Origin of the sequence: Thalassococcus profundi, from assembly GCF_003344785.1 — a bacterium.
GTDB lineage: Bacteria > Pseudomonadota > Alphaproteobacteria > Rhodobacterales > Rhodobacteraceae > Puniceibacterium > Puniceibacterium profundi.
Genome location: NZ_QPMK01000007.1, coordinates 1 through 115,343 on the forward strand (window position 1 = coordinate 1; position 115,343 = coordinate 115,343).

Sequence of the window (115,343 nt, forward strand, 5' to 3'; positions counted from 1 at the left end):
CGCTGCGTCGAGCGATGCTGACCCAATGTGCGGCAGGCCCGGCGCTCAGATACGCCAAGGGTCTGCCGCACATGGTCGATACATCGACGGCGGCGGGCGGGGCTCAGAAGTTTCCCCGGGCGGCCTCGGTCAGGATAATCTTGTCCAGCGTCAGATCCGAAACCGCCCGCCTGAGCCGGGTATTCTCGGTCTCAAGCTGCTTCAGCCGCTTGAGCTGGTCCCGGCTCATGCCGCCATACTCTTTGCGCCAACGGTAATAGGTCTGCTGCGTCACCCCGATCTGACGCACAGCATCGGCAATCGAGCTGCCTTGACCTTGCAGCACTTCAACCTGTCGCAGCTTCAGCACAATCTCTTCGGGCTTGTCTCGCTTTCCAGCCATCGCTTGGTCCTCCTGACATCGGGATAAAACTATCCCAGTTGGTGGACCACTTCAGTGGGGGCACTCCAGACACAAGACCGCTTCTGAAAAGGTACACAGGATCATTTACGACTTGCTATGCGGGAGACATCCACACAGGTCACTCGCCGCGCTGTCCATGAGCGGCAGGTCGGGTGCGAGCAGCTCTCCCAAAGGTCAGTGTCGACCGCAGCATTTCTTGTATTTGCGCCCCGACCCGCAGGAGCATGGATCGTTCCGCCCTGGCCGGGAGCCCGCCTTGAAAGGTAGGTCGGGGAAGTTTGCGGGCTCCCGCGAGGAAAGCTCGGGGCGGGACTGATGGAGTATGGTGGCGACGCAGTTCGGGATCAGATCGGGTGCTTCAAGGTCGATCTCGTCGATCTCGTCATCCGTGAATTTGCTCTGGCCGGTGTAGATATCCTGAAGCGCCATCAGGAAGATCATCGTCGTGCGCGTCTCTTCATCGGCCTGGTCGAGCAGTCGGCTCCAGGCATCCGGGCGCAGCCCCATGGCGCGCGTGAAGCCATCGACCCAAGGCTCCCACAGGATTTCGTCACTATTGGGATCGACCTCGTAGATCGGTTCGACCCAAAGCGAGGCGGCAAGCGCCTGAACGGCCGAATTGTAATGCGCCATCACTGCACCGATGGTCTCCTCCGCTGAATGTTGGTTAGGAAATTGTGCCTCTCCCGTCTCTCCCCAGACCTGAGGCAACCACTCCGAGGGCGGGATCAGCTCTGGGCAGGCAAGAACACTGACGATGTAGCCGTCAAGCTCGCTGAGCGTCATGGGCATGTTCTCGGTTGGCAGCGCATTCAGCAGCGCGTCAAGTCGATCGAGTTCCTGTTCAGATTGGTCCATGGAAGCCTCCCAGCGAAAAACGTGTTCTTACGCGACGCAATTCAAAAACACCCGCGCGTCAGGACGACGTCCCGGTGAGTCCTTCAAGTGGCGCGGGAGGAGCCGACTGCGTGACCTCTTCCGGTCTGCGTTTTTCGTAAAAGGCATTCCCGCCCGTCGCCAGGACATAGTGCATGTTGTTGTAGGGCGCGCTGTACCCGGCACTGTGGAAAAACTGCGCATCTCCAACCAGGGGATGCCGTTCACCGCGCAGGACCGAGGCTGCTGCCTCTTTTACCAGTGGAACAGCTGGTCCCTGCAACTTGCGTGACATAACCCCGGGCGCGAACTGGCCTTTCTGTTCGACGACGCCACAGACGCTTCCGGGAAATTCCGAGGACTCCACCCGGTTCATGACCACGCTGCCGACGGCAATCATTCCGTCGCGGCTGGACCAGTTCGACTCGAAATACATCGCCCTGGCCATGCAATCGATGTGCCCGGCGTCCGGGCTGGTGCGATTGTGTGCGTCGCAAGCCGCCAAGAGTCCGAGAGTCGCGAGCATCATGGCGTGTCGCAGGGTCGTCATTGGCTCTTGTCTCCGTCGCGACGTGTGACTGCAGACCACCGGGCCTCGCTTTGGCAGGGACGTGCGCACCCGAAAGTCTGTGGGGAAGACAACGGCAAAAGCGTTCGGAGATCAAGGCCAGCAAAACGAGGCAAGGGCACCTTCTATCAGCGCATCAGGCAAAGGTTCGTTCGATCAAGTCAGAGCCAACTGCCGCAGCGCGATTCACATGTGGGGCGGCGAGACACCGCTCAAGTCTCTGGAAATTTTGAGTTGAAGTGGTGCCCGGGGGCGGAATCGAACCACCGACACGAGGATTTTCAATCCACTGCTCTACCCCTGAGCTACCCGGGCACGGGTGAACGGGCGTGCCGTTCGGGTGAAGGCCTTCTAGGCGAGGGGCGCGGTCTTTGTCCAGAGGGGAAAGCCAAAAATTCACGTCAGAGCAACCGCAAGCCACAGGCGCGGCGGAGGTGCGGTGTGCTCGGCTCTTTCAACGCGCGCCGGGGCAGGGTAAAGCGCGAATATGACAAAGGTCTTCAGCACGCTCGGGCAGGTTCTGGACCACGGTTTCGATACCGTGATCGACGTCCGCAGCCCGGCGGAATTCGCCGAGGATCGCGTGCCCGGTGCGATCAATCTGCCGGTGCTCGACAACGAGGAGCGCGCGCGCGTCGGCACCATCTACAAGCAGCAAAGCCCGTTTCTCGCCCGCAAGCTGGGGGCGGCGCTGGTCTTCCGCAATGCGGCGGCGCATATCGAAGGGCCGCTGGCGCATCATGACGGCGGCTGGCGGCCGCTGGTCTATTGCTGGCGTGGCGGGCAGCGGTCGGGGTCCTTCGCCTGGATGCTGGCGCAGATCGGCTGGCGCTCCGAAACCGTTCAGGGCGGTTACAAGACCTACCGCCGGCTTGTCACGGCGGCGCTTTACGATCGGCCCCTGCCGCACCGGCTGGTGCAACTGGGCGGCTACACCGGGACGGCAAAGACCGCGCTGCTGCACCGGCTGCGCGACCGCGGGGTGCAGATCGTCGATCTCGAGGGGCTGGCGCGGCATCGCGGCTCGCTGCTGGGCGGTTTGCCGGGCGGACAGCCAAGCCAGAAGGCATTCGAGTCATCGCTGGCGCAGGCGCTGCACGCGCTCGATCCGGCGCGGCCGGTGCTGGTCGAGGCGGAATCGAGCAAGATCGGCACCTGCAACATTCCGCCCGCGGTCTGGACGGCCATGAAGGACGCGCCGTGGATCGAGGTCGCCGCCCCACTGGACGCGCGCGCCGCGTACCTGGCCGAGGCCTATGCGGATATCCTGGCGGACGGCGAATCGCTGCGCGACAAGCTGCGCCCGCTGGTGCAGCACCGGGGGAGGGCCGCGGTCGAGCGCTGGTTCACGCTGATAAACGCCGGCGACAAGCCCGAGTTGACGGCGGCTTTGGCTGCGGATCACTACGATCCGGCTTATGACAAGTCGATGCGGGCGATGGCCCCGCAAGTCGTGGCCCGGGTCGAGGCCGAGAGCCTGTCCGACAGGGCGCTCGACGGTGTTGCCGCACGGATCGAGGCCGCGGTTCAGGCGATTTCGATGACGCCTGGGTCGCCGGTCAGCTGACCAATCTCCGCGGCGGTGTCGCCGGCGTCTCGGAGCTGGGCCAGGAGCCCCTGTGCCCGCCCGGCAGGCACGGCGGCCAGGAGGCCGCCGGACGTCTGGGGGTCGAACAGCAGGTCGGTCTCGGGTGCCTCGGGCAAGCCGGGCAGTGCTACGCGGTTCTGCGCGAAAAGCGTCGAGCGGATGCCGCGCGCCGCAAGGTCGCGGGCGCCGGACATCAGCGGCACGGCGCCCGGGTCCAGACGCGCGCCCACCTTCGAAGCGTCGCAGAGGCCACGCAGGTGACCGGCAAGGCCGAAGCCGGTCACGTCGGTCATCGCATGGGCCACGGGCACGAGGATCGCGGCGGCCCGGGCCTGACCCCGGGTCATCAGGTCCAGCGCCTCGGCCACCCAGTCTCCCTTCGCCAGCCCCTGCATCTCTGCCGCCATCAGCACGCCGCTGCCCAGCGGCTTGGTCAGGATCAGCGTGTCGCCGGGGCGGCCGCCTGCCAGGGTGATCGGCGCCCGGTCGCAGAGGCCGGTGAGGCTGAACCCGATGGTCAGTTCCGTGCCGACGGAGCTGTGGCCGCCGACGATGGCGGCGCCTGCCTCCTGCATCACCTCATCTGCGGTCTGCAGGATCTCGGCCATCAAGCGGGCGGTCAGGGTCTCTGACAGGCGCGGCAGGATCAGGTTCGCCGTGGCGGCCTGCGGGGTTGCCCCCATGGCCCAGATATCGCCCAAGGCGTGATGGGCGGCGATGCGGGTCATCACCACCGGATCGGCCACCATGGCGCGCAGGTGATCGGTAGTAAGTACCTGCCGGGCACCGCCGGTGGTGAGCAGGGCCGCATCGTCGCCGGGCAGGGGGGTGATATCGCCGCGTCTGTTTGCCGGCAAGGCGGTGAGGGACGCTGCCAGCACGTCACGTCCGACCTTGGCGCCGCAGCCGCCGCACATCGGCTTCGGTCCCAGGGCCGTGCGCAGACCGGCGGCGCGGGGCCAGGGCAGGTCCGGCGCGGGCATGCGCGGCAAGGTGTCGAACTTGTCCATGAAGGCGCGGTCGATCCGGTCTTTCCACCGCCACATGAGCGGACCGGACATCGGCAGGCCGAAGCGATCGGCCAGCGCCGTCTTGCCGCCCATGGAAATGAGCTTGAGGTAATCCGTCTGCGGCCGGTAGGCGCGCAAACCGCCGCTGCCCGCCGCGAGGGTACGGCGCAGGTTCGCGTAAAGCACCGGCGCCTGCCGGACCGCGTAGACGCCGGCCTTGGGGCGCGGAGCGAAGGCCATGTGCGCGCAGTCGCCGGCGGCGAAGACCGATGGATCGGAACTGCGCAGCCGGTCTTCGACGATGATGAAGCCGCGGTCGAGTGTCAGCCCGGTCTCTTCGAGCCAGGGATAGGGCCGCGCGCCGGCGGCGCCGGTGACGAAGTCCGCGGGAAGGACCGAACCGCCGTCCAGCGCGACACCCTCCGCGGTGATGGCCGTGACCTCGGCCTCTTCGTGCAGCGCCACGCCCAGATCGACCAGCGCCTGCCGCAAACGCCGGGCCGATGCCGGGCCCAGGTCAGACAGGACCCGGCCCATTTCGACCAGATGCACCGTGGCCGGGCGCTGCTTCTGCGCAAGCGCGTGAGCCATGGCCATGCTCAGTTCGGCTCCGGCGACGCCGCCGCCGATCACGGCGACCCGTGCCGGGCCGCTGCCGGACAGGTAGTGCTGCCAGGCGCTGGCGAAGGAGCCAAGCGGTTTGGCCGGGATGGCGTGGTCGGCAAAGCCCGGCAAATCGGGCATGCCGCTTGTTATGCCGATGTCGACCGACAGGGCGTCGAAGCCGATGGGCGGGCGGCCCGGCACCGACACCTCGCGCGCGGCGAGGTCGATGCCGTCTGCCGCGCCCAGCACCAGCCGGGCGCCGGCAAAGCGGGCCAGCCGCACCAGATCGATGTCCAGCGCCTCGCGGCTGTAATGCCCGGCGACATGGCCCGGAAGCATGCCCGAATAGGGGGCTGTCGGGCCGGGATTGACCAGAGTCACCTGCACGCCGGGCAAAGGATTCATGCCCCATTTGCGCAGCACCAGCGCATGGGTGTGGCCGCCACCGATCAGCACAAGGTCGCGGGTCAGGGGCAGGGGGGGCTGGTGCATGGGCGTCTCCGGCGTGGTCCGCAGCCCCTTAGCATGATCCCTGCCCGGTGTCTTGCCGGTCACGGTGGGTTGCAAACCCACCCTACCGCGCCGTTCCGGGGATCGGTCAGATCGACACCTTGTCGAGCAGCGCAGTCCGGTCGACCTCGCCGGCGCGGCCCGAGAGCGACACTTCGCCGCGGGTCATCGCGACGAAGCTGTCGGCCAGACCCCAGGTGAAGTCGAAATACTGTTCCACGAGAATGATCGCCATGTCGCCCTGATCGCGCAATTGCGCGATCACGCGGCCGATCTGCTGGATGATGTTGGGCTGGATGCCCTCGGTCGGCTCATCGAGCAGCAGCACCCGCGGGCGGGCGATCAGGGCGCGGGCGATGGCCAGCTGCTGCTGCTGCCCGCCCGACAGGTCGCCGCCGCGGCGGTGGGTGAATTCCTTGAGGATCGGGAACAGTTCCCAGATGTGCTCCGGCACGCCGCGCTCGGTTTTCGGCAGGCAGGCGAACCCCGATTCGAGGTTCTCCATCACCGTCATCAGCGGAAAGACCTCGCGGCCCTGCGGCACATAGGCGATACCGGCGCGCGCGGCCTGGTAGGCGTTCAGATGGTCGAGGCGTTGGCCATCGAGCGATATCGTGCCGCCGGAATAGGGGTGCCGCCCGGCAATGGCCTTGAGCAGGGAGGTCTTGCCGACGCCATTGGTGCCCATGACGGCGGTGACCTTGCCGGGTTCGGCGCTCAGCGAGACGCCGTGGAGTATCTGGCTCTGGCCATAATGCAATGTGAGGGAGTCGACGGTCAGCATGCGGTGGCTTTCGGGTCTGTCACAACGGAGGATCGCGCCCGGCCCGGGGGTAGGTGCGGAACGCGCCCGTCCCGGGGGCCGGGTCGGGCGAGATCCGGGGCATGCGCCCCGGATAGGAAATTGAAGGACCGCGGCGCGTCCATCCTCAGCGCCCCAGGTAGACGTCGATGACGTCCTGGTTCTTGGTCACGTGATCGAGCGATCCTTCGGCCAGCATCGATCCTTCGTGCAGGACGGTGACCTTGCAGCCCAGGCGGCGGACGAATTCCATGTCATGCTCGACCACCACCACGGCGCGGGTTTGCGCGGCGCGCTTGAGCAGGTCGGTGGTGTGTTCCCGCTCCGCGGGCGTCATGCCGGCCGCCGGTTCGTCCACCAGCAGCAGGCGCGGGTCCTGCGCCAGCAGCATGCCGATCTCGAGCCATTGCTTCTGACCATGGCTCAGTTCGCCGGAGGGACGCGCGAGTTCATGGGTCAGGCCGATCTCCTCTGCGATCTCCTCGATCCGCGCAGCACCCTTCGCGGTCTTGCGATACAGAAGCACGTCGAAGGGACCGCGCGGATTGGACAGTGCCATGGCGAGGTTCTCGCGCACGGTCTGCGCCTCGAACACGGTGGGTTTCTGGAACTTGCGACCGATGCCGGAACGGGCGATCTGGCTCTCGGACATCTTCAGCAGCGATTCGGATTTCTCGCCATAGACGACGCGGCCCTCGTCGGGACGGGTCTTGCCGGTGATGATGTCCATGAAGGTGGTCTTGCCGGCGCCGTTGGGGCCGATGATGGCCCGCAGCTCCGGCTCTCCGATCTGGAAGCTGAGATTGTTGATGGCGCGGAAGCCGTCGAAGGACACGGTGACGCCGGAGAGTTCGAGCAGGGTCTTCATGGCCGCCGCTCCTCGGGCTCTTGCTGGCCTTCCTCTCGGCGCAGTGCACCCTTGTCGGGACCGAAGTCGCCGACGCGCTGCGGGGCGCGGTTGATGGTGATGTAGTCGAAGAGACCGCCGATGCCCTTGGGCGCGAAGAGCGTCACCAGCACGAACGACAGCCCCAGCAGCACCAGCCACCAGTCGGTCCAGTTGATCGTGTAGAAGCCCAGTGGAATCGACGGCGCGCCGCCGCCGGTGAACCACGACGACAGCAGCGAAACGAAGGCCGCGCCGATCACCGCGCCGTAAAGCCGCCCGCGCCCGCCGATGGCGACCCAGACGGCAAGGTAGATCGACGCGATGGGGGCGATCTCGGCCGGATTGATGATGCCGGCTTGCGGATAGTAGAGCGCGCCCGCGATGCCCGAGACGATGGCGGTGAGGGTGAAGACGAAGAGCTTGTAGCTTTCCACGTGGTAGCCCAGGAACCGCACCCGGCTTTCGTTGTCGCGGATGCCGCGGATGACGCTGCCCATCTTCCCCGACACGACCCAGGCAAAGAGCACGTAGCCCATGGCCAGCGCGAGCGCCGATGCCCAGAAAAAGCCGATGGAGACGACCGATTGCGGCGTGTCCTCGAGCCCCGGCAGGTTCTGCAGGCCCGAGAGGCCATTGTTGCCGCGCAGGCCGGAGTCGTTCTGGAAGAGGTAGAGCGACAGCGCCAGCGTCATCGCCTGGGTCAGGATCGACAGGTACACGCCGGTGACCCGGCTGCGGAATGCAAGCCAGCCGAAGACCAGCGCCAGCAGGCCGGGGACCAGAACGACCATCAGGAGTTGCAGGAAGAGCGAGTCGGAAAAGGCCCAGAGCGCCGGGAAGTCCGAGCTGCCGACGACGCCGAAGATCTGCGTGCCGATGGCGTTTTCGATCTCGGACGGTGTCGGCGGGATCGCCGCGGCGGCAAGGCTTTCGGTCACGATGATCTCGGTCCGGGCGTACATCAGCCACATGCCGATGGCATAGCCGCCGATGCCGAAGAAGGCGAAATGCCCCAAGCTCAGGATGCCGCAATAGCCCCAGACCACGTCCATCGCTACGGCGATCAGGCAAAGGCACAGGGTCTTGCCAAGGGTCTTGATGAAGGAGGTCGACAGCAGGCCGATACCGGTCGCCTCGGCCAGCACGGTGACGACCACCGTGAAGAGGCCTAGGATAGCCAGGAACCACAGGACGGAAGGGTTTTTGGAGAGGAATCCTTGGGTCATGCGCGGCCTCTGGCGTGGCTGGGGGGCTCTGCCCCCGTCCCGGCGTGCGCCGGGACTCCCCCGGAGGTTTTTTGGCAAGATGAAGCAAGGGCGCGGCGCTCCTGCTTCATCTTGCCGCAAAAACTCCCGCCGGAGGCATCCGGCGCGCGCAAGTGGCGGGTCGGGATAATCAGGATGTGCATGGTCAATCCCCCGCCGCGCGGCCCTTGAGGGCGACGATGCCCTTGGGCCGGAACTGGATGAAGAGGATGATGAAGAGGATCATGTAGGTCTGCGCCGCCAGGGTGTTCGACGGGTTGAACCACTCGATGCCCTTCTGCAGCCCGCCGATCAGCGTGGCGCCCGCGAGCGTGCCCCAGACGTTGCCGACGCCGCCCACGACCACGGTCATGAAGCTTTGCACGATGTAATCGGCACCCATCTCGGAGGTCACCTTGGCGTAGAGGCCGATGGCCACGCCGGCGATCCCGGCGATGCCCGATCCCATGCCGAAGGTCAGCATGTTGATGCGGCCGGGGTTGATGCCCATGGAGGCCGCCATGCCGGGGTTCTGGGTCACGGCCCGCACCTCGAGACCCAGCCGGGTCTTGTTGAGGATGAAGAGGATCAGGCCGAGGAACAGCAGCGCCAGCACGAAGATGGCGATGCGGATATTGGCGATCTGCACCACGTCGTTGATCACCCACGCCCCGTCGAGCCAGCCCGGCGAGGTCAGCGGCCGCGCCTGGGTGCCGAAGATGTTCTTGGCCAGCTGCTGCAGGGCGATGGAGATGCCGAAGGTGGCCAGCAGGGTCTCCAGCGGGCGGTGGTAGAGGTGGCGGATCACCAGCCGCTCCATCGCGACGCCCGCGGCGAAGGTCACGGCAAAGGCCAGCGGCAGGGCGACGAGCAGAGAGGCGGTGTAGTCGGGGATGATCTGCTGCACAACGTAGCCGGTATAGGCGCCCATCATGATGAATTCGCCGTGGGCCATGTTGATGACGCCCATGACGCCGAAGGTCACGGCCAGGCCGATGGCGGCGAGGAAGTAGATCGAGGCGAGGCTCAACGCGTCGAGCGAGATGTCGAGCATCTGGTTGCGCGCCACCCGCGCCTCGACCTCGTCGAGCGCGGCGCGCGCGGCGTCGGTGATCGCGGGGTCGGGCTCGGCATATTCCTCGAAGAAGACATGATTGGACAGCGCCGCGGCGCGCGTCTCGTTGGTTACCAGCGCCGGAACATCCGTGTCCACGTCGTCGATCAGCGCGGCATAGGCGCGGGCGCGGCCGTCGTCGGTGTTCAGTTGTCCGACCGGCACGCCGCCGACGCGGCCGTCGACGATGTTGCTGGTCAGCAGCGCCTTGATCTGGTCGGGCGAGGCCGCGGGCGGCGCGAGATCGGCGGCCACGAGGCGCGCGTAGGCCTCGGCTTCGGTGATGTCGGTGCCGGGGGTGAGGACGCGGGCGATGTTGGCGTCTTCTGGCAGGCTGGGCGCCGCGCGGGCGGTGCTGGCCAGGACCAGGTTCAGAACCGACCGGGTCTGAACGTCGAGCTCCGAGGACAGCCGTTCGATCGCGGCCACGCGCTCTTCGGTCGTGTCGGCGAAACGCGCGGCGAGGTTGCCGGCCAGTCGCTCCTTGCGGCGCTTGATCGCCGGGTCCGGTTCGTTTTCGATGGACTGGGTCAGCGGGTCGATCTGGTCGGCATCGGGGCTGCGCTCGATGGCGTCCAAGGCGGCCACGCGGCGGGCGCGGTCGGGGTCCGACAGCTGGAACTGCACCAGGGCCGCGCCGATCACTCGGCGGACGCCGCCATTGGGGCGTATCTCGGTCATGTCGGAGGCGGTGCCCGCGGGCTCCAGCGTCGAGATGTCGGTGAGCGCGTAGCCGTTGCCCTGCGGTTCCGCGTAGAAGAAAAGCCCGTCGCTTTCCCGGACAAAGACGCCCTTGTTCTGCCAGCGTTCGAGGAATTCCGACACGCCGGGCAGGCCGGAGGCCACGAGATCCTCGATCACCGTGCCGACGCTGCGGCGTCCGGGGTCGGCCACCTCTTCGGCATGGCGTTGCAGCACCGATTGCAGCGTCTCGCCGCCGGATTGCTGCGCTCGGGCGGACGGCAGGCAGATACAGAGCGCAAGGGCAAACAGGAGCGCGCGAAGCATGGGCGTGGCCTTGATGCGGAGTTGGAAAAGGTCGGCAGGTCCGGCGGGCGCGCGAGGGAGGCGCGCGCCCGCCGGGGGGCGTGTCAGTAGTTGGACGTCAACTGCACGCAGGTCTCGGTTTCGGTGTTGTACATGCCGCAGCCCAGCTCTTTCCAATCCGAGGTGAGCACGGCGGATTCCGGCAGGAAGTCGGTCCAGGCATCGCCCGGCACCGGTTCGGTCTGGGAGATGATGTCGAACTGGCCGTCGGCGCGGATCTCGCCGATGAGCACCGGCTTCGACAGGTGATGGTTCACCAGCATCTCGGCGGTACCGCCGGTGAGGTTCGGGAAGGTCTGGCCGTACATCGCGTCGCGCACGGCGTCGACTTCGGCGGTGCCGGCCTGTTCGACCGCGTTCACCCACATGTTGAAGCCGATGTAATGCGCTTCCATGGGGTCGTTGGTGACGCGATCCTCGTTGCCGATGAAGGCGTGCCAAGCTTCGATGAATTCGGCGTTTTCCGGCGTGTCGGCGGACATGAAGTAGTTCCAGGCCGCGAGATGCCCCTCAAGGTTCGAGGTGTCGAGGCCCGACAGCTCTTCCTCGCCCACGGAAAAGGCCACGACCGGAATGTCGTCTGCCGAAACACCGGCGGCGGCGAGTTCCTTGTAGAAGCCGATGTTGGCGTCGCCGTTGATGGTCGAGATCACGCCGACCTGCTTGCCGTCGGCGCCCAGGGCCACGACGTCAGCGACGATCGTCGCCCAGTCGGAATGACCGAAGGGCGTGTAGTTCACGAAGATGTCCTCTTCGGCGATGCCGTTGTCCTTGAGGTAGGATTCGAGGATGTTGTTGGTGGTGCGGGGATACACGTAGTCGGTGCCCAGCAGCGCGAATTTCTCCACGCCCAGTTCCTCGAGGAAGTAATCCGTCGCCGGGATCGCCTGCTGGTTGGGGGCGGCGCCTGTGTAGAAGACGTTCTTGGAGGATTCCTCGCCCTCGTACTGCACCGGGTAGAAGAGCAGTCCGTTCAACTCCTCGATCACCGGAAGCACGGATTTGCGCGACACCGAGGTCCAGTTGCCGAAGATCACGTCAACCTCGTGCACGGTGAGAAGTTCGCGCGCCTTTTCGGCAAAGAGCGGCCAGTCCGAGGCCGGGTCGACCACGACCGCCTCGAGATCGCAGCCCAGCACGCCGCCTGCCTCGTTCTGCTGGGCGACCAGCATTTCCATCGTGTCCTTGAGCGTCGTTTCCGAGATCGCCATCGTGCCCGACAGCGAATGCAGCACGCCGACCTTGATCGGGCAGTCCTGGGCAGCGGCGGCTCCGGCGCCGGCCACAAGTGCGGCGGCAGCCAGGCTTGTCAGTGAAAATTTAGACGTCATGTATCGTTCATCCCGTGGTGGCGCGGCCTGTCGTCGGACACTTCGGGGACATCCCCTGCGGATAGCCTGTCCGGACGCGGGCCGCGGCGATTATTGTTGCCGGTTAGCGCGGCGCCCGCCTTGGGCTGACAGCCGCGCCTGTCCTTCGAATGTGTCCTGTGACAAGGACGCCTAAGGCTTAGCCAGACATACTGGTCTCGCCATAATCACACCGTGCCGAACACGCGAGATTCGAGGGAATTGCCGCATTATCGGGCAAAAGCGGGCGTGAATGACGCGAAAGCAGGCGAAAACCTGCGATTGACGCAGGGTCAGAAGCGGAGGGAGAACGAAGCTGCGCATTTTCTGGGCGACTTTCCTGCCCGCCGGCGCGGCGCGCCCTCATTCGGTTTTACATGCGCGGGCCGGGGTGATTTAGTGAACGACAAGAGGGACATAGACATGACCAACGCCGAACCCGGCTTTTTCGATGAAATGCGCAGCGGCAGCCAGGTGCGCGAGGCCTACCAGAGCCTCGAACGCTGGCACAGTTCCATGCCGGACGATCTGCGCACGCTGAAACAGAGCGAGGCGGAGAACCTGTTCCGCCGCGTGGGCATCACCTTCGCGGTCTACGGCGAAGGCGGCGATCCCGAACGGCTGATCCCTTTCGACATGTTCCCGCGGGTGTTCACCAGCCCGGAATGGCGCAAGCTCGAACGTGGAATCCGGCAGCGCGCCGCGGCGCTCAACGCCTTCTTGGCGGATGTCTACGACCGCGGCGAGATCATCAAGGCCGGCCGCATTCCTGAACATCTCGTCACCCGCAACGACGCCTTCGAAAAGGCCGCCATCGGATTCCGTCCGCCGCGCGGCGTCTATTCGCATATCGTCGGGATCGACCTCGTGCGCACCGGGCGCGACCAGTTCTACGTGCTCGAGGACAACTGCCGCACGCCCTCGGGCGTCAGCTACATGCTGCAGAATCGCGAGATCATGATGCGCATGTTCCCGCAGCTTTTCCTTGAAAACCGCATCGCCCCGGTGGACGGCTACGCGCGACTCCTGAAAAAGACGCTGGCGTCGGTCGCGCCGGACAAGTGCGAGGGCGAACCCAAGGTGGTGATCCTCACGCCGGGGCAGTTCAACTCCGCCTATTACGAACATTCTTTCCTTGCCGACCTTATGGGGGTCGAGCTGGTCGAGGGGCAGGACCTCTTCGTCGAAGGTGATTTCGTCTGGATGAAGACCACCAAGGGGCCGCAGAAGGTCGACGTGATCTACCGCCGCCTCGACGATGCCTTCATCGACCCGCTGTGCTTCCGGCCCGATTCCATGCTGGGCGTGCCGGGGCTGATGTCGGTCTACCGTTCGGGCGGGGTGAACATCTGCTCCTGCCCGGGCGCGGGCGTCGCGGACGACAAGGCGGTCTATACCTTCGTGCCCGAGATGATCCGCTTCTACCTGGGCGAGGCGCCGATCCTTGAAAACGTGCCGACCTGGCAATGCGCCAAGCCGGACGACTGCAAATACGTGCTCGAACACCTGTCGGAACTGGTGGTCAAGGAGGTGCACGGATCGGGCGGCTACGGCATGCTGGTCGGACCCAAGGCCGACAAGAGCACGATCGAGCTCTTTCGCCAGAAGATCGTCGAGGACCCGGCGAACTACATCGCCCAGCCGACGCTGGCGCTTTCGACCTGCCCCACCTTCGTCGAAGAGGGCATCGCCCCGCGACACGTCGACCTGCGGCCCTATTGCCTGGTGGGCGAAAGCATCGAACTGGTGCCCGGCGGCCTGACGCGCGTGGCGCTCAAGGAAGGATCCCTGGTGGTGAACTCGTCGCAGGGCGGCGGGGTCAAGGACACCTGGGTACTGGCGGAGTGACTGGGACATGCTGAGCCGCACCGCATCGCATCTGTTCTGGCTGGGCCGCTACATCGAGCGGGCCGAAACCACCGCGCGGCTTCTCGAAGTGGGCGGGCGCAACGCGCTGCTGCCCGACATCGGCGGCGGCTACCGCAACGACTGGGAAGCGATCCTGCAATCGAACGGATCGCTGCCGGACTTCAAGGAAAAGTACGGCGACCCCGTGCAGCGGAACATCGAGACCTTCCTGTTCTTCGATGCCGAGAACCCGTCGTCGGTTTTCGCCTGCATGGCCGCGGCGCGCGAAAACGCCCGCGTGGTGCGCACCGCGCTGACCTCGCCGGTCTGGGACGCTATCAACACCGCTTTTCAGGAATTGAACCAGTTCCGCCGGATGGAGCGCAGCAAGCTGGCCCTGTCAGACCTCACGGAATGGACGATGCGGTCCTGTGCGCTGATCCGCGGGTCGATCGACGCGACACAGATGCGCAACGACGGCTTTCACTTCATGGGTACCGGCTTCGGCATCGAACGCGCCGACAATACGGCACGCCTGCTCGACGTGAAATACTACGTGCTGCTGCCCAACGTGTCCTACGTGGGCTCGGGTCTCGACCAGTCGCAATGGGTGACACTGCTGCGGTCGATGTCGGCGCACCGGGCCTTCGGCTGGACCTACACGGGCGAGCTGACCGCCGCCAAGATCGCCGATTTCCTGATCCTCAATCCGCAGTTCCCCCGCTCGCTGCGCGCCTCCGTGCAGGATGCGAATTACCATTTGGACTGCCTGACCCGCGGCTACGGCCGGGCGACCAGGGCCCAGAGCCACGCCCGGACCATGCTGGCAGAACTGGTGGAAAGCCAGGTGAGCGACATCTTCGACGAGGGTCTGCACGAATTCCTGCTGCGCTTCATGGCCCAGAACGCGGGCCTCGCCGGGGTCATCCAGGACACCTATCTGCAAGGAAACCCGGAATGAGACTGAGCGTCCATCACGTCAGCCGCTATCACTTCGACACGCCCGTCCGGCGCCTGGTGCAGACGCACCGGCTGACCCCCAGCGACTGCGCCAGCCAAAGGGTGCTGAGCTGGGAGGTCTTCAGTGAAGGCGCGGTCAAGGGCGCTGTCTACCGCGACGGCGCGGGCGACCTGATCGAGACGATCTCGGTCAAGGGGCCGGTGACCGAGCTGGTGGTCGAGGTGCGCGGCGAGGTCGACACGACGGACCTGTTCGGCGTGCTGCGCGACTACCGCGAAACGGTGCCGCCCGGCACCTACCTGCGCGGCAGCCACACGACGGATGCGGATGCCGACCTGCGGGCGTTGTCGGCCGAGGCGCTGGAGGGGCTGGAGGAGGAAACCGCGCTCAACCGCGCCCATGCGCTTGCGCGTGCGGTGTCGGGGGCCATCGCCTATTCGCCGGGTCTCACCGAGCCGGCCACAACCGCCGCCGAGGCGCTGGCGCTGGGCAAGGGCGTCTGCCAGGACCATACCCACGCGCTGATCTCGGTCGCCAATGCCGCCGACATCCCGGCGCGCTACGTCACCGGCTACCTGCATTCCACCTCGGACGGGGAGGCGCACGAAGCCAGCCACGCCTGGGCTGAGCTTTACGTGCCGGGGCTGGGCTGGGTCGGGTTCGACGCGGCCAACGAATGCTGTCCCGACGACCGCTACATCCGTCTGGGATCGGGCTTCGACGCGCAGGACGCCGCCCCCATCCGCGGGGTGCTGGCGGGCGGCGTGGAGGAAACGCTCGAGGTCAGCGTGGCCGTGAAGTCGCAGACCCAGAGCCAGCATCAGCAACAGTAACGTAATTTTCGGCTTTCTCTGTCACAGGTGAATGCAGCGCGTTAAATGCGCGGATGGCCGTCACGCATGGGGCGCGATTCGCTTTTCGATTGGTACAACCATGACCTACTGTGTGGGGCTGTTGCTGAACGCGGGCATCGTGATGCTGTCTGACACCCGGACCAACGCCGGGCTCGACAATATCTCGACCTATCGCAAGATGTTCACCTTCGAGGACCCGGGCGAACGGGTGATCGCGATCATGACCGCCGGCAGCCTGTCGGTGACGCAGACGGTGATCGCGCGGTTGAACGATGCGATCGAGGATCCCGAGGATGAAAGCTCTATCCTGCGGGTGCCGAGCATGCTCAAGGTTGCGGAGACCGTGGGGGCGATGCTGTCGGACGTGTCGTTCGAAGTGTCCTCCAAGATGGACCGCATGAACCAGGGCGCCTCGGCGTCGATGATCGTCGCCGGCCAGCGCCGCGGCGGGCCGATGCGGATGTTCCTGATCTATCCCGAGGGCAATTTCATCGAGGCGACCGAGGATACGCCCTACCTGCAGATCGGAGAGCACAAGTACGGCAAGCCGATCCTCGATCGGGTGATCACGGTCGAGACTTCGCTGGACGAGGCGGAGAAGGCGGTGCTCCTGTCGATGGATTCGACCCTGCGCTCAAATCTCAGCGTCGGCATGCCGCTGGATTTCACCGTGATCGAGGAAGGCACCTTCCGCATCGCCCGCACCCGCCGGATCGAGGCGCAGGACGAAGGCTTTGCCCGGATGAGCCACGCCTGGTCGGATGCTTTGCGCGAGGCGTTCCAGCGGATCGAGCGGTTGTGAGCCTCGGACCGGGGGGSCAGCCCCCCGGACCCCCCGGAGGKTTATTGGCAAGATGAAGCAGGAGACCTGCACGGAAAAGGGCCGCGCTGGCATGGCGCGGCCCTTCTGCATCTCTGGTTGCCGACACTATCCGTAGACGATGTTGGGCAGCCAGGTGATGATTTCGGGGAAGAACATGCACAAAAGCAGACCCACGATCTGCAGGAAGAGGAACGGCAGGGCCGACTTGAAGATGTCGGTCATCGGGATTTCTGCCGGGGCCACGCCGCGCAGGTAGAAAAGCGCATAGCCGAAGGGCGGCGACAGGAAGGACATCTGCATGTTGACGAGGTAGAGGACCCCGAACCACAGCACCAGGTCGTCGGGGTTGTCGAAGCCGAAGCTCGCCGCCCCCAGCGCCTTGATGATCGGCACGAAGATCGGCACGCAGAGCAGCAGGATGCCGACCCAGTCGAGGAACATGCCCAGCACCACCAGCACGATCTGCATGATGATGAGGATGCCCCAAGGGCCGAAGCCGGTCGCCTCGAGCGCGCCCTGCACGAATTGCTGGCCGCCTTCGAGCACATACAGCCCGACGAAGATCGTGGCGCCGAACATGATCCAGATCACCATGGCGCTGGCCTTGAGCGTGGTCAGCGAGGCTTCGCGGACGGTCTGCCAGTCGAGCTTGCGATGGATGGCCGCCACGATGAAGGCCCCGAAGGTGCCGATGCCCGCGGCCTCCACGGGTGTGGCGACACCGGTAAAGATCACGCCCAGCACGATCACGATCAGCGCGATGGGTGCCGACATGTTGCCCATGAGCGCGACCTTTTCGGCATTGGAGATCCGCTCCTCGACCGGGATCGGCGGGCCGAGCCTGGGATTGATGTAGCTGCGGATCACCACGTAGGCGATGTACATGCCCGACAGCAGCAGGCCGGGAATGACCGCGCCGATGAAAAGCTCGCCCACCGACTGTTCGGCCACAACCGCGTAGATGATGGCCAGGATCGACGGCGGGATCAGGATGCCCAGCGTGCCGCCGGCCATGATCGAGCCCATGGCGATCTTGGGATCGTAGCCGCGTTTCAGCATCGCGGGCAGGGCGATGATGCCCATGGTCACGACGGCCGCGCCGATGACGCCGACCATGGCCGCGAGCACCGTCGAGGCGATGATCGTCGCCGCCGCGAGCCCGCCTTTGACGCCGCCCAGCACCTTGTAGATCACGTCGAACATCTCGTTGATGATCCCCGCCCTTTCGAGCATCGAGGCCATGAAGATGAACAGCGGGATCGCCGAGAGCTGGTAGTTCGTCATCAGCGGGAAGATCCGGCTGGGCACGATGTTGAGCGCCCGTTCGTCACCCAGGATGAACAGGAACACGCAGGCCAGGCCGCCGGTGACGAAGGCCAGCGGCAGGCCCGCCATCAGCAGCACCAGCAGCGAGCCGAACATGATCAGCGTGAGCAGGCCAATTCCGATATCAAGTCCCATGGATCAGGCCCCCCGTGCCACGGCGCGGATGTCCTGCGCCAGTTTCGAGATGCCTTGCAGCACCAGCAGCAGGCCACCGATCACCATGACCCATTTCATTGGCCACAAGGGCACCTCCCATTCGTTGAAACTGATTTCGCCCCAGCGGATGTTGGGGTCGGTCCACTGGTCCATGTTCCAATTGCCCAGCATCTCGAGGAAGCCGATGTCGCCGCGCGCCCAGTCCGACATCAGCCCGTTGCCTGTGGCGACCGCGTTGGCGTCGAGGGCGAAGATGTAGCTGGTGACCAGCAGCGTGCCCGCGAAGATGAAGAAGAAGACCGAGGTCAGCAGGTCGACCCAGGCCTTGTTGCTGCGCTTCATCGGGGCATAGAAGATGTCCACCCGCACGTGGGTTTCGGTCAGCATCGCGTAGGACCCGGCGATCAGGTACTGCATACCGAACATCAGGTACATGGCCTCGTGCGCCCAGTTCGTGGGGCTGCCAAAGACATAGCGGCTGACAACCTCGAAGTAGTAGACGAAGACCGCGATCACCGCCCAGTAGGCGACGAATTCGCCGGCAAAGAGATTCGTGCGGTCGATCCAGCCGGTCCAGCCGTCCGACACCCAGTCAGCGTCGTCCTTGCGCTCGGACTCTTCGAGTTTCCTGAGCGCCAGCTCGGCTTCGGAGACCTGTTCGCTTTCGGGCAGGCGGGCGTTGGCGCGCCGGACGAGACCCGGCATCAGGAACAGGTCCACGGCCATCGCCGCGAGCAGGATGTAGATCGCGTAGCGGGCGACGTTGTTCCAGTAGCTGAAGTCGCCCTGCGCGGTGGCGGCCAGGGGCCGCGCGGTTTCCAGCTCTGCACTGGCCTCGGCGATGCGTGCGCGGCCTTCCTCCAGACGCTGCTCGGCGCGTTCCACGTTGCGTTCGGCGCGGCGGATGGCAAAGGAACCTTCCTCTTCGGTGGCGATGGCCTCTTCCAGCTCCGCGCGCAGCCCGGGCAGGTCGGCTTCGGCCGTCGCGACACGCTCTTCCTCGCGGTTCAGGATCCGTTCGGCCTGACGCACCACGTTGTCGGCATCCGACACGGCAGAGCGGGCGTCCTGGCTCTGGGCATTGGCGAAGAGGATGGCGAGGAAGACCGGGATGAACAGCAGCCCCAGAAGGTTCTTCACGTAGAACCGGTGCAGCCCCAGCATGCCGCCGGTCACCAGGATGAAATACCCCAGGCTCAGCGAATATCTGCGCCGGGCCGGTTTCGGACGCCGTGCCAGCGCCATGGCGATCAGCGGAAAGACGATCAAGCCGATCCAGTAGGCCCAATGCGGCAGCGTTAAATCGAGACTGGGCATGTCACCCCCTCGTCAATGTGGTTGAAGATGGTCGCAAGAGAGGGCCCGCGCGCAGCGCGCGGGCCCGGGGCCGGTGTCCCGGCACGGTCTTACAGGTTCAGCGTCAGGCCTTCGATCTGCTCTTCCGTGACGTAGCCGAGCGAGCCGGACATCATGTAGTCGAGCTGAATCTTGAAGATCCGCGCCGCGTTCGGGTCGCGGTTGGCGTAGTCGAACCAGATCGGCACGGCGACCTCGGTCATCAGTTCGACGTCGTCCTGGCTCAGGCGCGTGACCTCGGTGCCGTCGGCTTCGAACTTGGCCCAGGCTTCCTGGTCGGCCTTCTGGATTTCCGCGTGGTGATGCGCGGAATACCATTGCGTCTCCATCTCGACGAACTGCTTCATCTCGTCCGACAGCGCGTCCCAGGACGGCTGGCCGACGGTGATGTCCATGAGGTCGACCGGCTGGTAGAGCGACATGAAGCCCGGAGGGCCCATGGAGATGTAGTCGGTGACCTGGCTGAAGCCGAGCGCGTAGTTCACCGCGGGGCCGACGTAATCGGCAGCGTCGATCGTGCCCTTTTCCAGCGCCGGGAAAATCTCGGAGCCGGGCAGAACCGTGGTTTCGGCGCCGATCTCGCTGAACACCTCGGCGACCATGCCGCCGGGCATGCGCATCTTGAGGCCGCGGAAATCGTCGATCGTCCGGATCGGCACCTTGGAGTGGATGATGTTCGGGCCGTGATGCACGGGGCCGACGAAATGCATGCCCTGCGCGGCGTAAAGCTCGCGCGCGATCTCCAGCCCGCCGAGGCCGAAGTAGAACACATCGAATTCGTGCGGATTGCGCAGACCCAGCGGATAGGACGTCATGAAGGTCGCGGCGGGAATGATCCCTTGCGCGTAGATGGTGAACGGGTTCACGGCATCCAGAACACCGTTCTTGACCGCGTCGTAAAGCTGGAAGTCGCCGACCACGTCATTGGCACCGAAAGGCTGAAAGCTCAACTCGCCGCCGGTCTTTTCCTGGATGGTGGCGCACCAATCCTTGAAGGTCTGCAGGCCGATACCGCCGGTATGCGAGGTCTGGATCTTCCAGGTCGTGCCATTGGCCTGGGCCGAGGCGATATGGGGTGCTGCAAGACCTGCCGCCCCAAGCCCGATGAGCGCGCCGCGGCGCGATACGTTCGTCTTCGTCATGTTTTCCTCCCTTTGCGCCGCCTTCCTCCGAGCGGCCTCCTCCGCTCAGGTGCCGAGCGGCCCAAGAGTGGTAGCGCGCCTGCATGAATTGGTAAAGCTTTCTCGCCAATTTTTGGCATCCGTGGCGGTAGGCGGTCAGAAGAGCGTGACGTCCGGGGCCGGGCGCGGTGGCGCGGCGGGCCGTTCCCGGGGGACGGCGGGCTCGCCCTGGTCGGGAACCAGAAGCTGGCGCGCCTGACCGGTGACGGGCCAGAAGCGAATGCGGCGCGCGAGCGTGCCCCCAAGGCTCTGGCTCAGGCAGGGGATGCCTTCGTCCGCGAGGAACTTTAGCGCGAAGGCCCCGTTCATCGCGCCGATGTCGCGCAGGCGTGCATTCATCGACGCACCGCCAAAGACCTTGGCGGCCAGGCGCGTGCGGTCGGCGCCCTGCCGCAGCAGGCCGTTAACCAACAGTTCCATCGCGTAGGCACCATACCGGATGTCGTCGCCGGCCGCGCCGTCGCGGCTGGGCAGCAGGAAATGGTTCATGCCGCCGATGCGCCGGACGGGATCGAAGAGGCAGACCGCCACGCAGGAGCCCAGAACCGTGCTCAGCACCTCGTCGGGGGAGTCGGTGATGGCGAAGTCGCCCTGAAGCACGGTGATCGTGCGTTCGCTGGCAGCCGGTCGTGTCATTGCCGCATCGCCCCCAATTGCCCTTGCCGCGCGGTGCAGGCCGCCAGCAGCGCCGGTCCGATTTGTGGCAGCGGCAGGATCTGCTCTGCCGCGCCGATCTCTGCCGCCGCCCGTGGCATGCCGTAGACCACCGACGTCACCGCATCCTGCGCAATGGTGGCCGCGCCAGCCCTGCGCAGGGCGAGCAAGCCGTCGGCGCCGTCCGACCCCATACCGGTCAGCAGCGCTGCCGCGATCCGGGGTCCCAGTGGCACCGCCGACCGGAACAAGGCATCCACCGAGGGCACATGGCCGCAGATCGGCGCACCGGGGTCCAACGCCAAGCGGGGTGCGGAGCCGCCCGGCCGCGGGCGCAGAGTCAGATGCGCGCGCAGTCCCGCGGCCACCACGATCTGGCCTGGCCTGGGTCGCTCTGTATCGGTGGCCGGCACCACGTGCGCCGGGCATTGTCGGTCCAGCAGGCGCACCAGAGAGCGACCGAAGTCAGCGCCCGTGTGCTGCACGATTAGCGTCGCGGGACAGGCCTCCGGAAATGCACTCAACACGGTCAGCAGGGCATCGACGCCGCCGGTCGAAGCGCCGATCAGCACCATCGGGCTGCCCGGTTCCATTTCGGCGGCAACCGGCGCGCCGGTCGTCGCACGCGGCGCCCGGGCGGTGGACATGCGCGTGATCGTGCGGATCGTGTCGGCGATCCGGTCGCGCGGCATGTTCTGGTCGATTTCGAACAGTCCGGAGCGGATCAGGCTGCGGCGCCGGTCGGGTCCTTCGGCGCCGGGTGCCCGCGGAGCGGCCAGGAGGATCCAGCGGATGTCCAGAGTTTCGAACAGCGCCCGCATCACCTCGAATTCCGGCTGCTGCGACAGGCCCTGTTCGATCATCACCAATTGCGGCCGATGATCCTCGACCACGGCGAAGGTCTCCATCAGGTCGCGTGTCCCGGCAACAAGGTGAAAATCCTCGAACCCCTCGAGCATGCGGGCGAAATGGGTCCGTACGGCAAAGCTTTGCGCCGCGATGACGAGGCTGACCTGTCGCATGGGAGGGCTCCTTTTGGCGCAGTTCGGCCGTCAGAAAACGGTACAGACGCCGGTTTCGGGCATGTCTTTCGCCGCACGTTCCCCGCACCCGCCGGCGAGCCGTTCGGCCAGGGCGCGCAGGGGAACCCGGGACAGAGGCAAGCGGGTATCCACCGCATCTTCGGCCCACATGCCGGGTGCGGCGCTGTCCAGATACGCGGTCAGGGCGGATAATGACTGGCTGATCGTGTCCAGTTTCTGCAATTCCTTTATCGTGGCACTGCGCAGGGCGAGGTCCTCGCGCTGAAGCAGTTCGACTATCGCCCGCTCCACCTTTTGCACATGGGCGGCCAGAAGGTGGAGTTCGGCGCTCGTCCGCTCCGCGATGCTGCGCGAACTCAGCGCGACGAAAGGAACCTCATCGCTCACAGCCGGCCCACCACGCTTTCGATGCATTTGCGCATGGCGTCCGAGGTGAAGGGTTTCTTGATCATGTTGTTGAGGCCCAGGGTCTTTGCCTGCGCGACCAGCTCCGGTGTCGGTTTGCCGGTTACGAGGATGAAGCCGATTTTCTGCGTTGCCGGGGTCTGGCGCAGCGCTTTGAGCAGACCCAACCCGTCGAGACCTGGCATGTTGTAATCCGACAGGACGAGGTGCACGGGCTGGCCGGCAATCCGTTGATAGGCGGCGCGGCCGTCGTTTTCGGTGGCGTAGTTGCGCAGGCCGATGTCGTCCAGGGCCTGGGTGATAAGCCCGCGGCTGGTAGCCATGTCGTCGACGACCATGACCCGGAGCTGATCCTTCAAACTCATAGCGCGCCCTCCCGAAGTGGTGCTTTGGCCGTGGTGCCGGTGTGGCGATATGCGGTCACGCCAATGGTGGAAAACCGGCCGAGCATCGTGTCCGGCAGGCGCTCAGAATGTCCGATCAGCAAGGCGCCCCCCGTGGCGAGAACCGCTTCGAACCCGGACCAGAGGCGCGCCTGCGTCGGCTTGTCGAAATAGATCGCCACGTTGCGGCAAAGGATGATGTCGAAGGGGCCGCGCACGGGCCAGGGACCGATCAGGTTGAGGGTGTTGAAGGTCACCAGGGACCGTGGACCCGGTCCGATCTCGGCGGCGTCGGGCGGCACGGGACGGGTCCAGCGCCGGAGATGATCCGGCGTCAGGCCCGTCAATTCGTCGCTGCGGTATTGGCCCGCCCGCGCCCTTTCCATGACCGCCGGATCGATGTCTGTTGCGAGGATCTTGATATCGAACGCGGCCGCCTTCGGTTCCAGGTCGAGCAGGGTCATTGCAAGGGAATACGGCTCTTGTCCGGTCGAGCAGCCGGCGGACCAGAGACGCACGCGGCCTCCCTGCCGGGCACGTTCCAACAGGTCGGGCAGAAGCTCTTGCCGCAACAGGTCGAAGTGATGCGCCTCGCGGAAGAATTGCGTCACATTGGTGGTGAGCGCCGAGAGCAGTTGCACCTTTTCAGCCTCGTCCGAACCGGCCTCGAGCATGTCGATATAGGCCCCGAAGGAGGCGATGCCGCGGCTTCGGAGCCGCCGTGCCAGGCGGGAATAGACCAGCGGCTTCTTGGCCTCCGACAGGCTGAGCCCGAACTCTGCCAAAGCCAGGGCCGCGATGCGCCGGAAATCGCCATCTTCGAAGGAAAACTCCTGCGCGGGCGGAGAGGGCGGAGAGGGCGGAGGGGCAAGCGTCATGCGGCGACTCCGGCGGGCTGGTCGAGAACGGCCGTCAGGTTGATGACCCGGATCATCGTCTCTCCGGAAGAGATCACGCCCTGAATGCTGCTGCGCGTCGCCTCGGACTTGATGTCGGGGGTGGGCTGGATCTCGGCTGTATCGACCGACAGGATCTCGGAGACGGATTCCACCAGAAGGCCGATGGTATTGCCCTCTGCCGCCGCGACGATGACGACGTTGCGTTCGTTCGTGGGTGTCTGGCCAAGCCCGAAGCGCGCGGCGAGGTCGAAGATCGGAATGACTGCGCCGCGCAGGTTCATCACGCCAAGCACATCGTCGGGTGTGTGGGGCAAGGCGGTCACCGTGGTCCAGCGCCGGATTTCACGGATCTGCGTGATCTCGAGGCAGTAGCTTTGTCCGCCGGCGGAAAAAGTCACGAATTCGAAGATCGCGGAGGGCGGCGTGTCCTCCGTTTCGGTCGGGTCAAGTGCCGTCGACATGACGAAGCTCCTTTTGCACGGGGGGCGGCAGTCCGGCGCTGGGCTGCGCGCCCATGTTGAGGTTCACGAGTTCCTCGGGGTCGAGGATCAGGGCGATCTTGCCGTCGCCGAGGATCGTCGCCGCAGAAACGCCCGGAATGCGGCCGTAATTACTTTCCAGGCTCTTGATCACGACCTGGCGCTGGTCGTGGATCGCATCGACGCGCAGGGCGCTCATCCCACGCGGATCGGTGGCCACCAGAAGAAGGATGCCGCAGGGGGCCGGGCCGGAACGCCGAATCCCGAGGTTGGCGGCGACATCCACCACCGGCACGTAGTTGCCACGGATCGAGATGACCTGATCGTCGATGCCGATCCGGTGCAGGTCGCGCGCCTGCGGACGCACCGTTTCGAGGATCGAGGCGATGGGGATGACCATGGTCTGATCCGCCACCGAGATGACGAAGCCGTCGAGCACCGCCAGCGTCAGGGGCAGGACGATGGAGAAGGTCGACCCTTTTCCCGTCTGTGAACTGATCGACACGCGACCGCCAAGCGCCTGCACGGCGTTCTTGACTACATCCATGCCGACCCCGCGCCCCGAAAGGTTCGACACCGCGTTTGCCGTCGAAAAGCCCGGCAGGAACAGCAGGTTGTCGATCTCGGACTCGGTGAGTTCCGCATCGGCCGGGACCAGATTCTTGGCGATCGCCGTTGCGAGGATCCTTTCGCGGTTGAGCCCGGCGCCGTCGTCGGAGATCTCGATGAAGACGCTGCCCGAGCGGTGCGCCGCCGACAGCCTGATGGTGCCACAGGGGTCTTTGCCGGCGGCGATTCGCGCGTCGGGCGCTTCCAGGCCGTGATCCACGGCGTTGCGCACCATGTGGGTCATCGGATCGGCCAGCCGTTCGATCACCGTCTTGTCGACCTCGGTGGAGTCGCCCTGCGTCACGATGCGCGCGGTCTTTCCGGTGGCATCCGAGGCTTCGCGCACGATCCGCGACATGCGTTGGAACAGTGGTTTCACCGGTTGCGCGCGGATCGCCATGACGCCTTCCTGGATGTCACGGGCCAAAAGCTTGTAGGCTTCGAGTTCATTGGTCACGTGGGCGACAGACGGCAGGTCGAGCTCTTCGATCCGCTGCGAAATCATCGCCTGGTTGATGATCAGCTCTCCCACGGTGTTGATCAGCCGGTCGACCCGGTCGAGATCGACGCGCAGCGTGGGTTTCGGACCGCGCACCTCCTTTTCATGGGTCTTCCCGGCAGAGGCGGCCGGCGCCTCTGCGGCGATCGGGTCAGGGTCAGGCAGTGCAGAGGTGTCGGGCAGTTCGGTCAGGTCAGGAAGTCCGCCAAGGTCAGGAAGGTCGATCAGGCCGGGCGGCTCTGGCGCTGGCGCCGCCGCGCTGCTCTTGGTGATGTCGAGCGTGCATAGCGCTTCGACGAATTCGAAGATTTCGTGCAACAGCGTTTCGCTTTCCGTCGTGGTAAGCCGCAAGGTCCAGCCCAGATAGGCGTCGGTGGGATCGAACCCGTCGAACGCGGGAATGCCTGTCGTGTCGGCCGTTACCTCCAGCGTGCCCAGTTCTGCCAGCGCGTCGAAGAGCAAAAGCGGCTCGTGGCCGTTTTCGTAAAGCGCGCGCTTCGGGACGAAGGAAATCTCGAATGTATCGGGCGTAAGGACGGACGCCGATTCACCAAGGTCCAAGCCCATGGCCTCGAAGACGAAGTCTTCTTCTGCATCCTCGTCGCCGAGGTATTTCTGCAATTCCGACAGGACCGCGCCTGCCGCTTCGGCATTGGCCGGGACGTCGTCGCGCGCCGCTTCGACCAGGTTGGCCAGCTGATCGCCCGAACGGTGAAACAGCCGCATGAGATCTGCATCGGCGGTCAGCGATCCGGACCGCACCTTGTCGAGCACGGTCTCGAAGGTATGGGCGAAATCCACAAGCGCATCCAGCCCGAAGGCCCCGGCGCCGCCCTTGATCGAATGAACCGCGCGGAACACGGCGTTGACCGTATCCAAACTCTCGGCGGCGTCGGGCCCCGACGCTTCGAGACCGGCAAGCCCTTCGACCAGTGCTTCGAGAAGCTCTTCGCATTCCTCGAAGAACATGTCGCGGATGGAGGGTGCGCCCGACATCTCAGGCCGCGTTCCCGGTCAGGCGGCGGAGCACCGACACCAGCGACGCGTCGTCGAAGGGTTTCACGATCCAGCCGGTGGCGCCGGCGTCGCGGGCCCGCGTCTTGAGGTCGTCGGAGCTTTCGGTGGTCAGCACCAGGATCGGGACAGAGGTCTTGCGCGGCCCGCTGCGCAGCGTCTCGATCACGCCATATCCGTCCATGTTGGGCATGTTGATGTCGGTGATCACCACGTCCGGCTGCACCTCGGCAAAGCGCGCGACGCCGTCGACACCGTCCACTGCCGTGTGGAATTCGAAGCCGGCATTCTCCAGGGACATGCGCAGAAGGTTCCGGATGGTGCGGGAATCGTCGATGGCCAGTACCTTGGTGGTCATTGGGGCGTGTCCTTTGCGCAAGGGGCGGTATCGGGGTGGAGCGGGTCGAACTGGTGCGCGGGCAGTCCGAGACGTTCCAGACCGGCGGCGAAGCCCGGAGAGATATCGGTGACGCGGAACGGCCGGTCGTCCGCCTGCCACTGCTTCTGTGCCGCCAGCAGGATCTGCAGCCGGTAGGATTCGAGACGCTGCACGTCGCGCGCCGACAACGTCACGGCAGTAGACCGGGCGTCCTTGAGAAACGCCATCAGCGGGTCCGGCCCGGACAGCGGGCGCGTGGCCGCGAGGGCGTGAAAGGTGAGGTCCTTGGGCACGAAATCTCCTTCGGGGGCTCTTCGGTCGGTGCGCCCCGTGGTGTACGCGCGGTGTCTTAAGAAACCGTGCAGATCTCCCTCCGGCGACAGGGCTTTAAACGACGGACCGCCCCAAGGGGACTTGCGGCCCGGGGCAGGGTGCTTAGCTAGGAACGGAAAGGATTTGGCAGATGAAATATTCGCTTCTCGATCTCGCGCCCGTCCCCGAAGGCAGCGACACCGCGCAGGCGCTGCGCAACACCGGAGAGCTTGCGCAAAAGGCCGAAGGCTGGGGCTATCACCGCTATTGGCTGGCCGAGCATCACAACATGCCGGGCATCGCCAGCGCCGCCACCTCGGTGCTGATCGGCCATGTGGCGGGCCTTACCCGAGCGATGCGCATCGGCGCCGGCGGTATCATGCTGCCAAACCATGCGCCGCTGGCGGTGGCAGAACAGTTCGGCACGCTGGCCACGCTCTACCCGGACCGAATCGATCTGGGCCTGGGTCGGGCGCCCGGCGGCGACATGGCGGTGATGCGCGCGCTGCGCCTGCGGCAGGATGCCGGCGACCGCTTCCCCGAGGATGTGGCCGAGTTGCTGGGCTATTTCGGCCCCGAGACCCCTGACGCCCCTGTCGCGGCGCATCCGGGTCAGGGCACGCAGGTGCCGGTCTGGATCCTCGGCTCGTCGCTCTACGGCGCGCAGGTGGCGGCGCATTTCGGGCTGCCCTACGCCTTTGCCTCGCATTTCGCCCCCGCGGCGCTGGAGCAGGCCATCGCGGTTTATCGCCAGCGCTTCCAGCCGTCGGGCCGGCTGGAGAGGCCATATGTGATGATTGCCGCGAATGTCTTTGCCGCCGACACCGATGCCGAAGGGCTCCGGCTCAGGACCACGATGCAGCAGGCGTTCTACAATCTGCGGCTGGGCCGCCCGGGCAAGCTGCCGCACCCGGTGGACCGGATCGAAGAGGTCGTACCGGCGTCGGCCATGGCCGGTCTGGACGAGGCGCTGCGCATCTCCGCCGCCGGGGCGCCCGAGACCGTGGCCCGGCAACTGGCGCAGATCGCCGATGCCTATCAGCCCGACGAGATGATCCTGACCGGCCAGATCCACGATCACGCGGCGAGGCTGCGGTCTTTCGAGATCGCGGCGGAGGCCATGCAGTCACTAGAGCGGGAGCAGGCGGCATGAGCCCCGCCGACATGGTGCTGACCCGCCGGGGCCTGCGCTTTGCCGGGCAGTTCTGGCCCTGCACCATCGGCCGCGGCGGCGTCTCTCGTCACAAGCGCGAAGGCGACGGTGCGACGCCCGCGGGCGTGCACCGCATCGTGGGGATGCTCTATCGCCCCGACCGGTTGGCGCGCCCGACCGATTGGGCGTTGCCGATCCGGCCGGGCGACCTGTGGTCCGACGACATGGGCGACATCGACTACAATCAGATGGTCCGCGCGCCCTATCCGCACAGCCACGAAGCGCTGCGCCGCGCCGACCCGCTCTATGACCTGGTGATCCTGACCGACTGGAACTGGCCCTACGCCGTCAAGGGTCGGGGCTCGGCCATATTCCTGCACCAGCAGCGCCGCAAGGGGTTCCCGACCGAGGGCTGCATCGCCTTTCGCCGCGACCACCTTCAGCGCATCGCGCGGCTGATCGCCTACGAGACGCGGCTGATCGTGCCCGAGGCGCTGGCCTAAGCCACTGCGCCCCAAGCGAGCCCCGCGAGCACCGCGCCGACCACCGCGTAGCCCAGGTAGGCCACGAAGACGCGCGGCTTGACCAGCGCCCAGACCGCCACCGCCGCCGGGATGCAGCTGACCCCGCCCGCGATCACGAAGCTCATCGCCGCGCCTTGTGCCATGCCCTGCGCCAGCAGCGCGTCGACCAGCGGCACCGCCGCATAGCCGTTGAGGTAGGCGGGCGCCCCGATCAGCGCGCCAAGCAGGATTGTCCCGACACCGTCACCGCCGAGGAAACCGGCAATCGCGTCCGCGGGGATGTAGTAGATCATCACCGCCTCGATCACATAGGCCAGCGTCAGCCATTTCAGCAGGAAGAGGCCGTTGGTGAGGCCCGTGTCACGGAAGGTCTCGCGCCGTTCGGCGTGCTGCCAGAACTGCCAGACCGGCGCGCCCGAGAACGGCTTCTTCACCCCGCAGCAGCCTCCGACCTGCGGCTGTTCCCGCAGCGGGTCGCGGAACACCGGGCTTTGGGCAAAGACCATCGTGCCGAACCCACCCGCGAGCCCGATGCCCACCGCCGCCAAAGTCTTGGCCACGGCGAAATCCCAGCCCAGGGTACCGGAGGTGATCAGGAACATCGCCGGGTCCATCAGCGGCGAGGCGAGCCAGAAGGCCATCACCGCCGACAGCGGCGCGCCCACGGCCAGAAGGGCCGCGATGAAGGGGATGACCTCGCAGGAACAGAAAGGCGACAGCCCGCCCAGCAGGGCGGCGAGGAAAATCATCCGGCTCTGCCGCCCCTCGAAAGCGCGTGCCAGCAGCGTCTCGGCCCCGCTGGCCTTGAGCCAGGCCACCGCAAGAACGGCAAAGACGATGAACGGCGCGGTGTGCCAGAGCGCGCCGGCGGCAAAGATCACCGTCGGCACGAACTGCGGCCAGTCGAGAACCGCCACCAGCAGCAGGATCGCCAGCGTGGCAATCCAGGCCTTGTCGATCCGCGGTCCGCGCCGCTGCGGGGCAGTGGTGATGTCAGCCATGGTCGTGATCCTCCGGGGCCAGCGGACCGCAGTCCGAACAGCAGTTCCTGAGCAGGAAATCCGACAGCTTGCGTACCTCGTCATAGGCGACGGCGGCGCAGATGATGCTGCGCCCCTGCCGCGCCTGCCGCACCAGTCCCGCCTGCGACAGGATCTTGAGGTGGTGGGTCAGCGTCGATCCGGTCACACCGGCACGGTTGCCCAGGTCGCCGATGCTCAGACCGTCAGGTCCCGCCTTGACCAGCACCCGCAACACGCCAAGGCGCTGCTCCGAGCCCAGGGCGGCGAAGGCCGAGGCGGCCAGTTCGAGGGCGAGGTCGTCTGTCGAATCCATTTTCATGTTTCTAGAATTATCGAAATGTTTTGGTCGCGCAAGTCATAATTCGAAAAACTTCGAAATGACCTGCTGCCCTTCGGCCTGCCGCGTACTATCCTGCCCCTCATGACCGACCTGCCGACCGCCATCTCTGCCTGCACGCTCTGCGCCGACCGCTTCGCCGCCACCGCAACCGCGCACAGCCCGCGCCCCGTGGTCTGGTTTCGGCCCGGCGCGCGGCTGCTGATCGCGGGACAGGCGCCCGGAATGCGGGTGCACAAGTCGGGCAGGCCCTTCGACGACCCCTCGGGCGACCGCCTGCGCGACTGGCTGGGTCTGTCTCGTGAGGTCTTCTACGACACCTCCCGCGTGGCCATCGTGCCGATGGCGTTCTGCTTTCCGGGCTACGACGCCAAGGGATCGGACCTGCCGCCGCCGCCGATCTGCCGCCGGACCTGGCACGACCAGGTGATGCAGGCGCTGCGCGACGTGCCGCTGAAAGTGGTGATCGGCGGCTACGCGCAGAAATACCACCTCGGCACCCGCGCGGGCGTGACCGACACCGTACATGGCTGGCGCGACCATCTGCCCGGCACGATCCCCTTGCCGCATCCGTCCTGGCGCAATACCGCTTGGCTCAAACGCAACCCGTGGTTCGAGACCGATCTGCTGCCCGACCTGCGGCGACGCATCGACGAGGTGATGACCGATGGATGAAACCCCGCTGGACACGGCCCATGCCGCCATGCAGGCCGCCCCCGAGGACGATGCTGCGCGTCTGCGCTTCTACGAGCGCATCGCAACGGCGGAACTGTACCTGCTGCTGACCGAAGAGCCGGAGGGCGAAAAGATCAGCCCGCGGCTTTTCGAAGCCGATGGCGCAACCTTCGTGCTGGTTTTCGACCGCGAGGAACGGCTGGGGGCCTTCGCGCAATCCACCGCCCCCTTCGCCGCGCTGCCCGGCCGGACCCTGGTGGGGATGATCGCGGGGCAGGGGCTGGGGCTCGGCCTCAACCTCGACGTCGCCCCCTCGTCCTTCCTGATGGGCGACGAGGCCGTGGACTGGCTCGCCGCGACGCTAGACGCCACGCCGGCCGAGGCCGCGGCGCGGCCGCAGGAATTCCACCCGCCGCGCGGCCTGCCCGAGGCGCTGCTGACGGCGCTCGACGCAAGGCTGGGCCTTGCGGCCGGCCTCGCGCGCAAGGCCTACCTCGCCGGGGTGATCTATGACGACGGTGCCCGCGGCCACCTGCTTGGACTGACAGGCACCGTTCCGGGGGCAGAACCGACGCTCGCCCGTGCCGTCAACGAGGCGCTGGTCTTCTCCGGCATCGACGCAGGTGCGCTCGACGTGGTGTTCCTCAAGGACAGCGATCCCACCACCGCGCAGCTTGCTCGCGTCGGCTTGCGCTTCGACCTGCCCGAACCGCCCGCCACCCCGGAGCACACGCCCAAAGCGCCCGGCAGCGATCCCGACCGCCCCCCAAGACTACGCTGATCCCAAGCTTCATCTTGCCCCTGAACCTCCGGGGAGCGCGAGGGGCAGCGCCCCTCGCCGTGCTACAGTTGCAATTCCGTGCGCACCGTCGGCAGCAGATCGCCCGGGGCCGGCGTCGCCTCCCACACGGCCCGGGCGATGGCGCGGCTGAGACAGACACTCGTGGCGTGACCCAAGGCACCGGGGTCGCTGGCGGCACGCGCCCCGGTGGACACCGCAAAGACCAGGTCGCCATCGAAAGGCGTGTGCGACGGCACGATGGCGCGGGCCATGCCGTCATGGGAGGCGACGGCAAGCCGTTGGCATCCGGCCTTGTCGAGCGTCGCATCGGTGGCGACGATGGCGATGGTGGTGTTGCCCTGCGCGGCCATGGCGGCGCTTTTGCGACTGGCGGGCAGGTCTTGCAGACCCGGCGTCGGATCCGGCCCCAGCCCGCCGAACTCATCCCCTATCTCGAAGGGCGCGGCCCAGAAATGGCGCCCCGACGGCGTGGTGACGCTGCCCAGCGGGTTCACTGCGACCAGCGCACCCACGGTGCTGCCATCGGCGAGGACCAGGGAGGCGGACCCCAGCCCGCCCTTGTGCATCGCCGTCTGCGCACCGGACCCGGCGCCGGTGCTGCCCAGCCCGAAATTTTCGGCCACCGCGTCGTAGGCTGCGCGCCCGAGCGCCGGGTAGGGGTTTTCCGACCATCCCTTGTCGCCGCCGTTCAGCAGGTCGAAGAGGATCGCCGCAGGCGCCAGCGGCACCCGCACCGGCCCTACGGCAAAGCCGCGCCCGGCGGCGCGTAACCCGGCCATGACCCCGTCCGCCGCCGCAAGGCCGAAGGCGCTGCCGCCAGAGAGCACCAGCGCATCGACGCCCGGCACGGTCTTGTCGGGTGCCAACAGGTCGGTCTCGCGCGTGCCCGGCGCGCCGCCCATCACCGCGACAGAGCAGGTGAAGGGCACATCGGCGGTCAGCACCGTGACGCCGGATTTCAGCGCCGCGTCGTCGGCGTTGCCGACCCGCAGGCCGGCAATGTCGGTGATGAGGTTGCGCTGTCCGGGTCGCATGGCCGTCCTTTCACATGGGGGCGCTTATTCGCCCGTGCGGGCGTCTGCGCGGCGTCAGATGCAACGGCCGCCGTCCACTTCCATGCAGACGCCGGTGATCATGCTGGCCTCGTCCGAACAGAGGTAGAGCGCCGCGTTGGCCAGATCTTCGGGCGTCGAAAACCGGCCCAGCGGAATCGTCGAGAGAAACTTCGCCCGCATTTCCGGCGTGTCCTCGCCCATGAAGCTTTTCAGCAGCGGCGTTTCCCCCGCCACCGGGTTGAGCGCGTTGACGCGTATGCCGAACGGCGCAAGCTCCACCGCCATGGCCCGGGTCGCAGTGTTCATCCAGCCCTTGGACGCATTGTACCAGTTGAGCCGGGGCCGCGGCGACACCCCGGCGGTGGAAGCGATGTTGAGGATCGTGCCCGCGCCCGTCGCCTTCATCTGCGGCACCAGCGCCCGCGCGGCAAGGTAGACCGACTTGCAGTTCACCGCGAAGACCCGGTCGAAATCCGCTTCCGTCACCTCCTCCATGAACGCCGGCAGATGCGTCACCCCGGCGTTGTTCACGAGGATGTCGATGGAGCCCATCAGTTCGGTCGCGCGCTCGATCATCGCCGAGACGGATGCGCCGTCGGCCACGTCGACCCGGTGCCCCAGACCGCCGAACTCCTCGGCCACGGCCATGGCAGCCTTTTCGTTGATATCCGCCACCATGACCCGCGCGCCTTCGGCCAGAAAGCGCCGCGCGATGCCCGCGCCGAAGCCCGATCCGGCGCCGGTGACGATGGCGGTCTTGCCGTCCAGTCTCATGTCTCTCTCCCGTGTTTTTTCTCGGCCCGGCGCGCCGCGACCATGAGGTAAAGCGCCACCAGCGCCCCGATCGCCCCGCCGATGTAACTCGCGTCGTGCATCAGCCCGGCGCGGACGAAGCCGGTGCGGTCCGCCACGCCCTCGGGCACCGGCATGTCCGCGACGAAGCCTGCGCCGCCGAGGGTCAGGCCCACCGCCAGCCCGGCCATGGCGCAGAACAGCGTGATCACCAGCACCGCTGCGATGGCGCCGATCCCGGCAGCGAGGTAGCGGCTGGGGCTGCGCAGTGTCGCCAGCCCCAGCGCAAAGGCCGGAAGGCCCACGAGCGGCCCCATCCACCAGCTGGCGCGCCACCCCACCAGCGCCGCGCCAAGGCGGTTGTGCATGTCCGGGTTGATGCCGAACTGGGCGAACTTGAACCCGTGGAAATAGTCCGGCCCCACGGAATAGCTCAGCTGGTTGTGCAGCGCGCCGAACAGACCCGCAGCCACGGCGGCGGCGCAGAGCAGGATAACGAAGATCAGCGGCTTAGACATGCTGTGCCCCCGTGGATCGGCGCGCTTTGGCGGGGTCATGGGGCAGGGGACGCGGCATCGGCTTCTCCGTCTGGCAGGTCGGGCAGGCGCGGGGCCGCCGCGATCAGGGCTTGCGTGTAGGGGTGGCGTGGTGTCTCCAGCACCTGCGCGGTCGGGCCTTCCTCGACGATCCGGCCGTCCTTGAGCACCAGCACCCGGTCGGTGACCGACCGCACGACGCTGAGGTCATGGCTGATGAAAAGATAGGTCAGCCCGTGTTGCCGGGTGAGACCCGCGATCAGGTCGAGGATCTGCGCCCGCACCCGCACATCCAGCGCCGAAACCGCCTCGTCGAAGATCACCAGTTCCGGCCGGGTGATCAGCGCGCGGGCGATGGCGATACGCTGGCGCTGGCCGCCGGAGAAGGCGTGGATATAACGCTCGGCCGCCTCCGGCTCCAGCCCCACCGAGGTCAGCGCCTCGGCCACCGCCCGGGAGCGGTCAGCACCGCGCGGCGCGTTCGCGAGGGCGTGGAACGGCTCCGCCACCAGCCGCGCGACGCGGTGGCGCGGGTTGAAGCTGGCGTAGGGGTCCTGGAACACCACCTGCATCCGGCGGGTCGTCTCCGGGCCCACCGGCGCTCCGTCCAGCGTGATGCGCCCGGCCTGCACCGGCTCCAGCCCCAAAATGGCGCGGGTCAGTGTGGATTTGCCCGAGCCCGACTCGCCCACCAGCCCGACCCGTTCGCCGCGGCGGATGGCAAAGCTCACGTCCGCAAGCGCGCGGTGATGCCGGCGCGGCGCGAAAAGCCGCGTTCGGGGCAGCGCGTAGTCGCGGCGCACGTTCTCGACGGTCAGAAGGGGCGCGCCGGGCCGGGCGGGGCCAAGGTCGGCGCGGTGCCGCGAGGCGGCGAAGAGGCTGCGGGTATAGGCATGGCGGCGGCGGGCGAAGACCTCGGTCGTCGGACCCTGCTCGACGATCCGGCCGCGCTGCATCACCGCGATGCGATCGGCAAAGCGCGACACGACGGCAAGGTCGTGGGTGATCATCATCAGGCCCATGTCGAAATCCTGCACCAGCCCGCGCAGCAGGTCCAGGATCTGCGCCTGCGTGGTGACGTCGAGCGCGGTGGTGGGCTCGTCCGCGATGAGCAGCTTCGGGCGCAGGGCGATGGCCATGGCGATGCCGACGCGCTGCCTTTGCCCGCCCGACAGGGCATGCGGATAGCTGTACAGGGGAAACCGGTCGGGCGGCAGGCCGACCCGGGTCAGCACCTCGGCGGCGCGGGTCTTGGCCTCGGCGCGAGTCGCGCCGGTATGGATGCGGATGGTCTCGGCCACCTGCGCGCCGATGCTCTGCACCGGGTTGAGCGCGGTCATCGGCTCCTGGAACACCATGCCCATGCTCTGCCCGCGATGGGCGCAGAGTTGCGCTTCGGGCAGGGTCAGAAGGTCCGTGCCGTCCAGCATGACCGCGCCGCGCGCCTCTGCGCCATCGGGCAAGAGGCCCATGGTCGCGAGCGCCGTCATCGACTTGCCCGAACCCGACTCGCCGGTCAGCGCGACGATCTCTCCGGCGCCGATGCTCAGGCAGACATCGCTCAGGACCGGCGTACCGTGGATCGCCACGTCGAGGGCATGGATGTCCAGAAGGCTCATGTCCGCAGCACCCGCAGTTTCGGGTCCAGCAGGTCGCGCAGACCGTCGCCCAGCAGGTTCAGCCCCAGCACCATGCCGACGATGGCCAGCCCCGGCACCACCGCCACATGCGGCGCGAGCGCCACCATCGTCTGCGCATCCGCCAGCATCCGGCCCCAGGATGGCACCGGCGGCTGCGCGCCGAGGCCCACGTAGCTCAGCCCCGCTTCGGCAAGAATGCCGAGGCTGAACTGGATGGTGCCCTGCACGATCAGCAGGTTGGCGAGATTGGGCAGGATGTGTTCGGCGCTGATGCGCAGCCCGGATTTCCCCGCCACCCGCGCGGCGAGGATGAAATCCCGGGTCCAGAGCGGCAGCGCCGCCCCCCGCGCAAGCCGGGCGAAGACCGGGATGTTGAAGATGCCGATGGCGATGATCGCGTTGACCGCGCTGGGACCGAAGACGGCGGTGATCAGGATTGCGATGACAAGGCTCGGGAAGGCGAAGACCAGGTCGTTGAACCGCATGATCGCCTCGTCCAGCCAGCCGCTGCGCCGCGCCGCGGCCCAGAGCCCCAGCGGCACGCCCAGCCCCATGCCGATGCCCACGGCGACCAGCGCCACGGCGATCGAGGTGCGCGCACCGACCATGATCATGCTCAGGATATCGCGGCCGAAGTGATCGGTGCCCAGCAGGTGGTCCGCGTCGGGCGGGCGCAGGCGCTGGGCGATGCTCATTGTCTCGACATCGTAAGGCGTCCAGACGAAGGACAAGAGCGCCGCGCCAACGAAAAGCGCGGTGAGCGCGAGGCCGAGGATCAGCGTCCGGCTCATCTGCGCGTCCGAAGCCTTGGATCGGCCGCCGCATAGGCAAGGTCGACGGCAAAGTTCACGGTGATCACGGCAAAAACCAGCAGCATCACCACCGACTCGACGACAATGAGATCGCGCTGCGAGATCGCCTGGAAGATCAGCCGCCCGAGACCCGGCAGGAAGAACACCTGCTCGATGATGATCGCCCCCGCCAGCAGGAAGGAGAATTGCAGCCCGATGATGGTCAGCACCGGAATGAGCGCGTTGCGCAGCGCGTGGCGCCAAAGCACCTGGCCGCGGCTCAGCCCCTTGGCGCGGGCGGTACGTATGTAATCCTCGCCCAGCGTGTCCAGCAGGGACGAGCGCATCACCCGTGTCAGGATCGCCGCCTGCGGCAGGGCCAGCGCAATGGCGGGCAGCGTCAACGCCTTTAGTGCGGCCAGAGGGTCGTCCCAGCCCGGAAAGCCGCCGGCGCTGAACCAGCCGAGGTTGATGGCGAAGAGCAGCACCAGCAGCATGGCGAACCAGAAATTCGGCACCGCCACGCCCAGCTGCGTCGCCGCCGTCACGCCGATATCCGCCGCCTTGCCCCGGCGCGACGCGGCCAGCAGGCCCGCCGGAAAGGCGATGCAGGTCGACAGCGTCAGCGCATAAAGCGCCAGCGGCAGCGACACCCAGAGCCGGTCGGCAATCATCTGCGCCACCGGCGTGCGGTAGGTGTAGGACACGCCGAAATCGCCGGTGAGCATACCGCCCAGCCAGTCCAGGTATCGCTCCGGTCGCGACACGTCGAGGCCAAGTTCCGCGCGCAGCGCCGCCACCGTGTCGGGCTGCGCGTTGAGGCCCAGCATGTAGGCGGCCGGATCGCCCGGGGCCACCTCAACCACCAGGAAGATTACCGCCGAGGCGACGAGGAGCGAGATCGCGAGCGACGCAAGACGGGTGAGCGTATATCTCAGCATTTGGCGCGCCGCCGCCGCATCAGGACAGGATCAGCCGCTTGACGATGCGGCCCTCGCCGGTGCGGTCGGTGCGGAACCCCATCGCCTCGTAATAGGTGAGCCCGTCGTCGTTGTCGGCGGCGATATTGGCGTCGAGCGCCGGAAGAGCCGCCGCGCGCGCCGCCTGCAATGTCGCCGCGAAAAGCCGCCGTCCGATCCCCTGCCGTGCCGCATCGGGGGCCACATGCGTGCCGATGTTGCCATAGCCTTCGGGCACGTCGAAGGGGTCGTCCGGCCCTGGCAGCAGCAAGACCTGAAGCCCCAGGATGCGCCCGGTGTCGTCCTCGGCCACTTGGCTCGCGACAAGTTCGGGGTTCGAAACATAAGTCGCACGAACGAAGTCCGGATCGCAGGGGCGGATGCGCTTGCCGGCATCCCGCAAGGCGCCCAGCATGGCACTGATCGGCCCTGTGTCGGCCTTTGTCGTCGGTCTGATCTTCATGGCCGTTCCTGCGTCGCGCCGGGGCTCACTCGGCCCAGCTCACGCCGGTCAGGTCGGTGGCCTGGGTCGGCTGGTTCTCCCACAGACCGCGTAGCCGCGCATCCGCGACGGTGGGAAAGGCCAACTGGAAAAGGTAGGCGTTGACGTGATCCTCGGCGATCATACGTTGCGCCTGGTGCAGCAGCTCGGTCCGCGCCGCCATGTCGGAGGTGGCCGACAGCTCTTTCATCAGCGCCTGGAAGTCGGGGTTGTCGTACTGGAAGTAGTAATCCGGCCGGGCGTAGATGTTGATGTCGGCGGGTTCGGTGTGGCTGACGATGGTCAGGCCGAAGTCCTTGCCGCGAAACACTTCCTCAAGCCATTGCGCCCATTCCAGGTTGGTGATCTCGGTCTCGATCCCCACCGCGCGCAGCTGTGCCCCCACGATCTCTCCGCCGCGCCGGGCGTAAGAGGGCGGCGGAAGTTTCAGCGTCGTGGTGAAGCCGTCGGCAAACCCCGCCTCGGCCAGCAGGGCCCGCGCCTTCTCGGGATCGAAGGGCGAGAAGTCCATGAGGTCGAGGTAATCGGGATTGTGCGGCGCGAAATGCGTGCCGATGGGGGTGCCAAGGCCGAACATCGCGCCATCGATGATGTCCTGGCGGTTGATCGCATGGGCCACGGCGGCCCGCACCAGCGCGTTGTCGAAGGGCGGCTGGCCGTTGTTCATCGCCAGGATCGTCTCGCCCTCGGTCGAGCCGACGAGCACCTGGAAGCGCGGATCTGCTTCGAACTGCGGCAGGTTCTCGGGCGCGGGATAGCCCGCGAAGGCGTCGATGTCCTGCGCCATCATCGCGGCAAAGGCCGCCGTCGGGTCCGAGATGAACTTGAAGGTCGCGGCCTCCAGCGCCGGGGCCTCGCCCCAGTAGTCGGCATAGCGCGCAAGCTCGATGCGGTCGCCCTGCACCCATTCCTCGAACCGGAACGGACCGGTCCCCACCGGCGCCTGCTTGATAGCGTCGATGCTTTCCGGCGCCACGATCACAGCATCGCCCCAGGCGAGGTTGAAGGGCAGGGCGCCGTTGGGCTGCGAAAGCGTGATCCGAACCGTCTGCGGATCCGGCGCCGTCACCTCGGCGATATCCTCGAACAGCGCCTTCTGCGCATTGGCGCTGTCCTCGGCCCGGGCGCGGTCGAGCGTGAATTTCACGTCCTCGGCATTCATCGCCGTGCCATCGTGGAAGGTCACGCCGTCGCGCAGATCGAAGGTGTAGGTCAGCCCGTCGTCGCTCACCTCCCAGCGTTCCGCGAGCCCGGGCAGGATCCCGCCATCGGCGCCGAACCGGGTCAGCCCCTCGAAGACATTGGCATAAAGCACCGAGTCGATGGCCCCCGCCGCCGCCGAAGTCGGATCAAGATGCGGCGGCTCCAACTGCAGGGCGATGGTGAGGTCGCTTTGCTGCGCGGCGGCAGGCCCGGCAACGAGGGCCGCCGCGGCGGCAAGGGAAAGGAAGGGGCGGCGCATGTGGCTCTCCTGTCGCGATCTTTGGGGCGAGTGTCCGCGGAAACGCGCGGTCTTTCAAGCGGTCGGCACGGTAAATCGCTGGCGATGCGGCGGCGGTCTTGGTAGACGCGCGGCAATGCCCGCCGTGATGGAGCCTTTGCCATGAGCGCAACCGCCCGCAAGACCGCCCCGCTGCCCGAGGACATCCGTGCCCGCAAGGGCGGCGTGCCGATCGTGTCCCTGACCGCCTACACGACGCCCATGGCGCAGGCGATGGACGGGGTCTGCGACTTCGTGCTGGTCGGGGATTCCGTCGGCATGGTGCTGCACGGCCTGCCCTCGACCCTGGGCGTGACGATGGAGATGATGATCCTGCACGGCCGCGCCGTGGCGCGCGGGCTCAAGGCGTCGATGATGGTTGTCGACATGCCCTTCGGGTCCTACGAGGAAAGTCCCGAACAAGCGTTTCGCAATGCCGCCCGGATCATGGCCGAGACCGGGGCCGGCGCGGTCAAGCTTGAAGGCGGGGGGAGCATGGCCGCGACCATCGCCTTTCTGGTGGCGCGCGGCGTCCCGGTGATGGCGCACGTAGGCCTCACGCCGCAGTCGATCAACACGCTGGGCGGCTACAAGGTGCAGGGCCGCGGCGACGCGGGCACAGCCCTTCTGGCCGATGCGCAGGCGGTGGCCAAGGCCGGGGCCTTTGCGGTGGTGCTGGAGAAGGTGCCGCAAAGCCTCGCCGACCGGACCACCGCAGAGGTCGCCATCCCCACCATCGGCATCGGCGCCTCGGCGGGCTGCGACGGGCAGATCCTCGTGGTCGACGACATGCTGGGGCTCTTCACCGCCTTCAAGGCGAAGTTCGTGAAACGCTACGCGCACCTGGGCGACGATGCCCGCGCCGCCATCGCCGCCTATGCCGAAGAGGTGAAGGCCCGCCGCTTTCCGGCGCCCGAGCATGTGTTCGGCGACGCCTCACCGGAGAAGAAGCCGTGAGCGTGCCGATCCTCCGCAGCCTGCCCGACTTGCGCGCCGCCGTCGCGGGCTGGAAGGCCGCGGGCGAAAGCGTCGGCGTTGTGCCGACCATGGGCGCGCTGCACGACGGCCACCTGAGCCTGGTGCGCGCGGCCAAAGCGGGCTGCGACCGGGTGATCGTGACGATCTTCGTCAATCCCAAGCAGTTCAACTCGGCCGAAGACCTCGCGAACTATCCCCGCACCGAAACCGAGGATGCGCGCAAGCTGGCGCCGCTCGCCGTCGATGCGGTCTATGTGCCCGATGGCGAGACGATGTATCCGCCGGGCTTTGCCACGACCGTCTCGGTGGCGGGCCTGACGGACGTGCTGTGCGGTGCGATGCGGCCCGGGCATTTCGACGGGGTGGCGACGGTGGTGACCAAGCTTTTCACGCAGACGCGGGCCGACCGCGCCTATTTCGGTGAAAAGGATTACCAGCAGGTGCAGGTTGTGACGCGGCTGGCGCGGGATCTCGACCTGGGCGTGACGGTCGTGCCATGTCCCACTATCCGCGAAGAGGATGGCCTCGCCATGTCCTCGCGCAACCTGTTGCTGTCGGACCGCGCCCGCGTCTGGGCGCCGGAGTTGCACCGCGCGATGGAGGAGATGGCCGAGGGATTGCTGGCGGGCGGCTGTGCGTCCGACCTGCGCTCTCAGGCCGTAGCGCGGCTGGAGCGGGCAGGGTTCACCAAGGTGGAATATCTCGACCTGCGTGCCTGCGAAGACTTGCGGCTGCTGGAGAGACCCGAGGTGCCGGCACGCCTGCTTGCCGCGGCTTGGCTGGCCGGGGTGCGCCTGATCGACAATATCGCGGTCGGGTAGCGCCGGAGTGGGGGCCAGCCCCCACACCCCCGGAGATTTATTGGCAAGATGAAGGAGGATCGCGTCGCGCCCCCGGCTTCATCTTGCCGATAAACTCCCGCCGGAGGCTCCGGCGCGTGCCAAGAACACCGCGCTCAATCGTTTAGAAGCAAGGTTTCAAGCGTCCGCCCCATGACGCGGGCGCTGTCGAGCATGTCGGTGACGCCGATCCATTCATCCGGCTTGTGCGCCAGCTCAAGGATGCCCGGCCCGTAGGCGATGCAGTTTTTCAGCTTGCCGATGCGGTCGATATGTTTCTGGTCGTAGCTGCCGGGAGAGGCGACAAAGGCCGCCTCCTGCCCGAGCGTGTCGCGGATGGCCTGCGCCACGGTGGTCACGATCGGCGCGTCGCGGTCGGTCATCGACGGCAGCACGCGGTTCAGTTCGCGAATCTCGTAGTCGAAATTCGGCCGCCGCGCCTTGAGGTCGTCAAGCAGGGCGATGACCTCGGACGACACCGCGTCGATGCCTTCTTCGATCAGGAACCGCCGGTCGATGACGATGCGGCAGCTGTCGGGCACGCAATGCGCGGGCAGGCCGTCGAAATCCGGCGGGTTCTCGGGCTGGCCGCCGTGGATAGCGTTGATGTTCATCGTCGACTGCCGCGCGCCCTCGGGCACCACCGGCATGTCGGTGGTGCGCGCCGCCATGGCAGGGAACAGCCGCTCTTCGAAGGCTTGCAGCACAGCGCCCATGTGGCGCACGGCACAATCCCCGAGGAACGGCATGGAGCCGTGCGCGATCTCGCCCCTGGTCTCGATCTCGGCCCACCAGCCGCCGCGGTGGCCGAGGCAGATGCGGTCCTTGTTCAGCGGTTCGGGGATGATCACGTGCTGCACGCGCTGCGGAGAAAACCAGCCCTGTTCGGCAAGGTAGGCAACGCCGCCATAGCCGCCCGATTCCTCGTCCGCCGTGCCGGAGATTTCGATGGCCCCGGCAAAGTCCGGGTGCTGGCCCAGGAACGCCTCGGCGGCGATGATCGACGCGGCAAGACCGCCCTTCATGTCGCAGGCGCCGCGGCCATAGATGCGGTCGTCGTCAAGCTCTGCCCCGAACGGGTCGCGGGTCCAGCCTTGGCCGACTTCGACCACATCCGTATGCGAGTTGAAATGCACGCAGGGCCCCGGCCGCGTGCCGTCGCGCCGCGCGATGAGGTTCCAGCGCGGGTAGCGGTCCGAATCGCCCGGCGTGCCGGTGGCGCGGATCAGCGTGCAGGCAAAGCCCGAGGCTTCGAGCCGCGTTTTCAGCAGATCGCAGACCGCCGCATACTCCGCGCCCGGCGGGTTCAGCGTCGGAATGCGGATCAGCGCCTGGGTGAGCGCGATCAGGTCCTCGCGCAGATCGGCGATGCGGTGGCCAAGCGGGTCGGACATGGAACCTCTCTTTGCGGCACGTGGACCCGGAGTGTCGGGCGGATCGGGGCCCGCCGCAAGCCCGGCCTCAGGGCAGGCGCAGCCGCGGTGCTGGCCCCAGCGGGATCAGCCCCACTGACATCTGGCCGTCGTCGAAGCGCAGCGTCAGGTCGAGCGTGTCGCCGCCGCCCGACACCAGCGAGACCATTTCGAGCAGCCCGCGCACCGCCTCTTCGGGGCCGCCGCCGTCGGCGCCCTGCGTGTCGAGATAGGCCCGCCAGTCCTCGGCGCGCAGGTCGAGCGCGCCGTCGAGCCGGCCGGAACCGTCCACGTCCACATCGCCGTTGATCTGCACGGTCATCGGGTCCAGGGTCTGTCGAATCGTGCGGATTTCGAACCGATTGGGCCGCGGTGGACGGCGCTGGTCGATCCGCAGGGGCGCGTCGAGATGCGCGGTGAGATCGAGCCGCAGGTCCGTGGCGGGCGTTTCCTGCCCGGTCGTGCCCAGCGATGCGGCCCCGGCGGCGAGGCGGTAGGCCAGCTCGTCGCCCTCGAGCACTTCGAGCGCCGCGCGCGGCTGGTCGAGCGTCACCGGCGACGCATCCTCGGGCGCCACGGTCAGCGATTGCGCCTCGGCATTGGCCCGCAGAATGCGGCCGGCGGCGGTAAAGACCAGGCTGGCGCGCTGACCGGCCCCGTCCACGGCGTAACGGATGCCATCGACGGTCACGGCATGCGCATCGGGCCAGACGGCGATCACGTGACCGGGTTTGTAGGTCAGCTGGAACACCTGGAAGAATGGCGCCTGCCAGCGCAAGCCGCCGTCCGGAGAGGTCACGTCGACCGCCTGCAGCGTCACGTCGAGCCGGTTGGGGAAGCCGCGGATGCCGAGATCTTCATAGGCGATCTGCCAGCCCTCGGCGCGGGCCTGCACCACGGCGCGGTCGATCTCGGACCGCAGCGCCTGTGCCTGCCAATACCAGAAGGCCGACCAGCCAAGCGCCGCCAGCACGATCACGAGGATCAGTTTCTTCAGCATCGTCCCGCCCTTTCGTCTGCCTGCGCGATGGTGTTTACAGAGCCGCGACAGAGAGGACCAGACGCATGGCTTTATGGGTGTTCGGATACGGATCACTTTTGTGGAACCCCGGCTTCGAGGTGGTGGCGCAGGAACATGCGCGGCTGCCGGGCTATGCCCGCAGTTTCTGCATGCGCTCGATCCATCACCGCGGCACGGAGGCCGAGCCGGGACTGGTGCTGGCGCTGGACGAACAGCCGGATGCCGTCTGCGAGGGGCTGGCCCTGCGCGCCCGCGACGATCAGGCCGATGCGGTGCTGAAATATTTGCGCGAGCGCGAGCTGATCTCTTCGGCCTACGTCGAAAAGCTGCTGCCGGTGACCCTGGCGGACGGACGCACCATCGAGGCGGTGACCTACGTGATCGACGCTGACCATGTGCAGTATTGCGCCGGGCTTGGCCTCGAGGACCAGGCGCAGATCATCGCCAAGGCGGTCGGCGGACGCGGGCCCAACACCGAATATCTCTACAACACCACCGCGCATCTCGACAGCCTCGGCATCCCCGATGCAGAGCTGCAATGGTTGGTGTCCCGCGTGCGGGCGCTCACGGCTTAACCGCTTGGCTTTGTTGAGGTGACGGCCTAGAGTCGCCCGAGTTTACGGTGACAACAACGCGTCAGGAGCGGTCCGCATGGATCAGCCGGACCACGAGGCCGAGCCCTATTTCTCGCAGCCGATCCGCCAGATCCTGATGATGGTGGCGGTGCTGGTGCTGTCGGCGGTCGGCGTCTTCCTGGCGCTGCCGCGGGTGCTGCCGGTGTTCCAGGCCAATCCCTATCTCAACGGCTTCATCGTGCTGGTCTTCCTGATTGGCGTGGTGGCGACCTTCTGGCAGGTGGCGCAGCTGATGATCTCGGTGCGCTGGATCGAGGAGTTCACGTCCACCCGCACCCGCGACGACCAGAGCCGTCCACCGCAGCTTCTGGCGCCGCTGGCGACGCTGCTGCGGTCGCGCGGCAAGCGGATGCAGATCAACACCACCTCGACCCGCTCGATCCTCGACTCCGTAGCGCAGCGCATCGACGAGGCGCGCGAGATCACCCGCTACATCGTGTCGCTGCTGATCTTCCTCGGGCTTCTGGGCACCTTCTACGGTCTTGCCACCACGGTGCCGGCGCTGGTGGACACGATCCGGTCGCTGGTTCCGCAGGAAGGCGAAAGCGGGGCGGACCTGTTCTCGCGCCTCATGGGCGGGCTGGAATCGCAGCTGGGCGGCATGGGCGTGGCCTTCGCGTCGTCGCTGCTGGGCCTTGCAGGATCGCTGATCGTCGGTCTGCTGGAGCTGTTCGCCGGGCACGGACAGAACCGCTTCTACCGTGAACTCGAGGAATGGCTGAGCTCGATCACCCGGCTGGGCTTTTCCAGCGGCGACGGCGAGGGCGGGTCGGACATGTCCGCGGCGGCGATGGCGCTCGATCAGATGGGCGACCAGATGGACGCGCTGCAGGCAATGTTCGCCCAGGCCGAGGACAGCCGCGGCGAGGTCGAGAACCGGCTGGGCCAGCTGGCGGATTCGCTGGAACGCATGACCGAGCGGATGGAGGCCACGGCCCCCAGCGGCACGGCTCTGGCGCGGATCGCCGAGGGGCAGGAGCGGCTGATCGAGGTGCTGCAGAGCCGCGAAGCCGGCGACGGCGGCATGGACGCGGAAAGCCGGATGCGGCTGCGGTCGATCGACGTGCAGATGCTGCGCATCCTCGAAGAGATCAGCGCCGGACGGCAGGAAAGCATGGCGGAGCTGCGCACCGACCTCTCGGCGCTCAGCCGCGTGCTGGGTCAGATGGGCCGACGGGCCGAAACGGCGGGCGGCGGCCAGCCGCGCACCATGCGCGTGCCGCGGCCGCAGCCTAAGGCGGAAGGCAAGGGGGACTAGGTCATGGCCCTCTCGCGGCGCACGGGACAGCGGTTCCAGTCCTCGATCTGGCCGGGCTTCGTCGACGCGATGACCGGCCTGCTGCTGGTGCTGATGTTCGTGCTGACCATCTTCATGGTGGTGCAGTTCGTCCTGCGCGAAACCATCAGCGGGCAGGAAACCGAGCTCGACACCCTGTCCGGCGAGATCGCCGCACTGGCCCAGGCGCTGGGGCTGGAGCAGCGCCGCAACACCGCGCTGTCGAACCAGCTGGGCGCCCTGGAGGCCACGCTCGAGGATCGCGATGCGCGGCTGGCAGAGCAGGAGGGCATCATCGCCGCCCTGACCGGCACCCGTGACCGGCAGGCGGCCGAACTGGCCGAGGCCGAGGGCCGTATCGCCTCTTTCGAAGAGCAGGTCGCGGGGCTTCTGGCGGAACGCGACACCGCCCGCGCGCAGGTGGCCGAACTCGAGGATACGCGCGCAGACCTGCTGTCGGAACAGGAGGCGCTGAACCTCGCGCTGGCCACTGCCCGCGACGAGGTCGATGCCCAGGCCGAGGCGGCACGCCTCGCCGCCGCCCGCCGCGACGCGTTGGAGGCGCTGGTGGCCGACCTGCGAAGCCAGAATGCCGAGGCCGAGGATCGCGCGACGGCGCTGACCGCGCAGGTCGACGACCTGTCGGCGCAACTGTCCGACGAAGAAGCGCAGCGGCTGGCCGAGGCCGAGGCGGCCGCGGCCTTGCGGGCGCGGCTGGAAAACGCCGATGCGGAGCTGACCGCGATGACGCTGGCGCTGGAGGAAGAGCGCGCCCGGGCCGAAGAGACGCTGACGCTGCTGGCCGCCGCCCGCGCCGCCGAGGACGACCTGAACGCGCAATTGGCGGCGGCGATCCTCGCCGGGGAAGAACGCGCCGAGGCGCTGCAGGCCCGGCTGGACGCCGCGCAAGCCGATCTCGACCGGCAGGAAACGCAGGCGCAGGATGTGGCGGAACTGCGGCAGGAGGTGCAGGACGCACGGGCTGAGGCCGAGGCGGCCCGCGCGCAGTTGGCCGAGGCCGAGGAGGCCACGACCGAGCTGACCTCGCTGGAGGCGCGGCTGGCGGCGGCTCTGGCACGGGTGCAGGAGGCCGAGGGGCTGGAGGCGAGGATCGCCGCGCTGCGCGCCGAGAACGAAACATTGTCGAGCGGGGCCGAAGACAAGGACGCAGTGATCGCCGATCTGCGCGCGTCGCTGGCCGAGGCCGAGGCGCAGCTCGCGGCGCGCGGCGACGATACGCGGTCGCTGGAAGAACAGCTTGCCTCGGCTCTGGCGGCGCGCATGGGCGCCGAGGCCTCGGTCGAGGAAACGCGCGAGAAACTGGCCGCTGCGCTGGCCGCGCAACGCGCCGCCGAACGCAGCGCCGAACAGGCGATGACCCAGGCCGAAACCCGTGCCGCGTTGCTTTCAGAGGCGCAGTCGCAGCTCGAGACGCAGACCGACCGCGCCAGCGAGGCGACGCGCCGGACCGAGGCGCTGAGCCAGCAGGTCGCGGCTTTGCGCCGGCAGCTGAATGCGCTGCAAGGTCTGCTGGACGAGGCGCGCCAGAGCGATGCCGAGGCACAGGTGCAGTTGCAGTCGCTGGGGGCTGACCTGAACGCCGCGCTCGCAAAGGTCGCGGCCGAGGAACGGCGGCGGCGGCAGTTGGAAGAAGCGGAGCGCAAACGGCTGGAAGCCGAGACGCAGGACCTGCAACGCTACCGGTCGGAGTTCTTCGGACGGCTGCGCGACGTGCTGGGCAACCAGGAGGGTGTGCGGATCGAAGGCGACCGCTTCGTGTTTTCCTCCGAAGTGCTGTTCCCGCCGGGCGAGGCGGACCTGTCGGCGACGGGGCGGCAGGAAGTGGCCAAGGTGGCCGGCATCCTGCGCTCGGTCGCGGATGACATCCCCGAGGGCATCGACTGGGTGATACGCGTCGACGGACACACGGATGACGTCCCGATCCGCCCCGGTGCCCGCTTTGCCGACAACTGGGAGCTGAGCCAGGCGCGGGCGCTGTCGGTGGTCAAATACATGATCGACGGTCTGGGCATCGCGCCCGGCCGGCTGGCGGCCAATGGGTTCGGGGAATTCCAGCCGGTGGACCCGGCGAACACCGCCGAAGCACGCGCGCAGAACCGGCGGATCGAGCTGAAATTCACCGAGAAGTAGCGGTAGGCTCTTCCGCCCTGACGGGCGTCCTCGCGGGTCACTCCACCCGGATCGTCGCGTGGCGGCGGGCGAGGATCACCCCGTCGCGCAGCAGCGTCACATGGCCGGTATAGCCCCCTGCCGGCCAGCCGCCGTCGGGCGCGCGGCGGCCCGAGGCACGGAAGAGCTGCGCCATGCCGTCTTCGATGGTCTGGGTCTGGGAAAAGATCTCTCCCTCCGGTCCGCTGGCGGAAAAGGCCATCTGGTCGCCGTCTTCGGAGTGGAATGCAAATCCGTAAAGTACGATGTCGTGGTCCGGCCGCGCGGTTTCGCGGCGGGCGGCGCCGGATTGCACATGCGTGAGACGCGGCACCGAGGTCGAGAACCCGGCGGTGAAAAGCCCGGCGCGAGCGTAATCCGGCGTCTCCAGCCAGAGCGAGCCGCTGTCGGCGCCGCAGGTCTGGCTGGCGCCGGCGTTGAAGGGGTCGATGGTCTCTGCGTCCCTGAGAAGGGTGAAGTGGAGATGGGCGAAATTCGACTGGCCGCTCATGCCGACCTGACCCAATGGCGCGCCCGCCTCGACCCGCTCACCGCGCGTGACGCTGAGGCTGCCGCGTTTCAGGTGGCAATAGAGCGTCTGGTAGCCGTTGCCATGGGCGATGCGCACGGCGTTGCCGCATTCCTGGCCCTTGATGCGCGCGGCGACCTCGGCGGTGTAGGGTTCGTCCGCCACCCCGTCGCGCACGGCCTGCACGGTGCCCGCGGCGGCGGCGCGCACGGTCACGCCGCGGTCGATCTCGTTCTGGGACAGAAGCGCGATATCGGTGCCCTGGTGGCCGTCGCGCGACTTCAGCCCGCAGGTGTAGTCGTGCTGGGCGAAGGTGGGATCGGCGTCGACATAATCCTCGATAAAGCAGGTCTCGCCCAGCGTGCAGTCAAGCGGCAACGCCAAAAAAGGAACCTCCGCCGCGGTGGGCGCGGCGGAGGTCATGGCCAAAGCGGCAAGCCAGCCGTGGCGCATCACTCTGCGGTCAGCAGGGGCGGCTTGTTGCCGGAGATCCGGCGTTTCTCGGGACCTTGCAGGTCGAGAACGAGCTGCCCGTCCTTGACCGATACCTTGACGACACCGCCCTTGGTGAGCTTGCCGAAAAGCAGCTCTTCGGCCAGCGGCTTCTTGATGTGCTCCTGGATCACGCGGCCCAGCGGACGCGCGCCCATCTTGTCGTCGTAGCCCTTGTCCGCCAGCCATTCGGCGGCGGGCTTGGTCAGTTCGATGGTCACGTTGCGGTCCATCAGCTGTGCCTCGAGCTGCAGCACGAACTTTTCCACCACCTGCAGGATCGTATCCTTGGGCAGCGGCGCGAAGCTGATCACTGCGTCCAGACGGTTGCGGAATTCCGGCGTGAACGTGCGTTCGATCGCGGCGGTATCCTCGCCCTCGCGGCGGTCGCGGCCAAAGCCGATGGCGGCCTTCGCCTGTTCCGCGGCCCCGGCGTTCGAGGTCATGATCAGGATCACGTTGCGGAAATCCACCGTGCGGCCGTTGTGATCGGTCAGCGTGCCGTGGTCCATGACCTGCAGCAGGATGTTGTAGACATCCGGGTGCGCCTTCTCGATCTCGTCCAGCAGCAGGACGCAATGCGGGTGCTGGTCAACGCCATCGGTGAGCTGGCCGCCCTGGTCGAAGCCGACATAGCCCGGAGGCGCGCCGATCAGGCGGCTGACCGCGTGTTTCTCCATGTATTCCGACATGTCGAAGCGCAGCAGCTCCACACCCAGCGTGTCCGCCAGCTGCTTTGCCACCTCGGTTTTCCCGACGCCGGTGGGGCCGGCGAAGAGGTAGTTGCCGATGGGCTTTTCCGGTTCGCGCAGGCCGGCGCGGGCCAGCTTGATCGCCGAGGACAGCGCCGTGATGGCGTTGTCCTGGCCGAAGACCACGCGCTTGAGCGACGCCTCCAGATCCTTGAGCACTTCGGCGTCCGACTTCGACACGTTCTTCGGCGGGATGCGGGCGATCTTGGCCACGACATCCTCGATCTCTTTCGCGCCGATGGTCTTGCGCCGCTTGCTGTCGGGCAGCAGGTGCTGCGCCGCGCCCGCCTCGTCGATCACGTCGATCGCCTTGTCGGGCAGCTTGCGGTCGTTGATGTAGCGCGCCGACAGTTCGACGGCGGTCTTGACCGCGTCGGCGGTATATTTCACGCGGTGATGTTCCTCGAAGTACTCCTTGAGGCCCTTGAGGATCTTGATCGTGTCGGGCACCGACGGTTCGTTCACGTCGATCTTCTGGAACCGGCGGCTGAGCGCGCGGTCCTTTTCGAAGTGCTGGCGGAACTCCTTGTAGGTGGTCGATCCCATGGTGCGCAGCTTGCCGCCCTGCAGCGCGGGCTTCAGCAGGTTAGAGGCGTCCATCGCGCCGCCGGAGGTCGCACCGGCGCCGATCACGGTGTGGATCTCGTCGATGAAGAGAACGGCGTCGGGGTGATCCTCGAGCTCGGTGACCACGGCCTTGAGCCGTTCCTCGAAGTCGCCGCGGTAGCGGGTGCCGGCGAGCAGCGCGCCCATGTCGAGCGAGTAGATCGTCGCCTCGGCCAGCACCTCGGGCACCTCGCCGGTGACGATCTTGCGGGCAAGGCCCTCTGCAATGGCGGTCTTGCCGACACCCGGATCGCCCACCAGCAGCGGGTTGTTCTTGCGGCGGCGGCACAGAACCTGAATGCAGCGCTCCACCTCGGATTCGCGGCCGATCAGCGGATCGACATCGCCCTTCCGCGACTTCGCGTTCAGATCGACGCAATACTTGTCGAGTGCGGATTCGTTCTTTTCGGCGGCGGCCTGATCGGTCGCCTGCGCCTCTTCCTCGATCTCGGGCGCGCCGGAGACGGGGCGGCTTTCGCCGTATGCGGGATTCTTGGCGACGCCGTGGGCGATGAAGTTCACCGCGTCGTAGCGCGTCATGTCCTGCTCCTGCAGGAAATAGGCGGCGTTCGACTCGCGCTCGGCAAAGATCGCCACGAGCACGTTGGCGCCCGTCACTTCGGTCCGGCCGGAGCTTTGCACGTGGATCGCGGCGCGCTGGATCACGCGCTGGAAGGCGGCGGTGGGCACCGCTTCGGAGCCTTCGATGTCGGTCACGAGGTTCGACAGGTCCTCGTCGATGAATTCCACCAGAGTGGTGCGCAATTCCTCGGTGTCGACATTGCAGGCTTTCATGACACGGGCGGCGTCGGGTTCGTCTACCAGCGCCAGCAGCAGATGCTCCAGCGTGGCGAATTCGTGCGAGCGCGAATTGGCCAGCGCCAGCGCCGCGTGAATGGACTGCTCAAGTGTGGTCGAGAATGAAGGCACGTTGTGCTCCTTCTTAATCTGTGCCGGGCCGTGCATGCGGTCCAGTCTGGACTCTTGTGGTTAAAGTTTGGTCGATTGTGACCGCGCTTCAAGTTTTTTCTGTGAAAATCCCAGTCACAAACGAAGGCGTGTTCGAAACGTGACGTGATTTCGGGCTCAGAAGGCGTCCTTGCGTTTCCGGATCTCGGCAAAGACGGCGGCGTCAGGCGATTGCGACAGTCCCAGCCCGTCCTTTACGTGCTGATCCGAGGCGCGCAGGAACGGGTTGGTGGCCAGTTCCTCGGAAAGCAGCGACGGCACCGTCGGGCGGTTTTCGTCGCGGGCGCGGGAAATGGCGTCTGCACGAGAAATAAGCGCTGCGTTGTCCGGATCAATAGTGAGCGCGAATTTCGCGTTGGCGGCGGTGTATTCGTGGCCCGAGCAGACGGTGGTGTCGGCGGGCAGGGCCGCGAGTCGCGACAGGCTGTCCCACATCTGTTCCGCCGTGCCCTCGAACAGCCGTCCGCAGCCCAGGGCCATCAGGCTGTCGGCGGTGAAGACGGTCCGCGCATCCGGCACGTAAAGCGCGATATGCCCGACGGTGTGGCCCGAGACGTCCATCACCTGCACCTCGTGGCCGGCGAAGTCGAAGCTGTCGCCATCCGACACCGACCGGTCCAGCGGCGGCAGCCGGTGCTTGTCGGCGAGCGCCCCGGTGACGCGGGCGGGATGCTTCGACAGCAGCTTCTCGACACCCTGAATGTGATCGTCGTGATGATGGGTGAGCCAGATCTCGGACAGGGTCCAGCCGCGGGCGGTCAGTTCGGCGTCGATCGGGTCGGCATCGGGGACGTCGATCACCGCAGTCTCGCCAATATCGCTGTCGTGTAGAAGGAAGGTGTAGTTGTCGCTGAGGGCCGGGAGCGTCACGAGTTCGAGGGGCATGGTCATTCCGTTTCGTCAGGGTACACTGGACCCAGCTTGGACGATCCGGACGAGGGCCGCAATGCATCTGGATGTACAGGATCTGCGCAGCTTCTATTATCGCAGCGCCCTGGGCCGCGCGGCGCAGAAGGTGGTGCGCGACGAATTGCGGCGGTTCTGGCCGGACACCAAGGGTCACACGGTCGCGGGCTTCGGGTTCGCCGTTCCGCTGTTGCGCCCATTCCTGCCCGAGGCGCGCCGGGTCATCGGCCTGATGCCGGCGCCGCAGGGCGTCATGCACTGGCCCGCCGGCCTGCCCAACGTGTCGGTGCTCTGCGAGGACGCGCTCTGGCCGCTCGAAACCGGGCATGTCGACCGGCTGGTGATGATGCACGGGCTCGAAACCTCCGAGAATCCCTCGGCCCTGCTGGACGAAGCCTACCGGGTGCTGGGGCCGGGCGGGCAGGCGCTGTTCATCGTGCCGAACCGCTCCGGTCTCTGGGCGCGCTCGGATCGCACGCCGTTCGGCTACGGGCGGCCTTACTCGCTGGGCCAGCTCGAGGATCAGCTGAAGAAGCACGACTTCATCCCCGACACTCATGTCTCGGTCCTCTACCAGCCGCCGTCGACCCGGCGTTTCTGGATGCGCACCGGGCCGTTCTGGGAACGGGTGGGCCGGGCGATTCCCGCGATCATGGCGGGCGGCGTGATGATGGTGCTGGCAACCAAGCGCTATCCGCCGACCCGCGCGGGACTGGGCGAGGCCAAGCGGGCCCGCAACCCCCTGGGCGCGCTCACCCCCAGCCCCGGCAAGGTGGCCAAACCGGTCTGACGCCCGTCCCGCCTGGACAGCGCATGGGGCAGGGCATTTTGCCGCGCCCCGGGGGTGCAGCCTGCAGAATCGCCGCGAGGCGCAGGTGCGGCCGCCGCTCACGGCGCCGTGAAGCCTTGCGGCTATGGCGGGGACCGCACCGCCGCAGGCTTTGCCAAGTGCCTGAAATAAGGACTCACCGCGCATGCCAAAAACATCTTACCATGTTGCGGGGTGGGGGAGCGTCTGCTACATCCGCGCTGATTTTGATACCTTGGGCGACGTCCGAGGGCACGGAAACGCCTCCGCGGACCTTGGAAACAAGCAGCCCGACGGGGGCATAATATCGGAAGGGTGGACGTGTCTGAATCAGCTTCGATTTCCTCCGGCATCGCGCAGCGATACGCCACGGCGATCTTCGAGATCGCGAAAGAGAACAAGCGGCTCGACAAGCTCGAGACCAATCTGAGCGATCTGCACACGGCCCTGGGCGAAAGCGCCGATCTGCGCGATCTGCTGAAGTCGCCGGTGCTGACCCGCGACGAACAGGCCAAGGCGATCAAGGCCATCGCCAAGAAGATGAGCCTGATCCCGGCATTGCAGAACGCCCTGGCGCTGATGGCATCGAAGCGCCGCCTGTTCGTGGTCCCGCAGATGGTGACCCAGCTGCAGGAGATGATCGCCGAGGAAAAGGGCGAGGTCACCGCGGACGTCGTATCCGCCAAGGCGCTGACCGACGCGCAGGCCAAGAAACTCTCCGAAACGCTCAAGGCCAAGATGGGCCGCGACGTGAAGATCAATGCGTCCGTCGATGAAGCACTCATCGGCGGTCTTGTCGTCAAGGTGGGCTCGAAGATGATCGATACCTCGATCCGCTCCAAGCTCAATTCCCTCCAGAATGTAATGAAAGAGGTCGGATAAATGGGTATCCAAGCAGCCGAGATTTCTGCGATCCTGAAGGATCAGATCAAGAACTTCGGGCAGGACGCCGAAGTTGCCGAGGTGGGCCGCGTGCTCTCCGTCGGCGACGGTATCGCGCGTGTCTATGGCCTCGACAACTGCCAGGCCGGCGAGATGGTCGAATTCCCCGGCGGCATCCAGGGCATGGCGCTGAACCTCGAAACCGACAACGTCGGCGTCGTGATCTTCGGCTCCGACCGCGACATCAAGGAAGGTGACGTCGTCAAGCGCACCAACTCGATCGTGGACGTGCCGATCGGTGACGGCCTGCTGGGCCGCGTCGTGGACGGCCTCGGCAACCCGCTCGATGGCAAGGGCGAGATCAAGTCCGACACCCGCGGCGTCGCCGACGTCAAGGCACCGGGCATCATCCCGCGCAAGTCCGTGCACGAACCGATGGCCACCGGCCTCAAGTCCGTGGACGCCATGATCCCGATCGGCCGCGGCCAGCGCGAGCTGATCATCGGCGACCGTCAGACCGGCAAGACCGCCGTGGCGCTCGACACCATCCTGAACCAGAAAAGCTACAACGACGCGGCGGGCGACGACGAGAGCAAGAAGCTTTACTGCGTCTACGTCGCCATCGGCCAGAAGCGGTCGACCGTGGCGCAGCTGGTGAAGAAGCTCGAGGAAACCGGCGCCATCGACTATTCCATCGTCGTCGCCGCGACCGCGTCGGACCCCGCGCCGATGCAGTACCTCGCCCCCTACACCGCGACCGCCATGGCAGAGCATTTCCGCGACAACGGCCGTCACGCGCTGATCGTCTACGATGACCTGTCCAAGCAGGCCGTGTCCTATCGCCAGATGTCGCTGCTGCTGCGCCGTCCGCCGGGCCGCGAAGCTTACCCGGGCGACGTTTTCTACCTGCACTCGCGCCTGCTCGAGCGGTCGGCGAAGCTGGGCGACGAGGCCGGCAACGGCTCGCTCACGGCGCTGCCGATCATCGAGACCCAGGGCGGCGACGTGTCGGCGTTCATTCCGACCAACGTGATCTCGATCACCGACGGCCAGATCTTCCTGGAAACGGAACTGTTCTACCAGGGCATCCGTCCGGCCGTGAACACCGGTCTGTCGGTGTCGCGCGTGGGTTCTTCGGCCCAGACCAACGCGATGAAATCCGTCGCGGGCCCGGTCAAGCTGGAGCTGGCGCAGTACCGTGAAATGGCGGCCTTCGCGCAGTTCGGCTCCGACCTCGACGCCTCGACCCAGCGCCTGCTTAACCGTGGCGCGCGTCTGACCGAGCTGATGAAACAGCCGCAGTATTCGCCGCTCACCAACGCGGAAATCGTCTGCGTGATCTTTGCGGGCACCAAGGGCTATCTCGACAAGATCGCCGTCGGCGACGTCGGCCGGTTCGAGCAGGGGCTGCTGAGCCACCTGCGCGGCAAGCACAAGGATCTGCTGGATTACATCACCGTCGAGGATCCGAAGATCAAGGGCGAAGCCGAGGACCGAATCCGTGCCGCGCTGGACGAATACGCCAACGACTTCGCGTAAGGGAGAGGTAGGCACATGCCGAGTCTCAAGGACCTGAAAAACCGGATCGAGTCGGTCAAATCGACCCGCAAGATCACCAAGGCCATGCAGATGGTGGCCGCCGCGAAACTGCGGCGGGCACAGGATGCCGCCGAACAGGCACGTCCCTATGCCGAGCGCTTCGCCGCCGTCATGGGGGCGCTGGCCGCCTCCGTGGGCGACAGCGACACGGCGCCGAAGCTGCTGTCCGGAACCGGCAAGGAAGACGTGCACCTGCTGGTCGTCATGACCGCGGAACGCGGCCTCTGCGGCGGTTTCAACACCAACATCGCCAAGCTGGCCCGCCAGCACGCCAAGAAGCTCGAAGCGAACGGCAAGACGGTCAAGATCATGACCGTCGGCAAGAAGGGCCGCGACAACCTGCGCCGCGACATGGGCGACCGGTTCATCGCGCACGTGGACCTCACCGAGGTGAAGCGCGTGGGCTACGGCGACGCGCAGGGCATCGCGCGCGGCATTCTCGAACGGTTCGACGCGGGCGAATTCGACGTCTGCACGATCTTCTATTCGGAGTTCGAGAACGTGGTGACGCAGATCCCCACGGCGCAGCAGATCATCCCGGCGGATTTCGACGCCCCGGAAGAGGGCGACGAGGCCACCACGCTCTACGATTACGAGCCCAGCGAGGAAGAGATCCTGGCCGACCTGCTGCCGCGCGGCGTGGCGACGCAGATCTTTGCAGCTCTGCTGGAAAATGCCGCGTCCGAACAGGGCGCGCGGATGTCGGCGATGGACAACGCCACGCGCAACGCGGGCGACATGATCGAAGACCTCACGATCGAATACAACCGTTCGCGTCAGGCCGTCATCACGAACGAGCTGATCGAAATCATTTCGGGCGCGGAAGCGCTCTAAGGACCGGAGACAACACATGGCAAACGCAAAAGGCAAAATCACCCAGGTGATCGGCGCCGTCGTTGACGTGCAGTTCGGCGAACACCTGCCGGCGATTCTGAACGCACTGACCACCGACAACCACGGACGCAAACTGGTCCTCGAAGTGGCGCAGCACCTCGGTGAAAACACCGTGCGCTGTATCGCGATGGACGCAACCGAAGGTCTCGTGCGCGGTCAGGAAGTGACCGACACCGACGGCCCGATCTCGGTGCCGGTGGGCAACGCCACGCTGGGCCGCATTCTCAACGTCGTCGGCGAGCCCGTGGACGAAGGCGGGCCGGTCAATGCCGACGAATACCGCCCGATCCACGCGCAGGCTCCGGCGTTCAGCGAACAGTCGACCGAATCCGAGATCCTCGTCACGGGCATCAAGGTGGTGGACCTGCTGGCGCCTTACGCCAAGGGCGGCAAGATCGGCCTCTTCGGCGGCGCCGGCGTGGGCAAGACGGTTCTGATCATGGAACTGATCAACAACATCGCCAAGGTGCACTCGGGCTTCTCGGTCTTCGCCGGTGTGGGTGAGCGGACCCGCGAGGGCAACGACCTCTATCACGAGATGATCGAATCCAACGTGATCAAGCCGGACAACCTGGCGGAATCGCAGGTGGCGCTGGTCTACGGCCAGATGAACGAGCCTCCGGGCGCGCGTGCCCGCGTTGCCCTGACCGGCCTCACCCTGGCCGAGCAGTTCCGCGACCAGTCCGGAACGGACGTTCTGTTCTTCGTGGACAACATCTTCCGCTTCACGCAGGCGGGGTCCGAGGTGTCGGCGCTTCTGGGCCGTATTCCTTCGGCCGTGGGCTACCAGCCGACGCTGGCTACCGACATGGGCCAGATGCAGGAGCGGATCACCTCGACCAAGGCCGGTTCGATCACCTCGATCCAGGCCGTCTACGTTCCTGCGGACGACCTCACCGACCCCGCGCCCGCAACCACCTTTGCGCACCTCGACGCGACGACCGTTCTGTCGCGCGCGATTTCCGAACTGGGCATCTACCCGGCTGTGGACCCGCTCGACAGCTCGTCGCGCCTGATGGATCCGCAGATCGTGGGCGAAGAGCACTACCAGGTGGCGCGCGACGTGCAGGGGATCCTGCAGCGCTACAAGTCGCTTCAGGACATCATCGCCATCCTCGGCATGGACGAACTATCCGAAGACGACAAGCTGACAGTGTCCCGCGCCCGGAAGATCCAGCGCTTCCTGTCGCAACCCTTCGACGTCGCCAAGGTCTTCACCGGCTCCGACGGCATCCAGGTGCCGCTGGAAGACACGATCGCGTCCTTCAAGGCGGTTGTGGCCGGCGAATACGACCACCTGCCCGAAGGCGCCTTCTACATGGTGGGCGGCATCGAGGACGTGAAAGCCAAGGCCGAGCGTTTGGCCGCCGACGCCGCCTGATCGGAAACCGGAGCCGCTCTTTCAGCCCCTGCGGGCTGTCCTCGCGAGGAGGCCCGCACGGGCCGAGGAGCGGACCCCGAGCAAAAGGACTGACACATGGCTGAAACCATGCAATTCGACCTGGTGAGCCCCGAGCGTCGCCTGATGTCGGCCGAGGCCGTGTCCGTGCGGATCCCCGGGGCCGATGGCGACCTGACGGCCATGCCCAACCACGCGCCGCTGATCACCACGCTGCGTCCGGGTGTCATGACCGTCGAGACCGAGAAGGGCACCGAGGAATTCGTCGTCACCGGCGGTTTTGCCGAGATCGGCGGCGAGGGCGTGACCATCCTCGCCGAACGCGCCCTGCCGCGCGCCGACGTGGACCAGGAGACCTACGAAGCCTTGGTCGAAGAGGCGCAGGAAGCCTACGGCAAGGCCAAGGAGACCTTCCAGAACGAACCCGGCCCCGTCGACGACGCGGCGAAACTTTTGTCGGACATGGTCGCCGTCGGCACCCATATCGGCCTGTCGCCGAAGCAGCCTAACCTCTGATCCGGCAGCCAGTGCAATCGGCAGGGGGCCTCGCCAAGCGCGGGGCCTTTTGCATTCAAATCGGGGACACAGTCCCGCGATCCGAGGAACCGCCCAGATGCCCGAACTCGACTGGCCTTCGATCATCCGCGAACTGATCACGCTGTTCGTCGTGATCGACCCGGTGGGGTCGCTGCCGGTCTTTTACTTCGCAACGGCCACCGTCCCCGCGGCACTGCACTGGCGCTTTGCCCTGCGGGCCGTGGCCGTCGCGACGGTGGTGCTGATGCTCTTCCTCGTTGCCGGGCAACTGGTGCTCGAGGCGCTGGGGCTGCGCTTCGGCTCCTTTCAGATCGCGGGCGGCATCATCCTCTTCCTCTTCGCCATGAGCATGATCTTCGGCGATGCCAAACCCGCGCGCGAGATCGAAGAGGCCGAACGCGACCACCTGGCCGGCGCCGTCTTCCCGCTGGCGATGCCGTCGATCGCGTCGCCCGGCGCGATGCTCGCCATCGTGGTGCTGACGGACAACAACCGGAACTCCATCCCCGACCAGATGGTCACCGCCGGTCTGCTGTTGCTGGTGCTGCTGGTCACCCTTGTCCTGCTGCTGCTGGCCGCGCGGCTCAAACGGGTCATCGGCGGTACCGGGGCCAATGTCATCAGCCGGGTCATGGGTATCGTACTGGCCACCGTGGCGGTCGACGCGGTTCTGGGCGGTCTGGAGGCGGTCGGGGTGCTGGACCTTCCAGAAAGCCCGGCGCTGATCGCGGGCGAGTGATCGCGGGGGCGTGGGGCTGGGCGCCTCGAAAGTCCCGATTTCCCGTTCCCATTTCGGCGCAAATCGCTGATTATGCCCGGAGAAACGGCAAGAGGCAGGTATGAAGAGATTACGCGGAGCCACGGTTGGCGTCGATCAGGGCAATGTGGAGCTGTTTTCCGAGTTCGCCAGCGGCGGCGACATGTGGGTCGGTTCCGGATCGCGCGAGCGTCGCAAGTGGATAGAGTTCTCCGCCGCCTATCGCGACATCCCCTCCGTGCACCTGTCGCTGTCGCTTTGGGACATGGACAGCAACGCCAATGTCCGGGCCGACCTCACCGCCGAGAATATCGGCTTGAAGGGGTTCGACATGGTGTTCCGCACCTGGGGCGACACCCGCGTCGCCCGCGTCCGCATGGCCTGGATCGCTATCGGCGAGGTCCAGGGCGAGGATGACTGGGAACTCTACTGAGGCCGCTGATGCCGATGCCCGCGGGAACCCGGCGGACCCTTGGCGGGTTTCATAGCGGATGGACCGGCTCCGCATCCTGATCCGAACGGCATTTGTCCCGTTTCTCCTGGTCTGCCTGTGCGCGGGCCAAGCGGCCTATGGCCAGGCCGCCGATGCGGCGAGCTGGTACGAGGTCGAAGACCTGAATCGCGGGCTTGGTCCGGTGCCCGCCGACGTGGACCGCACGACGCCGCGGTCGAGCCTGGAAAGCTTCCTTGCCGAGGCGCGGGAGGGCGACTGGCACGCGGCGGCGCAGGTGCTGGACCTTTCGGCCATCCCCGAGAACGAGCAACGCACCCGCGGCGCGCAGCTGGCGATGGATTTCCTGGTCCTTCTCGAGCGCAAGATCGTCATCGACTGGTACGACCTGCAGGACCGGCCTGACGGTCTGGATTCCCGCCAGGCCTCCGAAGCGGCGATGGCGGGCAAGCCGCGCCGGTCGCTGCTTCTATGGTACGTCGATCTCGACAACCGGCCGATCCCGATCCGGCTCAACCGCGTCAAATCGGGGCAGGACCCGCCGGTCTGGGTGCTGTCGAGCCAGACGGTCGACAACCTGCCCCAGCTTGCCGATGCCTACGGGCCCTCGCGGCTTGAGCTGATGCTGCCGCAGGCGCTGCGGGAATCGGCTGTCTGGGGCCTGCGCCTGTGGGAGGTGGTGGCGCTGCCGCTGGGGCTGATGCTCACCGCCTTCATGGGGTGGCTGACCCATCGCGTCTTGTCGAAGGGGTTCAACCGCGACCGTCGAATCGCGCCGGAAAGCCTGCGCGTCGCGGCCCGCGGTCCGCTGATCCTGCTGGTGATGACCGTCACCCTGTCACTGGTCACCAAGAAATTGTTCGTCTTTTCCGGCCGGATCGACACGATCCTGTCGCCGCTGGAGATCCTCGGCATCGTGGCGGCGATCCTCTGGCTCGTGGTCAATGTCGCAGATGCGATCCTGGCGCGTCTGGTGTCCTTCGACGGCGGCGAGTTGAGCGAGATCGGCGACGGCCAGGAAGAGCGCCGCGCCATGGCCACCAAGGTGTCGGCCGTGCGGCGCCTGCTGATCGTTCTGATCGTCTTCATCGGCGCGGGCATCGTGCTGAACGAGGCAAGCGTGATGCAGTCGCTGGGCCTGTCGCTGCTGGCGTCGGCGGGGACGATCACGCTGGTCGCCGCCTTCGCCGCGCGCAACATTCTGTCGAACATCATGGCGTCGCTGCAGATCGCCATGAACCAGTCGGCCCGGATCGGCGACAAGATCGTCTTTCGCGACTACCTCTGTTCGGTCGAACGGATCAACTTCACCTATGTGCAGCTGCGTGTCTGGACCGGCAAGCGGCTGGTGGTCCCGGTGGTCGACTTCGTCGACGAACCCTTTGAGAACTGGACCATGCAAGAGCCGTTCCTGTTGATGCAGGTGACGCTGCGTCTGCGCCACGACGCGGATATCGAGCCGCTGCGCGACGCCTACCATGCTATTCTCGACGAGATGGACGAAGAGGACGAACAGCGCGACAGCCGGGGCGCCTATGTCTCGGATCACGACGTCTTTGGCCAGCACGTGCTGTTCCTCGTGCCCTGCCAGGACCCGAACACCGCTTGGGCCCGCGCCTGCGAGGTGCGCGAAAAGCTGTTGCAGGAGGCGCGGAAGATCGATGCCGAGACGACGCCGCTCTTCCCGCAGGTGCAGGCGATGGACGCCGTCTGATCTTTGCCTCGGCGGCTCTTACCGACACGCTGCCAGTCGAACGGCAGCGCGTGATCCGATCGGGTTTGCCCGGCCCGAGAGGCTCAGAGAATGCCTTCGTAAATCGGACCCAGCGTGTCCGTTTCGAACAGCGACGACACCGAAGTGCCGTTCCAGATGTTAAGGATCGCCTGCGCGAACATCGGTGCGGTGGGCACGATGCGGATGTTCGGCGCCGATGTCACCGCCTCGGTGGCCTGGATCGAGTCGGTGATGACAAGCGTCTTCATCACCGATTTGGTGATGCGCTCGACCGCGGGGCCGGAAAGCACACCATGGGTGATGTAGGCATGCACCTCCGTGGCGCCGTGACCCATCAGGACCTCCGCGGCCTTGCACAGCGTGCCGGCGGTGTCGCAGATGTCGTCGACGATGATGCAGCGCTTGCCGGCGACTTCGCCGATCACGGTCATCTCGGCCACTTCGCCGGCCTTTTCCCGGCGTTTGTCGACGATCGACAGCGGCGCGCCTATGCGCTTGGCCAACTCGCGCGCGCGGGCAACGCCGCCCACGTCCGGACTTACCACCATCACGTCGCTCATGTCCTTGAACTGGTTCAGAACGTCCAGAGCGAAGATCGGCGAGGCATAGAGGTTGTCGACCGGCATGTCGAAGAAGCCCTGGATCTGCGCCGCGTGCAGGTCCATGGTCAGGACCCGCTCGATTCCCGCTTCGGCGATCATGTTGGCCACGAGCTTTGCCGTGATCGGCGTGCGCGCCTTGGTGCGGCGGTCCTGCCGGGCATAACCGAAATAGGGGATTACGGCGGTGATGCGCGCGGCCGACGACCGGCGCAGCGCGTCCGACATGATGAGCAGTTCCATCAGGTTGTCGTTGGCGGGGTTCGACGTCGACTGGAGGATGAACATGTCTTCGCCGCGCACGTTCTCGAACACCTCGACAAAGATTTCCTGATCGTTGAACCGTTCGACCCGGGCATCGACAAGACCCACGGACATGCCGCGATAGAGCGACATGCGCTTGGCGATGGCCTGCGACAGCCGCAGGTTGGAGTTGCCCGAAATGATCTTGGGCTCGATGACGGTGGGCATGCGCGGGCGGCTCCGGCTGTTGCAATGACAGATTCGTGACGTTGCGCTTCGCTTAACATGCCCTTACCAATCGGGGAAAGGCAGACCAGCGCAGGAGCGGCCGGATGGCACATATCGACTATTATTTCTCGACACTTTCGCCGTTTACCTACCTCGCCGGGATGCGTCTGGAAGACATCGCCGCGAAACATGGCGCGGATATCACCTACAAGCCGCTCGACGTGATTGCGCTTTTTGCCCGCACCGGCGGCGTCGCCCCCAAGGATCGGCACCCGAGCCGCATGGAATACCGGTTCCAGGAACTCGAACGCGCGCGCAAGAAGACCGGCCTGCCGCTGACGCTGAAGCCGGCGCACTGGCCCACCAATCCCGCCCCGTCGAGCTATGCGATCATCGCGGCGCAGAATGCGGGCGGTGGCGACCTGGGCAAGCTGACGCACAGCTTCCTGCGCGCCTGCTGGGCCGAGGAAAAGGACATCGCCGACGACCAGCTGATCCGCGACGCGCTGACCGAGGCGGGCTTTGACGCGGGGTTGGCGGACAGCGGGCTTTTGAGCGGGGCCGAGACCTATGCCCAGAACCTCGAAGAGGCTGTGGCCAACGGCGCCTTCGGCTCGCCCTTCTATATCGTCGACAGCGGCCAGCGCTTTTGGGGCCACGACCGGCTCGACGATCTCGACAGGCACCTGGCCGGAGAGCTGTGACCTTCGTCTCCTCGATGGGCGCCGTACATGTCCGAAAGCTGGGGCAGGGGCCGGGGCCTGCGATCCTGCTGCACTGCGCGCTGGCGCATGGCGGCGCCTGGAAACCGGTGATGTCGCATCTCGGCGACCGGCTGGACGCGGTGGCGCCGGACATGCCCGGCCACGGCCGCAGCGCCGACTGGGACGGGCAAGGCGACCTGCATGACCGGGTGACAGCCAATGCCGCCGCGCTCCTGACCGGTCCCACCCATGTCATCGGTCATTCCTTCGGCGCGACCGTTGCGCTGCGGCTGGCGCTCGAGCGGCCCGAATACGTGCGCTCCCTGGTGCTGATCGAACCGGTGCTCTTTGCCGCCGCCCGCGCCGCCGACCCCGCCGCCTATGACGCTTACCGCGACTGGGGCGCGCCGATGGCCCGCGCCATGGCCGCGGGCGACTGGACCGAAGCCGCGCGCCGCTTTACCGCAAGCTGGGGCACGGGGCAGGGTTGGGAGGACCTGACCGAGGCGCAGCGCGCGCAATATACTCGCCAGATGCCCCTGATCGCGGCGACGCAGCCCGCCCTGCTGGACGACAGTCGCATCCTGCTGCGACCCGGCGGTCTGGAAGCTTTGCAGATGCCGGTCTTGATGCTGCGCGGCGCGAAGAGCATGCCGATCATGGGCCCGATCCACACCGCGCTTTTTGCGCGCATTCCGCAATCCCGCGACGTCGAGATCCCCGGCGCGGGTCACATGGTGCCGATCAGCCACCCCTCGGCCGTTGCCGCCGAGATTGGACCGTTCCTCGACGCCGCCTAGCGCTTTTCGCCGATCCTGGGTTCGGTCCCGGCCTTGAGCCGCCAGATGTTCTCGCGGTGGCGCCAGAACACCAGCAGCGTCAGCAGGACGCCGAGGACAAAGGCGTCCGTATGTGCAGTGAGAAACATCCAGATCGTCGAGAACGACGCCGCCAGAAGCGCGCCGAAGCTCGAAATCCGGGTCAGCGCCACGCCCGCGATCCAGGTGGCGCAGCACAAAAGGCCGACCGGCCAGATCAGAGCCAGCATGATGCCGAGAAAGGTGGCGACACCCTTGCCCCCCTTGAAACGCAGCCAGACCGGGTAGCAATGGCCCAGGAACGACGTCAGCGCCGCGACCTGCGCCGCGTCCTCTCCTGCAAAGGCGCGAGCCAGCAGAACGGCCACTGCGCCCTTGGCGCCGTCCAGTAGCAGCGTCCCCGCGGCGGCCGACTTGTTGCCGGTGCGCAGCACGTTGGTGGCGCCGATGTTGCCCGACCCGATGCTGCGCAGATCGCCCAACCCCATGATCTTCGTCAGGATCACGCCGAAGGGGATGGACCCCAGAAGGTAGCCGATCAGCGCCCAGAGCAGCAGCAGCTCTTGCGGAGTGGTCATTGGCGGCATGGGCGGGGTCCTTGCAGGCGTCGGTTGACTTTGTGTAGCCGAACTTCCCGCCGGATCAAACTTTTGTGCGTCGGCGCTCATGTTACCGTCGCAGGATGTTGCCAGTTGGGCGCGGAGAGCCGTCGCGCCGTCCGTCGGACAGCCTGTGCACCGCCATGAAACTGCGCAATGTTCCGGGGCTGGCTGCCGGAAATCTACCGGAGGCGGCATCCAAGCTTGAAAGTCCCAATCATTCGCCGCAGGCTTTCGGAAAACAACAGCGGGGACGGACCGATGGGCTTTCTGGACACAATTTTCGGCGTCATCAATGACTTGACATGGGGGTGGGCGCTCGTTCCATTCCTCGTCGTGCTGGGCGTCTTCTTTACTGCGGCCAGCGGTTTCATCCAGTTCCGCTTCTTCAAGCGCATGTTCAACGTCCTGCGCGGCACCGACGAAGACAACGATCCCACCAAGATCAGCGCGCGCGAGGCGCTGTTCATCTCGGTGGGTGGGCGCGTCGGCGGCGGCAACATCGCCGGGGTCGCCGTGGCCATCACCGCGGGCGGTCCGGGCGCGGTGTTCTGGATGTGGATGATCGCGCTCATTGGCATGTGTACCGCGCTGGTCGAGGCGACGCTGGCGCAGGTCTACAAGCGCACCGATGAGAACGGCGACTACCGCGGCGGCCCCGCGCGCGCCATCGTCAGCGGGCTGGGCGAGAACTACCGCTGGCTCGCGTCGATCTACGCCGTCTGCCTGATCGCGTCCTTCGCCATCGGCTTCAACGCCTTCCAGGGCAACACCGTGGCCGGGGCGGCACTCGACTCGATGGAGATCCCGCGGCTCTGGACGGGCCTCGCACTGTCGGCGCTGACCGGGGTGATCGTCTTCGGCGGCATACACCGCATCGCCAAGGCGGCGGACGTGATCATCCCGATCATGGCCATCGGCTATATCGCCATGGCGCTGATCGTGATCGTTCTGAACATCTTCTCGCTGCCCGCCGTGATCTGGGACATCGTCGCCAACGCCTTCGGCCTGCGCGAAGCGGTGTCTGGCGGCATCGGGGCGGCCATCGCCCAGGGCCTGCGGCGCGGCCTCTTCTCCAACGAGGCGGGCCTCGGCTCTGCCCCCAACGTCGCGGCGACGGCCTATGTAAAGCATCCGGTGAGCCAAGGCATCACCCAGAGCTTTTCGGTCTTCATCGACACGATCCTGATCTGCTCCTGCACGGCCTTCGTGATCCTGCTGGCAGATGTCTATCAGCCCGGGGCCGAGGGCATCGACGGCGTGGCGCTGACGCAGCAAAGCCTGGTGGAGCATCTGGGCGGCTGGACGCAGTATTTCCTGACCGTGGCGATCCTGCTATTCGCTTTCTCGTCGATCATGTACAACTACTACCTGGGCGAAAACGCCCTGACCTTCATGACCGAAAACCCGATGGCGGTGCTGGTCCTGCGGCTGGCGATCATGGGGATCGTGTTCCTTGGCGCGGTCGCGCCGGGCGCGACGGCGGTGTTCTCGTTCTCCGACCCGATGATGGGCATCCTCGCCGTGGTGAACCTGCTGGCGCTGATGATGCTCTTCCCGATCGCCATGCGCGTGATCGGCGACTTCCGGGCGCAGCTGGCGGCGGGTGTGGCGAAGCCGGTCTTCGACCCGGCGAAGTTCCCCGATCTCGACACCGATCCCACCGCCTGGCCGGATGCGCCAGGCGCCAAGGCCGCCGCGGCCAAGGCGTAGGACAAGATCCCACGGCGCGGCCTAACGGTCGCGCCGTGGGCCTAGCCGAAGACGCGCTGCCCGCCGACCCAGGTGCCCAGCACCTTGCCTTGCAAGCGCGCGCCGTCAAAGGGTGTGTTCTTGGATTTCGACTCCAGCTTGAACCGGTCGAGGATCAGCGGTTTGTCCGCGTCGAAAAGCACGAGGTCGGCGGGTGCGCCGGTGCTCAAACGGCCACAATCCAGGCCCAGCCGCCGCGCGGGGTTCAGCGTCATCGCGCGGAACAGGGTCGGCAGGTCCAGATCGCCGGAATGCACCAGCCGCAGCAGCACCGGCAGCATCGTCTCGAGCCCCACGGCACCCGAGGCGGCCTCCTCATAGGGCAAACGCTTGCTTTCCTCGTCCTGCGGGGTGTGGAACGACCCGACGATGTCGATGAGACCCGTGCGCAGCGCCTCGAGCACCGCCTGCCGGTCGTCCTCGGACCGCAGCGGCGGCTTGACCTTGAAGAAGGTGCGGTAGTCGGCCACGTCCAACTCGTTCAGCGTCAGGTGATGCATCGAGATGCCCGCGGTCACGTCGAAGCCGTTGCGCTTGGCCCTTTCCAGCGCGGGCAGGGCGCGCGCGGTGGTGATCTGGTCGGCGTGGTAGCGCACGCCGGTCATTTCCACGAGCGCGATGTCGCGGTCGAGCCCCATGCGCTCGGCCATCGGCGTGACGCCCGGCAGGCCGCGCAGGGAGGCAAACTTGCCGCTGGTCACCGCCGCACCCGCCGACAGGCCCGGGTCCTGCGGATGCATCATCACCAGCGCCCCTAGGGACCGGGCGTAGGTCATCGCGCGGCTCAGCACCTTGGTGTCGGTCACGACGTGGTCGCAATCGGTAAAGGCCACCGCGCCCGCGTCCATCAGGAACCCGATCTCGGTCATCTCGCGGCCTTCGCGGCCCTTGGTCAGCGCCGCCATGGGCAGGACGTTGACGGGGGCGGCCTCGTTGGCGCGGCGGCGGATGAACTCGAGCGCCTCGGGCGTGTCGATGGCGGGCAGCGTGTCGGGCCGGGTGACCATGGTGGTGACCCCGCCCGCCGCCGCGGCAAGGCCCGCGGAGCGGAAGCTCTCCTTGTGCCGTTCGCCCGGTTCGCAGACTTTCACGCCGATATCGACGATACCCGGCGCGACGAAGGCGCCGCCCGCGTCAAGGCGCGCGGGCGCGGGCACCCGGTCGGTGCCGACCTCGGGTTCCGGCGTGTCGAAGACCTCGGCGATGCGACCGCCCGAGAGTAGCAGCGCGCCGGGGCGGACCTCGCCGGCCTCGGGGTCGATCAGGCGGGCGTTGAAGATTAGCGTGTCGGTCATGCGCCGCCCCCCAGGGCAAAGGCCAGCACCGCCAGCACGATGACGACCAGCGCCGCGAGGATGAGCTTGAGCGTCGTCGAACTGCCCTTGGACACCGGCCCGCCGGGGGCGCCGCCTTCCAGCGCACCCTCTGCAGAGGCGCTGCGCAGCGGGCGGCCGATGGGTGCCTTGGTCTCATCCGCGTAGCTGCCGACCCAGCGCAGCGGCGACTGGATGTTGAGCGTCTGCGCGGTGCGGTCGAAGGCGGCGCTGGTTAGGATCACCACATGCCCGCGCAGCGCATCGAGCCGTGCCCTGTCATCGCGGAAATCCTGCCCGGTCAGGCCGTAGCCTTCTGCAAGATAGGTGGACAAAGGCATGTCGCCCAGGTCGCGGATCGCCACCACCTCCACGAAAGCCGCACGCAGGCGCTTGGCGCCCAGCCCGTATTGCAGCGGCCATTCGCCGGTCCCGGCCTGCGCGGTGTAGCGCTCGACCGCCTCGGGCGGCAGGTCCAGTTGAAAGACCCGGGTGATGCCCGCGTCGAATTCCGAGATGTCCATCCGGGTCACACCATCACCTCTTTCGGCCGGGCCCGCAGGTTGCGCGCCAAAAGGTCCATCGCCGCCATGCGCACGGCAACGCCCATTTCCACCTGTTCCTGGATCACCGAGCGGTTGATGTCGTCGGCCAGGGTGCCGTCGATCTCGACCCCGCGATTCATCGGGCCGGGATGCATGACGATGGCGTCGTCCTTGGCAAAGCCCAGTTTCTCCGCATCCAGTCCGAAGCGGTGGTAATACTCCCGCTCGGACGGGATAAATCCGCCGTCCATGCGTTCCTTCTGCAGCCGCAGCATCATCACCACGTCGACGTCGCGCAGCCCTTCGCGCATGTCGTCGAAGACCTCGACGCCGAACTGGTCGATCCCCGCGGGCATCAGCGTCGGCGGACCGATCAGGCGCACGCGGTTCTCCATCTTGCCCAGCAGCAGGATGTTCGACCGCGCGACGCGCGAATGGGCGATGTCGCCGCAGATCGCGACCGACAGCCGGTGCAGGCGGCCCTTGGCGCGGCGGATCGTCAGCGCGTCGAGCAGCGCCTGGGTGGGATGTTCGTGGCGCCCGTCACCGGCGTTCAGCACCGCGCAGTTGACCTTTTGCGACAGCAGATCCACCGCGCCTGATTGCGGATGCCGTACCACCAGCAGGTCGGGGTGCATGGCGTTGAGACTCATCGCCGTGTCGATCAGCGTCTCGCCCTTCTTGATCGAGCTGGCCTGCATCGCCATGTTCATCACATCCGCGCCCAGCCGCTTGCCCGCCAGTTCGAAACTGGCCTGGGTGCGGGTCGAGTTTTCGAAGAACATGTTGATCTGCGTGAGCCCCGACAGGATGCCCGAGCGTTTCTCGCGCTGGCGGTTCAGGGTCACGTACTTGTCCGACAGGTCCAGCAGCGTGGTGATCTCGTCCGGGCGCAGGGGTTCGATCCCCAGAAGGTGACGCTGATCGAAACGCATGGGCGGGCTCCTGTTGGGGACGCCGCGGTTATAGGAAGCAGGGCCGGGGGCGGCAAGCGGGTTTGCCGCGATCCGGACAGGGGCGCGGTCAGGCGCCGGATTTCAGACGGAACCGCTGGATCTTGCCGGATTCGGTCTTGGGCAGGGCATCGAGAAACTTCACCGACCTTGGATATTTGAACGGCGCGATCACTGCCTTGACGTGATCCTGCAGCGCCTTGACCATCGCCGCGTCACCGGTGTGGCCCTCGCCCAGCACCACATGCGCCTCGACGATGCTGCCGCGTTCGGCGTCGGGCTGGCCGACCACCGCGCATTCCGCCACCGCGTCGTGCGACAGCAGCGCCGCCTCCACCTCGGGGCCGGCGATGTTGTAGCCCGAGGACACGATCATGTCGTCGTTGCGCGCGGCGAAATGCAGGTAGCCGTCCTCGTCCATGGAAAAGGCGTCGCCGGTGATGTTCCAGCCATCGAGCACGTAGCCCGTCTGCCGGTCGTCGGCGAGGTAGCGGCAGCCCGTGGGCCCGCGCACCGCCAGCCGCCCCACCGTGCCGCGCGGTACCTCGGCGCCGGCATCGTCGATCACCCTGGCCTCGTAGCCGGTGACCGGCTTGCCGGTGCAGGCGGGGCGGTGATCGTCGAAGCGGTTGGTGACGAAGATGTGCAGCATCTCGGTGGCGCCGATCCCGTCGAGCATGGGCTTGCCGGTCTTTTGCTGCCACTCGTCATAGACCGGCGCGGGCAGCGTCTCGCCCGCCGAGACCGCCGCGCGCAGGGACGACAGGTCCGCGCCCTCGTCCATGGCCCGCAGCATCACGCGATAGGCGGTGGGGGCGGTGAAACAGACGGTGGCTTTGAATTTCTGGATGATCTCGATCATGTTGGGCGGCGAGGCATTCTCGAGCAGGGTCGCCGCGGCACCGAAGCGCAGCGGAAACACCGCAAGGCCGCCCAGCCCGAAGGTGAAGGCCAGCGGCGGAGAGCCGACGAAGACATCCTCGGGGGTCACGCCCAGCACCTCTTTCGCATAGCCGTCCGCGATGATGAGAATGTCGCGGTGGAAATGAATCGTCGCCTTGGGCGACCCTGTGGTGCCCGAGGTGAAGCCCAGAAGCGCCACGTCGTCGCGGGCCGTCGGAACCGCTTCGAACAGCACGGGCTTTTCCAGCGCCAGCCGGTCAAGCTCGGCATCGTGGTTCGACGTGCCGTCGAAGCCCACAACGGTCTTGAGGAAGCCGCTGGTCTTGGCGCAGGTGGCCATCTCGTCCATCAGCCGCGTGTCGCAGAAGGCGAACTGGATTTCCGCCTTGTCGACGATCTTGGTCAACTCACCGGCGCGCAGCATCGGCATGGTGTTCACGACCACGGCGCCCGCCTTGGTGGCCGCGAGCCAAACCGCGACCATCGCCGGGTTGTTGGCCGACCGGATCAGAACCCGGTTGCCGGGCTTGACGCCCAGATCCGACACCATCGCGTGTGCCAGCCGGTTGGTCCAGTCGGTCAGCTCCTTGTAGGTGCGCCGCCGGCCGTTGCCGATCAGCGCCGTGCGGTCGCCGAAGCCGCGTTCGACCATGGCGTCGGTCAGCTCCACCCCGGCATTGATCCGCTCGGGGTAGTCGAAGCCATCGAGCCGCAGGTCCGGCCACTGCTCGGGTGGCGGCAGGTTGTCCCGCGCGAAGGTGTCCACATGCGCAGAAGGGCCGAGGGGTGTCATGCGTTGGCCTCTTCGGGCAGGAATTCGACCTCGTGCCGGGCCGACAGCTCGACGATGCGGGGAATGTCGGTCTGGTCGTGCAGCGCTTCGAAGAGATCGCGCAGCTGGCCCATCGGCGACACCCAAAAGAGCGCCCGGCAGGGCTTGTCGGACTTGTTGAAATAGCCGTGCGGGATGCCGCGCGGCATCCGCACCAGATCGCCCGCGCGGGCCTTGGTCCAGACGCCGTCCAGCTTCAGGTCCAATTCGCCCTCCTGCACAAGGATGAATTCGTCCTGCGTCGGATGGATGTGCACGGGCACGAACTGGCCCGGTTCGGAATTGGTCTCGAAGGCGAAGGTCGATTCGCAGATCGCTTTGGGATAGTAGGTCTGCCCGAGGATGTTCCAGACCGTGCCGTGCTGGCCGGTGCCGTTCTCGGTGATGCCTTTTTCCAGATCCGTCATGGTCTTGCTCCCGTGTTGGCGCCCCGTTTGCCGGGGCTGCAAAGTGACACCGCCGCGCCCGGGTGAGGGGCGCGGCGGCGAGGTGGCTCAGGTCATCGCGTCGAGGCTGGCGCGGGCGATGATGACTTTCTGCACGTCCGATGCGCCCTCGTAGATGCGCAGCGCGCGGATGTCGCGGTAGAGCCGCTCGACCGTCTCGCCGGACCTCACGCCGTCGCCGCCATGCAGCTGGACGGCGGCGTCGATGACCTTCTGCGCCTCGTCGGTGGCATAGAGCTTGGCCATCGCCGCTTCGCGGGTGACCCGTGGCGCGCCGCTGTCCTTGGTCCAGGCGGCGCGGTAGACCAGCAGGGCAGCGGCATCGACGCGGAGTGCCATCTCGGCGATATGCGCCTGCACCATCTGCAACTCGGCCAGCGGCTTGCCCTGCACCGAGCGGTCGCGGACACGCACCAGCGCCTCGTCCAGCGCGCGGCGGGCAAAGCCCAGGGCCGCGGCGGCGACGGTGGTGCGGAAGACGTCCAGCACCGACATGGCGATCTTGAAGCCCTGGCCGGGCGCGCCGATCAGCACGTCCTTGGGCAGCCGCGCACCGTCGAAACGCAGCCGCGCCAACGGGTGCGGCGCGATGGTCTCCAGCCGTTCGGCGATGTGCAGGCCGGGCGTGTCGGCGGGCACGACGAAGGCCGACAGGCCCTTGGCGCCCGGGCCTTCGCCGGTGCGGGCGAAGACGGTGTAGAGATCGGCGATGCCGCCGTTGGAGATCCAGGTCTTTTCGCCGTCGAGCACCCAGGAATCGCCGTCGTCCCGCGCGGTCATGGTGGAATTGGCGACATCCGATCCCGACTGCGGTTCGGTCAGGGCAAAGGCGGCGATGGCCTTGCCGGTGCGCGTCAGCGGCAGCCAGTCGGTCTGCTGACGGGCCGAGCCGAACAGCGACAGCGCCCCGGTCCCCAGCCCCTGCATGGCAAAGGCGAAATCCGCCAGCCCGTCGTGCCGCGCCAGCGTTTCGCGCGACAGGCACAGGGTGCGCACGTCCAGTGGCTGCGGATCGGCGGGATCGACGGCGGTGGGCTTCAGCCAGCCATCGGCGCCCAGCCGCGCCACCAGATCGCGGCAGGCGGCGTCGGTGTCGTGGTGGTCGACGGGGCCCAACCCACCGGCCCAGTCATCCAAAGCCAACGCGTGGGCCTTGTGCTCGGGCGCGAGGAACGGCCAGTCGAGAAAGGAACGGTCCGCCATCAATCGCCCTCGAACACAGGTTTCTGTTTGGCGACGAAGGCGTCATAGGCGCGGGTGAAATCGGCGGTCTGCATGCAGATCGCCTGCGCCTGCGCCTCGGCCTCGATCGCCTGATCGAGCGTCATCGCCCATTCCTGCTGCAGCATCGTCTTGGTCATCATGTGGCCGAAGTTCGGACCCTCGGCGATCTCGGACGCCCAGGCGACGGCCTCGTCCTCCAACGTCTCTGCCGGAACCAGCCGGTTCCAGAATCCCCAGCGTTCGCCTTCCTCGGCGCGCATGACCCGGCCGGTATAGAGCAGCTCGTTGGCGCGGCCCTGGCCGATGATCCGCGGCAGCATCGCGCAGGCGCCCATGTCGCAACCCGCGAGACCGACGCGGGTGAAAAGGAAGGCGCATTTCGCCTCTGGCGTGGCCATCCGCAGGTCCGAGGCCATCGCGATGATCGCGCCCGCGCCGACGCAGACGCCGTCGGCGGCGGTGATCACCGGCTTGCCGCAGTTCAGCATCGCCTTGACCAGATCGCCGGTCATGCGGGTGAAGGCCAGCAGTTCCTTCATCGACATGCGGGTCAGCGGGCCGATGATGTCGTGCACGTCCCCGCCCGAGGAGAAGTTGCCGCCGTTCGAGGCGAATACCACGGCCTTGACCTGATCGTTGTCGCGCAGGGCGCGGAACCAGTCGCGCAGGGCGGCGTAGCTGTCGAAGGTCAGCGGATTCTTTCGGTCGGGGCGATCCAGCCGGACCACGGCGATGCCCTCCCGGATGTCGCAAAGGAAATGCTCGGGTGCGTCGGTCATGCGGTCTGCTCCGGATCGGTGTCGGTCTTGATGATGGCGTCGAAGCGGTCCGAGAACATGCGCGCCTCGTCGAGGCTCACGTCGCCCAGCAATTCGCTGATCCAGGTCTCGTGCGCTTCGGCCTGCCGGGCGAACGCCTCGCGGCCCTTGCGCGTGAGCCGCACCAGCGACGCGCGGCGGTCGCCCGGCACCTGGACGCGCACCACCAGCCCCTCTTCGACCAGCCGGTCGACGATGCCGGTGACGTTGCCGTTCGACACCCGCAGCACGCCGGACAGCGCGCTCATCTTCAGCCCGTCGTCATAGCGCGCGAGCGCCGCCATGACGTCGAAGCGCGGCAGGGTCGATCCGAATTCGCGGCGCAGCCGGTCACGCAGAGCCGCCTCGACCCGGCGGGTGCTTTTCAGCATCCGCAGCCACATGCGCAGCCGTTCCTTGGACGCCGCATCGCGCGGCGTTTCGGTCTCTGGCAGGGGGCTGTCGGGCTTCGTCTGCGTCACGTCATTCTCCGCGATCACGGGCATCTGCCTCAACGCTAGGCAGGCGTCATTTTTATTTCAAGCAAAAAAAGTTTGAGCTTGAAATATATTTTGAGCCGCGTAACGATGAGGGAGAAATCAAGGCTTGGAGCGCTTGCAAGACGCGGTTCAGGGGCCTTTGGCACAGGGATTTGGCCGAGACGATGCACGCGATTCTGCACGATGTGACTGATTGGGACGACGCCTATGAAAACGGGCGCAACATCCCCGGCGGGACCGACTACCCCGCGCCCTGGGTGGCCCCGGCGCAGGCGTTCCGCGACGCAGCCGATGCCCGGCTCGATCAGAGCTACGGCGACCGCGCGCGGGAAGTCTATGACCTTTTCCTGCCGCAGGGCGCGCCGCGCGGGCTCTTGGTCTTCGTGCATGGCGGCTACTGGATGGCGCTCGACAAATCCTACTGGTCGCACCTGGCGGCGGGGCCGCTGGCGGCGGGCTTTGCCGTGGCGATGCCGTCCTACGACCTATGCCCCGAGGTGAGCATCTCGCAGATCACCGAACAGATCGGCGCCGCGATCACCGCAGCCGCCGCGCAGGTGGATGGGCCCATCGTCCTGTCGGGCCATTCCGCGGGCGGGCATCTGGTGACCGCGATGATGTGCGAGGACAGCCCGCTGCCCGAGGATGTCCGCTCGCGGCTGGCCCATGTGGTCAGCATCTCGGGCCTGCATGATCTGCGGCCCCTGATGCGCACCGCGCGCAACGCCGCACTCCGTCTCGACAGGGCCAGCGCCGAAGCCGCCAGCCCGGCGCTGAAACAGCCGCTGCCCGGCATCCGCCTGACCGCCTGGGTCGGAGGCGGAGAGCGGCAGGAATTCATCCGCCAGACCGAGCTGATCGCCAACATCTGGCACGGTCTGGGGGCGCCGACGCTCGCGGTGGTTGAGCCGGACCGCCATCATTTCAACGTGATAGACGGGTTGATGCGCGCGGGCAGCCCGCTGATGCGCGCCGCACTCGATCCGGTGCCGGGGGACTAGGGAAAAGACTTGCATCCGCCCGCCGCCCCGGCGCTCAATGCACGGGCCGCGCGGAACCGGAGCGACGGAAACGCGACAAGAACAGAGACGGCAAAGCCGCGACAGACATCACCAACGGGAGTTCACCATGACCCACAAGACCACATTGCTCACCTCTACCTTGCTGGCCCTCGGGCTGGCCGCCCCGGCGCTGGCGCAGGACGTGCCCGCCTCTGCCGAAGACGACGTGCTGAAGATCGGCCTCGTCTACACCCTCTCCGGTCCGCCTGCCGCGTTGGGCGTGCAGGCGCGCGACGGCTTCATGCTCTACGCCGATCAGGTCGGCGAGCTGGGCGGGATGGAGACCGAGATCATCGTCGTGGACGATGAAGGCCGCCCGGACCTTGCCGCCGACCGCGCCCGCGAACTGGTGCAGCGCGACAACGTCGATTTCGTCGTCGGCCCGATCTTTTCCAACATCCTCATGGCGATCCACCAGCCGGTGACCAGCACCGGTACCGTGCTGATCTCGACCAACGCCGGTACTTCGACGCTCGCGGGAGAAGGCTGCACGCCGAACTTCTTCACCACCTCCTACCAGAACGACCAGAATCACGAGGTCATGGGGGCCTACGCGGAAAGCCAGGGCTATACCAACGTGTTCCTGATGGCGCCGAACTACCAGGCCGGGCAGGACAGCCTTGCCGGGTTCAAGCATTCCTACACCGGCGGCACGGCGGGCGAGGTATTCACCGAACTCGGGCAGCTCGATTTCTCGTCCGAACTGGCGCAGATCGCGGCGTTCCAGCCCGATGCGGTCTTTACCTTCATGCCCGGCGGCATGGGCGTGAACCTGGTCAAGCAATACGCGCAGGCCGGCCTCACCACCATCCCGTTCCTGTCGGCCTTCACCGTGGACGAAACCACGCTGCCGGCGACGCAAGACGCGGCCCTTGGCCTGCTGGGCGGGGCCAACTGGGCGCCGGATCTGGAGAACGAGGCGAACGAAAAGTTCGTCACCGCCTATATCGAGAAATACGACTCCGTGCCCGGCACCTACGCGATGCAGGCCTATGACGCGGCGCAGCTGATCGACAGCGCGGTGCGCAAGGTGAACGGCGACCTCACCGACCGCGACGCGCTGCTGGCGGCGATCAAGGAAGCGGATTTCGACAGTCCGCGCGGCGATTTCTCGTTCGGCAAGAACAACTTCCCGGTGCAGGACTTCTACCTCGTCGAAGCGGTCAAGCGCGACGACGGCTATTACGGCACCTCGATCCGCGAGAAGATCTTCGACGATTACGTCGACAACTACGCCGACCAGTGCGGCATGTAAGACCCTGACGCGCGAGGGAGAGACCCGGCCATGATGAACCTCTTCATCCTCCAGCTTCTGAACGGCGTGCAGCTTGGCGTGCTGCTGTTCCTGATCGCGGCGGGGCTGACGCTGGTCTTCGGCATCATGGACGTGATCAACCTCGCGCATGGCGTCCTCTACATGGTGGGCGCCTACCTCATCGCCACCTTCGCGGCGGTCACGGGCAGCTTCTGGTGGGGTCTCCTGCTGATGCTGCCCGCGGCCGTCGCGGTGGGGCTGGTGATCGAATTCCTTGTGATGCGACGGCTTTACGCGCGCTCGCATCTCGACCAGGTGCTGGCCACCTTCGGGCTGGTGATCATGGCCAACGAGGCGGTCAAGATGATCTGGGGCACATCGCCGCTGTCGGTGCCGATGCCCGACATCCTGTCTGGATCGGTGCCGCTGATGGGGCCGCTGCAATACCCGGTCTATCGGATCGCGGTGATTGTCGCGGGTCTTGCCGTGGCGCTGGGCCTCTTCGTGATGGTCAACTACACCCGCGTCGGCATGCTGCTGCGCGCGGGCGCCACGAACCGGAGCACGGTTTCCGCCCTCGGCGTCGACATCAACCGGCTGTTCGCCATCGTCTTCACCCTCGGCGCTGTGCTGGCCTGCCTTGCCGGCGCGCTGGTGGCCCCGGTGCTGTCGGTGGACACCGGCATGGGTGAGAGCGTTCTGATCCTCACCTTCGTCGTGGTCGTCATCGGCGGCATCGGCTCGATCAAGGGCGCCTTCCTGGGCGCGCTGCTGGTCGCGGTGGTGGACACGCTGGGCGGCGTCTTCGGCCCGATCCTGCTGCGCGAGGTGCTGGACCCGTCGGCCGCGTCGCAGGTGGGCCGGATGCTGGCGCCGATGCTGGTTTACATCCTGATGGCGGTGATCCTCTTTGCCAAACCCGCGGGCCTTTTCGGGAGCCGCGCATGACCGAGACGCTGACAGCCCCCGCCGCGGGCCGCGCCCCGCGCCGCATCGCCGGACGGGTCAAGGCGGCGGCCTGCCTCTTTGTCCTTTTCGCGCTGATGCCGCCGCTGGCAGCCGCGTTGGACGACCCGTTCTGGATCCTGATCGGCACGCGCTTTCTGGCCTACGCCATCGCCGCCATGGCGCTGGACCTGATCCTGGGTTACGGCGCGATGGTGTCCTTCGGTCACGCCGCCTACCTCGGCTTCGGCACCTACGCGGTCGCGATCCTGTCGAGCTACGGCATCCACGACCTGAGCCTGCAGATCCTCGCCGGCATCGCGGTCTCGGCGCTTTTCGCACTTGTCACCGGCGCGATCTCGCTGCGCACGCGCGGGGTCTATTTCATCATGATCACGCTGGCCTTCGGGCAGATGGCCTTCTTCTTCTTCATCTCGCTTTCGGCCTATGGCGGCGACGACGGCTATGGCCTGACGCAGCGGTCGTCGCTCTTCGGCTTCGACCTCACCGGCCGCGACGGTGCGCTCTACTATGTCACGCTGGCGCTGCTGATCGGGCTTTTCGCGCTCTGCCACCGGATCGTCAATTCGCGCTTCGGCCGGGTGCTGACCGGCATCCGCGAGAACCCCGTGCGGATGGAGGCGGTGGGCTTTGCCCCTTTCCGCTACCAGCTGACGGCCTTCATCATCTCGGGCTGCATCACGTCGATTGCAGGCGTGATCCTCGCCAACCAGGCGCAGTTCGTGTCCCCGGCCTTCATGTCCTGGCATCGCTCGGGCGAGCTGATCGTGATGGTCGTGCTGGGCGGTGTCGGCACGCTGGCCGGCCCCATCGCCGGGGCGGTGGCGGCGCTGACGCTCGAAGAGGGCCTCGGCGCGCTGTCCGAACACTGGAAGCTGTTCTTCGGCCTCTTTCTCGTCCTTATGGTGCTCTTCTCGCCGCGCGGCCTGACCGGGCTGCTGGAGAAGACCGGCCTGATGCGGGGAAAATCATGACCGGCCTGACCGTCCGCAATCTGAACAAGAGCTTCGGCGCCCTGAAAGTCACCGACGACGTGTCGCTGGAGGTCGCGCCCGGAGAACTGCACGCCATCATCGGCCCCAACGGCGCGGGCAAGACGACACTGATCTCGCAGCTCTCCGGCCAGCTTGCCAGCGACAGCGGCACGGTCAACCTGGGCGGGCGCGACATCACGCGGATGCCGATGCCGGGCCGGGTGCGGCTGGGCCTCGCGCGGTCGTTCCAGATCACCTCGGTCCTGCCGGGGTTCACGGCGCTGGAAAACGTCGCGCTCGCGGTGCAGGCGCGCAAGGGATCGAGTTTCCGCTTCTTCGCCCCGGTGGCGACCGAGGCGGCGCTGAACGACGCGGCCATGCGGGCCCTGGCCGAGGCGGGGCTGGACGACCGGGCGCATGTGCTGGCCCGCTCGCTCAGCCACGGCGAGCATCGGCGGCTGGAGCTGGCCATCGCGCTTGCCACCGATCCCAAGGTGCTGTTGCTCGACGAACCGCTGGCGGGCGTGGGGGGCGAGGATGCGGATGCCTTCGTCGACCGTCTGCGCCGCTTCAAGGGGCGGCTGACCATGGTGCTGATCGAGCATGACATGGACGCGGTCTTCAAGCTGGCCGACCGGGTGTCGGTTCTGGTCTACGGGCAGATCATCGCCTCGGGCGCGCCCGAGGACGTGCGCAACGATCCCGCCGTGCGCGCCGCCTACCTGGGCGACGAACACGGGGAGGCCGCCTGATGCTGGATGTCACGGGTCTAGAGGCCGCCTATGGCGACAGCCGTATCCTCTTCGGCATCGACCTCAGCGTCGGTGATGGCGAAGTGGTCACGCTGCTGGGCCGCAACGGCATGGGCAAGACCACGACGATCAAGTCGATCTTCGGCCTGCTGCCGCCGCGGGCGGGCCGCGTGGTGGTCGACGGCGCCGACCTTACCGGCGCGGCGCCACATCTCGTTGCGCGGGCCGGCCTTGGCTATGTGCCCGAAGGGCGACAGATCTTTCCCACGCTCAACGTCGAGGAAAACCTGCGCGCCACCGCAAAGCCCGGCAAATGGGACATCGCCCGGATCTACGAGCTCTTTCCCCGTCTCAAGGAGCGCCGCCGCAACATGGGCAACCAGCTCTCGGGCGGCGAACAGCAGATGCTGGCCATCGGCCGGGCGCTGATGACCAACCCGCGGCTCATGGTGCTGGACGAGGCGACCGAGGGCCTTGCCCCGCTCATCCGCGCCGATATCTGGACCTGCCTGCGCCGTCTCAAGGACGAGGGCGAGGCGATCCTGGTGATCGACAAGAACGTCGATGCGCTGACGACATTCGCGGATCGTCACGTGGTCATCGAGAAAGGCCGCGTGGTCTGGACCGGCACCACCGCAGAGATCCTCGCAACCCCCGACGTGAAGGACCGTTTCCTGCATGTCTGACCCTACCGCCGCAGCAAAAGGAGCCGCAGCATGATCCCCGGCGTCACCAAATCCAACTCCGGCATCGAGGAGATCAGCTGGAACATCCTCGGCCAGACCTACGTGCCCAAGTCCCGGTCCGAGAATTCCATGGCCTGGCACGCGACCCTGCCCAAGGGCACCTTCGTGCCGCCGCACATCCATCCGACGCAGGACGAATTCATCTACGTACTCGAAGGGCGGTTCGACCTGCTCTTGAACGGGGTCGAGACCTACGCGGAACCGGGCGACACGATCCGCCTGCCGATGGGCATCCCGCACGGCATCTTCAACAAGACCGACACGACGATCAAATGCCTGTTCTGGGTGGCGCCGACCCGGCGGATCTACGACCTCTTCTGGGCGCTGCACAACCTGGGGCCAGAGGCGAACCCGGCGGATGTGGTCGCGATCTCCGCCAAGCACGAGGTGGATTTCCTGCCCCCCGAAGAGGAGGCGTGACATGCGCGTCCTGATCGCAGGGGCGGGCATCGGCGGGCTGACCACGGCGCTGATGCTGCACGCCCGCGGCGTGCCGGTGCAAATGTACGAGGCCGCCCGCGAAGTGCGCGAGGTCGGCGTCGGCATCAACGTCCTGCCCCATGCCATCCGGGAACTGTCGGACCTGGGGTTGCTGCCGGCACTGGACGCCGTGGGCGTGCGGACGCGCAAGCTGAGTTACCTCACCAAGCAGGGACAGGAGGTCTGGTCCGAGTTGCGTGGCATGCATGCGGGTCACGAGGTGCCGCAATTCTCGATCCATCGCGGGCGGTTGCAGAAGGTGCTGCACGACGCGGTGGTCGAGCGGCTGGGCACCGACGCGATCCGCACCGGGCGCCGGATGGCCGGTTTCGTGCAGGACGAGGCGGGGGTCACCGCGCATTTCACCGACAGCGTCGCCGGCGAGGCGGGCCAGAGCGACCGCGGCGACGTGCTGATCTGCGCCGACGGCATCCATTCCGCCGGGCGCCGGGTGTTCTACCCGAACGAGGGCGCGCCGTCCTGGCAAGGCGTGGTCATGTGGCGCGGCGCCGCCGACTGGCCGGTCTGGGAGGATGGCGAGAGCATGGCCATCGGCGGCGGCCTGGGCGGCAAGTTCGTGCTCTATCCCATCGCGCCGCCCGTGAAAGGCAAGCAGCTGACCAACTGGGTGGTGAACGTGCGGATCAAGGATCCGGCGATCTCTCCGCCGCCGCCCGACAACTGGTCGCGGCAGGTGTCGCTGGCCGAGGTGCTGCCGCACGCGCTGCGTTTCCATGTACCGGGCATGGACATCGGCGGGCTGGTGCGCGCGACGCCCACGATTTTCGAGTACCCCATGGCCGACCGCGACCCGCTGCCGCGCTGGACCTTCGGGCGCGTGACCCTGCTGGGGGATGCGGCGCATCCGATGTACCCGGTGGGGTCGAACGGCGCGAGCCAGGCCATCCTCGACGCGCGCTGCCTGTCGGACGCTTTGGCGCGGTCCGAACATCCGCGCGCGGCGCTCTGGACCTATGAAAAGGATCGCCTGCCCAAGACCGCCGAGGTCGTGCGCACCAACCGCGTCGGCGGGCCGGAGCGGGTCATCGACGAGGTGGAAAAGCGCGCGCCAGCAGGGTTCAAGAACATCGACAAGGTGCTGAGTTTCGACGACCGCAAGGCCATCGTCGGCGGCTATGCCAACATGGCCGGATTTTCCAAGGTGACGGTGGCCAAGCGGGCCTGAGCGGCGGAGTCGTTTCAATCCAGCCTCACGGTTACTCGTGATGGCCACTCCGACAATTTGCGATATTGGCGAGGGTCTCGACCGGCAAAAAGGACCTGATCCCGTTTTCGGAACGGCCAATTTGAACCCGGCCCGGAGTCAAGGCCGCTTGCGGCCGCCGGGCCAGCGGCAGCCAGCCCCCCGGGCTGCCGCTTTGGTTGGGCTTGGCCCGAAGCTGAAAAACCATCCGAATTTGGCTGGGATAAAGCGCGATAGCGGACTCCTCGGAGCGGCATCCCGCTGGCTGCCGCGGGCCCGTCGCGCGTTGCGCTTGTTTCGGAACGTGCGGTCTTCGGAATCAGTCGATACCGCAGGCCCGGCGCATCGCTCTCGGGGTGTTCCTCAGACCTCTCCGCCCGCGATGGCGATCGCTTGACCGGTGATCCCCTCGGACCCCGGCGCGCAGAGCCAGAGCGCGGCGGCGCTGACTTCCGAAGGCTGGATCAATCGCCGCTGCGGGCTCATCTTTTCGAGGCTCTTGCGCGCCTCCTCGGCGCTCATCCCGGTCTTTTCCGCGATGTTGGCGACGGAGGCATCGGTCATCTCCGTCTCGAGGAACCCCGGGCACAAAGCGTTCACCGTGATCCCGCTGCGCGCGAAATCCAGTGCGGCGCTTTTCACCATGCCGACAACGCCGTGCTTGGCGGCGGTATATCCGGCGACATAGCCATAGCCCTTGAGCCCGGCGGTCGAGGCCACGGCGATGAGCCGTCCCCAGTCGCGCCCCTGCATCTGCCGCGCGCCGTTGCGCAGCGTCAGGAACGCGCCGGTGAGGTTCACCGACAGCATCCGGTTCCAGCTGTCCAGCGAGGTCTTGGCGAAAGGCACCGACTCGGATGCGCCCGCATTGGCGATCACGATGTGGCAGGGCCCCGCGGTTTCGAACATCGCGTCGACCTGCGCCTCGTCGGTCACATCGGCGCTCACCCGGTGAATGCTATCGTGGCGCGCCGCCACCGCCTCCAGCGGCCCCATACGCCGCCCGGCGATCCACACCTCGGCACCGGCCTGCGCCAGCGTCAGGGCAAGTTCGGCGCCAAGCCCCGTGCCGCCCCCGGTCACCAGCGCGCGTTTGCCCGAGAGGTCGGTCATACCCGCAGCCCCACGCCTTCGCCGCGTTCGGCAAGACGGCGCATCTGGTCTCGGCCGGGCAGGTAGGGCAGGGGCCAGGCCGTCTGCTCGTCGCCAAGCGCCGCCGCCGCATGCAGCGTCCAATACGGGTCGGCAAGGTGCGGACGGGCGAGGCACACGAGATCGGCGCGTCCGGCCATCAGGATCGAATTGACGTGATCGGGCTCGTAGATATTGCCGACGGCCATGGTCGGAATCCCCGCCTCGTTGCGGATGCGGTCGGAAAACGGCGTCTGGAACATGCGGCCATAGACGGGCTTGGCCTCGATGCTGGTCTGACCGGCAGAGACGTCGACGATATCGACACCCGCGTCGCGGAACATCTGCGCGATCTCCACCGCCTCTTCGCCGCCGACGCCACGGTCGCCGACCCAGTCGGTGGCCGAGATGCGCACCGACATCGGCTTTGCCTCGGGCCAGACGGCGCGCATGGCGCGGAAGACCTCGAGCGGATAGCGCATCCGGTTCTCGAGGCTGCCGCCATAGGCATCCTCGCGCGTGTTCGACAGCGGCGAGATGAAGGACGACAGCAGGTAGCCGTGGGCGGCGTGCAGCTCGATCATGTCGAACCCGGCACGGTCGGCCATCTCTGCCGCTGCCACGAACTGATCCCGGATCTCGTCCATCCCGGCGCGGTCGAGCGCGCGAGGGGCGGCGTGCCCCTCGGCCCAGGGCAGGTCCGAGGCGGATACGGTCTGCCAATTGCCCGAGGGCAGCGGCGCGTCCATCTCGTCCCACCCCAGCTGGGTCGAGCCCTTGCGCCCCGAGTGGCCGATCTGCATGCAGAGCTTGGCCTCGGTTTCCGCATGGACAAAGTCGGTCAGCCGCTTCCACGCCGCCTCGTGCTCGGGCGCGTAGATCCCCGGGCACCCGGGCGTGATCCGGCCTTTGGGCGACACGCAGGTCATCTCGATGTAAACAAGCCCCGCGCCGCCCTTGGCGCGTTCCGCGTAATGGGCAAAATGCCAGTCGGTCGGGCAGCCGTCGACGGCCTTGTACTGCGCCATGGGCGAGACCACGACGCGGTTCTGCAACGCCATGTCGCGCAGCCGGTAGGGCGCGAACATCGGCGCGCGGTGCACGCCGTTGGCGCCCGCTTGGGTCTGGAACCAGGTCTCCGCCTCGCGCAGCCAATCCGGGTCGCGCAGGCGCAGGTTCTCGTGGCTGATCCGTTGCGACCGGGTCAGCAGGGAGTAGTTGAATTGCACCGGGTCGAGGTGCAGGTAACGCTCCACCTCCTCGAACCACTCGGTCGAATTGCGCGCCGCCGATTGCAGCCGCAGCACGTCGAGACGGCGTTCGTCCTGGTATTTCTCGAAAGCGCCTTGCAGCGTCGGCTCATTGCTCACCAGCTCCGCCAGCGCGATGGCCGATTCCAGCGCCAGCTTGGTGCCTGACCCGATCGAGAAATGCGCCGTGGCCGAGGCGTCGCCCAGGAGCACGACATTCTCGTGGTGCCAGGTTTCGCAAAGCACCCGGTTGAAGTTGAGCCAGGCCGACCCGCGCAGGTGTTTCATGTTGGAAATCAGCGCGTTGCCGTCCAGATGCGCGGCAAAGATGCGTTCGCATTCGGCGATCATCGCGGGCTGGTCCATGTTGTCTAAGCCCAGCCCGCGCCAGGTCTCTTCGCTGCATTCGACGATGAAGGTCGCGGTGTCGGCATCGAACTGGTAGGCGTGCGCCCAGATCCAGCCAGCATCGGTCTTCTTGAAGATGAAGGTGAAGGCGTCGTCGAACTTCGCTTGCGTGCCAAGCCAGACGAACTTGCAGGCGCGGGTGTCGATCTCGGGCTTGAAGGCATCCGCATAGGCGGCGCGGGTCTTGGAATTCACCCCGTCGGCGGCCACGACCAGATCGTACTCGCGGCGCAGCGCGTCGACGTCGTCCACCTCGGTCTCGAACCGCAACTCGACGCCCAACTCGCGGCAGCGCTCCTGTAGCAGCAGCAGCATGGTCTTGCGCCCCAGGCCGCAGAAGCCGTGCCCGGTCGAGGTAATGGCGACATCTTCCTTGACGACCTTGATGTCGTCCCAATAGGCGAAATGCCCGCGGATCGCCTCGGCGCTTTTCGGATCGTTCTGCGCGAGGTTGTCCAGCGTCTCGTCCGACAGCACCACGCCCCAGCCGAAGGTGTCGTCGGCGCGGTTGCGCTCGATCACCAGAACCTCGTCGTCGGGGTTGCGCAATTTCAGGCTGATGGCGAAGTAGAGGCCGGCGGGCCCTCCTCCCAGGCAGACGGTCTTCATGGCGATCCTCCGTGCGGGGTGGTGACAGGAAGATGATGCACTCTGCCGGAGAAATTTCAAGCATAAAACTTTAGGCTTGAAATTTATTGTCAGACTGCCGAAAGTGATGGTGCCCGCGACGCGTCATGCAGCGGGCAGACCACCGAAGGACCGCGACGATGGCCATCTATGCACAGCGCAGCACCGTGATGTTCCAGCATTGCGACCCGGCGGGCATCGTCTTCTATCCGCGCTACTTCGAGATGGTGAATGTCGTGGTCGAACAGTTCTTCGACGAGGTGGTGGGCTGGAGCTTCGGACAGATGCACGTGACCGAACGCATGGGCGTGCCGATGGGGCGCATTGCGGCCGAATTTCACGCGCCCTCGCGCCTCGACGACCGTCTCGACTGGACGCTGGTCACGGGCCGGGTGGGCCGCGCCAGCGCCGAGGTGGTGATCGCTGCCTCCTGCAAGGGCGAGGCGCGGATGACGGTGCGCGGCACGCTGGTGATGGTGGCGCTCGATGAAATGGCGGCACGGCCCTGGCCCGACCGGGTGCGCGCCGTGCTGAAAGACTACGCGGAGGAGCAAGCGTGAGCACGATGATCATTCACCCAGAGGGCTGGAAACCGGCCAAAGGCTATGCCAACGGCGTTCTCGCCACGGGGCGGTTCCTGTGCGTCGGCGGCCAGATCGGCTGGACCGCGGAGCAGGTGTTCGAGGCCACGGATTTCATCGGTCAGATGACCCAGGCGTTGCGCAACATCCTCGATGTGGTCGAGGCGGCGGGCGGCAAGGCCGAACACATCACGCGGCTCACGTGGTTCGTCACCGACAAGGCCGAGTACCTCGCCCATCAGGCCGAAGTGGGCCGCGCTTATCGCAGCGTCATGGGCTATCATTTCCCGGCGATGACCATGGTGGTCGTGAGCGCCCTGGTCGAGGACGAAGCGAAGGTCGAGATCGAGGCGACGGCGGTTCTGCCGGACTGATCCGACAGGCGGGGGCGAGGATGAGCGGATACGATCCCGAGGACGACGGCGCCAAGGAATCCTTTGCCCGCGACATGAGCTATGTCGATTACCTCGCACTCGACCCGATCCTCGGCGCGCAGCACCGGTTGAGCGACGCCCATGACGAGATGCTGTTCATCATCCAGCACCAGACGTCAGAGCTCTGGATGCGGCTGGCGCTTTTCGAACTCGATGCCGCACGTACCGCACTTGGGCAGGGGCAGTTTCCCGCCACCTTCAAGATGCTCACGCGAGTGGCGCGGATCTACGACCAGCTCAACAGCGCCTGGGACGTGCTGCGCACCATGACGCCCAGCGAATACACCCGCTTCCGCGACGACCTCGGCGCGTCCTCTGGTTTCCAGTCCTACCAGTACCGTCTGATCGAATTCGTGTTGGGCAACCGCAACCGCGCGATGATGAAGGTCCACGAACACCGTCCCGACCTGCACGCGATGCTGACGCAAGAGCTGTCGCGCAAGTCGCTGTATCACGTCGCGCTGGATGCGCTGGCCGACGGGCTTGGCACCCGCTTCGCGCCAGAGGCCTATCGCCTCGACGCCCCGCATCAGGCGCAGGAGGACGTGATGCAGGCCTGGATGCAGGTCTACCGCGATCCCGAGGCGCACTGGTCGCTTTACGAACTGGCGGAAAAGCTGGTGGATCTCGAGGATTACTTCCGCCGCTGGCGTTTCAACCACGTCACCACGGTGGAACGCATCATCGGGCTGAAGCGCGGCACCGGCGGCACCAGCGGCGTCGCCTACCTGCGCCGGATGCTCGAGGTCGAGCTCTTCCCCGAACTTTGGCACATGCGCGGCAGCCTGTGACACTTGGCCTGCCGCGCCCGCTTTCGGCGGATCGCGCGGCGGGCTAACATCGCGGCATGGATTCGCACATGGACTGGCATGCCCTCCGGGCCGCGCTCGACTGGCAGGTCGAACTGGGCGCCGACGAGGCCATCGGCGAAACGCCGGTGAACCGCTTCGAGGCGGCCGCGGAAGCCGTGGCACAGGTAGCGGTCAAGGCCGCCGCGGTCTCTGCCGCGCCGGTGCCCGAACAGGTCGACCCGGTGGCCGTGGCCCGCGCCGCCGCGCGCGATGCCGCAGACCTCGAGGCGCTGAAGGCCGCGCTGGACGCCTTTGAGCATTGCGACCTGCGCCGCGGCGCGCGCAACCTCGTCTTCGCCGACGGCACGCCGGGCGCGCGTGTCATGGTCATCGGCGAGGCACCGGGCCGCGACGAGGACATCCAGGGCAAGCCCTTCGTCGGCCGCGCCGGGCAGCTTCTGGACCGGATGCTGGCGGCCATCGACCTGACCCGCGACGGGTCGGTCTACATCACCAACGTCCTGCCCTGGCGTCCGCCGCAGAACCGCGACCCCAAGCCCGACGAGATCGCGATGATGCTGCCGTTCCTCGAACGGCACGTGGCGCTGGCGGCGCCCGATATACTCATCCTCATGGGCAACATCAGCGCCCAGGCCTGCCTTGGCAAACGCGGCATCACGCGCCTGCGCGGCACCTGGACCGAGGCCTTTGGCCGTCCCGCCATGCCGATGCTGCACCCCGCCTACCTTTTGCGCACGCCGATCGCCAAGCGCGACACATGGGCCGACCTGCTGGACGTGCAGGCGCGGCTGAAAGGACAGACATGAGCCGCATCGACGAGACCCGCGATTTCCTGCCCGTCCGCATCGCCGTGCTGACGGTCAGCGACACCCGTGACCTGAGCCAGGACCGGTCGGGCGACGTGCTGGTGCAGCGGCTGACGGATGCGGGCCATACCCTCGCCGCGCGCGACATCGTCCGGGACGACCGCGACGCCATTTCCGAGAAGCTGCGCGCCTGGTGCGCCGATCCGGAGATCGACGTGGTGATCTCGACCGGCGGCACCGGGCTCACGGGCCGCGATGTCACCGTCGAAGCGCATCGCGACGTCTACGAAAAGGAAATCGACGCCTTCGGCACCGTCTTCACCATGGTCTCCATGCAGAAGATCGGCACCAGCGCCGTGCAAAGCCGCGCCACCGGCGGCGTGGCGCAGGGCACCTACCTTTTCGCGCTGCCCGGCAGCCCCGGCGCCTGCAAGGACGCCTGGGACGAGATCCTGTCGCTGCAACTGGACTACCGCCACCGGCCCTGCAACTTCGTCGAGATTTTTCCGCGTCTCGACGAACATCAGCGACGGAAATAGCGGGCCCGCGCGTAACAGAGCTGTAATTTGGAAATACCCCGGGCGCGGTTACATTACCGCGAGGCCCGGTTCGGGCGCTAACGAAGGGCTGTGAATGCGGTTTCTCAGGCAATCCTTGACCGGTCTGGTGCTGGCGGCGCTGACGCTTGGGCTGCTGGTCTACGCGGGCCTGCTGGTGCAGGGCGCCGTACAGACGCGGCTGGCCGACACGCCGGAGCCTGCACCGGCCCGCGAACGGGTCTTTGCCGTCAACGTGGTCGAAGCGCAGCCTTCCACCGTGACACCGGTGCTGAGCGCCTACGGCACGGTGCAAAGCCGCCGCGAGCTGGAAATCCGGACCGCTCTGACTGGACGCGTCATCGAACTGGCCGACGGCTTCGAAGAGGGCGGGCAGGTGACCGAGGGCCAGGTGCTGGTGCGGATCGACCCCGCCGACACGCAGGCCGTGCTGGACCGGGCAGAAAGCGACATCGCCGATGCCGAGGCCGAGGCCCGCGAGGCGGAGCGTGCCGTGGCGCTGGCCAGCGATGAACTCGCCGCCGCCCGCGACCAGGCCGACCTGCGCAATCGCGCCCTGACCCGGCAGCAGGACCTCGTCGACCGTGGCGTCGGAACCGCCGCGGCGGTCGAGACGGCGGAACTCGCGGCGTCGGCCGCGCGGCAGGCGGTGCTGGCCAGCCGGCAGGCGCTGGCTCAGGCCGAGGCGCGGGTGGATCAAGCCGCCACTACGCTCGCCCGCGCCCGCATCGCCCGCGACGAGGCGCAGCGGCGGCTCGACGACACGGTGATCCGCGCCAGTTTCGACGGCACGCTGGCCGAGGTCAGCGTGATCGAGGGCCGGCTGGTGTCGGCCAACGAACAGTTGGCCCGGCTGATCGACCCCAGTTCGCTCGAGGTCGCCTTCCGCGTCTCGACTCAAAGCTACGCGCGGCTGCTCGACGCGGATGGACAGCTGCGCGCCGCCCCGGTCACGGCGGTGCTGGACGTTTTCGGCACCGACCTCACGGCCACCGGCACCCTCAACCGCGCGGGTGCCGCGGTCGGCGAAGGCCAGACCGGGCGCTTGCTCTTTGCGCGGCTCGACGCGGCTCCGGGTTTTAGGCCCGGCGATTTCGTCTCCGTCGAGATCGAGGAAACGCCGCTCGAAAACGTCGCGCGCCTGCCCGCCACCGCGCTTTCTCCCTCGGGAGAGGTTCTGGTGCTGAACGACGACGAGCGGCTGGAAACCGTCGCGGTCGAGCTGCTGCGCCGGCAGGGCGACGACGTGCTGGTCGCGGGTGACGCCGTTGCAGGCCTGTCGGTCGTGGCCGAACGCACGCCGCTTCTGGGCGCGGGCATCAAGGTGCGCCCGCTGCGCACGACGCCGCAGGCGGCACAAGCGCCCCCGGACATGCTGGAGCTGAGCGACGAGCGCCGCCAGCGTCTGGTGGCCTTTGTCGAGGCCAGCGAGCGGATGCCCGCCGAAGCGAAATCCCGCATCCTTGCGCAGCTGGGCCAGCCGTCGGTGCCCGCCGACGTCGTGCAGCGCATCGAAGCGCGCATCGGGGGCTGACGCATGGCGCGCGACCTTTCCCCGACCGCGGGCGGCATCCTGAGCTATTTCACCCGGCACCGGACGCTCGCCAACCTGCTGCTGGTGATCCTCGTGGCGGCGGGCCTCATGTCGGCCCCCAACATGCGGGCACAGTTCTTCCCGGACGTGATCGTGGATGACGTCAACGTCAGCGTCGTCTGGGAGGGCGCGGGCGCGGAGGACGTGGACGCCGCCATCGTGCAGGTGCTGGAACCGGTACTGCTGGCGGTCGAGGGCGTCGACGAAAGCGAGGCGCGATCAACCGAGGGCCGCGCCAGCATATCGCTGGAGTTCGAGCCGAACTGGGACATGAGCCGCGCGGCGGCGGATGTGCAATCGGCCATCGACGGCGTGACCAACCTGCCCGAGGAAGCGGAAGAGCCGAACGTCAGCCGCGGCGGTTGGCGCGACCGGGTGACCGATGTGGTCATCACCGGGCCGGTCGACCCGGCCCAGCTGGCGCGCTTTGCCGATGAATTCGTGGTGCGTCTCTTCGCCCAGGGCGTCACCCGCACGACGATCCAGGGGCTGGCCGCGCCGCAGACGCTGATCGAGGTCCCGAGCGCCAACCTCATTCGCTACGACATCAGCCTGCGCGAAATCGCCGATGCAATCGCCGCCGAGGTCGACACCGATCCGGCGGGCGACGTCTCGGGCGCCAACACCCGTGTCCGCACCGGCGTCGAAAAGCGCGCGCCCGACCAGATCGCACGCATCGTCCTGCGCACCAATGCCGACGGATCGGCGCTGACCGTGGGCGATGTCGCGACGCTCCGGGTCGAGGGCGTGACCCGCGAACGCAGCTACTTCGTCGGCGAGAACCGCGCCATTTCGATCCGCGTCGACCGCAGCGACCGCGGCGATGCCATCGGCATCCAGCGCACGGTCGAAGAGGTCGCCCGCGACTTCGAGGCCGGGCTGCCCGAAGGCGTCGAGATCGACCTGATCCGCACCCGGGCCGAGGCGATCAGCGGGCGGCTCGACATCCTGCTGGACAACGGGCTGACGGGCCTTGGCCTTGTGCTGGTGCTGCTGTTCCTGTTCCTCAACGCGCGGACCGCCTTCTGGGTGGCGGCGGGTATCCCGGTGGCGATGCTGGCGGCGCTTGCGCTGATGTATGCCTTCGGCATCACGCTCAATATGATTTCGCTCTTCGCGCTGATCATCACGCTGGGGATCGTGGTGGACGATGCCATCGTCGTGGGCGAACATGCCGACCACCTGGCGCAGCGCGGCATGGACCCGGTGAACGCCGCCGAAACCGCCGCCCGCCGCATGGCGCTGCCGGTGTTCTGCGCCACGCTTACCACAGTGATCGCCTTCTGGGGCCTCGTCATCATCGGCGGACGTTTCGGGGACCTCATCAAGGACATTCCCTTCACCGTGATCGTGGTTCTGCTGGCGAGCCTCGTGGAGTGTTTCCTGATCCTGCCCAACCACATGTCCCACGCGGTGGGCCGGTCGGCCAAGGCGCATTGGTACGACGCGCCCTCGCGGGTCGTGAACCGTGGCTTCGTCTGGCTGCGCGAGACGCTGTTCCGGCCGCTGATGGCCGGGGTCATCGCCGCCCGCTACGTGGTGCTGGCCGGGGTCGTGGTGCTGCTGGCCAGCCAGGTCGCATTGCTGATTTCGGGCCAGGTGCAGTGGCGCTTCTTCAACGCGCCGGAACAGGCCAGCGTCACCGGCAATTTCGCAATGGCGCCGGGGGCAACCCGTGCCGACGCGCTGGAGCAGATGCGCGAAATGCAGCGCGCCACCGAAGCGCTGGGCGCCGAATACGAAGAGCGCTACGGCCTGAACCCGCTTGCCTACGTGATGGCCGAGATCGGCGGTAACGCGGGCCGGGGGCTGGCCGGAACGGACGGCAAGGATGCCGACCAGCTGGGCGGCATCTCCATCGAACTGATCGAGGCGGACCTTCGGCCCTATTCCTCCTTCGCCTTCGTCGGCGATCTGCAGGACCGGGTCGAACGCCATCCGATGGCCGAGACCGTAAGCTTTCGCGGCTGGCGCTCCGGCCCCGGCGGCGACGCGCTCGACGTGCAGTTCTACGGCGCCAGCGCCGAGGTGCTCAAGGCCGCGTCCGAGGACCTCAAGACCGCGCTGCTGCCCTATCCCGAAGTGTCGGCGGTCGAGGACAACCTGGCCTATGACAAGGAAGAGCTGATCCTCGAACTGACCCCGCAGGGCGCGGCGCTGGGCTTCGGCATCGATGATCTGGGCGCGGTGCTGCGCAACCGTCTGGGCGGGATCGAGGCCGCGACCTATCCCGACGGGCCGCGCTCCGCCGCGATCCGGGTCGAACTGCCCGAAGGCGAGTTGACGGCGGATTTCCTCGAACGGATGATGCTGCGCACCGAGGCCGGGGAATACGTGCCGCTGGCGGATATCGTCAGCGTCAGCCAGCGCACCGGCTTTTCCACGGTGCGGCGCGAAAACGGCATCCGGCTGATTTCCGTGACCGGCGACATTTCCGAGGACGACCCGGCCCGCGCCACCGAGGTCATGCAGGCGCTGGAGCAGGAGATCCTGCCCGGTATCGCCGCCGAGCGGCAGGTGAACTACCGGCTGTCGGGGCTCAGCGAGCAGGAGGATTCGTTCCTGTCGGATGCGCTCAACGGGCTGATCCTGGTGCTGCTGGGCATCTACCTCGTGCTGGCCTGGGTCTTTGCCAGCTGGACCCGGCCCTTGGTGGTGATGGCGATCATTCCTTTTGGCCTTGTCGGCACGATCTACGGCCACGCGCTCTGGGACGTGCCGCTGAGCATGTTCACGGTGGTGGGGCTCCTGGGCATGACCGGCATCATCATCAACGATTCCATCGTGCTGGTGACGCAGATCGACGAACACGCCCGGACCCGCGGCGTGGTGCCCGCGATCATCGACGGGGCGGCGGACCGGCTGCGACCGGTGTTGCTGACCACCTTGACCACCGTCCTCGGCCTTGCGCCACTGCTTTACGAGCGGTCGCAGGATGCGCAGTTCCTGAAACCCACGGTCGTCACGCTGGTCTATGGGCTGGGCTTCGGCATGGTGCTGGTGCTGCTGGTGGTGCCGTCGCTGATCGCCGTGCAGCAGGACATCGCCCGGCAGGTCGCCGCCCTGCGCACGGCGCTGCGGTTTCGCGAGCCACGCCTGCGCGGCTGGATCACGGCTCTGGCGCTGGCGCTGGGCGGCTGGCTGGCGGCAACGCTGGGCTGGGTGGCGGTGACCGGTGGCCTGCCGGCGCCCTTGGCCTGGCCGGGCCTGGAGCCTTTGCCGGCGGCGCTGATGCTCTTTGTCTTGGGCGCGGTCGTGGTGGCGCTGGTGGGCTACGTGGTGGCGGCGCTGGCGGTTCTGCTGGCCCGGCGGCGCGCGGGCTGACGCGTCGGAGTGAGGGGCCAGCCCCTCACACTCCCCGGAGATTTTACCGCGAGTTTTGCAAGGCAAAACTTGCGGGTGGCAAGATGAAGGATAAATCGGGGGGCGACGGTTCACCAGTGATTGACCTCGCGCCCTTCGTTGAGGAAGGCAAACCGGGCGCAGGTCGATGCCGCGAGAAATCAGGCGCGCCAAAGTCTCTCAGCGGTCGCAGCCGTGGATGTCGACGGCCTGGCCGTCGCCCAGCACGGTGATGCGTAGGCCGGAGCGGTCGAGGGCAAAGGCGCGGCCGTCCATGTGCGCGAGGCGGGTCTCCGTGACGATGCGGCCTTCCGCTTGGGAGGTCACGGGTTCTGCCACCCAGACCTGCGGATTGGCGGTTTCGACCACAGTATGCACTTGGCCGCGCGTCGGCATGTCGATCTCGGCGCGCAGGGTCATGCCGTCCTTGGACTGGCCGATGCTGCACTTGACCGAGCGGACACCGGCCTCTGCGGCGGAGAAGGGCCTGTCGGCCATCGCGGCGGCGATCAGCGGGTCGACACGGGTCGTGGCGGCGGGCAACACCGCGTCGAGCGCCAGCGACTGTGGCACGCAGATGTCCTTGCAGACGCCGAGGTCGACGGTGCCCCGAAGGCGGATGTCGGCGCCGGGACTGCCGGCGGCGATGCGCAGCGGCAGGACCACCTCGGGGGAATACCCCACCGACCGCATGCCGCTTTGGTAGAAGACCCTGGGCGTCGGCCAGCTGATGGCCACGGACTGCACGTTGCGCGATCCGGCCCAGTCGAAAAGCGGCGGGATGCCCGCATCGCCCGGCGCGCGCCAGTAGGTCTTCCACCCCGGCGCCAGCGTCAGGTGCAGCGCCGCCATGTGGTCGCCACCGGCCATGCGCCAGCCCGGGCGCAACTCTGCCTTCAGGATGGGCGTGTCCTGCGCGGCCAGGGGCGAGGCGCAGGCGAATGCCACCAGGACGGTCAGGGCGAGACGAAGTGCATGCATCATGGGGCTGTCTTGCCGCATCGCGCCGTCCCTTGCCAAGTCACGAAGCAGCGATGCGCGCGTGTGCGCGTCTTTTTGGCAGCGCCGCGGCGCCGCCCTTGCGCATGGGCCGGGGGAGGGCCATGCTGGTCCGCAGATGACAGATGCCGACACACAAGCGACGCCCCAGGGCACCGATCTGACCGGGCGCATGCTGATCGCCATGCCGGGCATGGGCGATCCGCGCTTTGCCCATGCGGTGGTCTATCTTTGCGCGCATTCCGACGAGGGCGCGATGGGGCTGATCGTCAACAAGCCGTCGGGTGACGTCAGCATGGAAATGCTGCTGGACCAGTTGCAGATCGAGAGCGAGATCGACCTCGCGGGCCAGCAGGTGCATTTCGGCGGCCCGGTCGAGATGGGGCGCGGCTTCGTGCTGCATTCGCCCGAGTACGAATCGGTGATGACCACGCTCGAGGTGGATGCGCGGTTTCACATGACCGCGACGCTCGACGTTCTCGAGGACATCGCCCGCGGGCAGGGACCCGCCCAACGGCTGATGATGCTGGGTTATGCGGGCTGGGGGCCGGGGCAGCTCGAGGCGGAACTGGCCGAGAACGGCTGGCTGGTCTGCGACGCGACGCCCGACCTGGTGTTCCGCACCGATGACGACCGCAAGTGGGAAGCGGCGCTGGCGACGCTGGGCGTGTCGGCGGTGGCCCTGTCGTCCGAAGGCGGGCGGGCCTGAACGCTTGCCCGAAGGTCCATAGCCGCGACGGGCCGCGGTCGAGGAACCTGCGTCGCTGCTATTTCAAGTCTGCCCAGACCACGCCTGTTCGCAGAATATTCGCAGGCATTCGGGTCGTCCGGGCTTTGAGCATTGCCGTGCCTCTGGGTCCCTTGCTTCTAGGGCCGGGGGGCAGCGGCGCGGCTGAGGCGGTCGTTGATCGCGACGCCCAGGCCGCGGTGCGGAATCGGCGAGACCGCGATCACCTCGGCCCCGGCCGCGTCCAGGCGGTGCAGGTATTCGAAGAGGTTGGCGGCGGCCTCGACCGGGTCGCCACTTTGCGAGAGGTTCAGGTCGCAGGCCACCGCGCCGAAGCCCAGTCGCGCCTCGCCGGTCTTCCAATGCGTCGCATTCAGGCGCACCCGTGCGGCGGGCGCGTAATGCGAGGCGATCTGTCCCGGGGCCGACACCGCGTCGGTGTCCCGGCGCAGGGCGATCCTGCGGCCCAGCACCTCTTCGAGCGCTTCGCGGGTGATGCCGCCGGGGCGCAGCAGCGTTGGTGTGCCGGTCAGCCCGAGGATGGTCGATTCGAGCCCCATGGCGCAGCGTCCGGCGGCGAGAATGGCGGCGACGCGGCCCTCGAGACCGGCCAGCACATGCTCGGGCCGCGTCGGGCTGATCTGGCCGGAGCGGTTGGCCGAGGGTGCCGCCACCGGCCCGCCAAAGGCCGAAAGCAGGCCGCGCGCCACCGGATCGGCGGGCATCCGCACGGCAAGGCTGTCCATCCCGGCGGTCACCAGCCGCGAAACCTTCGAGGCTTCGCGCAGCGGCAGCACCAGTGTCAGCGGCCCGGGCCAGAACGCCTGCGCCAGCGCCTCTGCCGCGTCGGACCAGCGCACCAGACCCTCTGCCGCGTCGCGCGCCGCGACATGCACGATCAGCGGGTTGAAACTGGGGCGGCCCTTGGCCTCGAAGATGGCGGCGACCGCATGATCGTTGCGCGCATCGGCACCCAGGCCGTAGACGGTTTCGGTGGGAAAGGCGACGAGGCGCCCGGCGGCCAGGTGATCGGCGGCGGCGGTCAGACCGGCTTCGGTCGTGTCCAGACGCTCTGTTGGCGCGGTCTGCATGATCCTGTCCCGCTGCTCCCGTGACGCGGCGTTTTGGTTGATGCGCCAAGCCTCGCGGCTAAACCTGATCCAAGGGTGCGGTCGTGATAGGCCGTTGAGACGCGATTGCCAAGCCATCCGCAGTGGAGACAGACATGCCGTACAGGGCGCCGATTTCCGATTACCGCTTTCTTTTCGATCACGTGGTGGATTTCAAGACCGTGACCGACACCGACCGCTTTGCCGAGGCGACGCCGGACATGGTCGACGCGATCCTCACCGAGGCCGGCAAGATGTGCGAAGAGATACTGGCGCCGCTGCAACGCCCCGGCGATCTGAACCCGGCGCGTCTGGAAAACGGCGTTGTCCGCACCTCTCCGGGCTTTGCCGAGGGACACAAGGCCATCGCCGAAGGCGGCTGGGTCGCCATCGCCGCCGATCCCGAATACGGCGGCATGGGCCTGCCGATGACGGTGACCACGGCGGTGAACGAGATGATGAGCGCCGCCTGTCTGTCTCTGCAGCTCAACCCGCTGATGACCCAGGGCCAGATCGAGGCACTGGAGCATCACGCCAGCGACGCGATCAAGCAGACCTACCTGCCCAAGCTGATCTCGGGCGCATGGGCCGGCACGATGAACCTGACCGAACCGCAGGCCGGGTCGGACGTGGGCGCGCTGCGCACCAAGGCCGAACCCAACAACGACGGCAGCTACAGCATCACCGGGCAGAAGATCTACATCTCCTGGGGCGACAACGACTTTACCGAGAACGTCTGCCACCTGGTCCTCGCGCGGCTGCCGGACGGGGTGCCGGGGACCAAGGGCATCTCGCTCTTCCTGGTGCCGAAATACCTTCCAAAGGAGGACGGGACGCCGGGCGTCGCCAACGACCTCCGCGTGGTCAGCCTCGAGCACAAGATGGGGCTGCACGGCTCGCCCACCGCGGTGATGGAATACGCCGGCGCCAAGGGCTGGCTGGTCGGCGGCGAACATGACGGCATGAAATGCATGTTCACGATGATGAACAATGCGCGGCTGGGTGTCGGCGGGCAGGGCATCGGCGTCGCCGAAGGCGCCTATCAGCACGCGCTGGCCTACGCGATGGACCGCAAACAGGGCCGCACCTCGGTCGAGGACGGCACCGGCACCATCGTCGATCATGCGGACGTGCGCCGGATGCTGGCGACGATGAAGGCCGAGGTCTTCGCCGCCCGTGCCATCGCGCTGGCCAATGCCGTCGCCATCGACATGGCCACCGCCACCGGGGATGCGGACTGGGCGGCGCGCGCCGCCTTGCTGACCCCGGTGACCAAGGCCTTCGGCACCGACACCGGCATCGCGGTCGCCGACCTTGGCGTGCAGGTGCATGGCGGCATGGGCTTCATCGAGGAAACCGGCGCGGCGCAATACTGCCGCGACGTGCGCGTCACGGCGATCTACGAGGGCACCAACGGTATCCAGTCGATGGACCTTGTCGCGCGCAAGATGATGGACGGCGGCGAGGCGGCCTTCGATCTGCTGGACGAGATCGAAACCTTTGCCGAGGCGGCGAAATCCGAGCTGCCGGACCTGGCCGAACCGGTCTGGCAGGCCGCCGAGACGCTGCGCGAGACCGTCGAATGGCTGGTGGCCCAAAAGGACCTGACCGACCGTTTTGCCGGGTCGGTGCCCTTCCTCAAGGGGTTTGCGCGCGTTTTGGGCGGCTACTACCACCTGCGGGCGGCGATGGCCGATACCGGCGGCGCGCGGGCCCGGCTGGCACGGTTCTACATTTCCCGCCTGCTGCCCGAGCACAGGGGGCTCTTCGCGCATGCGCGCGCGGGGTCCGGCGACCTCTTCGCGCTCAGCCCCGAAGACCTGGCCGCGTGATGGACGGCGAAGGCGGCGCGATCCGGTACCCCTGGGCCGAACCGCCGGCCGAGGGTGCCGCCGCCGAAGTGGCGCCGGGCGTGCTCTGGATGCGCCTGCCGCTGCCGATGAAGCTCGACCACGTCAACGTCTTCGCGCTGGACGACGGCGACGGCTGGACGGTGGTGGACACCGGGTTCAATTCGCGCCGGACCCGCGCGATCTGGGACAGCCTGCTGGCCGGGCCTCTGGGCGACAAACCGGTGCGGCGGGTGCTGGTGACGCACCACCACCCAGACCATATGGGCCTTGCCGGCTGGTTCCAGTCGCAGGGCGCGGAGCTTCTGACGACCCGCACCGCCTGGCTCTTCGCGCGGATGCTGACGCTCGACAAACAGGAGCGTCCGACCGACGAGACGGCGCTTTACTGGCGGCGTTGCGGCATGGCGCCGGAGATTCTCGAAAAACGGCTGGCGGAACGGCCCTTCAACTTTGCCGACGTGGTGCATCCCATGCCGCTGGGCTTCACCCGTATCCGGCAGGGCGACGTGCTGAGACTCGGCGGGCGCGACTGGGACGTGCATATCGGTAACGGCCACGCGCCGGAACACGCGACCCTCTGGAGCCGCGACGACGACCTCGTGCTGGCGGGCGACCAGATGCTGCCGTCGATCTCGTCCAACATCGGCGTCTACGCCACAGAACCCGAGGCCGACCCGGTGGCCGACTGGCTCGAAGCCTGCGAGCGGCTGGGTGCCCTGGCCCGCGACGGTCACCTGGTGCTCGGCGGGCACAAACTGCCCTTCGCGGGCCTACCTGCGCGGATGCGGCAGCTGATCCAAAATCACCACGGCGCGCTCGCGCGGCTCGAGGCGCATCTGTCCGAACCGAAGGCCGCGGGCGACTGCTTTGCGCCGCTGTTCAAGCGCAGGATCGGAGAGGCGGAATACGGCCTCGCCCTGGTCGAGGCGATGGCGCATTGCCTGCACCTCTGGCACGAAGGGCGGGCCACCCGACATCTGCGCGAGGACGGCGCCTGGGCCTTTCAGGCGGTCTAGGGTCAGGCCCCATTACTCCTGCACCGTCAGCGCCTCGAAATGCGCGATTTCAGATGTTTGGCACGCGCCGGGAAGGCTGACTGCCTTGGCAAGCGGGCCGAGCGGCTGAAAGTGTGCATTTCGAGGCGTCCGAAGGATTTGGCGGTTTTTCCGCCCTGCTGCCTCTCAATGCTTTAAAATAGAACCACTATTCCGGCAGCATTGCTCGTTGCAGGACAGAAAATCTGCCAAACTGACGGTGCAGGAGTGATGGGTCCTGACCCTAGGCGTTCGGAGGGCCGCACAGACCAGCGGCAGGCCGGAGATGTCCGTGGTTTTGCCCGGCTCCGATTGCGGCGCGGACCGCGCAGTCCCGGCTGTCATTTATAGCCGGTCTTGTGGTCCTAGTTCCGGATCGGAAACGGTCAAGGCCACCTGATGCGACACAGCATCAGAAAATCGCCTTATAGGCGAATTGTCGCTTGCCGCGGCGCGAATCCTTGGTAGTTTTCGGGGAAAGAACACCAAGAAGACGGGGGAATCCGGTGATGTCGAATGAAGGTGGGCGTTCGGCGTCCAGCGCCAAATCCGCACGGGCCGATCAGCCCGATCCGGAGACGCTCGAAAAGCTCGCCGGTCTGCGTGCCCAGGTGCGCGAGAACTTCGGCAAGATCGCCATGGCGATGATGGCCCTGTCGCGCTATCGCCACCAGACCATCGCCGACCTGCAACACCTCGTGCTCGAACCGCTGCTGCGCGACCGCGTGGCGCTGGCTTATCCGTCGGACCCCGAGACGACCCAGGCCGATGTCACCGGCATGGCGATCTGGGCAAGCGTGTCGGACGAGGTCGATACCAAGATCCGCGAACAGATCCGCTCTGGCGTGTTTCCGATCCGTCTCAAGGCCGATGAGTGGAATTCCGGCGATATCAATTGGTTGCTCGACGTGATCGCACCCGATCAGGCTGCCACGACGCGCGTGCTCGCGAATTTCAAGCAGGTGGTCAAGGACGGCGACCTGCGCCTGCATCCGCTGATCGGCCGTATCGTCGACGCCGAGGTGCTCAAGAAGATGGGTGCGTCCGCCACCCCGCCGGGCGAGACGATCCAATGACGCAGCACGTCCGGCTCGGCAAGCTGGAAACCATGAACAACTCACGCTTCTACGCCTCGGCCGATCCCGAAGGACTGGCCGCCGACGAGAGTGTCGCGGCGGCACTCAACTGGCAGGGCGACGTGGTGTCCGATGCCGCGGTGCGCAAATCCGTGCGTCCGACCAAGGCCAAGGCGAAACCTCTGGGCGAATTGAATTTGATCCAGAACCGGTTCTTCATCGTCGGTCCAAAGACCGCAGAGGTTGTGCGGAGGTTCGACCATGGCGCGGGCAAACTGCGCCCGATCGCGGTCGAGGACACCAACGGCTTCGCAACCTCGCGCGACGAGTTCTATTCCTGGAATTTCGGCAACCAGGCCGCGCATTTCCGTTCCGTGGACAGCACAGAGATCGAAGCTTCGAATTGCGGCACCGAAAAGCCGGGCGAACATATCTATGTCCCGCCGATCTGTCCGAAGGACGACACGCTGGCCTTTTCGCGCGACTGCCTGGCCGGTCCCGACGCCTGGCGCGAACGTTTACTTTCGGCAGGCACCGTGCTCAGCGACCGGTTGGCCGCGGGACTGCGGGCCGCCAATCTCGACATGCCATTCGAAGTAATCCGTTGCCGCGTCGCCTGACGCGACCCGAACCGCATTGGACTTGTGACTTTGACATCGCCCATGAACAATCTTTCGGACCCGAGCAACACGCCGCTGGCCCCGATCTGGTCGATGCGCCCGATGCTCGGCCCGTTTCACGACGTGCTGCCGCTGCGCCTGCTGGCGCCGGGCTCGTCAGAGCCCTGGGACGTGAACGACATCCATCGTGCGAACAACCGCTACCACGCCGCAGAGCCGCTGGGCGAAAGCGGCATCCCCGGCGGTTTGTGGTTCATGAACACGGGCAAGACCCTGGAGGATGCCGACGTTCAGGTCCTCTTGGAACGTCACGAAATATTCCGTTTGAATTCCATGCTGTTCGTGTCTGGCGGGCTGGCCGGACTCCTTGCCGAACTCGATCTGGGTCGTGGCGGATTGCACCGCGTGCCGGTCTACATGCAGGACGGCACGACCGAATTCCGGCGCGAAGTCTTTCTTCTGGAATTTCCCAATGCCAAGGACACGGTGATCCGTGATGCCACGCCCCGGTGCAAGCCGCTTTATCCGAACCGCCCCGATACGACGTATAAACTGCCGATGTCCCTGGCCGGCAGGGATGTCTTTGTGAATAGCGATGCCGCTGGCCCGCCGGACCTCTGGTTCGATCCGATGATCGACCAGACCCAGTTCGCCAGCGACGCGGCGGCGCAGCGCCTGATCGCTGAGGGCCATGCCGTTTCCTTCGATCTCAACCAGTGCAAGCTTCTCGATCCATAGCGATCACGGGCCCGAATTTCAGAAAGTATTTTCAGATGGTCGGTATTAACCAAGACAGTCAAATCGGGTCCATCATCGCCAGCGCCAAGACGTTTGGCGTGCGCTTGCAGCACATTGCGCCGCAAAGCTTCTACAACCCCGGCAACCGGCTTGGAGAGGCGCTGGACGCAGCAGGCATCGGGCGGGACATGAACGGCAACAAGATTCTGCTGTTCCAGGATGCCAACACGCGCGACGCGTTTCGCGACAGTCTGACGCCCGCCCAGATCGAGGCGCTGAAGAATGCGGGGCTGGGCTTTGCCACGCATCCCGATCCCGCCGTCGGAGTGAACGGGTTTCACCCGAGCTACAGCAAGTTCTACGAAACCGAACTGAACCGGATCATCAACGGGACAAGCGATCTTTCCAACCTGTCGCCCGGTCAGATCGCGGCGATCCGGAACCTGCACGACTTCATGGCCGACGTGAACAAGGGCAACGTCCCCGGCGCCGACGTGGGCGAACCGAACTTCGACCCGGATGCCATCGAAGACGCCTATGACGAGCGCCGCATCGACCCCGACAGCTTCGATCCGGACAATATCGACCCGAACGATCCCGCGCAGGTCAAGGCGGCCGAGGCGAACCAGAAATTCGACCCGTCCTATGACGGCCCGGACAAATTCGACACCAGTGTCACCGATGCGCGCCCGGATGGGTTCAATACCAGCGACGGCAACGCCAACAACAACCAGGCCCGCACCGAATTCGCCAAGAGCGTGACCGATGCGCTGGTCGATCTGGGCATCATTTCGCCGGAGCAGGGGCAAAAGCTCAACGACCGGCTCGACAACCCTGGCAGCAAGAACCAGACCACGTCGGTCATGGTCAGCAACCTTGCGGATCTCAAGACCGCGGCGCTCGGCAATCTGACGGATGCCGAGCGCAACGAGGCGATTTCCCACAAGCCGATTGTCGAAAACGGCGACCAGGCAGGGACTCCGGAGCAAAACCGGTCGCGGATCGAGGCCAACATCGAGGCGATCAAGGGGCTGGTGCCGTTCCTGCCGAAGGACGCGAACGGCAACCCGGTGCTGCCGGATTTCAAGCAGTTCGGCGAAAAGGCGGTCGAGGCGATGCGCCAGTCGCAGGCCGAGGTGAAGGTCGGCGTCGGCGGCGGCTTTCTGGGCGATGCGGTCGAATTCCTGAACGTCGCCTACGATGCGATCAAGAAAGGCTTTTCCGAAGGCGACTGGAGCGATTTCGTCAAGGCGTCGGTCGATTTCGGCGTGTCCGCCGTCACCTGGGGCGCCATCGCCGCGGCGTCCATCGCGGCGGCAGGACTGGTGGCGGGGCCGGTGGGCGCAGGTCTCGTTGCTGCCGGCTGGGCCGCCTATGGCGTTTACGATGCCATCAAGAACGGGGCCGAACTGCTGCAGAAGATCGGTCAGGACATTGCCGATGCGATCCTGCCCGATTTCAACCTGGTCGCCACTGACGAGACCAACCAGACCGTGTGGTCGCTGATCGACTACCTCGGGTCCATCGGCGACGAGATCCCGACCATCGACCCCTTCGGTTTTGCCCAGGCGGCCAGCACCATCGACGTGCGCCTGCCGGCTGGCCTGACCGGCGGCGACGGCGCCGAACTGATGTTCGGCATGGACCTCGCGCCGCTTGACGGGCGGGGCGGTGACGACATCCTGATCCACAGCGGCTTCGGGGATGCACGCGGCGGCGACGGCGACGATATCCTCATGGCGCGCAGCCATTCCGGCGTCACCTTCGATGGCGGACGCGGAAACGACTGGATCATCGTTCGGTCGGGCACCGGCGGCGAATTCATCGGCGGACAGGATCAGGATGTGATCTTTGTCGCCAGCCGCGGTGCGCTGATCTGGGGCGACACCCGCAACGGCGACGGCTACACGGATCAGAATTTCTACGGGCCCCTCGACGCCGAATCCAAGGACGAGGCCGACCTGATCTGGTGGTGGCCGGGCACGGTGATGATGGATCCGTCAAGCTCGGACCGGCTGCGGTTCTTCGGCGTGCCGCTGGTGGGCGGCACCAACGACCTGCCGCTGACCTGGACGCCCGCCGCGGTGATCAACGCCGTGGTGCCGGTCACGGGTCTCGCGCTTTGGGACAGCCCGCTCTATTTCGACTATTTCATGCCCTTCATCGGCTACATGCAGTTCGACGACGGCACGCTGCACGTCTTCAACCTTTTCGAAGACCTGTTCGGCGCCGACCAGATCCCCGACACCGCAGAGCGTCTCAAGACCGGAGAGATCGCGCCCAGCATCAAGGGCTCGATGATGTTCCTCGACTACCAGTCGCGGGCCACCTTCTGGAGCGCCGGTTTCCGCGAAGGCGCGGAAGAGGATTTCGCCAACGCCACCACCATCTTCGACCTCGTCTTCGCCGGCGGCGCCACCGATGCGTCCCGTGCCGGCGATCTGGGCATGCTGTTCAAGAACGCCAACCCGCTTCTGGATCTGCTGGCGCTGATCCCGGTGCCGGCCATTGGCGGGCTGCTGCGCGTGCTGCCGATGATCGACCGGTTGCTGACGCTGAAATCCGCCGCCGACCTCTGGACCAAGGCGTTCCAGTGGCGCGAGGACAACGACCCGCTGGTGCTCGACCTCGATGGCGACGGGCTGGAGTTCATCTCGCTGCAGATGTCGAAAGGCTTCTTCGACTTCGACGGCGACGGCTTTGCCGAACAGTCGGGCTGGGTGCGGCCCGACGACGGGTTCCTGGTGGTGGACGAGAACGGCAACAACCGCATCGACGACGTGAACGAGATGTTCGGCGGGCCGGGCCAGTCGGGCTTTGGCGAGCTGTCGGGCCATGACGGCAACGGCGACGGGGTGATCGACGCCGCCGACGCGATCTGGGCCGACCTGCAGGTCTGGCGCGATCTGGATCAGGACCGCGAAACAGACGAAGGCGAGCTGTTCTCGCTGGACGACCTGGGCATCGTCAGCATCTCGCTCGACACCGACAACCTTGACGTGATGGACCCCACCGGCGTCTACCTCGATGCCTCGGGCGAAGTGACCTTTGCCAATGGCGACGTGTTCCGCGCCTATGACGCGATCTTCGACACCGACGAGGTCAACACGATCTACAACGGCGAAACCGAGCGGCCCGCCTGGGCCGCCGGCGAAAGTGAAGACCGCGTCGACGCGCGCGGCTTCGGCCAGGTGGTCGACCTGGAAATCGCCATGGCCAACGATTTCGAATTCGGTCGGCTGGTCGTGGACACCGTGGCACAGATGACCACGCCCAAGCTCAAGACCCTGGTCGAGCAGGCGGCGCCGGTCATCGGCAACTGGTCCTTTACGCTGCCTAACAGCCGCGAACTGATGCCGGTGCTGGTTGAAACCGATGCGGAGGGCGCGCAGACCATCCTCGACCGCGCGATCTATGCCGAGGATGCGGCAGGCGGTTTCTGGCAATTGGAAAGCGGCGCGCCGGTGCTGGATGCGCAGGGCGCTGAGATTGCCCGCGCGACGCTCGAGGACGTGATGGCGCAGTCCGCCGACACCGGTGCCTGGCAGCTCGAACAGTTCTTCTCGCCCTCCAGCCGTTCGGCCCCGCTGGAATTCCGGACCGAGCGTCCCTACCTGGGCGAACGCATCGACGGGCGCATGGTCATCTACGACTGGGGCGTCGAGAACCCGGACGGCAGCTGGCGGCTTGCCAGCGGTGCCGCGATCACCGATGCGGGCGGCCAGCCCATCGCCGCGCCGACGCTGGACGACGTGATCAACAGCCCCAAGCCGCTGGGGCAGGAGTGGCGCGTCGAGGCGCATGACTTCAACCGTTACGCCGGTATCGAGGTCGAGCGCATCGGCTTCAACATGATCGACAACACGGTGGTCGATTACACCGTCGAAGTGACCGACGCCGACGGCACCTTCGTGGTCTGGGCGCGCAACCTCGACCGGGCTCTCGAATTGCAGGACAAATACGGTACCGCGCGCGAATTCAACCTGCGCAACTACGAGGTCGATTTCGACACGCTGGACGAGGTCGGATCGACCGACGACAGCGCCTTCCGCGTCGAGGTGATGACACCCGGCCAGATGCACTATGCCACGTCGCTGGTGGGGGTGGATTTCCAGCCGCAGATGCTGTCGGCCCGGATCGACGCGGGCGGGGTGATCGACTACACGATCAGCCCGACCTTCGACACCACCGAGACGCTGCCGGGCGGTTATGAAAGCGCCATCGCGGCGATGATCGAACTGCTCGACCCGCTGGTGGCCCAGTATATCGACAGCTCCCGCGCCATTGCCGCGCAGCTGGCCCTGCAGGGCGGATTGTCACCCTTTGCCCGCGATCTGGAATACACGCCCGAGCTCAACCAGTGGCGCGGCACGTCTGACCGCGAACTGACGCCGTTCTTCGAGGCGATCTTCGAAACCATTCCCGCGGGCTACGACGCCGCGCGCGACTACCTGGCCGACTGGAACGCGATCCTGTTGCAGATCTGGCCCGACTACCAGCCCGCCGCGACCAATTCCGGCGGATCGTCGGTCACCGTCGACCAGGCGTTCCTCATGCAGATGCTGCTGCCGGCCTTCGAGACCATCCCGACGGACCTCGACCTGCCCAGCGTGCTTTACGCGCTGTCCATCGACCAGAGCCGCCTGCGTCAGCACGACGCCACGGCGACAGAGGTCCTGGGTACGAACGGCGTGGATTACTTCCACATGACCGCGGGCGACCAGACCTACAGGGGTGGCAACGGCGAGGACATCTACCTCGTCAGCAGCCTGCCCAGCGGCCACGACATCATCGACGATGTGGATGTGGGCAAGACCGACACGCTGCGCTTTGCCGGGGTGCTGTCCTCCGAGGTGACGGCGGTGCGTGACGGCCAGGACATGCTGCTCACCGTCGAGGGGCGCGGCGACACGATCCGCCTCAAGGACCAGTTCCTGGGCGAGCTGAACCCGATCACCACCAGCGGCAAGCGTGTGGAATCGGGGGTCGATTCCATCGTCTTTGCCGATGGCGTGCTCTGGAGCCGGTTCCAGATGGCAATCGAGGTGGCGACCGAGTTCGAGACCAACGACGTGGTCATCGGATCGGGCTCGGGTGACGTGCTGCGCGGCGGCAAGGGTAACGACGTGCTGCGCGGCGGTGCGGGCGGCGACTACTATTTCTATAACGCCGGTGACGGCCAGGACGTCTTCGGCGAGGCGCTGGATTTCGGCGCCACCGTGGCGCAGGCGGGGTTCGGTCCGGTTGCGGGCGGGCTCGACTTCATTTTCTTCGGCGAAGGCATAACGCCCGAGAGCATCCGCCTGCAGCGCGACGGCGCGTCTGATCACCTGCAGATCACCTTCCTCGATGAGGACGGGAACGAGACCGGTGACACGCTGGAGGTCGAGAACCAGTTCGGCGGCGTGCGGCTCAACCTCGGCATTCTGGGGGATTTCGACCCCAGCCTCGCCATCGACTATTCCTCGCCCTACCTGATCGAACGCTTCGTCTTCGACAACGGCGACGCGCTCGATTTCGAAGAGATCGCCGCCCGCGTGCTGGACGAAGCGGGCACCGAGGGCGACGACGCCATCTACGGGATGCTCAACGACAACATCCTGAACGGGCGCGGCGGTGACGATTTCCTGACCGGTCTCGAAGGATCGGACAGCTATGTCTTTGGCCGCGACTACGGCCACGACGTCATCCTCGACGACGATTACAGCCTCAAGCTCTTCGGCGCACCGGACGATTACCTGAACTTCATTGACGACCTGCGCTGGACGGACTTCGACTTCGAACGCGACGGGGCGGGCGACACGCTGACCCTGCGGATCAAGGGTACCGAAGATGCGGTCACGCTGACCGACTACCTGAAATCCGTGCCCTTAGTCGGCTACGTGAACCTGATCGAGGAGCTGACTTTCGGCGACGGCACGGTCTGGTCCTGGACCAAGCTCTTGCAGCATTACGTCGATATCGCCCGTACCACCGGCGACGACACGATCTACGGCTTCCAGGTCGGCGACGTGATCGACGGCGGCGCGGGCGACGACCTGCTGGTGGGCCAGGGCGGCGGCGACACCTTCATCTACGAACGCGGCTACGGCACCGATACGATCCTGTCCTTCGGGGACGAAAAGACCGTCGACCGGGTCGAGCTGCGCGGCATCGCCAGCGACGAGGTGCGCTTCGACCGTACCGATCTCGACCTGATCGTGACCGTGATCGACACCGGCGAGCGGCTGATCCTGAAAGACCAGTATGTCCGCGACGGCAAGCAGAAGCACGCCACGGAAGAGCTGGTATTCTCGGACCGGATCATGGTCTTCACCGACCTCAACGCCGAGGATATCGACCTCGTCGGCACCTCGGGCGACGAGACCATCACCGGCTCGAACCTGAGCGAGAAACTGGACGGCAGGGCCGGCGACGACCTGCTGGTGGGCCGCGACGGCGGCGACACCTATGTCTTCGACGCGGGCTATGGAAACGACACCATCGCCGATACGCAGGAGCGCGCGGCCTGGGAAAACCGTCGCTTCGTGCCCAATATCACCGCCGACACGGTGGAATTCGGCGGCGACATCACCCGTGAGAACATCCTCTATACCAAGGATGGCAACGACCTGGTGATCTCGATCGTCGACCGGACCGACACGCTTCGTATCCGCGACCAGTTCGCCTCCCTGACCAAGGGGGTGGAGCGGTTCAAGTTCTACGACGGCACCGAGATTGCCATCTCGGATGTCGAAGAGCTTCTGAGCATCGAGGGCGGCAATCGCGGCGACAACGTCATCGACGGACTGCCGGACCAGGAAAACGTGCTCGATGGACGCCAGGGCGACGACATCCTGCGCGGCGGCAATCTGGGCGACACCTATGCCTTTGGCGCGGGTTACGACCTCGACATCATCGAGGAACGCAGCGACAGCGCCGGAATCGTCGACCGCGTGGTCTTTGGCGAAACGGTGCGCGCCGACACGCTGATCGTGCGGCGCAGCGGCGACGACCTGCTGATCGACCTCGGCAACGGCGAGGACGTGCTGACCATCGTCGGCGGGCTTGGCAGCCGCAGCATCGAGGAGTTCCTCTTTGCCGACGGCACGGTGCTGACCACCGACGATTTCCGCGACCGGCTGCTGGCCGGCGACGCGGGCGACAACCAGCTGATCGGCTTTGCCGGGCGCGCCGACACGATGGCGGGTGGCGCCGGGTCCGACGCGATGGAGGGCCAGACCGGCGACGACGTCTACCGCTTCGGCTTTGGCGACGGCGCCGACAGCGCCCGCGACACCGGCGGTGTGGATCGCGTCGAATTCGGCACCGGCGTGACCCAGGCCGATATCCGCTTTACCGAGGTGGGCACGGATCTTCTGATCACCCTGACCCGCACCGGCGAGACGCTGGTGATCCTCGACGGCGTGTCCTCGGACGACCGGGACTGGATCGAGACCTTCGCCTTCGACGATGGCGCAGAGCTGAGCCTTGCGGATGCACGGCTCCGGGCGCTGGCCGACAAGCAGAACACCGGCATGGACGTCATCGACGCGACCGTGCTGCCGCAGGATTATGCCATCACTCCCGGCGCCGGGTTCGACGGCGTAATCATGGACAGCGACACGCAGGTGACGTTCCGCGCCGGCGACGGTATCGACCGGATCGAACTTCCCGCGAACGTGGGCGACGCGCGGATCGTGCTCGACGACCTGACCAGTGCGGACGTGGTGGTGCGGGTGACCCGGATCGACGGCGACGACCTGACGCTGTCCTTCCCCGAAACCGGCGACCAGATCATCCTCGTCGGCGCGCGGGCGGCGACGCAGTTGCCGGTCATCGCCTTTGCCAACGGCATCGAATGGGGCCGGGCGGAGCTTTTCGCCGCGGTGATCGACGCCCAGCAGACAGCGGGCGACGACGTGATCTTTGGAACTGTCGTGTCCGACACGATCGAAGGCGGCACCGGCAACGACGACATCCGCGGCGAGGCGGCGAACGACCTCTTCATCTTCACGCTGGGCGACGGGCGCGACGTCGTTTCGGACACGGCGGGAAGCGATACGCTGGAAATCCGCGGCTACGCGCCCGAAGACATGCGCGTCAGCCTGCCGGTCAACGGGTCGGCCGCCTTCGGGCTCGACGCGCGGGTCGAGCTGGTGCTGTCTTTCCCCGGCACCGGGGACGAGATCACCCTGCGCTACGACGAGGACCTCAACGGCGTCGACAGCGTGCGGTTCGAGGACGGCACGATCCTCACCCGCGACGCGCTGATCGCCGAGGTGGTGGGTAAGGGCACCGACTTTGCGGAGTTCATCGCAGGCACCGCGGGCAACGACACGATCGAGCCGGGCGGCGGCGACGACACGGTCGAGGACGTCGGCGGCAACGACGTCTACATCTTCCGCGCCGGAGACGGACGCGACATCATCGACGAGGACGGATCGCGCTACGACAGCAATACGCTGCGCCTGCCGGATCATGTGCCAGCAGACGTGAAGGCGTTCCGCCCGGCAGACAGCAACGACCTGGTGCTGCGCCTGCCGGACGGTGACGAGATCCTGCTGCCGGACCTGTTCCTGACCTACGCCGGCAACATCACCCGGGTCGAGTTCGGCAACGGCAACGTCTGGAACCAGACCACCCTGCGTGCCGCCGCCGACAGCGGCTTTGTCCCCCCATACCCGCGCGAGATCACCGGCACCAACTCCGGCGAGACCCTGACCGGCACTGCGCTGTCCGAGGTGATCGAAGGTCGCCTTGGCAGCGACACCTACGTGTTTCAGCGCGGCGGCGGCGTCGACATCATCCAGAGCGACACCGGCCGCAACGAGTTCAACACGCTGCGGATCGAAGGCTACGACTTTGCCGAGGCGCGGTTCGAACGCTCGCCCACCGACATTGCCGACCTGGTGATCCGCTTCGACGGCACGGACGACCGGATCACCCTGCGCGACGCCTGGTACGACGGCCATACCTCGAGCACCTACGTGAACGGCGAATGGCTGCGGACCTACTGGCGGATGATCTCGACTTTCGCCTTCGACGACCAGTCGCTGACCTACGACCAGCTGGTGCAGCACCTGCTGGAAAGCCAGATCAGCGACGGCGACGACGCCATCGCCGCCATCGGCAGCGCCGAGACCATCGAGGCCGGCCTGGGCGACGACACCATCTCGGGCGATTTGGGCGACGACACCATCGTGTTCCGTCAAGGCGACGGCAACGACGTGATCCTGCCCTCCAGCGGCTCCGGCCGCGCGACCTTGCAGATCATGGATTACGCGGCTGCGGACGTCACCGTGTCGCGCGACATCTACGCCAAGGCGGGCTATGTGCTGACCTTCGCGGGCAGCAGCGACAGCATCACGCTCGTGGGCTCGGGCCGCACGTCGTTGGGCGGCGTCGACCGGATCGAGTTCCAGGACGGCACGGTCTGGACCGGTGCGACGCTCGACGCGCTCGCGCCCTCCGCTGAAGGCGCCACCGGCACGCCCGGCGATGACTGGCTGCGCGGCACCACCGGGGCGGAGCTGTTCGAAGGCTTCGGCGGCGACGACTACATCGAAGCGGATGACGGCGAGGACACCATCGCCTTCAGCCGCGGCGACGGCGTCGAAACCGTCTATGGCGATGACTATCCCGGCTTCCACCTTGAATTGCGCGACATCGATCCTGGCGACATACGCCTGCTGATCGTGCCGGTGCGACAGGAGTCGGTCTATACCTACAGCCGCCCGGTGGAACTGCGGATCACCGGCAGCGACGACCGGATGTATCTGCTCGACGGCGAAGAGGGGCTCGACAGCATCACCTTCGGCGACGGCACTGTCTGGAACCGCGCACAGATCGAAGCGGCGTTCGAAACCTTCCCGGCGCCCGCGGGTGGCGAGATCACCGTCGACGTGTCGCCCTATGTCTCGTCGCATGCCTCGACCGCGGCCGACGAAATTCACCTCGTGCCGATCTTCTCGGACGGGTCGCAACAGATCACCTTCACCTATGCCGCCGGTGGAGGGCACGATGTGTTCGTCTCGCTCGATCCCGGCATGGGGCACCAGAACCGCATGGTGATGAGTGGTATCGCTTCGACCGAATACGAAGCGCGGCTGGTGCCCTTCACCTCTCCGGTCAACCAGTACGGCGAGGGGCCGGACCTGCTGCTGACCTTCGGCACGCCCGATGACAGCGTGCGGATCGTCAGCCCCGTTGGCGAATGGGAACCGACGGCCATCCAGGAAATCGAATTCTCGGACGGGGTGATCGTCTCCATGGACGATCTCGTGGCCGAGGCCGAGGCTGCCGAACTGGTCGATCCGCGCGCCCTGTCCGGCCCGGTCGTCCTGACCCGCGGCACCGAGACCGGGCGCTATTTCGCCGAACCGCCGTTCGTTCCGGGCGGTCCCGGCCCCATAGGCAACGAAGAACTGCCGCCGCCACCCGACGGCGAACCCTTGCCGCCGCCGGATGGCGAGCCGTTGCCCGATGGCGGGCCGCTCGACCTGTTCTTGGCGGACGTGCTGATCACCGATATCTCGGTGCGCAAGCAGGCACAGGAATATATTCTCGACGTCGCGCCGCGCGCGCCCGATGGCAGCGATGCCATGGAGATCTGGCTGGGCGGGATCTACGCGCTCGATCTGATCGCCGTGACGGTCGAGAGCGGCGGCACGGACCCCGAGTTCATCACCTTCTACGGAAGCGACCTTGCTGCACTGGTGCCGCCGCCGGCGACCACCGAAGGCGACGACGTGATCGCCCTCGAAGGCATGGCGCCGGTCACGATCGAAGGCCAGGGCGGCGACGACCTGATCACTTCCGACTCCGCGCAGACCACCTTTGTCTACGAACGCGGCGACGGCGAAGACCTTGTCACCGCCGGGTCCGAACGGTTCCTGTCCACGCAAGAGAACACGCTCGAACTCATTGGTATCGCGCCCGAAGACGTCAAGCTGGTGCAGCATGGCGGCGACCTTTTGATCCGGATCCTGGAAAGCACGGAGGGCGCGGGCGACGGCGGCGTGATCCGCTTCATCGACGGCTTCTTCGTCGACAGTTATTCGGCCCCGACTCCGTTCTCATCCCGGCTTGGGGCGATCACCTTCGACAACGGTACGGTCTGGACCGCGGGCGATATCGAAGCGGCGGTCCGGCGCGAGCTTGGCACCGACGGCAATGACGTGATCGAGGATCTGGACGGCCCGCAGGTCTATGACATGAAAAAGGGCGACGATGTCGTCATTTCGGACACCAACACCAACGACAGCTACGTCTACCGCAACGGCGACGGGTTCGACGTGGTCGAAGACGCAGGCTACAACTATGCCTTTGCCGGTCAGCCCGGCGAGGACGTTCTGACCTTCCCGGATCTCTTGCGTAGCGACATCGCGCTGGTGCGCGACGGCTACGACCTGCGCATCGATATCCTCACGGATGCGGCGCGCGGCATCGCGGCCGGATCGATCACGCTCAAGGACGCCTATTTCACCGACGGCGGCTACAACTACCTGATCGAGCGGCTGGTCTTTGCCGACGGCTCCGAAAGCCTGATGTCGGATGAAATCCAGACGCTGCTGGATGCGCAGGCCACCGATGGCGACGACGCCCTGCTGGCGCCGGGACAGTCCTTCGTGCTGGAGGGCGGGCTTGGCAACGACACGATGGCCGGGCATGCAGAGGCCGACACCTATCGCTACAGCCGTGGCGACGGCCATGACGAGATCCTCGAGGAACGCGATTACGACCTCGCCACGGACGTGCTCGAACTGACGGACATCCTGCGGTCCGATGTCACCTACGAGGTGACGCCGGCGGGCCTGATCCTCCGCATCGCCGAAAGCGCCGAAGGCGCGGGGGATGCCGGGTCCATCCTGATCCACGGCATGCTGGCCGGGACCGACTATCCGTTCGAGGCAGAAGATGCCGGTGTCGGGATCGAGAAGATCGTCTTCGGCGACGGCACCGAGATGACGCTGGGCGCGCTGTCGACCGAGTTGCTCGCGGCACAGGTCACGCCCTTCGCCGACTATCTCGAAGGATCGACCGGCAATGACACCATCGAAGGCAAGGCGGGCGACGACATCCTCGCAGGGGACGCAGGCGCCGATACCTACATCTACACCCGCGGCGACGGTGCCGACTGGATCGTGGATTCCGCCTATGAAAGCGCCCAGGTCGACCGGCTGGTGCTACATGGCATCGACCCCGCCGACGTCACGCTGCGCCGCGGCCATGACGAGGACATGATCCTGCTGGTCGCCGACAGCGCGCCGGGCGCGGGCGACGGCGGCCGCATCGTGGTCCGCGACTCTCTGTCCACGTATCCCGGACAAGGGATCGAGGAGATCGCTTTCGACGACGGCACTGTCTGGCTGCGCGACACTTTCGCCGGCATGATCGACGTGGCCGGGCCGACCGATGGCGACGACCGCGTCGTGGGCACCGATGCGGCCGACACGCTCGAAGGTCTGCAGGGCGATGACCTTCTGCAGGGCGAGGACGGCGCGGACACCTATGTCTTTGCCCGCGGCGACGGCGCCGACGTAGTCGAGGACATCTACAGCAGCGCCAACCGCATCGTCGTCAGCGGCTATGAGGCCAGTGAACTCCTTTTCGAACGCCGCGGCATCGACGGGCGCGACCTGATCGTCCGGTTCGCCGACAGCGCCGATCAGATCATCGTCCTGAACGGGCTCGACAACGCCTACCGCGCGCTGCCCGTGTCGCAGATCGAACTGACGGATGACGGCACGATCTTCACCATCGCCGCGATCCAGGCGTCGCTGGTGTCGGGCCAGTCCAGCGACGGCGACGACGTGATCGTCGGCAGCGACCTGGGCGATGCGTTGCAAGGCGGGCCGGGCACAGACCTCGTGGACGGGCGCGAGGGCGATGACGCCTATACCTTTGCTGCCGGGGACGGCGACGACCGCTTTGCCGACAGCGGCGCCTATGACGACAACGACGTTCTGACGCTCACCGACTACGCGCCCGAAGACCTCGAATACGCCCTGCGCGCCGGGGCCAACAGCCTCGACCTCGTGCTGTTCTTCAGCGGCACCCGCGACCGGGTGATCCTGGAAAACGCGCTGGCGGACGACCGCGAAGGCGTCGACCGGGTGATCTTTGCCGACGGAACCGAATGGGACCGCGCCGAGATGCGCGCGCAGGCGATTGCCTTTGCGCAGCGCCCCGGCGCCGAGCCGGTGCTGGGCTTCGACGGCAACGACAGCTTTGGCGGTTCCTCCGGCGACGACACCCTGTCTGGTGGCGAAGGCGCCGACAGCTACACCTTCCGCCGCGGCCACGGCGACGATGTGATCGTCGAGGGGCCGACGCAGGCTTTCGGCACCGACCGCCTGTCGCTGCCGGATTTCGTGTCGACCGAGGTGTCGGTGGCGCGGCTCTTCAAGGGCAGCGATACCGTGGTGCTGCGCTTTGCATCGTCTCCGGATGACAGCCTGACGATCACCGATGCGCTGGCCCCCGACAATGCCGGGGTGGAGCAGATCGCCTTTTCCGACGGGGTGACCTGGACCCCTGCAACGCTCCTCACGCTCCTGGATAACAATGCCCCTGTGGCGACCGATGACGGCTATTTCACCGCCACCATCGGCGAGGCGCTGGTGCTGGTGGCGGCGACCCTGCTGCGCAACGACTTCGACGCCGATGGCGATCCGGTGTCGATCATCGCGGTACAGGGCGGCGACGACGGCTTTGCCGAGATCGACGCGAACGGCAACATCGTCTTCACACCCGACGCCGACTTCTATGGTCCGACGCAGTTCACCTACACCCTCAGCGACGGGCGCAACGGCATCACCACCGGTACCGTCGACCTGCGCGTGCGGCCGGTGGCCGAGGCGCGCGACGACACCGGCCTCACCGTGGCCGAGGACGGGTTCCTGACCATCGACGCGGTGCGGCTGCTGTCCAACGACCTCGACGGCGACCGGATGATCGTGAGTCAGGCCTACGGAGCGCAGAACGGCACCGTGAGCCTCGCCAGCAACGGCCAGATCACCTACACGCCGGATGCCGATTTCAACGGCACAGACACCTTCACCTATGTCGCCAACACGCCCGAGGGCGGCCGCGCCGAGGCGACCGTCACCGTCGAGGTCACGCCGGTCAACGACGCGCCCGATGCGCGCGACAACAGCGGGTTCGTCACCGACGAGGATGTACCGATCCAGATCGTCGCCAGCCTTCTGGCGGTCAACGACAGCGATCCCGACGGCGAGCCGCTGACCGTCACCTCCGTCAGCAGCAGCGACACGATGGACGTGACGCTCACCGAGGACGGCGTCATCCTCGCCACGCCGCGCGCCTATTTCTACGGGCAGGCCTATTTCGACTACACGGTCGAGGACGCGGCGGGCGCCAGCGACACCGCGCGGGTCTTCGTCACCGTAAATCCGGTGAACAACGCCCCCGAACCGGTGCGCGACACCGTGACCACCGACGAGGATGTCCCCTTCGTCATCGCCGCCGCGGACCTCCTGGGCAACGACATCGACCGCGACAATGACCTGTTGACGATCACTTCGCTCACGGGTTTCGACTACGGCGGCAACGCGACGCTGCTCGACAACGGCACGATCCTGTTCGAGCCCAATGCCAACTTCAACGGCACCGGGCGGTTCAACTACGTGGTGAGCGACGGCGAGGG

At 66.7% G+C, this 115,343-nt stretch carries 97 protein-coding genes, 1 tRNA gene and 1 pseudogene (1 of these 99 running past the window's edge); 48 read left to right on the top strand and 51 right to left on the bottom strand.

Annotated features, from left to right (window positions below):
* The 4 genes and pseudogenes from DU478_RS11075 to DU478_RS11090 form a co-directional block, all read right to left on the bottom strand.
* Window positions 1-382, bottom strand: a pseudogene (locus DU478_RS11075) (transposase); the annotation flags it as partial.
* A 195-nt stretch (window positions 383-577) separates the two neighbouring features.
* Complete coding sequence (locus tag DU478_RS11080) at window positions 578-1,261, bottom strand: UPF0149 family protein (RefSeq protein ID WP_114511036.1); 684 nt, start codon at window positions 1,259-1,261, stop codon at window positions 578-580.
* Window positions 1,262-1,319: 58 nt separating this feature from the next.
* Window positions 1,320-1,829, bottom strand: coding sequence for a cell wall hydrolase (locus DU478_RS11085; protein ID WP_233501203.1), 510 nt, complete (start codon window positions 1,827-1,829; stop codon window positions 1,320-1,322).
* Window positions 1,830-2,087: 258 nt separating this feature from the next.
* Window positions 2,088-2,162, bottom strand: a tRNA-Phe gene (locus tag DU478_RS11090).
* Window positions 2,163-2,334: 172 nt separating this feature from the next.
* On the opposite strand from DU478_RS11090, the gene mnmH reads away from it, so the two are divergent.
* Window positions 2,335-3,414 carry a tRNA 2-selenouridine(34) synthase MnmH gene (mnmH, locus tag DU478_RS11095; RefSeq protein ID WP_114511037.1) on the top strand — a complete coding sequence of 360 codons (1,080 nt, stop codon included), beginning with the start codon at window positions 2,335-2,337 and terminating at the stop codon, window positions 3,412-3,414.
* Here mnmH and selD read toward each other — a convergent pair.
* The 6 genes from selD to urtA all read right to left on the bottom strand — a co-directional run bounded on the left by selD (window position 3,375) and on the right by urtA (window position 11,988).
* Window positions 3,375-5,543 (bottom strand): selenide, water dikinase SelD, encoded by a 2,169-nt coding sequence (gene selD / locus DU478_RS11100; protein WP_114511038.1) that lies wholly within the window; start codon window positions 5,541-5,543, stop codon window positions 3,375-3,377. The two genes, mnmH and selD, sit on opposite strands and share 40 nt — an antisense overlap.
* Window positions 5,544-5,649: 106 nt before the next feature.
* A complete protein-coding gene (urtE, locus tag DU478_RS11105; RefSeq protein WP_114511039.1) occupies window positions 5,650-6,345 on the bottom strand; it encodes an urea ABC transporter ATP-binding subunit UrtE in 696 nt (231 codons plus the stop codon).
* Window positions 6,346-6,490: 145 nt separating this feature from the next.
* Complete coding sequence (gene urtD, locus DU478_RS11110; protein WP_114511040.1) at window positions 6,491-7,231, bottom strand: urea ABC transporter ATP-binding protein UrtD; 741 nt, start codon at window positions 7,229-7,231, stop codon at window positions 6,491-6,493.
* A complete protein-coding gene (urtC, locus tag DU478_RS11115; protein ID WP_114511041.1) occupies window positions 7,228-8,478 on the bottom strand; it encodes an urea ABC transporter permease subunit UrtC in 1,251 nt (416 codons plus the stop codon). The genes urtD and urtC overlap by 4 nt, the downstream gene beginning before the upstream one ends.
* 184 nt (window positions 8,479-8,662) lie before the next feature.
* Window positions 8,663-10,618, bottom strand: a complete 1,956-nt coding sequence (urtB, locus tag DU478_RS11120) for an urea ABC transporter permease subunit UrtB (protein WP_114511042.1) — start codon at window positions 10,616-10,618, stop codon at window positions 8,663-8,665.
* Between the two features lie 83 nt (window positions 10,619-10,701).
* Window positions 10,702-11,988, bottom strand: a complete 1,287-nt coding sequence (urtA, locus tag DU478_RS11125; RefSeq protein ID WP_114511043.1) for an urea ABC transporter substrate-binding protein — start codon at window positions 11,986-11,988, stop codon at window positions 10,702-10,704.
* Between the two features lie 441 nt (window positions 11,989-12,429).
* Here urtA and DU478_RS11130 point away from each other — a divergent pair, with 441 nt between their 5' ends.
* The 4 genes from DU478_RS11130 to DU478_RS11145 all read left to right on the top strand — a co-directional run bounded on the left by DU478_RS11130 (window position 12,430) and on the right by DU478_RS11145 (window position 16,471).
* Window positions 12,430-13,854 (top strand): circularly permuted type 2 ATP-grasp protein, encoded by a 1,425-nt coding sequence (locus tag DU478_RS11130; protein ID WP_114511044.1) that lies wholly within the window; start codon window positions 12,430-12,432, stop codon window positions 13,852-13,854.
* Between the two features lie 7 nt (window positions 13,855-13,861).
* Window positions 13,862-14,815, top strand: a complete 954-nt coding sequence (locus DU478_RS11135) for an alpha-E domain-containing protein (RefSeq protein ID WP_114511045.1) — start codon at window positions 13,862-13,864, stop codon at window positions 14,813-14,815.
* Window positions 14,812-15,648: a transglutaminase family protein gene (locus DU478_RS11140; RefSeq protein ID WP_114511046.1), complete on the top strand. Its 837-nt coding sequence runs from the start codon at window positions 14,812-14,814 to the stop codon at window positions 15,646-15,648. Before DU478_RS11135 ends, DU478_RS11140 begins: the two co-directional genes overlap by 4 nt.
* A 100-nt stretch (window positions 15,649-15,748) precedes the next feature.
* On the top strand, window positions 15,749-16,471 hold the full coding sequence (locus tag DU478_RS11145) for a peptidase (protein ID WP_114511047.1): 723 nt from the start codon (window positions 15,749-15,751) through the stop codon (window positions 16,469-16,471).
* A 126-nt stretch (window positions 16,472-16,597) separates the two neighbouring features.
* On the opposite strand, the gene DU478_RS23125 is transcribed toward DU478_RS11145, so the two are convergent.
* From DU478_RS23125 to DU478_RS11200, 12 genes are all read right to left on the bottom strand, one after another.
* A complete protein-coding gene (locus tag DU478_RS23125; protein ID WP_199488328.1) occupies window positions 16,598-17,953 on the bottom strand; it encodes a TRAP transporter large permease in 1,356 nt (451 codons plus the stop codon).
* A gap of 3 nt (window positions 17,954-17,956) precedes the next feature.
* A complete protein-coding gene (locus DU478_RS23130; RefSeq protein ID WP_199488329.1) occupies window positions 17,957-19,291 on the bottom strand; it encodes a TRAP transporter small permease subunit in 1,335 nt (444 codons plus the stop codon).
* Window positions 19,292-19,380: 89 nt separating this feature from the next.
* Window positions 19,381-20,472, bottom strand: coding sequence for a TRAP transporter substrate-binding protein DctP (gene dctP, locus DU478_RS11155; protein WP_114511048.1), 1,092 nt, complete (start codon window positions 20,470-20,472; stop codon window positions 19,381-19,383).
* Between the two features lie 135 nt (window positions 20,473-20,607).
* Entirely contained in the window at window positions 20,608-21,147 is a 540-nt protein-coding gene (locus DU478_RS11160; RefSeq protein ID WP_114511049.1) for a chemotaxis protein CheD, read from the bottom strand.
* On the bottom strand, window positions 21,144-22,187 hold the full coding sequence (locus DU478_RS11165) for a CheB methylesterase domain-containing protein (protein WP_114511050.1): 1,044 nt from the start codon (window positions 22,185-22,187) through the stop codon (window positions 21,144-21,146). The genes DU478_RS11160 and DU478_RS11165 overlap by 4 nt, the downstream gene beginning before the upstream one ends.
* 30 nt (window positions 22,188-22,217) lie before the next feature.
* Complete coding sequence (locus tag DU478_RS11170; RefSeq protein WP_114511051.1) at window positions 22,218-22,595, bottom strand: hypothetical protein; 378 nt, start codon at window positions 22,593-22,595, stop codon at window positions 22,218-22,220.
* Window positions 22,592-22,978, bottom strand: a complete 387-nt coding sequence (locus DU478_RS11175; RefSeq protein WP_114511052.1) for a response regulator — start codon at window positions 22,976-22,978, stop codon at window positions 22,592-22,594. Before DU478_RS11175 ends, DU478_RS11170 begins: the two co-directional genes overlap by 4 nt.
* The gene (locus DU478_RS11180; RefSeq protein WP_114511053.1) at window positions 22,975-23,874 is read right to left on the bottom strand and encodes a CheR family methyltransferase; all 900 of its coding nucleotides are present in this window, start codon (window positions 23,872-23,874) and stop codon (window positions 22,975-22,977) included. The genes DU478_RS11175 and DU478_RS11180 overlap by 4 nt, the downstream gene beginning before the upstream one ends.
* Entirely contained in the window at window positions 23,871-24,356 is a 486-nt protein-coding gene (locus DU478_RS11185; RefSeq protein WP_114511054.1) for a chemotaxis protein CheW, read from the bottom strand. Before DU478_RS11185 ends, DU478_RS11180 begins: the two co-directional genes overlap by 4 nt.
* The gene (locus DU478_RS11190; protein ID WP_114511055.1) at window positions 24,340-26,478 is read right to left on the bottom strand and encodes a chemotaxis protein CheA; all 2,139 of its coding nucleotides are present in this window, start codon (window positions 26,476-26,478) and stop codon (window positions 24,340-24,342) included. The genes DU478_RS11185 and DU478_RS11190 overlap by 17 nt, the downstream gene beginning before the upstream one ends.
* Window position 26,479: 1 nt before the next feature.
* Window positions 26,480-26,854 (bottom strand): response regulator, encoded by a 375-nt coding sequence (locus DU478_RS11195; RefSeq protein ID WP_114511056.1) that lies wholly within the window; start codon window positions 26,852-26,854, stop codon window positions 26,480-26,482.
* Window positions 26,851-27,168 carry an STAS domain-containing protein gene (locus DU478_RS11200; protein WP_233501204.1) on the bottom strand — a complete coding sequence of 106 codons (318 nt, stop codon included), beginning with the start codon at window positions 27,166-27,168 and terminating at the stop codon, window positions 26,851-26,853. Before DU478_RS11200 ends, DU478_RS11195 begins: the two co-directional genes overlap by 4 nt.
* A gap of 170 nt (window positions 27,169-27,338) precedes the next feature.
* Between DU478_RS11200 and DU478_RS11205 the strand changes: the two genes are divergently transcribed.
* Entirely contained in the window at window positions 27,339-28,340 is a 1,002-nt protein-coding gene (locus DU478_RS11205) for an LLM class flavin-dependent oxidoreductase (protein ID WP_114511057.1), read from the top strand.
* Window positions 28,337-28,843 (top strand): L,D-transpeptidase family protein, encoded by a 507-nt coding sequence (locus DU478_RS11210; protein ID WP_114511058.1) that lies wholly within the window; start codon window positions 28,337-28,339, stop codon window positions 28,841-28,843. The genes DU478_RS11205 and DU478_RS11210 overlap by 4 nt, the downstream gene beginning before the upstream one ends.
* Here the strand turns inward: DU478_RS11210 and DU478_RS11215 are convergent.
* Window positions 28,840-29,865 (bottom strand): permease, encoded by a 1,026-nt coding sequence (locus DU478_RS11215; protein WP_114511059.1) that lies wholly within the window; start codon window positions 29,863-29,865, stop codon window positions 28,840-28,842. The two genes, DU478_RS11210 and DU478_RS11215, sit on opposite strands and share 4 nt — an antisense overlap.
* Entirely contained in the window at window positions 29,858-30,205 is a 348-nt protein-coding gene (locus DU478_RS11220) for an ArsR/SmtB family transcription factor (protein ID WP_114511060.1), read from the bottom strand. Before DU478_RS11220 ends, DU478_RS11215 begins: the two co-directional genes overlap by 8 nt.
* A 102-nt stretch (window positions 30,206-30,307) precedes the next feature.
* Here DU478_RS11220 and DU478_RS11225 point away from each other — a divergent pair, with 102 nt between their 5' ends.
* Both DU478_RS11225 and DU478_RS11230 read left to right on the top strand, forming a co-directional pair.
* Window positions 30,308-30,898 (top strand): uracil-DNA glycosylase family protein, encoded by a 591-nt coding sequence (locus DU478_RS11225; RefSeq protein ID WP_114511061.1) that lies wholly within the window; start codon window positions 30,308-30,310, stop codon window positions 30,896-30,898.
* Window positions 30,891-31,679 (top strand): SseB family protein, encoded by a 789-nt coding sequence (locus DU478_RS11230; RefSeq protein WP_114511062.1) that lies wholly within the window; start codon window positions 30,891-30,893, stop codon window positions 31,677-31,679. Before DU478_RS11225 ends, DU478_RS11230 begins: the two co-directional genes overlap by 8 nt.
* 62 nt (window positions 31,680-31,741) lie before the next feature.
* Here DU478_RS11230 and DU478_RS11235 read toward each other — a convergent pair whose 3' ends face one another.
* From DU478_RS11235 to DU478_RS11270, 8 genes are read right to left on the bottom strand one after another with little or no spacing between them, the layout of a single operon-like run.
* A complete protein-coding gene (locus DU478_RS11235) occupies window positions 31,742-32,734 on the bottom strand; it encodes a P1 family peptidase (protein ID WP_114511063.1) in 993 nt (330 codons plus the stop codon).
* Window positions 32,735-32,788: 54 nt separating this feature from the next.
* A complete protein-coding gene (locus DU478_RS11240) occupies window positions 32,789-33,529 on the bottom strand; it encodes an SDR family oxidoreductase (RefSeq protein WP_114511064.1) in 741 nt (246 codons plus the stop codon).
* Window positions 33,526-34,065, bottom strand: coding sequence for a hypothetical protein (locus DU478_RS11245; protein WP_114511065.1), 540 nt, complete (start codon window positions 34,063-34,065; stop codon window positions 33,526-33,528). The genes DU478_RS11240 and DU478_RS11245 overlap by 4 nt, the downstream gene beginning before the upstream one ends.
* 35 nt (window positions 34,066-34,100) lie before the next feature.
* A complete protein-coding gene (locus tag DU478_RS11250) occupies window positions 34,101-35,702 on the bottom strand; it encodes an ABC transporter ATP-binding protein (protein ID WP_114511066.1) in 1,602 nt (533 codons plus the stop codon).
* The gene (locus DU478_RS11255) at window positions 35,699-36,514 is read right to left on the bottom strand and encodes an ABC transporter permease (protein WP_114511067.1); all 816 of its coding nucleotides are present in this window, start codon (window positions 36,512-36,514) and stop codon (window positions 35,699-35,701) included. The genes DU478_RS11250 and DU478_RS11255 overlap by 4 nt, the downstream gene beginning before the upstream one ends.
* Window positions 36,511-37,455, bottom strand: a complete 945-nt coding sequence (locus DU478_RS11260; protein WP_114511068.1) for an ABC transporter permease — start codon at window positions 37,453-37,455, stop codon at window positions 36,511-36,513. The genes DU478_RS11255 and DU478_RS11260 overlap by 4 nt, the downstream gene beginning before the upstream one ends.
* Before the next feature lie 19 nt (window positions 37,456-37,474).
* Complete coding sequence (locus DU478_RS11265) at window positions 37,475-37,936, bottom strand: GNAT family N-acetyltransferase (protein ID WP_114511069.1); 462 nt, start codon at window positions 37,934-37,936, stop codon at window positions 37,475-37,477.
* Between the two features lie 25 nt (window positions 37,937-37,961).
* A complete protein-coding gene (locus DU478_RS11270) occupies window positions 37,962-39,437 on the bottom strand; it encodes an ABC transporter substrate-binding protein (RefSeq protein ID WP_114511070.1) in 1,476 nt (491 codons plus the stop codon).
* Window positions 39,438-39,578: 141 nt separating this feature from the next.
* On the opposite strand from DU478_RS11270, the gene panB reads away from it, so the two are divergent.
* On the top strand, window positions 39,579-40,412 hold the full coding sequence (gene panB, locus DU478_RS11275) for a 3-methyl-2-oxobutanoate hydroxymethyltransferase (RefSeq protein ID WP_114511071.1): 834 nt from the start codon (window positions 39,579-39,581) through the stop codon (window positions 40,410-40,412).
* A complete protein-coding gene (gene panC / locus DU478_RS11280) occupies window positions 40,409-41,254 on the top strand; it encodes a pantoate--beta-alanine ligase (protein WP_114511072.1) in 846 nt (281 codons plus the stop codon). Before panB ends, panC begins: the two co-directional genes overlap by 4 nt.
* A 134-nt stretch (window positions 41,255-41,388) precedes the next feature.
* Here panC and DU478_RS11285 read toward each other — a convergent pair whose 3' ends face one another.
* Complete coding sequence (locus DU478_RS11285) at window positions 41,389-42,666, bottom strand: acetylornithine deacetylase/succinyl-diaminopimelate desuccinylase family protein (protein ID WP_114511073.1); 1,278 nt, start codon at window positions 42,664-42,666, stop codon at window positions 41,389-41,391.
* 67 nt (window positions 42,667-42,733) lie between these two features.
* Window positions 42,734-43,684, bottom strand: coding sequence for a DUF2125 domain-containing protein (locus DU478_RS11290; RefSeq protein WP_114511074.1), 951 nt, complete (start codon window positions 43,682-43,684; stop codon window positions 42,734-42,736).
* A 65-nt stretch (window positions 43,685-43,749) separates the two neighbouring features.
* Between DU478_RS11290 and DU478_RS11295 the strand changes: the two genes are divergently transcribed.
* The 3 genes from DU478_RS11295 (at window position 43,750) to DU478_RS11305 (ending at window position 47,767) form a co-directional block, all read left to right on the top strand.
* The gene (locus DU478_RS11295) at window positions 43,750-44,280 is read left to right on the top strand and encodes a gamma-glutamylcyclotransferase (RefSeq protein WP_114511075.1); all 531 of its coding nucleotides are present in this window, start codon (window positions 43,750-43,752) and stop codon (window positions 44,278-44,280) included.
* 76 nt (window positions 44,281-44,356) lie between these two features.
* Window positions 44,357-45,598, top strand: coding sequence for a biopolymer transporter ExbB (locus tag DU478_RS11300; RefSeq protein WP_233501205.1), 1,242 nt, complete (start codon window positions 44,357-44,359; stop codon window positions 45,596-45,598).
* Between the two features lie 3 nt (window positions 45,599-45,601).
* Entirely contained in the window at window positions 45,602-47,767 is a 2,166-nt protein-coding gene (locus tag DU478_RS11305) for a peptidoglycan -binding protein (RefSeq protein WP_114511076.1), read from the top strand.
* A 37-nt stretch (window positions 47,768-47,804) separates the two neighbouring features.
* Here DU478_RS11305 and DU478_RS11310 read toward each other — a convergent pair whose 3' ends face one another.
* The 3 genes from DU478_RS11310 to gloB form a co-directional block, all read right to left on the bottom strand.
* Window positions 47,805-48,698: a M23 family metallopeptidase gene (locus tag DU478_RS11310; protein ID WP_233501206.1), complete on the bottom strand. Its 894-nt coding sequence runs from the start codon at window positions 48,696-48,698 to the stop codon at window positions 47,805-47,807.
* Window positions 48,699-48,766: 68 nt separating this feature from the next.
* A complete protein-coding gene (gene clpA, locus DU478_RS11315) occupies window positions 48,767-51,094 on the bottom strand; it encodes an ATP-dependent Clp protease ATP-binding subunit ClpA (RefSeq protein ID WP_114511170.1) in 2,328 nt (775 codons plus the stop codon).
* A 156-nt stretch (window positions 51,095-51,250) separates the two neighbouring features.
* The gene (gene gloB / locus DU478_RS11320) at window positions 51,251-52,018 is read right to left on the bottom strand and encodes a hydroxyacylglutathione hydrolase (protein ID WP_114511078.1); all 768 of its coding nucleotides are present in this window, start codon (window positions 52,016-52,018) and stop codon (window positions 51,251-51,253) included.
* 61 nt (window positions 52,019-52,079) lie between these two features.
* Here gloB and DU478_RS11325 point away from each other — a divergent pair, with 61 nt between their 5' ends.
* The 9 genes from DU478_RS11325 to DU478_RS11365 all read left to right on the top strand — a co-directional run bounded on the left by DU478_RS11325 (window position 52,080) and on the right by DU478_RS11365 (window position 61,080).
* On the top strand, window positions 52,080-52,829 hold the full coding sequence (locus DU478_RS11325) for a class I SAM-dependent methyltransferase (protein WP_114511079.1): 750 nt from the start codon (window positions 52,080-52,082) through the stop codon (window positions 52,827-52,829).
* Between the two features lie 333 nt (window positions 52,830-53,162).
* The gene (locus tag DU478_RS11330) at window positions 53,163-53,729 is read left to right on the top strand and encodes a F0F1 ATP synthase subunit delta (protein ID WP_114511080.1); all 567 of its coding nucleotides are present in this window, start codon (window positions 53,163-53,165) and stop codon (window positions 53,727-53,729) included.
* Window positions 53,730-55,268 carry a F0F1 ATP synthase subunit alpha gene (atpA, locus tag DU478_RS11335; protein WP_114511081.1) on the top strand — a complete coding sequence of 513 codons (1,539 nt, stop codon included), beginning with the start codon at window positions 53,730-53,732 and terminating at the stop codon, window positions 55,266-55,268.
* A gap of 15 nt (window positions 55,269-55,283) precedes the next feature.
* On the top strand, window positions 55,284-56,162 hold the full coding sequence (locus tag DU478_RS11340) for a F0F1 ATP synthase subunit gamma (RefSeq protein ID WP_114511082.1): 879 nt from the start codon (window positions 55,284-55,286) through the stop codon (window positions 56,160-56,162).
* Between the two features lie 16 nt (window positions 56,163-56,178).
* Complete coding sequence (gene atpD, locus DU478_RS11345) at window positions 56,179-57,603, top strand: F0F1 ATP synthase subunit beta (protein ID WP_114511083.1); 1,425 nt, start codon at window positions 56,179-56,181, stop codon at window positions 57,601-57,603.
* 96 nt (window positions 57,604-57,699) lie between these two features.
* On the top strand, window positions 57,700-58,137 hold the full coding sequence (locus DU478_RS11350) for a F0F1 ATP synthase subunit epsilon (RefSeq protein ID WP_114511084.1): 438 nt from the start codon (window positions 57,700-57,702) through the stop codon (window positions 58,135-58,137).
* Window positions 58,138-58,234: 97 nt separating this feature from the next.
* Window positions 58,235-58,897, top strand: coding sequence for a MarC family protein (locus DU478_RS11355; RefSeq protein ID WP_114511085.1), 663 nt, complete (start codon window positions 58,235-58,237; stop codon window positions 58,895-58,897).
* 100 nt (window positions 58,898-58,997) lie between these two features.
* Complete coding sequence (locus DU478_RS11360) at window positions 58,998-59,348, top strand: H-type lectin domain-containing protein (RefSeq protein ID WP_114511086.1); 351 nt, start codon at window positions 58,998-59,000, stop codon at window positions 59,346-59,348.
* A gap of 58 nt (window positions 59,349-59,406) precedes the next feature.
* Complete coding sequence (locus DU478_RS11365; protein ID WP_114511087.1) at window positions 59,407-61,080, top strand: mechanosensitive ion channel family protein; 1,674 nt, start codon at window positions 59,407-59,409, stop codon at window positions 61,078-61,080.
* Window positions 61,081-61,163: 83 nt separating this feature from the next.
* Here the strand turns inward: DU478_RS11365 and DU478_RS11370 are convergent, their stop codons facing one another.
* Complete coding sequence (locus DU478_RS11370) at window positions 61,164-62,171, bottom strand: ribose-phosphate pyrophosphokinase (protein WP_114511088.1); 1,008 nt, start codon at window positions 62,169-62,171, stop codon at window positions 61,164-61,166.
* A 104-nt stretch (window positions 62,172-62,275) separates the two neighbouring features.
* On the opposite strand from DU478_RS11370, the gene DU478_RS11375 reads away from it, so the two are divergent.
* Both DU478_RS11375 and DU478_RS11380 read left to right on the top strand, forming a co-directional pair.
* The gene (locus tag DU478_RS11375) at window positions 62,276-62,875 is read left to right on the top strand and encodes a 2-hydroxychromene-2-carboxylate isomerase (RefSeq protein WP_114511089.1); all 600 of its coding nucleotides are present in this window, start codon (window positions 62,276-62,278) and stop codon (window positions 62,873-62,875) included.
* Window positions 62,872-63,675 (top strand): alpha/beta fold hydrolase, encoded by an 804-nt coding sequence (locus DU478_RS11380; protein WP_114511090.1) that lies wholly within the window; start codon window positions 62,872-62,874, stop codon window positions 63,673-63,675. Before DU478_RS11375 ends, DU478_RS11380 begins: the two co-directional genes overlap by 4 nt.
* Here DU478_RS11380 and plsY read toward each other — a convergent pair.
* The gene (gene plsY / locus DU478_RS11385; RefSeq protein WP_114511091.1) at window positions 63,672-64,280 is read right to left on the bottom strand and encodes a glycerol-3-phosphate 1-O-acyltransferase PlsY; all 609 of its coding nucleotides are present in this window, start codon (window positions 64,278-64,280) and stop codon (window positions 63,672-63,674) included. The genes DU478_RS11380 and plsY overlap by 4 nt on opposite strands.
* A gap of 273 nt (window positions 64,281-64,553) precedes the next feature.
* Between plsY and DU478_RS11390 the strand changes: the two genes are divergently transcribed.
* Window positions 64,554-66,005, top strand: coding sequence for an alanine/glycine:cation symporter family protein (locus DU478_RS11390; RefSeq protein ID WP_114511092.1), 1,452 nt, complete (start codon window positions 64,554-64,556; stop codon window positions 66,003-66,005).
* A 41-nt stretch (window positions 66,006-66,046) separates the two neighbouring features.
* Here the strand turns inward: DU478_RS11390 and pyrC are convergent, their stop codons facing one another.
* From pyrC to DU478_RS11430, 8 genes are all read right to left on the bottom strand, one after another.
* Complete coding sequence (pyrC, locus tag DU478_RS11395) at window positions 66,047-67,339, bottom strand: dihydroorotase (RefSeq protein WP_114511093.1); 1,293 nt, start codon at window positions 67,337-67,339, stop codon at window positions 66,047-66,049.
* The gene (locus tag DU478_RS11400; RefSeq protein ID WP_199488332.1) at window positions 67,336-67,881 is read right to left on the bottom strand and encodes an aspartate carbamoyltransferase catalytic subunit; all 546 of its coding nucleotides are present in this window, start codon (window positions 67,879-67,881) and stop codon (window positions 67,336-67,338) included. The genes pyrC and DU478_RS11400 overlap by 4 nt, the downstream gene beginning before the upstream one ends.
* A gap of 5 nt (window positions 67,882-67,886) precedes the next feature.
* Window positions 67,887-68,837, bottom strand: a complete 951-nt coding sequence (locus DU478_RS11405; RefSeq protein WP_114511095.1) for an aspartate carbamoyltransferase catalytic subunit — start codon at window positions 68,835-68,837, stop codon at window positions 67,887-67,889.
* A gap of 88 nt (window positions 68,838-68,925) precedes the next feature.
* Window positions 68,926-70,551: an AMP-binding protein gene (locus DU478_RS11410; protein WP_114511096.1), complete on the bottom strand. Its 1,626-nt coding sequence runs from the start codon at window positions 70,549-70,551 to the stop codon at window positions 68,926-68,928.
* The gene (locus DU478_RS11415) at window positions 70,548-70,997 is read right to left on the bottom strand and encodes a cupin domain-containing protein (protein WP_114511097.1); all 450 of its coding nucleotides are present in this window, start codon (window positions 70,995-70,997) and stop codon (window positions 70,548-70,550) included. The genes DU478_RS11410 and DU478_RS11415 overlap by 4 nt, the downstream gene beginning before the upstream one ends.
* Window positions 70,998-71,084: 87 nt before the next feature.
* Window positions 71,085-72,239 carry an acyl-CoA dehydrogenase family protein gene (locus DU478_RS11420; protein WP_114511098.1) on the bottom strand — a complete coding sequence of 385 codons (1,155 nt, stop codon included), beginning with the start codon at window positions 72,237-72,239 and terminating at the stop codon, window positions 71,085-71,087.
* Window positions 72,239-73,039, bottom strand: coding sequence for an enoyl-CoA hydratase family protein (locus DU478_RS11425; protein ID WP_114511099.1), 801 nt, complete (start codon window positions 73,037-73,039; stop codon window positions 72,239-72,241). The genes DU478_RS11420 and DU478_RS11425 overlap by 1 nt, the downstream gene beginning before the upstream one ends.
* Window positions 73,036-73,461, bottom strand: a complete 426-nt coding sequence (locus tag DU478_RS11430) for a MarR family winged helix-turn-helix transcriptional regulator (RefSeq protein WP_233501210.1) — start codon at window positions 73,459-73,461, stop codon at window positions 73,036-73,038. The genes DU478_RS11425 and DU478_RS11430 overlap by 4 nt, the downstream gene beginning before the upstream one ends.
* Before the next feature lie 260 nt (window positions 73,462-73,721).
* On the opposite strand from DU478_RS11430, the gene DU478_RS11435 reads away from it, so the two are divergent.
* The 8 genes from DU478_RS11435 (at window position 73,722) to DU478_RS11470 (ending at window position 80,977) form a co-directional block, all read left to right on the top strand.
* Entirely contained in the window at window positions 73,722-74,558 is an 837-nt protein-coding gene (locus tag DU478_RS11435; protein WP_114511171.1) for an alpha/beta hydrolase, read from the top strand.
* A 127-nt stretch (window positions 74,559-74,685) separates the two neighbouring features.
* Window positions 74,686-75,873 carry an ABC transporter substrate-binding protein gene (locus DU478_RS11440; RefSeq protein ID WP_114511101.1) on the top strand — a complete coding sequence of 396 codons (1,188 nt, stop codon included), beginning with the start codon at window positions 74,686-74,688 and terminating at the stop codon, window positions 75,871-75,873.
* Window positions 75,874-75,903: 30 nt separating this feature from the next.
* Window positions 75,904-76,821, top strand: coding sequence for a branched-chain amino acid ABC transporter permease (locus DU478_RS11445; protein ID WP_114511102.1), 918 nt, complete (start codon window positions 75,904-75,906; stop codon window positions 76,819-76,821).
* Window positions 76,818-77,813, top strand: coding sequence for a branched-chain amino acid ABC transporter permease (locus tag DU478_RS11450; protein ID WP_114511103.1), 996 nt, complete (start codon window positions 76,818-76,820; stop codon window positions 77,811-77,813). The genes DU478_RS11445 and DU478_RS11450 overlap by 4 nt, the downstream gene beginning before the upstream one ends.
* Complete coding sequence (locus tag DU478_RS11455; RefSeq protein WP_114511104.1) at window positions 77,810-78,565, top strand: ABC transporter ATP-binding protein; 756 nt, start codon at window positions 77,810-77,812, stop codon at window positions 78,563-78,565. The genes DU478_RS11450 and DU478_RS11455 overlap by 4 nt, the downstream gene beginning before the upstream one ends.
* Window positions 78,565-79,251: an ABC transporter ATP-binding protein gene (locus DU478_RS11460; protein WP_114511105.1), complete on the top strand. Its 687-nt coding sequence runs from the start codon at window positions 78,565-78,567 to the stop codon at window positions 79,249-79,251. Before DU478_RS11455 ends, DU478_RS11460 begins: the two co-directional genes overlap by 1 nt.
* A gap of 30 nt (window positions 79,252-79,281) precedes the next feature.
* Window positions 79,282-79,731 carry a cupin domain-containing protein gene (locus DU478_RS11465; protein WP_114511106.1) on the top strand — a complete coding sequence of 150 codons (450 nt, stop codon included), beginning with the start codon at window positions 79,282-79,284 and terminating at the stop codon, window positions 79,729-79,731.
* A 1-nt stretch (window position 79,732) separates the two neighbouring features.
* On the top strand, window positions 79,733-80,977 hold the full coding sequence (locus DU478_RS11470) for a flavin-dependent oxidoreductase (RefSeq protein ID WP_114511107.1): 1,245 nt from the start codon (window positions 79,733-79,735) through the stop codon (window positions 80,975-80,977).
* A gap of 381 nt (window positions 80,978-81,358) precedes the next feature.
* Here DU478_RS11470 and DU478_RS11475 read toward each other — a convergent pair whose 3' ends face one another.
* Window positions 81,359-82,108, bottom strand: a complete 750-nt coding sequence (locus DU478_RS11475; RefSeq protein WP_114511108.1) for an SDR family NAD(P)-dependent oxidoreductase — start codon at window positions 82,106-82,108, stop codon at window positions 81,359-81,361.
* Window positions 82,105-84,393, bottom strand: coding sequence for a bifunctional salicylyl-CoA 5-hydroxylase/oxidoreductase (locus DU478_RS11480; RefSeq protein ID WP_114511109.1), 2,289 nt, complete (start codon window positions 84,391-84,393; stop codon window positions 82,105-82,107). Before DU478_RS11480 ends, DU478_RS11475 begins: the two co-directional genes overlap by 4 nt.
* Window positions 84,394-84,551: 158 nt before the next feature.
* Here DU478_RS11480 and DU478_RS11485 point away from each other — a divergent pair, with 158 nt between their 5' ends.
* The 7 genes from DU478_RS11485 (at window position 84,552) to DU478_RS11515 (ending at window position 92,519) form a co-directional block, all read left to right on the top strand.
* Window positions 84,552-84,971, top strand: a complete 420-nt coding sequence (locus DU478_RS11485) for an acyl-CoA thioesterase (protein WP_114511110.1) — start codon at window positions 84,552-84,554, stop codon at window positions 84,969-84,971.
* Window positions 84,972-84,976: 5 nt separating this feature from the next.
* On the top strand, window positions 84,977-85,366 hold the full coding sequence (locus tag DU478_RS11490; RefSeq protein WP_407703158.1) for a RidA family protein: 390 nt from the start codon (window positions 84,977-84,979) through the stop codon (window positions 85,364-85,366).
* A 20-nt stretch (window positions 85,367-85,386) separates the two neighbouring features.
* Complete coding sequence (locus DU478_RS11495; protein WP_114511112.1) at window positions 85,387-86,217, top strand: tryptophan 2,3-dioxygenase; 831 nt, start codon at window positions 85,387-85,389, stop codon at window positions 86,215-86,217.
* A 56-nt stretch (window positions 86,218-86,273) separates the two neighbouring features.
* The gene (locus DU478_RS11500; RefSeq protein ID WP_114511113.1) at window positions 86,274-87,044 is read left to right on the top strand and encodes a uracil-DNA glycosylase; all 771 of its coding nucleotides are present in this window, start codon (window positions 86,274-86,276) and stop codon (window positions 87,042-87,044) included.
* A complete protein-coding gene (moaB, locus tag DU478_RS11505) occupies window positions 87,041-87,583 on the top strand; it encodes a molybdenum cofactor biosynthesis protein B (RefSeq protein ID WP_114511114.1) in 543 nt (180 codons plus the stop codon). The genes DU478_RS11500 and moaB overlap by 4 nt, the downstream gene beginning before the upstream one ends.
* A 94-nt stretch (window positions 87,584-87,677) precedes the next feature.
* Window positions 87,678-89,135, top strand: a complete 1,458-nt coding sequence (locus DU478_RS11510) for an efflux RND transporter periplasmic adaptor subunit (RefSeq protein ID WP_114511115.1) — start codon at window positions 87,678-87,680, stop codon at window positions 89,133-89,135.
* 3 nt (window positions 89,136-89,138) lie between these two features.
* Window positions 89,139-92,519, top strand: coding sequence for an efflux RND transporter permease subunit (locus DU478_RS11515; RefSeq protein ID WP_114511116.1), 3,381 nt, complete (start codon window positions 89,139-89,141; stop codon window positions 92,517-92,519).
* Window positions 92,520-92,717: 198 nt separating this feature from the next.
* Here the strand turns inward: DU478_RS11515 and DU478_RS11520 are convergent, their stop codons facing one another.
* The gene (locus DU478_RS11520) at window positions 92,718-93,521 is read right to left on the bottom strand and encodes a protein-disulfide reductase DsbD domain-containing protein (RefSeq protein ID WP_199488330.1); all 804 of its coding nucleotides are present in this window, start codon (window positions 93,519-93,521) and stop codon (window positions 92,718-92,720) included.
* A 133-nt stretch (window positions 93,522-93,654) separates the two neighbouring features.
* On the opposite strand from DU478_RS11520, the gene DU478_RS11525 reads away from it, so the two are divergent.
* Complete coding sequence (locus DU478_RS11525) at window positions 93,655-94,245, top strand: YqgE/AlgH family protein (protein ID WP_114511173.1); 591 nt, start codon at window positions 93,655-93,657, stop codon at window positions 94,243-94,245.
* Between the two features lie 158 nt (window positions 94,246-94,403).
* On the opposite strand, the gene DU478_RS11530 is transcribed toward DU478_RS11525, so the two are convergent.
* The gene (locus DU478_RS11530; protein ID WP_114511117.1) at window positions 94,404-95,354 is read right to left on the bottom strand and encodes an L-threonylcarbamoyladenylate synthase; all 951 of its coding nucleotides are present in this window, start codon (window positions 95,352-95,354) and stop codon (window positions 94,404-94,406) included.
* A gap of 134 nt (window positions 95,355-95,488) precedes the next feature.
* Between DU478_RS11530 and DU478_RS11535 the strand changes: the two genes are divergently transcribed.
* The 6 genes from DU478_RS11535 to DU478_RS11560 form a co-directional block, all read left to right on the top strand.
* Window positions 95,489-97,204 (top strand): acyl-CoA dehydrogenase, encoded by a 1,716-nt coding sequence (locus tag DU478_RS11535; protein WP_114511118.1) that lies wholly within the window; start codon window positions 95,489-95,491, stop codon window positions 97,202-97,204.
* A complete protein-coding gene (locus DU478_RS11540; protein ID WP_114511119.1) occupies window positions 97,204-98,241 on the top strand; it encodes an MBL fold metallo-hydrolase in 1,038 nt (345 codons plus the stop codon). Before DU478_RS11535 ends, DU478_RS11540 begins: the two co-directional genes overlap by 1 nt.
* A 527-nt stretch (window positions 98,242-98,768) precedes the next feature.
* Window positions 98,769-99,335 carry a toxin-activating lysine-acyltransferase gene (locus DU478_RS11545; RefSeq protein ID WP_114511120.1) on the top strand — a complete coding sequence of 189 codons (567 nt, stop codon included), beginning with the start codon at window positions 98,769-98,771 and terminating at the stop codon, window positions 99,333-99,335.
* Window positions 99,332-99,955: a hypothetical protein gene (locus DU478_RS11550; protein WP_114511121.1), complete on the top strand. Its 624-nt coding sequence runs from the start codon at window positions 99,332-99,334 to the stop codon at window positions 99,953-99,955. Before DU478_RS11545 ends, DU478_RS11550 begins: the two co-directional genes overlap by 4 nt.
* A gap of 42 nt (window positions 99,956-99,997) precedes the next feature.
* On the top strand, window positions 99,998-100,693 hold the full coding sequence (locus DU478_RS11555) for a hypothetical protein (protein ID WP_114511122.1): 696 nt from the start codon (window positions 99,998-100,000) through the stop codon (window positions 100,691-100,693).
* A 35-nt stretch (window positions 100,694-100,728) separates the two neighbouring features.
* Window positions 100,729-115,343, top strand: partial view of a tandem-95 repeat protein gene (locus tag DU478_RS11560; protein ID WP_114511123.1) — the 5' portion only. It continues 10,891 nt past the right edge of the window; the window shows 14,615 of its 25,506 coding nt (coding positions 1-14,615); its start codon is at window positions 100,729-100,731; its stop codon lies beyond the right edge, outside the window.

Coding starts and splice junctions, on each gene's coding strand:
- DU478_RS11190 (WP_114511055.1), bottom strand. CDS start 26,478: ATGTCGGGCGCACCCTCCATCCGCGACATGTTCTTCGAGGAATGCGAA.
- DU478_RS11545 (WP_114511120.1), top strand. CDS start 98,769: ATGTCGAATGAAGGTGGGCGTTCGGCGTCCAGCGCCAAATCCGCACGG.
- DU478_RS11195 (WP_114511056.1), bottom strand. CDS start 26,854: ATGACCACCAAGGTACTGGCCATCGACGATTCCCGCACCATCCGGAAC.
- DU478_RS11515 (WP_114511116.1), top strand. CDS start 89,139: ATGGCGCGCGACCTTTCCCCGACCGCGGGCGGCATCCTGAGCTATTTC.
- DU478_RS11525 (WP_114511173.1), top strand. CDS start 93,655: ATGACAGATGCCGACACACAAGCGACGCCCCAGGGCACCGATCTGACC.
- DU478_RS11225 (WP_114511061.1), top strand. CDS start 30,308: ATGACCGACCTGCCGACCGCCATCTCTGCCTGCACGCTCTGCGCCGAC.
- DU478_RS11265 (WP_114511069.1), bottom strand. CDS start 37,936: ATGAAGATCAGACCGACGACAAAGGCCGACACAGGGCCGATCAGTGCC.
- DU478_RS11435 (WP_114511171.1), top strand. CDS start 73,722: ATGCACGCGATTCTGCACGATGTGACTGATTGGGACGACGCCTATGAA.
- DU478_RS11210 (WP_114511058.1), top strand. CDS start 28,337: ATGAGCCCCGCCGACATGGTGCTGACCCGCCGGGGCCTGCGCTTTGCC.
- DU478_RS11485 (WP_114511110.1), top strand. CDS start 84,552: ATGGCCATCTATGCACAGCGCAGCACCGTGATGTTCCAGCATTGCGAC.
- DU478_RS11180 (WP_114511053.1), bottom strand. CDS start 23,874: ATGACGCTTGCCCCTCCGCCCTCTCCGCCCTCTCCGCCCGCGCAGGAG.
- DU478_RS11465 (WP_114511106.1), top strand. CDS start 79,282: ATGATCCCCGGCGTCACCAAATCCAACTCCGGCATCGAGGAGATCAGC.
- urtE (WP_114511039.1), bottom strand. CDS start 6,345: ATGCTGACCGTCGACTCCCTCACATTGCATTATGGCCAGAGCCAGATA.
- DU478_RS11490 (WP_407703158.1), top strand. CDS start 84,977: ATGATCATTCACCCAGAGGGCTGGAAACCGGCCAAAGGCTATGCCAAC.
- DU478_RS11410 (WP_114511096.1), bottom strand. CDS start 70,551: ATGACACCCCTCGGCCCTTCTGCGCATGTGGACACCTTCGCGCGGGAC.
- DU478_RS11355 (WP_114511085.1), top strand. CDS start 58,235: ATGCCCGAACTCGACTGGCCTTCGATCATCCGCGAACTGATCACGCTG.
- DU478_RS23125 (WP_199488328.1), bottom strand. CDS start 17,953: ATGGGACTTGATATCGGAATTGGCCTGCTCACGCTGATCATGTTCGGC.
- DU478_RS11220 (WP_114511060.1), bottom strand. CDS start 30,205: ATGAAAATGGATTCGACAGACGACCTCGCCCTCGAACTGGCCGCCTCG.
- DU478_RS11405 (WP_114511095.1), bottom strand. CDS start 68,837: ATGCGTTTCGATCAGCGTCACCTTCTGGGGATCGAACCCCTGCGCCCG.
- DU478_RS11440 (WP_114511101.1), top strand. CDS start 74,686: ATGACCCACAAGACCACATTGCTCACCTCTACCTTGCTGGCCCTCGGG.
- atpA (WP_114511081.1), top strand. CDS start 53,730: ATGGGTATCCAAGCAGCCGAGATTTCTGCGATCCTGAAGGATCAGATC.
- DU478_RS11325 (WP_114511079.1), top strand. CDS start 52,080: ATGCATCTGGATGTACAGGATCTGCGCAGCTTCTATTATCGCAGCGCC.
- DU478_RS11365 (WP_114511087.1), top strand. CDS start 59,407: ATGGACCGGCTCCGCATCCTGATCCGAACGGCATTTGTCCCGTTTCTC.
- DU478_RS11175 (WP_114511052.1), bottom strand. CDS start 22,978: ATGAGTTTGAAGGATCAGCTCCGGGTCATGGTCGTCGACGACATGGCT.
- DU478_RS11425 (WP_114511099.1), bottom strand. CDS start 73,039: ATGACCGACGCACCCGAGCATTTCCTTTGCGACATCCGGGAGGGCATC.
- DU478_RS11080 (WP_114511036.1), bottom strand. CDS start 1,261: ATGGACCAATCTGAACAGGAACTCGATCGACTTGACGCGCTGCTGAAT.
- mnmH (WP_114511037.1), top strand. CDS start 2,335: ATGACAAAGGTCTTCAGCACGCTCGGGCAGGTTCTGGACCACGGTTTC.
- DU478_RS11370 (WP_114511088.1), bottom strand. CDS start 62,171: ATGCCCACCGTCATCGAGCCCAAGATCATTTCGGGCAACTCCAACCTG.
- DU478_RS11300 (WP_233501205.1), top strand. CDS start 44,357: ATGGATCAGCCGGACCACGAGGCCGAGCCCTATTTCTCGCAGCCGATC.
- DU478_RS11415 (WP_114511097.1), bottom strand. CDS start 70,997: ATGACGGATCTGGAAAAAGGCATCACCGAGAACGGCACCGGCCAGCAC.
- DU478_RS11185 (WP_114511054.1), bottom strand. CDS start 24,356: ATGTCGACGGCACTTGACCCGACCGAAACGGAGGACACGCCGCCCTCC.
- DU478_RS11420 (WP_114511098.1), bottom strand. CDS start 72,239: ATGGCGGACCGTTCCTTTCTCGACTGGCCGTTCCTCGCGCCCGAGCAC.
- panB (WP_114511071.1), top strand. CDS start 39,579: ATGAGCGCAACCGCCCGCAAGACCGCCCCGCTGCCCGAGGACATCCGT.
- DU478_RS11445 (WP_114511102.1), top strand. CDS start 75,904: ATGATGAACCTCTTCATCCTCCAGCTTCTGAACGGCGTGCAGCTTGGC.
- DU478_RS11260 (WP_114511068.1), bottom strand. CDS start 37,455: ATGCTGAGATATACGCTCACCCGTCTTGCGTCGCTCGCGATCTCGCTC.
- DU478_RS11460 (WP_114511105.1), top strand. CDS start 78,565: ATGCTGGATGTCACGGGTCTAGAGGCCGCCTATGGCGACAGCCGTATC.
- DU478_RS11375 (WP_114511089.1), top strand. CDS start 62,276: ATGGCACATATCGACTATTATTTCTCGACACTTTCGCCGTTTACCTAC.
- DU478_RS11520 (WP_199488330.1), bottom strand. CDS start 93,521: ATGATGCATGCACTTCGTCTCGCCCTGACCGTCCTGGTGGCATTCGCC.
- DU478_RS11205 (WP_114511057.1), top strand. CDS start 27,339: ATGAAATATTCGCTTCTCGATCTCGCGCCCGTCCCCGAAGGCAGCGAC.
- urtC (WP_114511041.1), bottom strand. CDS start 8,478: ATGACCCAAGGATTCCTCTCCAAAAACCCTTCCGTCCTGTGGTTCCTG.
- DU478_RS11235 (WP_114511063.1), bottom strand. CDS start 32,734: ATGCGACCCGGACAGCGCAACCTCATCACCGACATTGCCGGCCTGCGG.
- urtD (WP_114511040.1), bottom strand. CDS start 7,231: ATGAAGACCCTGCTCGAACTCTCCGGCGTCACCGTGTCCTTCGACGGC.
- DU478_RS11240 (WP_114511064.1), bottom strand. CDS start 33,529: ATGAGACTGGACGGCAAGACCGCCATCGTCACCGGCGCCGGATCGGGC.
- moaB (WP_114511114.1), top strand. CDS start 87,041: ATGAGCCGCATCGACGAGACCCGCGATTTCCTGCCCGTCCGCATCGCC.
- DU478_RS11530 (WP_114511117.1), bottom strand. CDS start 95,354: ATGCAGACCGCGCCAACAGAGCGTCTGGACACGACCGAAGCCGGTCTG.
- DU478_RS11270 (WP_114511070.1), bottom strand. CDS start 39,437: ATGCGCCGCCCCTTCCTTTCCCTTGCCGCCGCGGCGGCCCTCGTTGCC.
- atpD (WP_114511083.1), top strand. CDS start 56,179: ATGGCAAACGCAAAAGGCAAAATCACCCAGGTGATCGGCGCCGTCGTT.
- DU478_RS11555 (WP_114511122.1), top strand. CDS start 99,998: ATGAACAATCTTTCGGACCCGAGCAACACGCCGCTGGCCCCGATCTGG.
- urtA (WP_114511043.1), bottom strand. CDS start 11,988: ATGACGTCTAAATTTTCACTGACAAGCCTGGCTGCCGCCGCACTTGTG.
- DU478_RS11130 (WP_114511044.1), top strand. CDS start 12,430: ATGACCAACGCCGAACCCGGCTTTTTCGATGAAATGCGCAGCGGCAGC.
- DU478_RS11285 (WP_114511073.1), bottom strand. CDS start 42,666: ATGTCCGACCCGCTTGGCCACCGCATCGCCGATCTGCGCGAGGACCTG.
- pyrC (WP_114511093.1), bottom strand. CDS start 67,339: ATGACCGACACGCTAATCTTCAACGCCCGCCTGATCGACCCCGAGGCC.
- gloB (WP_114511078.1), bottom strand. CDS start 52,018: ATGCCCCTCGAACTCGTGACGCTCCCGGCCCTCAGCGACAACTACACC.
- dctP (WP_114511048.1), bottom strand. CDS start 20,472: ATGACGAAGACGAACGTATCGCGCCGCGGCGCGCTCATCGGGCTTGGG.
- DU478_RS23130 (WP_199488329.1), bottom strand. CDS start 19,291: ATGCCCAGTCTCGATTTAACGCTGCCGCATTGGGCCTACTGGATCGGC.
- DU478_RS11430 (WP_233501210.1), bottom strand. CDS start 73,461: ATGTGGCTGCGGATGCTGAAAAGCACCCGCCGGGTCGAGGCGGCTCTG.
- DU478_RS11085 (WP_233501203.1), bottom strand. CDS start 1,829: ATGACGACCCTGCGACACGCCATGATGCTCGCGACTCTCGGACTCTTG.
- DU478_RS11295 (WP_114511075.1), top strand. CDS start 43,750: ATGGCTTTATGGGTGTTCGGATACGGATCACTTTTGTGGAACCCCGGC.
- selD (WP_114511038.1), bottom strand. CDS start 5,543: ATGCACCAGCCCCCCCTGCCCCTGACCCGCGACCTTGTGCTGATCGGT.
- DU478_RS11360 (WP_114511086.1), top strand. CDS start 58,998: ATGAAGAGATTACGCGGAGCCACGGTTGGCGTCGATCAGGGCAATGTG.
- DU478_RS11480 (WP_114511109.1), bottom strand. CDS start 84,393: ATGAAGACCGTCTGCCTGGGAGGAGGGCCCGCCGGCCTCTACTTCGCC.
- DU478_RS11140 (WP_114511046.1), top strand. CDS start 14,812: ATGAGACTGAGCGTCCATCACGTCAGCCGCTATCACTTCGACACGCCC.
- DU478_RS11400 (WP_199488332.1), bottom strand. CDS start 67,881: ATGGACATCTCGGAATTCGACGCGGGCATCACCCGGGTCTTTCAACTG.
- DU478_RS11340 (WP_114511082.1), top strand. CDS start 55,284: ATGCCGAGTCTCAAGGACCTGAAAAACCGGATCGAGTCGGTCAAATCG.
- DU478_RS11250 (WP_114511066.1), bottom strand. CDS start 35,702: ATGAGCCTTCTGGACATCCATGCCCTCGACGTGGCGATCCACGGTACG.
- DU478_RS11350 (WP_114511084.1), top strand. CDS start 57,700: ATGGCTGAAACCATGCAATTCGACCTGGTGAGCCCCGAGCGTCGCCTG.
- DU478_RS11495 (WP_114511112.1), top strand. CDS start 85,387: ATGAGCGGATACGATCCCGAGGACGACGGCGCCAAGGAATCCTTTGCC.
- DU478_RS11160 (WP_114511049.1), bottom strand. CDS start 21,147: ATGACACGACCGGCTGCCAGCGAACGCACGATCACCGTGCTTCAGGGC.
- DU478_RS11450 (WP_114511103.1), top strand. CDS start 76,818: ATGACCGAGACGCTGACAGCCCCCGCCGCGGGCCGCGCCCCGCGCCGC.
- DU478_RS11230 (WP_114511062.1), top strand. CDS start 30,891: ATGGATGAAACCCCGCTGGACACGGCCCATGCCGCCATGCAGGCCGCC.
- DU478_RS11540 (WP_114511119.1), top strand. CDS start 97,204: ATGGACGGCGAAGGCGGCGCGATCCGGTACCCCTGGGCCGAACCGCCG.
- DU478_RS11455 (WP_114511104.1), top strand. CDS start 77,810: ATGACCGGCCTGACCGTCCGCAATCTGAACAAGAGCTTCGGCGCCCTG.
- DU478_RS11305 (WP_114511076.1), top strand. CDS start 45,602: ATGGCCCTCTCGCGGCGCACGGGACAGCGGTTCCAGTCCTCGATCTGG.
- DU478_RS11550 (WP_114511121.1), top strand. CDS start 99,332: ATGACGCAGCACGTCCGGCTCGGCAAGCTGGAAACCATGAACAACTCA.
- plsY (WP_114511091.1), bottom strand. CDS start 64,280: ATGCCGCCAATGACCACTCCGCAAGAGCTGCTGCTGCTCTGGGCGCTG.
- DU478_RS11390 (WP_114511092.1), top strand. CDS start 64,554: ATGGGCTTTCTGGACACAATTTTCGGCGTCATCAATGACTTGACATGG.
- DU478_RS11165 (WP_114511050.1), bottom strand. CDS start 22,187: ATGCGACAGGTCAGCCTCGTCATCGCGGCGCAAAGCTTTGCCGTACGG.
- DU478_RS11215 (WP_114511059.1), bottom strand. CDS start 29,865: ATGGCTGACATCACCACTGCCCCGCAGCGGCGCGGACCGCGGATCGAC.
- DU478_RS11255 (WP_114511067.1), bottom strand. CDS start 36,514: ATGAGCCGGACGCTGATCCTCGGCCTCGCGCTCACCGCGCTTTTCGTT.
- DU478_RS11510 (WP_114511115.1), top strand. CDS start 87,678: ATGCGGTTTCTCAGGCAATCCTTGACCGGTCTGGTGCTGGCGGCGCTG.
- DU478_RS11290 (WP_114511074.1), bottom strand. CDS start 43,684: ATGCTGAAGAAACTGATCCTCGTGATCGTGCTGGCGGCGCTTGGCTGG.
- DU478_RS11475 (WP_114511108.1), bottom strand. CDS start 82,108: ATGACCGACCTCTCGGGCAAACGCGCGCTGGTGACCGGGGGCGGCACG.
- DU478_RS11470 (WP_114511107.1), top strand. CDS start 79,733: ATGCGCGTCCTGATCGCAGGGGCGGGCATCGGCGGGCTGACCACGGCG.
- DU478_RS11535 (WP_114511118.1), top strand. CDS start 95,489: ATGCCGTACAGGGCGCCGATTTCCGATTACCGCTTTCTTTTCGATCAC.
- DU478_RS11135 (WP_114511045.1), top strand. CDS start 13,862: ATGCTGAGCCGCACCGCATCGCATCTGTTCTGGCTGGGCCGCTACATC.
- DU478_RS11145 (WP_114511047.1), top strand. CDS start 15,749: ATGACCTACTGTGTGGGGCTGTTGCTGAACGCGGGCATCGTGATGCTG.
- urtB (WP_114511042.1), bottom strand. CDS start 10,618: ATGCTTCGCGCGCTCCTGTTTGCCCTTGCGCTCTGTATCTGCCTGCCG.
- DU478_RS11500 (WP_114511113.1), top strand. CDS start 86,274: ATGGATTCGCACATGGACTGGCATGCCCTCCGGGCCGCGCTCGACTGG.
- DU478_RS11245 (WP_114511065.1), bottom strand. CDS start 34,065: ATGTCTAAGCCGCTGATCTTCGTTATCCTGCTCTGCGCCGCCGCCGTG.